Raw genomic sequence first — 115,343 nt, 5'->3', positions numbered from 1 at the left:
TTGTCGGCGTTGTAAGCCCAGCTCACCAGACGCTGCGCCAACTGTTCCTGGCTGAGGTCTTCGCGTATCCACAGGCCGTTCAGCCAACGCAGCTTGTCCACATCAAAAATGGGTCCGCCCAGGGAAACACGGTGGATATCAAAATTCTCCAGCATCTGCGGCAGGGAGAATTTTTCACTCTCATCGGGCATGGACCAGCCCATGCGCCCCAGGTAATTGAGCAGGGCCTCCGGCAAAAAGCCCATGCGCTGGTAGTAGAGAATACTGGTCGGGTTTTTGCGTTTGCTGAGCTTCGATTTATCCGGGTTGCGCAATAGCGGCAGGTGGCAGAACACCGGCAGGTCCCAGCCGAAATACTGATACAACAACAGGTGCTTGGGCGCCGAATTAATCCACTCTTCCCCGCGCAGTACATGGGTAATACCCATCAGGTGATCATCCACCACATTGGCAAGGTGATAAGTGGGCATGCCGTCGGATTTGAGCAGAATCTGGGCATCCACCATGCTCCAGTCCAGCTCGATGGTGCCGCGCAACAGGTCTTCAACGGCGCAGCTACCCTCACCCTCGGGCACCATCATGCGGATAACATAGGGCATGCCGGCGTCACTGCGCCTGGCGACCTCTTCCCCGGGCAGCGCCAGATCCGAGGGTTTCAGTGCCGTGCTATTGCCCGCGGCCTTGCGTTGTTCGCGCAGCTGCTCGAGTTCTTCCGGGGTGCGATAGCAGACAAAGGCATTGCCCTGCTTTACCAGCTGCAGTGCATATTCACCATAGATCTCCATGCGCTCACTTTGCCGGTAAGGACCGCAGGCACCACCGATATCCGGCCCCTCATCCCACTCCAGGCCCAGCCAGCGCAATGAGTCGAGGATGGCCCGCTCGGACGCAGGCGTGCTCCGCAGCTGATCGGTATCCTCGATGCGCAGAATGAATTCGCCACCGTGGGCGCGGGCAAAACAGAGGTTGAACAGGGCGATATAAGCGGTGCCAACGTGTGGGTCGCCGGTAGGCGAAGGCGCGATACGGGTACGAACAGTCATGATGATTCCGGGCAGAGAGCGAAGTCGCCGATTATACGGATTCGCCGCTGGAAAGCACACCGCTGCCGGTCTCCAGGCCCGGCGCGAGTCCCGCCAGAATATCCAGCGCAGCGCAGCGCCTGGCCGGGTCGTAAATATCAACCGTAAACATCAGTTCGTCGATTTCCGCGGACTCGAGCAATTGCTGTAACTGCTGCTGCAGTCGATCCGGCCCGCCCAACAACTGCAAGCCGAGAAAATCCCTGACCGCGGCTTCCTCTGCGGGGCTCCACAGGCCATCCATGGCCGCTACCGGCGGCTGCATGAACAATGGCTGGCCGCGCATGAGTGCAAGGATGCGCTGATGACTGGTGGTGGCGAGGAACCTGGCCTCGGCATCCGAGTCTGCCGCGATCGCCGGCACAGCCAGGAGGGCATGGGGCGCGGCAAGCTGCGCGGAGGGCGTGAATCTGGCCCGATAAAGTGCCAGCGCCTCGCGATACAGGCGCGGCGCAAAATGGCCGGCAAAGGCATAGGGCAAACCCAGCGCTGCGGCCAACTGGGCACTATAGAGACTGGAACCCAGCAGCCAGATCGGCACATTCGTATCAGCGCCGGGAATAGCCTTGACCTGTTGGCCGGGTTGTAGCGGGCCGAGCAGCCGCTGTAACTCCTCAATATCCGCGGGAAACGCCTCCGCACCGGGCCCGGCCCGACGCAGCGCGCGGCTGGTTATCGGGTCCGTACCCGGGGCACGGCCAAGGCCGAGGTCAATTCGATCCGGATACAGGCTGGCCAGGGTGCCAAACTGTTCCGCAATCACCAGCGGCGGATGATTGGGAAGCATGATGCCACCGGAGCCCACCCGAATGGACTCGGTGGCTCCCGCGATGTGCCCGACCAGGATCGACGTTGCGGCACTGCTGACCCCCTCCATATTGTGATGCTCAGCCAGCCAGAAACGACGAAAACCAAGCGCTTCGGCATGGCGCGCATAAGCGACGCTGTGGGCAAGGGTTTTACCCACCGAATCACCTGCGCGTACGGAAGCCAACTCCAGTAGTGAGAAAGGGATAGCTGATGTCATAATGCACTACCTTGTTTAAAGTAAGCGCAGTGTACGTGCCAACGGCGCTTCTGCCAAAGCGCCGGGAAAGGAAGAGGCTTGCTATCCTGGCTCTAAATGCGAATAATTAGCGTTATCACTAATATCATTCACAGCATTGAGAGGACCTGATTTTGAATCGTATTCGCCACTGGCCCATGATCCGCATCCTGACCCTGTTGGCGATGCTGCTGCCCGCCCTTGTTGCCTGTTCCAAGAGCGAGACCGTTAATATCTATTCCGCGCGCCAGGAGTCGCTGATAAAGCCGTTGCTGGACCGTTTTACCAGCGAAACCGGTATTGAGGTAAACCTGGTGACTGGTGCCGGTGACGCCCTGCTTGCGCGACTGAGCAGCGAGGGTCGCAATTCACCCGCTGACCTGTTGCTGACATCCGATGCGGGCAACCTGTACCGGGCACAGGAGGCCGGGGTGCTGCAGCCGGCAATCTCTGCCGAACTCGAGGCCGCCGTACCCGAACATTTGCGCAGCCCCGAAGGCTACTGGTATGGCCTGTCCTTGCGAGCGCGGGTCATTGTCTATGCCAGGGACCGGGTAAATCCGGATCAACTAAGCAGCTATCAGGCACTGGCCGAACCACAGTGGGAGGGCCGGATCTGCGTGCGTTCCTCGGCCAATATTTATAACCAGTCACTGGTTGCCGGAATGCTGGCCAGCGAAGGTGTCGAGGCCACTGATCAATGGTTGCAGGGGTTTGTCGGCAACTTTGCCCGGCCCCCCCAGGGTGGTGACCGCGACCAGATCAAGGCGGTAGCTGCCGGTCAGTGTGATGTGGCACTGGTTAACAGCTATTACCTGGGAGCAATGCTGCAATCGCCAGAGCCCGAGGAGCGTGCCGCCGCAACCAGGGTCGAGCTGTTCTGGCCAAACCAGGAAGGCCGCGGCACCCACGTGAACATTAGTGGTGCCGGCGTGACACAGGCAGCGAAGCACCCCGAGCAGGCCCGTCGTCTGATTGAGTTCCTGCTCCGGGAGGAGAGCCAGCGCTGGTATGCCGAAAGCAATAATGAATATCCCGTGCGGCCCGGCGTTGCGCCCAGCGAACTGTTGCTGTCCTGGGGGTCCTTCAAGGCCGATATGATCAATGTCAGTGAACTGGGTCGCCTGAACGCCGCCGCAGTAATGGCTATGGACAGAGCGAATTGGAAGTAGGCACCCCTGCGTTTACCTACCCGGAGCCCAGTCCCTGGCCAGCGCGACTCTGGCGCACTGGCATATTACTGGGAACGCTACTCATAGCCATACCCGTGCTGGTAGTGGTTGCCAGCCTGCTTGCGGGCTACAGCCCTGCCTGGCAACACCTGTTGAGTACGGTAATCAGCGACTATGTGTTCAATTCCATAGTGCTGATGCTGGGCGTGGGGCTGGGCACTTTCAGCCTGGGGGTCAGCGCTGCGTGGCTGACCGCCATGTGCGAATTTCCCGGCCGCCGTTTCTTCAGCTGGGCGCTGTTGCTGCCCATGGCCATGCCGGCTTATATCATGGCCTATACCTATACCGGTATGCTCGATTATGCGGGGCCCGTACAAACCCTGTTGCGAGACACCTTTGGCTGGGGCTTTGGCGACTACTGGTTCCCGGAGATCAGGTCACTGGGCGGCGCCATTTGTATGCTCTCCCTGGTGCTTTACCCCTATGTGTATCTGCTGGTGCGGGTTGCATTTCTGGAGCAGTCCACCGCGGTGCTTGAGGCCAGCCGCAATCTCGGCAAAACACCGTGGCAAACCCTTTTCCTGGTCGGCCTGCCCTTGGCCCGGCCGGCGATTGCGGCCGGTGTCAGCCTGGCGCTGATGGAGACCCTGGCTGATTACGGGACGGTGGCCTATTTCGGCGTGAGCACCTTCACCACCGGCATCTTCCGGACCTGGTACGGGCTCGGTGAGTTGCAGACAGCAGCGCAGCTGGCGGCTTTTCTGCTGTTATTCGTGTTCACCCTGTTGATTCTGGAGCGACGCTCCCGACAACGACTCCGTTTTCACAAGACCGCGGTGCGTGACTTTCCCACCCGTATTTCCCTGCGCGGCTGGCGTGCCGCGCTGGGTTTCAGCGTGGCGCTGATGATTCTGCTGGCCGGATTCCTGTTCCCGGCCGCCCAGCTGGCGGTGTGGGGCGCAGCTAATTACCTGCAGATTTTCGATGTCCGTTTCCTGCAACTGGTGAGCAACAGTTTTATGCTGGCGGCGCTGGCTTCCTTTTGCTGCCTGCTACTGGCGCTACTGTTCGGCTACGGCAAGCGTTTATATCCGGGGCCTGCGGAAACGGCTGCAGTGCGCGTTGCCGGGATGGGCTATGCCGTACCGGGAACGGTGATAGCGGTAGGTGTTCTCATACCTTTCGCCTGGTTCGATAACACGGTGGACAGCCTGCTGCGGGAAACCCTGGGCATATCCTCGGGGTTATTATTGAGTGGTACGCTGATTGCCCTGGTTTTTGCCTATGTTGTGCGCTTTCTTGCAGTCTCGCTGCAAACCGTCGAATCAGGACTGGCGCGCATTCGTCCCGGCATTGATGAATCCGCGCGATCCCTTGGCCACAGCCCATTAAGTATACTGCGCCGGATTCACCTGCCCATGTTGCGTGGCAGTGTATTAACCGCACTGTTGCTGGTATTTGTGGATGTCCTCAAGGAATTACCGACAACACTCATCCTGCGCCCATTCAACTTCAATACCCTGGCTGTACGAGCACACGAGCTGGCCTCGGATGAACGGCTGGCCGATGCGGCGCTGCCGGCACTGGCGATCGTGCTGATCGGTCTATTGCCTGTTATCCTCATGTCCCGCAGTATGCCCGGCCCACAGGAGTCCGCATGAACAGCCAGCTGGAACTGCAGCAGGTGTCGATTAAATATGGTGAGTTTACCGCCGTGGATGCTGTTACGTTAACCCTGGAAAAGGGCCAGATTGGCTGTCTGCTGGGCCCCTCGGGCTGCGGTAAAACCACCCTGCTGCGTGCGATTGCCGGCTTTGAGCCGATTACCGCAGGCAGTATCGCCCTGCGTGGGACCGTCATCAGTACACCCCGCAGGCAATTGCCCCCCGAGCAACGCAAGGTGGGCATGGTGTTCCAGGACTTCGCGCTGTTCCCGCACCTGGACGTGCGCCGTAACGTCGGCTTCGGGTTGAGCCAACTGCCCCCGGGGAAACGCCGGCAGCGGGTTGAAGAAATGCTGGACCTGGTGGCCCTGGCACCTTATGCCGGGGCCTTTCCCCATGAACTTTCCGGGGGCCAGCAACAGCGCGTGGCGCTGGCGCGGGCACTGGCTCCCAATCCGGAAATCCTGTTGCTGGACGAGCCTTTTTCCAGTCTCGACAGCGAACTGCGCACCCAGTTGGCGACAGAGGTACGGGACCTGCTGAAACAGAATGGAGTGACTGCCATTCTGGTGACCCACGATCAGAATGAAGCGTTCGCCATGGCGGACCAGGTCAGTCTGCTCAATCATGGCCGGGTCGCACAATCCGATACGCCCTACAATCTCTACCACAATCCCGGTAATGAATTCGTTGCGGAATTTATCGGTGATGGCAACATGATTACCGTGACTGTTAACGCCGCCGGGGAAATGAGTGATGGCCTGGGTGTACTCGACCAGGGCCACCCCCGGTGGCGGGCAGGCGAGCCCATGCGCTTGCTGGTGCGACCGGACGATGTCATCCACGATGACAGCAGCGATCTGCAACTGCGGGTGGTGGGCAAGGCATTCCGCGGCGCGCACAACCTCTATGACCTGTTACTGCCCGACGGCCAGCATGTGCCCTGCCTCACACCCAGCCATGTGGATGTGGCGCTGGGCAGTCATTTGCCGGTGCGGTTCCACCTTCAGCATGTGGTCGTGTTCTCCGCGAATCAGGGCTGATCCACCGCTACCGGCGACCAGGCCATACCGTCGGGCTCCAGGCCTACGGACAAATCGCCCTGGTACTCGAGGGTCGCCGCATCCCACACTGTTATTAAATGGGCGTTGGTGTGGGCGACAAACAACCATTTTCCATCTCTCGAAAGCAGCACGCCCACAGGGATGGAGCTGTCTGGTATCAGGTCACTCAACAGGGTCTTCTCGGGACGGGCCGCACTGACATCAAAGTCCAGCCGCTCCAGCACCCGGCGCTCGGCAACATCCATGACCACCAGTGCATCGGCCCTGGCCAGGGTAATGTAGACCCGGGCGCGCGCATCGTCCGCCTCCGCCCTGATCGGGAAGCCCGGCAGGTCCAGTGTCGCGAGAATCTCGAGAGCGTTCGCGTCGATGATGCTCACCGTGCCGGCGGCGCGATTGGTTACCCATATCTCGTTCTCCCGCACCAGCGCGATGCCCTCCGCGCCTTCTCCGGTCTCTATATCAGTGCGCTTTTTGCGCGCCAGCAGATCCACCACCGTGAGTGTTCCCGAACCGATATTGGTGGTGAAGGCCTGTCTCTGGTTTGCGGACAGGGCCAGCATGTGGGTTCCCTCCTGGTCCGTTGCAACTTCATACAACACTTTCTCTGCATTGACATCGATAACCAGCAGGCTTCTCCTGCCCTCCGCAGTCACCACAGCGTGGCTGTCATCCAGCCACTCAAGACCGTGAGGGCGGCTGTTTGGCGGTAACGCGATAGTGGCCATCGCCGCGGCATCAACAATATCAACCAGGGTCAGGCTGTGCCCCGGTTCGGCGCCGGTACCGTAGTCGCTGACCAGGGCGTGACGCCCATCGGGGGAGACGGCGACCTCGTGTGGGCCATTGCCCGTGGGCAGCGTGGCCACTACCCGCAGATCCTCGACTGCCACCAGGCTGACGGTTGCCTCGCTTTTATTGGCCACCACCAGTGTTGCGCCGTGAGTGGCGCTTGCGATGAGAAATCCGAGCAGGGTCCAGATGGCAATCACAATACGGATACGGTTCATGGGCAATCCTCGCAAGAAGTTATCGCTGTTGTTCGGGCAGCACCGTCCACTCCGGCGCTTCGAATTCGCCGATCAGGGTGATTTCAACATGAGGCGTCTGTTCGGCAATGATCTCGGCAACGCTTTCCGGCAGTTGCGATTCCATGGCGTCACGCGCCTCTTTACTCTCCCACGTGGCAATTGCCAGCAGCCGTTGTGGATCGCCGATTTTACGATGCAAGCGGGTGCCCTGGGCGCCGGGCGCACGCTGGATAATTTCGCTGGCGCGAGTCCATGCCTCGGCATACTGTTCAGCGCTGTAACCCGGCTTCAGAAAAACCTCAAAAATATAATGCATTCCTAATCTCGCTTTACGGGCAATAATTCTGCCAGTTGGTCGAAGTGACTGAACACGAGATCAGCCAGGTGTTCATCATCACCACCGGACTGTTCGGCGTAAAGTACAGCCAGCATACCGGCGTTGCGGGCCGCCTCCAGATCAAAGCGGAAGTCGCCGATATAAGCCAACCGGTGCACCGGTAACTGCCAGAGGCGGGCCAGTTGCAACAGCCCGGCAGGATCCGGCTTGGGCAGCGCATCCTCGCGGGTAATCACCGGGATATCCGGTAACAACAGTTTCTGCTGTACCTTTGCGACCACGCTACGCGAGTTGCGGGTAACAATACCCACAGGCACGCCGGCCGCAACCAGTGCCTCCAGGTAACGCTGCGCGCCCGTTATCCATGTTGACGCAACAGCACCCTCCTGCTCATGACGATCAATAATGGCGGCGGTTTGCGCACGTTGCTGCGGACATGACAGTGTATCCATAAACTCCAGCAGTCCGAGGCTTTCCGGGCATCCGGTTTCAGCTCGCAGGGCATCAAAGTCCAGTCGCGAATTTACCAGTGTCCCGTCGAGATCAAAAATGATTCCCTGCATGGGTTCGGTGATGTTGATAACAGACTCCCGTGTTCTTAGTGTAGAACGTTACTTTACTGATTGCCCGAATGCGAGAATAACGACCGGACCCTGTCGTGATCAAGCCACTGGGCCCCGGGAATATCGGTCAGCCCGGAATGCCGCAATGACTGGCGTACAGAGGACGTAAGGCCAGTGGCGAGCAGACGCTGGTAATACGGCAGCTCCGCTACATAACCCGGCAAGGTTTGCTCGAGACTACTGGCGCCCCCTATCGTCTCCAGAAAGCCGTCGAGAAAATTGGCGAGCGCGCGTTGCAATCCAGAATCATCTTTCAATTGTTCACCGGGGACGATCTGCCAGGTCATGTCGGAGCGCAGACGGCATTCACCGACACAGGCCCCGGGTGCGCGGCTACCCCACTCCTGCGGATTGATCAGTGAGAGTTGCCAGCGGTGGCCCGACCAGTACAGGAAATAGTCACAACCGACCACCGGCTTGAAGGCAAAACTCGCAGACAGCACCAGCGCTGAGGCGAAGTAATCCACCAGCAACTCCCCGGCCGGTTTTGCAGCGACCGTTCCAGGCTGCAATGCGTGCCAGTGTTCCAGTACGGGCACCAGTCCTTTCCCTTGCGGGTTGGGGTTTTTCATGCTTCGATCTCTGCAGTTGCCGGGTTAATCAGTTGCTCGGGGCTTGTACGTTACGGGAGCACACTTTGGCCCAACATCAACGAAAATCAGTATAACCGCGAAATACCCGCCGCCCACAGGAACGTACCATGAACCTGATATCACTCCTCCTGGTTCCTCTACTGGCCATCCTCTCCCCTATAGCCGGCAGCCAGCAGGCGGCTCGCGCGGCGTGTGGCCACCCGGCCACCCTGATCTCCGTTATTCAGGGAAGCGGCGTACGTTCGCCACTGCGCGGCCAGGCAGTCGATACCGAAGCGATAGTCATCGCCAATCTGCAGGAAGCCGGCCAGCCAGGTGGCTTTTTCATGCAGGAGGAAGATGTCGACCAGGACCGGGACCCGGCAACCTCCGAAGGTATTTTCGTGTTTTCAAAAAGCCCGGTAACCGTTGGCGATAGAGTGCGTGTCAGGGGGATTGTGGGTGAGCATCACGGCTTGACCCAGATCAGCAAAACTTCCGTTGTGAGGATCTGTGCCCGGGGCCGCGCTCTGCCATCAGCAGCCGTTATAACATTGCCGTTCGATAATCCGTCCGAGCTGGAAACCGTTGAAGGTATGAGGGTCGCCAGCACACAGATACTCACTGTCAACGACGTGTTCAAACTGGGGCGTTTTGGTGAGTTCACGGTCGGCCTTGGCCGCCGCTTCACACCGACTGAAGTCGCCGCGCCGGGCACCGCTGCCAATGCAGTAAATGCCGCCAATGACCTTAACCGGCTGGTGGTCGACGACGGTATCCACAGGCAGAATCCCGAGCCGATACGCTTTCCCGGGGTTGGGCTGGGAGCCGATAATCCGCTGCGTGTCGGCGATGGCATCGGCAATCTGTCCGGGGTCATGACTTACGCCTTCGGAAGCTATCGGTTGATTCCCGAGGGCACTCTGCACCGGCACACTGTAAACGCGCGCCGTGCAGTTCCCCAGCCAGCCGCAGGCGCCGATCTGCGCATTGCCAGCTTTAATGTGTACAACTATTTCAATGGCGATGGCGCCGGTGGTGGCTTCCCGACTGCCCGCGGCGCCGATACCCCACTCGAGCTTGAACGGCAGCAGGCAAAACTGGTCGCAGCCCTGTTGGCAATGGACGCTGATATCATCGGCTTGATGGAAATTGAAAATGATGGCTTTGCTGCCCGCAGTGCGATCAGCCAGCTGACCGGGGCTTTGAATAGCGCCGGCGGACCGGGTGAGCGCTATGATTTTATTTCCACTGACACCCTGCGAATTGGTACTGACGCTATCGCGGTGGGGTTGCTGTACCGGCCATCGGTGGTTATGCCCATCAATCCTGCGCAACTGCTCAGCGCTGCCAATTCGCCGCGCAACAACAAGGGTGCAGCCCTGTTCAACGATCGCAAGAACCGCCCTGCCCTGGCCCAGAGTTTTGAACATGGCGCCAGTGGCGATCGCATCACCCTGGTGATCAACCATTTCAAGTCCAAGGGGTCTTCCTGTGCCGATGTCGGCGACCCCGAGGATCCGCAGCTGCAGGGAAACTGTAACGGCGTGCGCACCAACGCTGCCATTGCCCTGGCGCACTGGTTGAAAACCCATCCAACAGGGATAGACGATACCGATATACTGGTAATGGGCGACCTTAATGCGTACTCCATGGAAGATCCGATCCGTGCATTGGCAACAGCCGGTTATAGCAACCTGAAGCGCAGGGGAAGTTATACCTATGTGTACGATGGCGAATCCGGCAATCTCGATCACGCCCTGGCCTCCGCAAGCCTCAAAGCCAAGGTCGTCAACGTACAGGACTGGCATATCAACGCGGATGAACCTCGTGTTCTTGATTACAACACCGAGTTCAAGACAGCGAGTCAGCACAAAACCCTGTACGCGCCGACACCCTACCGATCCTCGGACCACGATCCCGTTATCATCGACCTGAAACTCAGTGTGATACCGGACTAGAAGTTCATCGGCTTTCAGGGAAAGCGGCCCGGCGATCCGGCGATCCGGCGATCCGGCGGCCGGTTCTCCCAGCTGGTGTTCGGAGAAGGGGCTGATCGGGTACAATAGACGGTTTTCGGACCCAAGCCTCCACCATGCCCGATATCACCCCTTATCGTTTTTGTACTGCCCCGCTGATGGACTGGTCTGACCGCCATTGCCGTTATCTGTGGCGCCTGTTGAGCAAGCGCGCACGGCTGTATACGGAGATGGTCACTACAGGCGCATTGATTCATGGGGATCGGGAGAGATTCCTGCGCTTTGACCCGGCTGAGGCGCCGGTGGCATTGCAGCTTGGCGGCAGTGACCCTGCCGAACTGGCACGCTGTGCGCACTGGGCCGAACAGTGGGGATACAATGAGGTAAACCTCAATTGCGGCTGCCCCTCTGACCGGGTGCAATCGGGAATGTTCGGCGCCTGCCTGATGGCCAGGCCAAAACTGGTGGCGGAGTGTGTGAGGGCGATGATTGAAAGTTGCGCGCTGCCGGTTACCGTCAAGCATCGCATCGGTATCGACGAGATGGAGTCCTACCAGCAATTACTGGATTTTATTGGTCCCGTCGCGGAAGCCGGTTGCAAGGTGTTTATCGTGCACGCACGCAAGGCCTGGCTGCAGGGCCTGTCACCGAAACAGAACCGCGAAATTCCGCCGCTCAACTATCCCTGGGTATACCAGCTGAAAGCGGACTTGCCACAGCTTGCCATTGTGCTTAATGGAGGCATCAATTCCCTGCAGGAATGCGATACTCACCTCGGGCAGCTCGATGGGGTCATGCTGGGCCGGGCCGCCTACCAGAATCCCTGGCTGCTGGCAGATGTCGACCGGCACCTGTTCGGTGCTACCAATCCGGTAGCGTCGCGGGATGAGGTTATCGCACAGTTGCTGCCCTATGTGGTCGCGGAACTGGCCGCGGGTACGCAGCTGCATCACATTACCCGGCATGTGCTGGGGCTTTACCAGGGCCTGCCAGGGGCCCGCCAGTTCCGCCGTCATATCAGTGAGAATGCCCATCGCACAGGCGCCGGCGTTGAGGTGCTTGAACAGGCCTATCGCTTTGTCAGTGGCGCCGCCGTTCAGCCGGCCTGACTGCACAAGTGCCGAACGGGGCATGGCCCGCGCAAGCAGAATCCGGAGAATGCCGTTACAATAGGGGCCTGGACCGCAAGAGCCACCGCACTATGAGTAACAAACTTGAACGACTGAAAGCAATGACGGATGTTGTCGCCGATACCGGTGATATTGAAGCCATTCGCACCTTTCAGCCCCAGGATGCAACCACCAACCCGTCCCTGCTGCTAAAGGCCGCGGCCCTGCCCCATTACGCAATGCTGCTGAAGGAGGCCAGGGACTGGGCTGCTGGCCAGGGCGGCAGTGATAGCGAGCGACTGGCCAACTGTTGTGATCGTTTTGCTGTGGATGTAGGGCGGGAAATTCTTGAAATTGTGCCCGGCCGGATTTCTACCGAGGTGGATGCCCGGCTGTCTTTTGACACCAGCGCGACCATAAGCCGTGCGCGTAAGCTTGTGGGCCTGTACGAGGCGGCAGGCGTATCCCGGGACCGCATCCTGATCAAGATTGCCTCTACCTGGGAGGGTATACGCGCCGGTGAGCAACTGGAGCGTGAAGGTATAAACTGCAACCTCACCCTGTTGTTCGGTTTTGCCCAGGCCGCGGCCTGTGCCGATGCGGGGGTGTATCTGGTGTCGCCGTTTGTCGGCCGGATCCTGGACTGGCACCTGGCCAATACCGACCTGGTGATCAACAGCCCGGAAGATGATCCTGGTGTGATATCGGTGCGTCGTATTTACCAGTATTACAAGGCCCATGACTATACTACCGTAGTGATGGGTGCGAGTTTTCGTAATACCGGTGAAATCGAAGCGCTCGCAGGCTGTGACAGGCTTACCATCAGCCCTGATTTGCTGGCGGCGCTGGCCGCTGACACTGCCCCGCTGGCGCGCAGGCTGACGCCGTTGGATGCGCATTCTGCCGATGCCCGAGAGGAATCTGCAGAAGCCGGATTCCGGCTACAGCTCAATTATGACGCCATGGCCACAGCGAAACTCGCGGAGGGTATCCGCAATTTCATTAGCGACCAGCTAAAACTGGAACAACTGATTAGCCAACCATGATTAATGCACTTAAATCTCTTTTCATCACCCAGCCGTCGGAGTCTCCGGAAGATATTGAGCACCGCCTGCATCTGGCCGTGGCGGCTCTGTTGATAGAGACTGCCAGGGCGGATTTTACCGAGGATGCACAGGAGGAAGCCGCGCTGGAATCGCTGCTGTGCAGCAGCCTTTCACTGCCCCGGGAAGAAGTGCATGCACTGGTCGAGTCGGCGACTACGCGAGTGGACCACGCAACCTCACTGTACGAATTTACCCGGGTGATTAACGACCACTGCAGCCCTGAGCAAAAACTGCAGTTGATTGAAACAATGTGGGGGGTTGCCTATGCCGACGGCAACCTCGACAAGTACGAAGAACACCTCATTCGCCAGGTTGCAGAGCTTACCTACGTGCCTCATGCCGAATACATTCGCACCAAACTGGCGGCCAGCCCCGACTAACTGATTGCGCTGGTCGTTCGACCGGACTCAGCCGTGTTCCAGCGCCACCATCAGATCCTTGAATCGGGCCCGGTTTTCATCGGAAATACCCATGAGTACCCGGTGGGCTTCAATCACTTTCTCCCGCACGGCAGCCTCACTGCCCTCGACCACGGGAATTGAGTGTATGTCAGCCAGTTGGTTGCACACGTCTTCATGGATCTCGAACAGACGCTGGAAACCCATGCTCCTGATCAAGCGGGTAATACCAGGATCGCAGGAATAAATGGCGGGCATGAACCCGTAGCGCTCGCGTACTTCAAGAGCGAGCTTGGCCAGCAGGCCCAGGGTCGTACTGTCTATACCCTGAACATCACACAGATCTACCCAGACGCTGGCGAAATCGGGGCTGTCTAGCATTCGCTGAAAGTAATCATCAATAGTGGTACACAGGGTCAGGCGCACATCACCGGTGAGGCGTATAACGTATGCTCCATCCTGGCAGGCAGCAAGAATTTGACCTTCTTCCATTTCAGTTCCGTTTGCTGATAAACAGCGCAGCGATATCATCCGGAGCAGTCTCTACACGATTGAGACCGAGCCGAGTCACAATATCTTCCGGCGACTCAGCCGATTCCTCAAAGACCTTGAGGAAGTACTTCTCTTTTTCAATCAAATTCCGGGGGGGCAGTATTTCCAGAATGCCATCCGAAAACAGCGCCATCATGAAGCTGTCCGGCAGGTCAATCAAATGCTCTTCGTAGCCGACATCCGCCATGATACCTACTGCTGAACCCTCCCCCCGTAGATAACGACAGCCTTCCCGGGAAACCAGCACCGGTTGCGGTAAATGCCCCGCAACACTATAGCGCAAGGTATTATCGGCTGTGTCCAGCAATCCCACCACCATGGTGGCGTGCTTGCCGACAGCCAGTTCCAGAAGCTCGTTGTTGGCATGTTTGAGCATCGCTACCGGACTGAGAATGGTGTCATCATTGTGGCGCAGGTAGTCCGAGCGCTTGCGGGCAAACAGGTTTTTCAGCAGCACTGTGGTGAATGCGGATGAACTGCCGTGCCCGGAGACATCCGCCATGAAAAACGCTACATACCGGTCGCCAACGGTAAAATAATCGGTGAAATCCCCGCTCAGGTACAGCGAGGGGATAACCGTGTGGCTGAACACATATTCTCCCAGCACCATCGGGCTGGTCGGCAGCATCCGCAGCTGCACCTGGCGACCTGCCTGCTGGTCCTGTTCAAGTACCTTTACCGTACCCCGTAACTCTATATTGGCAAGCTCCAGCCGCTGCCGATACTCCTGCAGTTCACGCCGAAGCACCCGTTGGCGCACACAGCGGCCAATTGATTTACGCAGGGCGTCCCAGTCTTCAATGGGGCGCACAAAAAAGTCGCTGGCGCCGAGACGCAGCGCTGTCATCATCTTGTCTACATCAGCGGTATCACTGAGCACAATCGCGGGGATTTGCAGGTCCAGTTCCTTCAGAGCCTTGCGTGCATCTCCCCAGGACACCGATTCAAGATCAAGTTCACACAGGATAACGTCGATATCGCTGTCCGCGGACAGAAAATCAAACGCAGCGGCGACATCAGTGAAGACCGTTGTGCGATAACCGGCTGCGGAAATCGTATCCGCCAGTTCCGTCGCTCGGGCGACATCGTCGTCGATGACCAGCACATAGCCGTTGGCAACCATCATGTACTACTTGAGGGGTTTCTTTGGCAAGACACTACGCCCTTGCCGGGACCCCGGCAACCGCATTGCACAAACTTTGGGCAGGATTTCACACTTTTGGTGCGTGCAGGGTAAAACAACCGTATGGTCAAAACTCCTCGTCCCAGCCGTTGTCTCCGAAATCGGAAAAGTCATCCTTCAATTCGCCCTCACTCACCAGGGCCCTGCGGCTTTGCAGGTAGGCATCACGTACAAAAATATAGCGATCCCCGGATATCAGGTCATCCGCCTTGAGCAATCGCGCGCGGGTACTCACCAGATCCAGCCCGCGCGTTGAATTACGCAGCCGCACATCGTCAATGGTCGATTCTACCGACGTATAACCGTCAAAGATCGTACCGGTACCACTGCGGACCGTCTTTGGTCCCAGCAAAGGAACCACGAGGTACGGGCCCTGGGGAAATCCCCACACGGCCAGCGTATGTCCAAAGTCGGTACGATAAGGGGTAAGGCCCATGCGCGAGGCAACGTCAAACAGACCCAGAATACCAATGGTTGAATTCAACAGGACACGACCACTGGCGCGTGCGGCGTTGGCTGGGCGACCCTGTAGAACCCCATTAACGGCCGCATTGACGTCACGCAAGTTGCTGAAAAAGTTGGTGACGCCCTGCTCCGCAGGGTCCGGCATAACCCAGCGATAGCCTCTCGCAGTAGGGCGCAACAGATACTCGTCAACTTTGTCATTGAATACAAACAAGGGGCGATTAATACTCTCGAACGGGTCCGCCTCGGCTTCGGCCCGGGCAATTGCCGGGACCGTGAGGAGGAGACACAACAGCAGTATAATAGTGCGCCGGGGGGACATATCAAAATGGCATCCATAAAATTGGCCCGAATATTACGCCTCTGCCTGACCGGTAGCAACCCACCCGGGTAGTTTCGGTCAGGAGAGTGTCAATATCGAGGAGTCCACAAATTCAGTAAGCTGCCGGGCGCCAAATTGCTGGACAACGGCGGCATCCACGCCCAGTTCGGTGGCCAACTGGACCAGCAGTTCAGCACCCGGGACGGTCGCGTTCTCGCGTGTAAGCTCAAGCAGGCGCGCAGTGGCTGCGTTCAGCGCCATAAACTGCACGGCATCGTCCCTGTTCCGGTAAACCACCAGGTATACAGGGGCTTCCGGTTCGGCGGGCTGATAATCCGGCCCGATCATCTGCACCGGAAACTGATAGGCTAAAACCCAGGCTAAAGGCGAAAGCCGCGGAATCGCTGTCAGCGGATCCGCATCGTCGGATATCGCTTTGGGTATTTCCACAGAGGACACCATGAGCGCCAGTTCTACCCACTCATAGTGCGCCAACTCAGTAATAAAAGGTGGATCGTCGGGGCCTGGATTGTGTCCCTCCAGCAAGAACTGCAGGAACTCCTGGCTGATTTCGAGAAAATAGGGGCTATGGCAGCGATGATCGTCGATGAATTGACGAACCAGGGCATGCCAGGCAGGCTTGCTGTAAAGACTGCGCAGTACCGGGAAACCGCTGCTGATAAACCCCTCTATATTGTTGTATATAAGATCCTGGTAAATCTGCAGGCGTCGCGGTTCAACACCCTCGGGTGCAGGCGAGGTTTCCGGGTTACGCAGGTACCGGGCCATTGTCAGCTGGCTTGTACGCAGATCAGCCACGGCTACCCACACGCTGGTGCGTGCCCGTTGCGACCCCATCCTGCAAGTGCCGGATGTGGGCAACTTCCTGCAGCAGCACAGGCAGTGGCGGAATATTGAAATCGCGTTCGAGCAGCGTTGGCACAGGGCCAAGAAGGCGATAGGCCTCCTCCAGCAGTGACCATACCGGGTCGATTACGTCGGCACCATGGGTATCCACCTTGAGGTCAGGCGCCTCGTCGAAATGGCCTGCGACATGAATATAGCGAACTTTCGCCAGGGGCAGTGAGCGCAGGAACCCCACAGGGTCGTAATTGTGATTGATGCTGTTCACATAGATATTGTTGACATCGAGCAGCAGGTCACAACCGGAAGTGTCCAGTACCGCGTTGATAAACTCGGCTTCGCTCATATCCGCATCGGGCTGTGCGTAATAGGATGCATTTTCCAGTGCGATAGGAGCTCCGATAATATCCTGTACCTTGCCGATTCGTGCACTTACGTGTGCCACGGCCTCCTCGGTAAAGGGAATGGGCAGCAAATCGTAAAGGTGGCCTTCGGCGGCACAATAGGTCAGGTGCTCGGTATACACTGTCGCCCCCAACTCGTTCATCAGCTCGCGTATCGCGTGCACCAGAGCGTCATCGATGGCGTCGGGGCCACCGATATCCAGGGACAGGCCATGGAATACGACCGGATAACGCTCCGCCAGTTGGCGAAGTTGTCGCCCGTAGCGTCCCCCGACATTAATCCAGTTTTCAGGTGCGACTTCCAGGAAATCCGCCGCTCCCGGCCCAGCTTCGAGCAACGGGCCCAGAAGGGCCCGCCGTAGACCAAGACCCGCGCCTGCGGGTCCGGATGAGAGCTCAGGCATTATGCACCGCCGCACTTGCCTTCGCCGCACTTGCCTTCACTGTCTTTCTCAGCTGTCTTTTCGCCACCACATTTGCCTTCGGCGTCTTTCTCACCGCACTTGCCTTCGGCATCTTTCTCGCCGCATTTACCTTCGCCACATTTACCTTCTTTGTGCTTGTCGTAATTGGCAAGGTCATAGCCGCCGTTCAGCGAATGAGCGGAAAACGGGTTTACCTCTGCGGTCGCCATTGGCACAACGCTGCTGGCGAGAAAGGCTGCGCTGAGTGCGACGATAAGTGGTTTCTTTGATTGAGCCATGATGGTTGTCCTTTTGTTGGTTGGTTTAACGCACGATACAAGCGGGCCGCCAACACTTCAACGGCCCTCAGCTCACGTACTAAGACCCAGTATTAACGCTGTGGTTTCCCTTTGCGTGCCCACGATGTGGTAAATATTCACACTTTTATGCGCCCAGTCCCTGTTCTGGCTGGCTGTCCAGCCAGGTGCGCACCTCTTGCCACTGGGCCTGCAGCCGTTTCACGGACACCGGAATCCGGGTACCCAGCTGCTGCGCAAACAGTGATACCCGAAACTCCTCAATCATCCACCGATACTGCCGGGCGGCCGGACACAGCAGTAACAACCCCGGCTGCGCGGCAACGGCTTGCGCCAATGGTGTCAGTAGTCCCTCCAGCGTTGCACAGTGTGCCCTGTCGCGCTCCAGTTGGCCGTTCAGGCGTTCCAGCCGCACGCGAAGCGCTTTCATGTAGCGTGGATATTGCGCGAGCCAGGCGGCTGGGGTGTCGCGCTGGAATCCGGGCTGCCAAAGCTCGCCCAACTGACGCCGGACATCTGCAACCGAGGTCGACCAGGACTTGTCAGTATAGCGGGCCAGCAACTTGTGCACCGCCGCCAGCGGCCGCAGCGCATTGAGCAAATTTGCCTCCTGTTCGTTGGCGTGCTCAATCACCCGATTGCTGCGGGCGAGTAATGCTCCAAATGCGACCTCGTCCCAGGGCAGGTTCTCTTCCAGTGCCGAAGCCTGTAACCACGCGTTATCAATCAGGTCCTCAACCAGCGGTAAGCGTTCGAGGCCACAAGCGGCCAGCAACAGGCTGGTTTCATTGCCCTGCAGAAGCTGCTTGCGCAGGAATTTGACCTGTTGGCGCTGCTGCAGGCGGAGCAGGCGCAAGACGCCCAGGCGGTGTTGCAACTGCGCCTGGGCAGGGTAATCGAACAGTTCAATCGCGACCGACTCACCCTGATCCACCATCGCCGGCCAGGCGATGATATCCACACCCGCCTGACGGAATCGCCATTCCTGCGGGAGGGAACCCAGGTCCCAGGCTGTGAGACCTGTGCGCGCAAGAGAGTGCTCGGAAACCGTGGCGATGGTCTGCTGGGTGTCACTGCGAAATCGGGCCACCAGCTGCGCCAGATCCCTTCCCTGGGCCAACAACTTGCCATTGGCATCCACCACACGGATATTCATGTGGTAAAACGGGTCAAGCCTGGCCAGATCCCAGTCACTCGTAGCGACAGAGGTGTTTCCAAGCCGCGACAACGCTTCTGCCAGGACCGCGTACAGGTCATCATCGCCGGCTTGCAGTGTCGACAGGGCACGATCAACATAATCGGGAACCGGCACCAGTTGCTTGCGCTTGTCTTTGGGTAGGGCCTTTACCAGCGCAATACACTTTTCTCGCAGCAGCCCGGGTACCAGCCAGTCAAAACGAAACCGTGGCACCCGATTGAGCAGGCCTACCGGCACGGTCACCGAGACGCCGTCCGCCACCTGCCCCGGCTCAAACTGGTACCCGAGCTTGAAGCTGATATCGTTCCAGTCCAGCCGGTCGGGAAACTGCTGGCCCAGTTCCGCCCCGGGATCCCGGGCCAGCAGCAGCTCCCGCGGCACTCGCAGGCTGTGGTCTGCATCGGGCGCTGTTTTCAGCCACGCCCGCAAGCGATCAGCGGTAGTGATATCCCCGGGCAGGCGCTCATCATAAAAATCGAACAAAACCTGTTCATCGGCCAGAAGGTCGCGTCGCCGTGCTCGCGCCTCAAGGTCTTCCAGTGCACGCAGCTGGCGCAGGTTGTGCTTCAGGAAAGCCGGCGGCCGTGGGCATCGTCCGGCGATCAGTGCTTCCCTGATCAACAGTTCCCTGGCCTCCGCGGGCTTTATCGGGCCGTAATGTACCGGCCGCTTGTCAACCACGGTGAGACCGTACAGCGTCACCCGTTCCGAGGCCATCACCCGCCCCTGCCGAGGTTCCCAGCGCGGTTCATGATACTGGAACTTGAGCAGGTCCGGATTTGTGTCAAGGATCCACAGGGGATCGATTGTGCCGACTACCCGGGCAAAAATGCGTGAGGTTTCCACCACCTCCGCAGCCACCAGCCACTTGGGTCGCTGACGACCCAGCGCCGAACCCGGAAATATCTGCAGTTTGCGATTGCGACTGCCCAGGTAATCGCGGCCCTCCTGGTGCTGGGCGATATTGGACAAGAGGCCAGCCAGTAAGGCGCGATGGATAGCCTCGTAAGGCTCTTCCTCCACTATCGCCAGTTCAGCCGCCGGATGCAGGCCCAGCTGGCGACACCCGATGCGCAGCTGCGCATGCAGGTCGCGCCACTCCCGCATCCGCAAGAAGGACAGGAATTCGCGCTGACACAGTTTGCGCAACTGGCCCTGGCTCAGCGCCTGGCGTTGTTCTTCGTAATAGCGCCACAAGGCCAGCCAGGACATGAAATCGGAGCGCGGATCGCGAAACCGGGCATGCATCTGGTCAGCCTGTTGCTGTTTGTCCGCAGGGCGCTCCCGGGGATCCTGCATTGCAAGTGCTGCAGCGATCACCAGCACTTCGTCCAGGCAGGATAGCTGCTGTGCGGCCAACACCATACGCGCCAGGCGCGGATCTACCGGCAGCCGTGCCATGCGCTTGCCAATACTGGTCAGCTGGCCCCGGCGGGTAACCGCGCCCAGCTCTTCCAGTAGTTTGTAGCCATCGCGCACCATCCGCGGATCCGGCGGGTTTATAAAAGGAAAACGCTGCACTTCGCCGAGACCCAGCTGCAGCATCTGCAGAATCACGGCGGCCAGGTTGGTGCGCAGGATTTCAGGATCGGTGAACTCTGGCCGGGCCAGAAAATCTTCCTCGGTGTACAGGCGGATACAGACCCCCGGGGCCACTCGCCCACAGCGCCCCTGGCGCTGGTTGGCACTGGCCCTGGAAATCGACTCGACGGGCAGGCGCTGAACCTTGGTGCGAAAGCTGTAGCGGCTGATGCGAGCCTCGCCCGGGTCAATCACATAACGAATACCGGGTACGGTCAGCGAGGTCTCCGCCACGTTGGTGGCCAGCACAACCCGCAGCTGCCGCCGCCGGGACAAGTCAAATACCCGGTCCTGTTCCTGGCGGGTAAGTCGCGCGTACAACGGCAGCACTTCCAGCCGCTCCAGGCCCCGCAGTTCCCGCGCCAGTTCGCGGATATCGCGCTCACCGGGCAGGAACACCAGAATGTCGCCGCGCTCACCAAAACTGCCGCTTTCAATCGAGCCGACCAGATCAACAATCTGCGCCTGCAGCCCGAGGTCGCGATCCTCTGCCGGGTCGATATAAACGGTTTCCACCGGGTAGCTGCGGCCCGAGACCTCGATAATCGGCGCACCGCCAAAGTGTGCTGCGAATCGTTCCACATCGATGGTCGCCGAGGTAATAATCAGCTTCAGGTCCGGTCGTTTCGGCAGTAACTGGCGCAAATAGCCGAGCAGAAAATCTATATTGAGACTGCGCTCGTGAGCTTCATCAATGATCAGCGTGTCGTACTGGCTCAACAACCGGTCGTGGCGAATCTCCGCCAGCAGGATGCCGTCGGTCATCACTTTGATGGCGGAGGCATCCGAGACCTGGTCGGTAAAGCGTACCTGATAGCCCACCACCTCACCCAGCGGGGTTTTAAGTTCATCGGCGATACGCTGCGCCACCGAGCGCGCGGCCAGCCGCCGGGGCTGGGTGTGGCCGATACGGCCCTCGCGACCGCGCCCCAGCTGCAGGCAGATTTTGGGTATCTGGGTGGTTTTGCCGGACCCGGTCTCGCCGGCAATGATCACCACCTGGTGGTCATTGATCGCGCGGGCAATATCCTCCCGCCGTTGCACCACCGGCAAGTCCGGGGGATAACTGATTGCCGGGATGGTGCGCGGCATGGTTGTCGCCGTGGGGCTGGACATGCTGGTTCTCTCGTGCTGTTTTGCGGGTGACGTATTCCGGGCCAGGTTGTCAGGGTATCATTGCGGCCTCAACAAAATCCCTGCGGAGTCATTCATGCCCATCGTCAGTAATCACACCTTTGATGAAATCACCCTCGGCCAGACGGCCAGCGCTACGCGTATTGTCAGCGCTGAAGACGTGCGCCTTTTTGCCGCCGCGTCCGGTGATTTCAACCCTTTGCACCTGGACCCGGATTACGCTGCGGGCACGGTGTTTGGTGAATGCATTGCTCATGGCATGTTTACCGGCGGTCTGATCTCGGCGGCACTTGCCATGCAACTGCCAGGACCCGGCACCGTTTACCTGGGGCAGGAGTTGAAGTTTCTGCTGCCGGTGAAAATCGGGGACACACTGACCGTAGAACTCGAGGTGATCGACAAGAAGGCACGGCGTCGCCTGGTGGAACTCGACTGCCGGGTGACCAACCAGCAAGGCAAGAAGGTGGTTACCGGCACGGCGCGGGTCATGGCACCGGCGCAGCGGGAGACAATAACCGTTACCCTACCTGGCTCCCGGGTATAGCTGTGTGGCCACCAGGCCATTAAGCGGCAAAAATCAGGCCTGGGCGGGCTCCTCACCCGCTGCCGGCTGCGGCGCAAACTGTGCAGGGTCGAGGTATTGCAAACGCAGTTCAATAGCCCCCCTGCTTTCGCTGGAATCCGCTCCCAGTACCAGCACGCTGGCCTGGTCATCTTCATAGGTAACCCCGGTGACACCAAAAATAATGACATCGGGATTTTCTTCTGCAGTGAATACCTTAATATCCTGTTCCGCCCGCAGCGCCTCACTTAACTGGGAGATCAGCATCGCCAGGCTGGCGCGAAAGCCACCAAAATTGAGCTTTCCCGGATATTCACTGTGATCCAGCGCGATATCAAAACGAACCTGGGATTTGTCTTCCATCTGTACATTGGTGAGATGCACCGACTTGCCCGCCAGCATATCCCTGAATACGTTTTTCGCCTCGGTGCGACGAGACTCCAGAAATGCCTTGTACAACAGGTTGACCGACATCGTCAGAAACTTGTCCCGGGGTATTGTTTGCGTCTGATCTTGCGCCATGGAAATGCCCTCTCTTGAGGGGCGCAAGTTTACTGCCTGGCGGCACTAAAAACCAGCTGCCCAGGGCTCGACAGGTACTATGGTGGCCGGAGCTTTGCTATTCTTGCGCCCTCACTCCAGCCTGCGGATAGCGCCATGCCAGACTTCACGCCGGACCGCCGGACGGACGGGCCCTCGATATCGCTACCTGCGGCTACCTGCCCATGAAACGCGATAATCTGCCCTGGCAGACGATGGCAGGCCCCGTGTCGGATCCTGTTTATGGGGGCAATGCCGACTCCGTCGCTGTCGATAACGGCCCTTTTCGCCAGGATAATGGCCTTCCCAAGGTGCGCAACGGTCTGCTGGCCGGCAACCGCTTGCCCGAGCGCTGGGCGCAGCACCGCCTGGCCCACTTTGTCATTGCCGCAACCGGATTTGACGCCGGTCTTGATTTTCTGCTCACCTGGCAGGCCTGGCGCGCTCACCGCGCCAACGCCGGCGCAAATGCAACGCTGCGGCGGTTGCATTACCTGGCCATGGAACCCCGTCCATTATCGCGCGCGCAACTCGCCCGCGCGGCCGCTGCCTGGCCCGAGCTGGCGACACTGGCCAGCGAGCTGCTGGCCCAGTACCCGTCTCCCCTGCCCGGGCCCCATCGCTTGCTGCTGGACGAAGACAGCCTGGTACTGGACCTCTGGTGGTGTGATGTCGGGCAGGCACTGGATGATCTTTGCCACTCACGCAAAACACTGGTGGATGCCTGGTACCTCGGTAGTTCTGCGGCAACCCCCGACTCCGTACCGGGAGCCAAACTGGCGCGCTTGAGCCGCAGTGGCGCAACCCTGGCGACATTTGCGACCACCGGCACCATCGCCGAAACGCTGGGAACCGCCGGGTTCAGTGTCCAATCCCTGCCCGCCAATGGCCCCATCCCGGAACGTCTTTGCGGCAAACTTACGATAGCCGCACCCCCCATGCCGCTGTCGGGCACCCCCTGGGATATCTCGCAGCAGGCCGTGCCCCAACCATTACGGGCGCTGGTTATTGGCGCGGGGCTTGCGGGCTGCCATTCCGCCGCCGCCCTCGCCCGTCGCGGCATTCCAGTAACCCTGCTGGAACGGGGCGAGCTTGCCGGCGAAGCTTCCGGCAATGGCCAGGGCGCACTCTATACCCGTGTCTCCCATCGCCATTCACCGGTCACGGACTTTGCCCTGGCCAGCTTTGCTCATGCGGTGCGCCAGTATCGTCGGGCATTCCGCCGCGGCGATTTGCAACAAGGTGAGCAGGGGGCGCTCTGCGGCAGCTTTCACCAGGTGGCAGATGCTGAACAGCTGAAACGGATGGCGCCGCTGCTGGCAGCTGTGCCTGAACTCGCCCAGGTAGTCGACGCAGCCACTGCCTCGACCCTTCTGGGCGTAAAACAGGACCACGATGGATACTGGTTCCCCGATTCAGGCTGGATGCAGCCTGCGGCCCTGTGCCGCCAACTTGTTAAACATCCCTTGATTACCCTTCATAGCAACTGCGGATCGTTACAGATTCAGTCCGCGGCACAGGGCTGGGCAGCCGTCTCGGGCTCGCACACCATCGCTACGGCAGACATTGCGGTACTGGCGGGAGGCACGACGTGCACTGGTTTCAGCGGACTTGAATGGCTGCCACTGAGGCCGGTTCGCGGCCAGACCACCTGGTTGCCGCCAGACGCCGGCTTCACGGCGCTGCGCGCGGTTCTATGCCACACGGGTTACGTCTGTCCGCCGATCGCTGCGGGACAGTGTATTGGCGCCACCTTCGATCCGGGTGACACTGACCCGCAACTGCGCAACAGTGACCAGACTTACAACCTGCGCCAGCTTGCCGGCGCCGTGCCCGCATGGGCTGACAATCTGGAGACCATGACCGCCGCCCGGCTGGATGGCCGTGTAGGCTGGCGATGTGCCAGTCCCGACTACCTGCCCCTGGTGGGCCCGGTGCCGGATCGAACCGCCTTTGCACTCACCTATGGCGCCCTGCGCGAGGATGCGCGCTGCGATATTCCGATACCGGGCACCTATTTGCCGGGACTGTATGTGAATACCGGTCACGGCTCGAGGGGGTTAACCTCTACTCCACTCACAGCCGAACTGATCGCAAGCCAGATATGCGAGGAGCCCCTGCCTCTCGAACCCGAACTGGTGCGTGCCCTGTCGCCCGCGCGGTTTCTGATTCGCGACCTGGGGAGAAAACGTTTGTGAATCATTTCAGTTATCGCGGTCTGCTGGTGTGTCTGCTGCTGGGTGCAAGCCTGCGGGCGCCGGCGGAAACAGCCGCGCAAGCACATCCACTACAACACTACAGTTTCAAGGTAGTGGAGCAAAGGCCACAATCGCGCACTCATTTTGTCCAGGGCCTGCAGATTGTGGACGGGATGCTTTACGTCAGCACCGGTGGTTACGGTCGCTCGCAATTGTTGCAGTACCGGTTTGACGACGGCGTGCTGGTCAGGGAGAAACACCTGTCGCCCGCTTTGTTCGGCGAGGGCCTGACGGTACTCGGGGGCCGTGTTTACCAACTCACCTGGCGGGCACGTCGACTACTCGTTTACCGGCGCCAAAACCTCGCGGCTGAGGGTTATTTCGCCATTCCCGGCCAGGGCTGGGGCCTTACCAATAACGGCAAAGAGCTCATTTATACTGACGGCAGCCACCATTTGCACTTTCTGGATCCGGTCGATGGTCGTCACCTGCGCAGTATTGCGGTGCACGAACAGGGTGCGCCCGTCGACCGGCTCAACGAACTGGAGTGGATAGACGGCGAGGTCTGGGCCAACGTGTGGCAGTCAGACCGGATTGTGGTGATCAATCCGGATACTGGCGCTGTTACCGCCACCATTGACCTCACCGGCCTGTTGCCACGCGCAGAGCGCAGGCAGGGTACTGATGTTCTCAACGGCATCGCCCGCAATCCGGCCACTGGTGAGCTGTGGGTAACCGGCAAGAACTGGCCCTGGCTATATCGCATCGTCCTGACACCAATCCCGGCAGCGACCGCCAAATCGCGTTAGACTATGGGTTCTGTTTTTATTCCTGCGAGAGCACAATGACTGAGATGAGCAATGCGATGCCCGTCAGCAATCCCGAATTCGAACTGCTGCGATGCCACGATATAGAAACCCTGAAACTGCGGGTAGAACAGTACCAGCACCGGCATACCGGCGCCCTGCATTACCATTTTGCCGCCGACAGTACCGAGAATGTGTTTCTGGTGGCGCTGCGCACGGTTCCCCATGATTCCACCGGCGTTGCCCACATCCTGGAGCATACCGTACTGTGTGGTAGCGAGCGTTACCCGGTGCGCGACCCCTTCTTCATGATGCTGCGGCGCTCATTGAATACCTTCATGAACGCCCTGACCAGCAGCGACTGGACCGCCTACCCCTTTGCCAGCCAGAATCGCAAGGACTTCAGCAATCTGCTGGATGTGTATCTGGACGCGGTATTCTTTTCCCGGCTCGACCCCCTGGACTTCGCGCAGGAAGGGCACCGTGTGGAGTTTGCCGAGGCCGGCAACCCCGATAGCGAACTCGTGTACAAAGGGGTCGTCTTCAATGAAATGAAGGGCGCCATGAGTTCTGCCAGCAGTACGCTGTGGCAGACCCTGTGCGAACACCTGTTCCCCGCCAACACCTATCACTACAACAGCGGCGGTGATCCGGAGCATATCCCCGAGCTCAGCTACCAGGAGCTCAAGGCGTTCTACCGAAGCCATTATCACCCCAGCAACGCCATTTTCATGACCTTTGGCGATATCCCTGCACACGAGCACCAGGCAGTATTCCAGCAGCGTGCCCTGGAGCGGTTTGAACCCTTGCCCGGACGCATTGAGGTGCCACTGGAAAAACGCTTTGGCAAACCACGGCGTGTCGTCAAGCCCTATGCTGTGGACGATAGTGACACCGCCCGTAAAACCCACATTGTGGTCGGCTGGCTGCTCGGTGAAAGCACTGACCTCGAGCAGTTGCTGGAAGCCCAGCTGTTGGCCAGTGTGTTGATGGATAATAGCGCGTCGCCGCTCATGCACGCGCTGGAAACCACCGATTTGGGGCAGGCTCCATCGCCGCTGTGCGGACTGGAAGATTCGCAACGCGAAATGGTGTTCAGTTGCGGGATTGAAGGCAGTGAAGCTGACTCCGCGGACGCACTTGAGGCACTGGTGCTCAAGGTGATTGGCGACGTCGCCCGCGATGGCATACCTGCAGCGCAACTGGAGGCGGTATTGCACCAGCTGGAACTGCACCAGCGTGAAATCAGCGGCGACGGCTTCCCCTATGGTTTGCAGCTTATTCTCCAGGCGCTGGGGCCGGCCACTCACTATGCCGACCCGGTAGCGGTGCTGGACCTTGATCCGGTACTGGCCCGCCTGAGGGAAAAGATCGCCGATCCGGACTATATCAAGGGTCTTGCCCAGCGCACCCTGCTGGACAATCCTCACCGGGTCACTTTGGTAATGACCCCGGACGCAGAGCTGGCAGGCCTGCGGATGGCAGCGGAAGCCGACCGGCTGGCAGCACTCAAGGCCACCCTGGACAGTGATGAGCGGCACGCGGTTATCACCCTGGCCGAGCAGCTCGACGCGCGTCAGCAACAGGTGGATGACATGAGCATCCTGCCCAAGGTCACCCTCGCCGATGTGGCGCCGGGCCTCCCGGATCTCAGCTACGAAACCCATCAACGCAACGGCCTGAAACTGACCAGTTACACACAGGGTACCAACGGTCTGGTGTACCAGCAGATGATCAGTGAGCTGCCGGCGCTGGAGGAACAGCAGTTGGCGCTACTACCGCTGTACACCCGGATGCTGACCGAGGTCGGGCTCGGCAGTGAAGATTACCTGGCGGTACAACATCGCCAGGCGGGGACTGTTGGTAGTATTGGCGCCTCTACCGCAATGCGCAGCGCAGTCGATGATGAACAGCAACTACAGGCTCATTTCGTACTGTCATCGAAAGCGCTGGCACGTAACAGTGAGGCTCAGGTGGCACTTATGCAGGACAGCCTGTACCAGGTGCGCTTTGATGAACTGGGCCGCATGCGAGAGCTGGTAAGCCAGTACCGCGCGCGCCGCGAACAGGCAGTTACCGGCAATGGCCACGGTCTGGCGATGGCCGCCGCCAGTGCAGGCATGAGCCCCGTGGCGCAAATCAACCACGAGCTTAGCGGGCTGGCCGGAATCCGCAGCATCAAGGCGCTGGATGACGCATTGGCCACCGACAGTGGCCTTGAGGACTTTGCCGCTGCCCTGCAGGGTATTCACACCAAAATCGTCAGTATGCCGCCACAACTGCTGGCTATTGCCGATGAGCATGCGGTGCACGCAGTGGCGGAGCACGCGTTAACCGCCTGGGGCGACGCCACTGCCGCCACCACCCATAGCCAGGCGGTTTTCAGCGCGGCACCGGTGCGCGTTCCGCGCCGTGAATTATGGCTGGCCAACACCCAGGTAAACTTCTGCGCCAGGGCGTATCCCACCGTACCCTCGGGACACCCGGACGCCGCGGCGCTCACCGTTCTGGGTGGTTTCCTGCGCAATGGTTTCCTGCATCGTGCCATTCGCGAGCAGGGCGGCGCTTACGGCGGCGGCGGTTCGCAGGACTCAGGCATTGCCGCCTTTCGCTTTTTCTCTTATCGGGATCCACGGCTGCTGGAGACGTTGAACGACTTTGACCGGGCGATAGCCTGGATGCTCGAGCACAGGCACGAGGAACAGGCCCTGGAAGAAGCCATCCTCGGCGTAATCAGCAGCATGGACAAGCCGGCCTCTCCCTCGGGAGAAGCACGACAACACTTTTACAACCGGCTGTTCGGTCGCAGCCACGAGCAGCGGGAACAGTTCAGGCGCGCCATTCTGGCGGTGACCCTCGACGACCTGCGCAGGGTTACCGGACTCTATCTGCAACCGGAAAATGCCAGCACCGCAGTCATCACCAGCCGCAAGCAGCATCAGTCCCTTGGCGCGGCAATCGCCGAGCTGGGCTTGACGGTCGAGGAACTGTAGTGAGAGGCTCCTAGCCCAGAAAGGCCTGGCCGCCATCGAGCGCAATACTCTGGCCATTGACATAGCCCGCGCCCTCGCTGCACAGCAGGGCGACAAAACGGCCAATGTCCTGCTCGCAATCGCCGACCCTGCGCTGGGGGATCTGGGAAAAGAACTCCTCGGCCTCTGCGGGGTTGTTGTCCACCCACCAGGCCATCCCGGGTGACAGCGCGTGCGGCAAGATGGCATTGGCGCGAATATTGTCCGGGCCCCACTCGCAGGCGGCAGCCCGGGTCAGGGAGCGAATGGCCTCCTTGCTGGCCGCATAGGCCCCATAGCCTGCCATGTCCCAGCGTTTGGCTGCGGAGCTGCCCAGATTGATGATAACGCCATCGCCCTTCAGGTGCGGATAGCACAGTTTCATCAGCCGCAGCGTGGCCATCGGTCCGGATTCCCAGCCCGCTGTTACCGCCTCGTCAGTCAGGTCCAGCAACTTGCCCAGGGGCACCTCCTGGGCGTTATTGACCAGGATGTTGAGACCGCCAAACGCATCGATAACAGCGTCAACACTGTGGCCCAGCGATTCCGGTGATTTCACATCGCAGACGACGGCGATCGCCTCGCCACCGCGCTGCTGGATCAACTCGACTGTCGCATCCAGTTTTTCCCGGGTGCGGCCGCTCACCGCCACCCGTGCACCCACAGTCGCTAATGCCAGCGCGATCCCCTGCCCTACTCCTTGCCCCGCACCGGTAACCAGAGCCACTTTACCTTTCAACAACGTATCCATATTCATCCTCCTTTTTACAAGCCCCACAGAGTAACGTTGCGCGCCGGGATACAAAAGAACAGGTCGTATTTATGACGGCTGGCGGCCATTGTTCAGGGCGCTGTACTGCCATGTTGTACCCAGCGGAAAATGTCGTTTCAAATCAAGCCGCAATGACTGCGAGGGTTTTTTCCCCGCGCTAAAATCGACACAACACTAGCGACAGGAAAGTATCACCATGGGAATTCTGGAAGGCAAAATCGGTATCGTCACCGGCGCGGGACAGGGCATCGGCCGCGCCATTGCCCAGTGCTTTGGCCGCGAGGGTGCGCGGGTTGTGGTGGCGGACTTCAACGCCGAATCCGGTCGGGAGACAGCGGAATTGATTACCGCAACCGGCGCCGAGGCGCTATTTGTACACGGTGATGTGAGCGACGAGGCATCGGTGCGGGACATGGTGGCTACGGCAGTTACCACCTGGGGGCGTCTTGATATCGCCTGTAACAGTGCTGCAGTCAGCCGCGGTTCCGGCCCCATTCATGAGTTTACCCGGGAAGTATTCGACCAGACCCTGGCGATGTGCCTGACCAATACCTGGCTGTGCATGAAATACGAAATACCGGCCATGCTTGCCACGGGCGGTGGCGCCATTGTCAACATCTCCTCCAACGCCTCCCTGCGCGGCCAGGCTTACAATACCGCCTACGCTGCCGCCAAGAGTGGCGTCAACATCCTTACCAAAAGTTCCGCCGCTGAATACGGTGGCCAGGGTATTCGCATCAACGCCGTATCACCCGGGGTAATCCGTACCCCCGGTGTTGAAAAATACTTTGAGGAACAGCCAAAAATGGCCGAGCAGCTGAAAAAGAACGCGGTACTGAACCGACTGGGAGAACCGGGCGAGATCGCCGAGGCAGTCGCGTTTTTGTGCAGTGACCGGGCCTCGTTCATTACCGGCCAGCTACTCTCCGTGGACGGTGGCGGCGCAGTGCGCTAAACACGGCTTCAGTCTGTAGCGACGGTGTTATACCGATATAACACCGTCGCTACTGTGGGATTTTCTACACCGCGGGTGGGTAGCTGGTGTAGCCTTCGGGACCGGGAGAATACAGCGTGGCTATATCGAACTCCGCCAGCGGCAGCCGCGCCCGCCAGCGCTCCGCCAGATCCGGATTGGCGATAAAAGCGCGACCGAAGGACACTGCGGCGACTTCCCCGGCTGCAACCGCGTCCTCGGCTTCCTGCAAATCAAAACTTTCGTTGGCGATCAGCCGGCCCGGAAAATAACGCTGGCCCAGGGCAATATTATCCACCCGCCCCTTGGGCATGCGAATTACATGAAGATAGGCCAGCTTGCGGGCTGCAGCCTGCTCCAGCAGGTACTCGAATGTTTCCTGTGGGTCATCGTCGGCAAGGTCGTTAAACCGGTTGTCCGGACAGATACGCATACCCACGCGATCAGCCCCGGCCACCGCCACCATGGCATCCATCACTTCCAGGGCAAAGCGCGCCCGGTTGGCAACACTGCCCCCATAGGCATCATCGCGTTGATTGGTACCGGTAGACAGGAATTGGGCGGGCAGGTAACCACTGGTGCAATGTAACTCAACACCGTCAAAACCGGCCTCAAGGGCGTTCAGTGTTGCCTGCCGATATTCCTCCACCAGGCCGGCGATCTCCCCGAGTTCCAGCGCCCGGGGAGTATCCATCTCCTGCATACCCGCCTGGTCGGTGTACATTTTAGCCTTGGCCGGGATCGCCGAGGGCGCCACCGTATGGCTGCCCGCGGGCTTGTTGTAGTGGCTGGCGACCCGGCCCACGTGCATGATCTGGGCAACGATACAGCCACCCTCGCCGTGCACCGCCGCGGTCACTTCGCGCCAGCCCTCGACCTGCTCGGGGGTGTAGATGCCGGGTGTACGACAGTACCCCAGGCCATCGGCGCTGGGTGCAATGCCCTCGCTGATGATCATGCCGGCGCCTGCGCGCTGCCGATAATACTCTACCATTAACGCCGTGGGCCGGGCGTCCGTTGTGGCCCGGCTACGGGTCATAGGCGCCATGACAAGACGGTTGCGCAGGTGCAGGGCACCCAGTTCAAGCGGTGTTAACAAATCCATAACAGTTCCTAGCGTATTCGAATACGGGGCTCGGGCGCGCCGCGGCGCATGGTGTTGAGAAATTCTTCAAGAGGTGCCGGGGCCGCCACCTCGGGTACGTCATCCCCGGGTGGATTGCCCCAGAAATCATCCCAGGAAGGCCACAGGTCATGATAGGCACCCGAATAAGCCTCACGATCAGGCCAGCGCATCTTGTCGTCACCGATCGGCGGCTTGTTCAGGTCGGTAGCATACCAGTAACAGGGCAAACGCCGACGAAAATACCAGCGTCCGTCAATCCGCTCATAGTTATCCCAGTAGAGCATTTGCATGATCACCCACTGGTCACCGGTTTCGTGTTCGTTTTTCGAATAGACCACTCCGTGGGCGTGGTCCGCATCATCAAACTCAATGATGTGATTGCCGATGTGGTGTGAGGTCCCGGTGAACTGCAGGCGCAAGGTATCATCCAGCCAGCGTTTCAGGTGCTGGCGTCCGCTCAATTCACGACTGACCCGGATGTCCGCCGCGAACAGGTTGACATGGGCGTCGAGGTCGCGCATATCCAGGGACAGCGAATACTTCGCGGCCAGTTGCCTGATTTCGTCCAGGGATTCAAGCCGGTCAATACGCTGCAGCAATGTGTTGTCGGTCATGCTTCACTCCCAGCTCGCGCTACCGGTGTTGAGCTCGGCGATGCGACCGCCGTCCACGACCAGTTCGGCACCGGTGATGTAGGAAGCTTCATCGCTGGCCAGGAACAGGATGGCGTTGGCACATTCACGGGGATCGCCGATTCGGCCAACAGGAATGGATTGCGCGGTTGCCTTGCGCGAGGCATCGTCCTGCAATACCGATTCGGTGGCTGGCGTCAGGAAGGCACCGGGGATAACACTGTTGACCCGAATGCCCTGTTTGCCCCACTCGATCGCCGCATTACGCGACAGGGCCAGCATGGCCGCCTTGGCGGCGCTGTAACCGGCGGTGCCCATCGACCCCAGCAGGCCACAGACAGAAGATACATTCACCACGGCGCCATTGTTTTCCCGCAGTTGTGAATGCGCTTCGCGCATCAGGAACATGGCACCGTCGAGGGATACCAGGAAATTCTGTCGCCAGCCTTTGGTATCGTGTTTCGCCAGCATGCCAGGGACCATCAGGACCGCGTTATTGACCACGATATCCAGGCGCCCGAAGGTGCCAACCGCGGCGGCCACCAGCGCTTTCACGGCGGCCTCGTCCGCAATATCCGTAGGCTGCACCAACGCGCGCCCACCCGCTGCCTCGATTTCTGCTGCTACCGCCGCCAGTTTGTCCGCGCTGCGCGCGGCGAGAACGACGGCGGCGCCCTCCTCGGCAAAGCGCCGTGCGGTGGCGGCACCGATGCCCTGGCCGGCGCCGGTAATAATGGCAACTTTACCTTGTAGTCTCATGCACAATCCTCTCTCAAGATAGAATAAAAAGCGGGTTGCAGCTTAGGCAGCGGGTGCCTGCGCGGTCAACTATCGACAGACCACCCCGCTGGCTTCTGCCCTGCCCCAGCGCCGAATAGGAGTCTCGGTATAATTATTTACCCCGGTAACGTTTCGTAAGGTATTTGCAAGCCATACCAATTACTGCGCGGCTCCCGTAGAGTTACCTACACTTGAATCGACAGAATCTTGCAGGAGCTAGGGTGATGAGTAAACGTATTCCGATGCCAATTCCGCTGGGCTGGTTCCAGGTAGCCTATTCCCACGAACTGGAGGTTGCCGCTTCCATGCCGCTGCGTTACTTTGGCACTGACCTGGTACTGTTTCGCACCGAGGACGGAGAGGCCAAGGTACTCGACGCCTATTGTCCCCATATGGGCGCGCACCTGGGGTACGGTATCCGCGGCCACGCCGGTGGAGGCTCGGCAGTGGTGGGCGACTCCATCGTCTGCCCGTTCCATGGTTGGGCCTATAATGGTGAAGGCCAGTGCACGGACGTGCCTTATGCTGGCAACCTGCCACCGAAGGTCGCCCGGGGCGAGCAGGTCATCCGCAGCTGGCAGGTACGAGAACTCAACCAGGTGATCTGGGTCTGGTATCACCCGGAAAATGCGCCGCCGCAGTTCGAGCCGGAAGTTATTGAAGAAGCCACGCCGGGCAACGATGCCTGGAGTACTCCCAAGCTCCACACCTGGGACATTGGTACCCATATGCAGGAAATCGGTGAAAATGCCGTGGACCCCGCGCACTTCCTGTACGTTCACGGCACCCAGAATATCCCGATGCCGGAGGTGCTGGACTTCAACGGCATTAATCGCTCCGGGCGCCTGGTCAGCAAAATGTCCACCCCGCGCGGCGAGATCACCGGCATTATCGAAAACCGCAATACCGGGCCCGGCCAGGCCACGGTGCGCTTCAGCGGTATCTGTGAAACCGTGCTGATGGCTAACCTGACCCCTGTCGATGCGGAAAACAGCAAGGCTTTTTACGCCTTTTTCCAGAAAAAGGTGGATGGGCGGGAACCGGTGGGCGGTGTTGCCGACGCCATTGTTGCCGACATTTGCAAGCAGATGGATGAGGACCGGATCATCTGGCAGCACAAACAGTATTTTGACAAGCCGATGCTATGCGACAACGATGGCCCTTTCGCCAAATTCCGCAAGTGGTACGCCCAGTTCTATACCAGTGACAGCTGGCGTCAGTGACCAGAAAACGTCACGCCCGGCTGCGGCACGGCGCACTAATGCGTCATGTCGCCTGGAACGGAAACACCACCGGCAGCATCAATAAGACGACAGCGGAGTACACCACCGAGAGCGGCAACCCGCTGCGCACATAGTCGCGCAAGCCATAGCCCCCCAGGTTCTGCACCATCAGGTTGGTGGTGTAGCCGTAGGGTGTCAGGAAACTGGCGCTGGCGCCATAGGCCACGGCCATCACAAAGGGCATGACATTCAGCCCGAAGCTCTCCGCCAACCCGAAGGCTATGGGAAAGCTCAGCGCCGCGGCGGCATTGTTGGTCATCAGCTCGGTCAGCAACAACGTGCACAAATACACCCCGATCAGCGCGGTATAGGGCCCCATGCCGGTCAGGTTGTCCTGCAGCCCCAGCGCCACTACCTCTACCAGTCCGGAGTTGGTCAGGGCCTGTGAGAGGGTCAGGGCCGAAGCAATAATCAACCACAATTCAAAGGGGAAACGGCGCCGCAAATCGGAAGCGCGCACCAGTCGCAACACCAGCATGCCCACCAGCAGAAAGGCCAGGCCCTTGATCAGCGGTATGATTTCAAGAGATGCCAGGACAATAACGGCCAGCAGTGACAGCGTCACAAACCAGTTCTGAAAGGATGTCGTCGTGGACCCGGCAACAGCGTCATCCACCACCATGAAGTTCTTGTCGAGGTTTTTGCGCTCATTGAAGTCAGGACCGGTAGCCAGCATCAGGTTGTCACCCGCCTGAATTGTTATGTTGCCAAGCTTGCCCGAAAGACGTTTGCCCCCGCGACGCATGCCCACGACCGCGGCGTCAAAGAGGGAACGAAAACCGGAGTCCTTGATTGTTTTCCCCTCGATCGCGGCATTCGGCATGACGATCACTTCCATCATGTTTTCCCGTAATAGCCCCTCCTCTACCGCAAACAGACGCAGGCCATCAAACCGGTCCAGTGTATTCACCTGGGTCACGTCGCCGGAGAAGATCAGCTTGTCACCGGCCTCTATATGTTCTGTGGGAGCAACCGGAGAGATCAGGTGCTCGGCACGCACAATTTCCACCAGGAACAGGACATCGAGGTCCCGCAGGCCATTTTCGGCGATGGTTTTGCCCACCAGGCTGGAGCCGGCTCCCACCTCCGCCTCGACAACATACTCCGCCACCTGGATTTCGTGGGCGCTGTCGTGGGGGAGTAAGCGCGCCGACAGTAACAACACCAGCAAGCCGGCACCGGTCGCGGTAACGCCGATAATGAAGAAATCGAAAAAGGCGAGCCCCTGCCCGGTCGTGTCCTCGAGAAAACTGCTGACAATAAGGTTGGTTGAGGTTCCGATCAGGGTCATGGTGCCGCCCATGATCGCGGCGTAGGACAGGGGGATCAGCAGGCGCGATGCCGGGTGGTGCCTGTTGGCGCGAACAGTGGTGGCCAGGGTCGCGACCACCGCCGTATTATTGACAAAGGCGGAAAACACCGCGGTAACGCCACCCAAGCGTAACAGACTCAGGGTATAGCTTGGCGATATCAAGTGGCCTGATAGTTTGCTCAGCCAGGACAGTTTTTCCAGACCGATGGATACCAGCAGCAGCAGGATCAACGTGATCAACCCGGTATTCGAGGCTTTATCGAGCACCTGCGAGGTGTCGACAAGGCCGAGGAAATAGGCAGCCAACATGGCGGCGACAAACACGCGAGCTGCCGGCCAGTCGGTAAAGATCAAACAGAACAGTAACCAGAGAAACAGGCCCGAAATCAATAACTGTTCAATCATGCAGGGGTATCCAGCCAGGGGGAAGCACACAGGTGCACAAGCATACGTGTAACCCGTTACCGCTAACAAGTAAGGCATGCCAGGGTGTCACCCTATTTTCTGCCGGGGTGCTGTTGGGATTCTGATCAGCGTAGAATAACAACAAACCGGGCCTGTGGAAGCACTGCTGATGAAACGTACATTGATCATGGTGACCCTGGCGGCAGTCCTGCTCGCCGCTCTTGTCTATTCCCTGCGAGCACCGCTGCGGCAGGTTGCAGTTGATACATTAACGGCCGATATGTTTGTCCCGGTACCACAGGACACCATGCAGAAGGGTCCGGCGCCGGGCTCGCGGTTCCCGGGCCTGCGGGCACTGCACAATGGCGAGGAGATTACCTTACTGGAACCCTTTGCCGGCAGCAGGGGCACCGTTCTGGTGGCGAGCCGGTCAGTTGAATGGTGCCCGTATTGCATGAAGGAAATGGTGCAACTGCAGGCCCACAAAGCGGCCTTCGATGCCGCCGGCGTCGGCCTGGTGGCGCTCACCTATGATGCCCCACACCTGCAACAGGCCTTTGCCGATAAACACGGCATAACCATCCCGTTGCTGTCGGATATCGATGCGCTCAGTTTCAAGACACTCGGCATCCTCAATACCGATTACGCGCCGGGGGATGATCACTACGGCATTCCCGATCCGGGCATGATCGTGATTGCCCCCGATGGCACGGTAGCGGGCACATTGTTTCTGGACGGCTACAGCAGGCGAGTGGCCGCCGACGCCGCCCTGCTCTTCGCACTTGAGGTATTGTCCGCCGAAGCGGGCTGATACCAGATCGGTGACGTCCAGGCGCGCTCCTGGATCACCGGGCGGTGCTCTGCCGCACAGCAGCCTTCGTAACCGCGACCAATGGTCTGCTTGTTAGTACAGTCGACACCGGCTGCCACACACTGCCGCTGGCTCCAGCGACAGGCCGGGTTTTCCACCACACGGCTGTAATAGAAGGCCGACTGTTGCGCGTTGAAAGCAGGGTCTTCCCACACCGCACAGAGCTGTGCATGACCTTCGCCCGAGGTCTCACAAGTGGTGGTATCCACGGCACCACGCGCTTCCGGGTCACCGGCTACATCCACTACCCGCTGGTGCAGGGTACCCTCGTCGTCAATCCAGCCTTTAATGACCTGCAACTTCTGTAAAGGCATGCCCGGATGGTCCGGGGTACCGCTATCGCGCTGCGCCGACACCAGCAGCCGCAGTACCGCGCCTTCCGGAGCGGCACCGAGTTCACCACCCATCGGCACTCCCGCGGCATAGGCCCTGGAGGCCTGGTCGGGTGCGGCACACAAATCCGCATCAAGCTCCCAGCCCGCGAACAGGCGAGTGACAATACGGGGGCCGCTGGTGCCGTAGGCCTCGCGTCGCTGCATGGCGGCAAACAGCGCGTCCCTGGTATTTTCCTCCGCCCACAACACCGCCAGGCCACCGGGGTTATATTCGAGTTTGTCCGTCAGGCCCGGGGGAACCGATTTCAATGCCGGTACACCCGCGCCTCCATGGCCGGGAAAGTCGTCTTCGGCAACGGCGCCGGGAGCCCCAAGGTGGGTATCGGTACTGCCGATCACCCCGAACTGGAACGGGTTGATATCCAGCTCCTGTTGCAGGGCTATCCCCTCGAGCCAGGTTTCACGAAGAAAGCCGGTGTCAGGCTGTGGCAGGTTATTGAAACCCGCGATGTTATCGAGGGCCAGCTGTTCGAAAGCACAGAGCTCGTCCCGGGTGATGCCGGGCGCAAAGAAACACTCGGAGGCACCCTTGTGCTGCATGATTTCCGCAAGGGGTTCCATGCGCCGACGCCGGGCGGCATAGTCCGCATCGATGGGCGTGCCATCCGCCTGCAAACCACTGAACATATAGCCGGCACTGAGGTTGGAGTTGTGCGGGATTACCAGGGCCTCGCAACCGCTAGCGGCGTCATTACACTCTTTTTCCAGGCTGTCCCACAATAGTGTTTCTCCGGGGGTATCGATGTAGCTTGCCGGCAGTGTCGGCACCTGGGCATTGCGAAATACGACATTGCGATGCAGATTACCGCCGGACCCCGGCTCACTGGCGGTCCACTCGTAGCCGGTGAAGGTCGTGAAACTGCAATCGGCGCTACGGTCATAATAATCTTCTGATGCCTGCTGCATCTCTTCCCAGGGCGCCAGCGCCGCCGCCAGGCACCGTTCACCCTCATCCCCGCACATGCCCAGGTGAGAGGCGCGCATGGACGCCATATAATTGAACAGATAGAAAGCCCCCCTGGGCCAGGCACGGTAAACCCGGCACTGCCAGCTGCGGTAGCCGGCTACCTGGGGATTGGTACACATATTGACTTCGCCGATCAGTTCCGCGTGGTCCGATACCATGGCAAAATCCAGTGGCCGGCGCAGCTGCAGTGTACGCCCCGGCTCCCCTTCTTCATCCCAGGGCTGTATGCCGATACGTTGGCCCCGGGCAAACAGGTAGGCCTGCGCGGGCGTCGTTCGGGTACCCTGGGTACTGGCGTCAAGAGAGTAGCGGGTATGCACGTGCAGGTCGCCGAAAAAGGCTTGTCGATCAGCCTGGTGATCAGCACAGGCTTCGCGCTTTTCACTACTGGCAAAGGTGTTTCCGCCCAGTAGCAGGAGGATGAAAAAGAGGATGTGGTACGGCGAAACGCTGTGTGTGAGCTTATCCATGGCACGACTCTGTTATTGTCAGCGAAGCACTGACAATAGAGGCTTGCGGATAGTGGGGTCAATTGCCGAAGCCGGAATGTTGAACTGCACGCGTGGATTTGTCTTCCGGGCAAAGTTCAACACAAAAAAAACCCCGGTGTTGCCACCGGGGTTTTCGCGGAAAACAGCTACGTCTTATACGACGACGATGTTCTCAGCTTGTGGGCCTTTCTGGCCCTGTGTAACGTTGAACTCAACTTTCTGACCTTCGACCAGAGTCTTGAAGCCTGAGCCAGAGATCGCGCTGAAATGCGCAAATACGTCTGGGCCGGATTCTTGCTCGATGAAGCCGAAGCCTTTAGTTTCGTTAAACCATTTTACGGTGCCGGTGCTAGTAGCCATGTTACTGTCCTGTATTTCAGGTAAAGATTGATACCCCCTGCATGAGGGCTATTGGGCTTGAGGTAGTGCAATTACTTATGAAATCAGGGCCGAGGTACTAACATCGTGACTTCGAAATGGTATGCATAAATAGGTGTAAAACGTTCAAGCAAGTAGGAGTATAGCGTAAAGGTTTTATTTGTCAACTCTCTGCTTGCCAGCGACCCGGTGCATGCGTTAAGCCCGATCCTGCCCGCCTCTCTGTACAGCCTGCCAGGTGCCCGGCGCAACCCCCAGCCACTGGTGGAAAGCCCGGCGAAAGCTGCCGCCGTCGGCAAAGCCCAGGCGCGAGGCAATATCCGCAATACCCAACTCACCCTGCTCGAGCCAATCGCAGGCAGCGTCGCGCAATACCGCTTTGCGCAGCTGGCGCATGCCGGTATTGGCCTGCGCCAGACGCCGACGAAAGGTAGCCAGCGAGAGGCCCAGTCCCGCTGCGAGTTCGGTCTGGGTAGGCAGCGGGACAGACTGGCGTAGCGCGGCTGCCAGCAGTGCACTGACCTGGTCCGGCAGGTAATGTTGCTCCACGCGGAATATGGCGCAGGGGAAACTCCTGAAGAAAAGATCGAATTCATCCGGGGTTCGCACCACCGGCCAGGCCAGTGCGGGGAGTTCGAAATCGAGCGCATAGTCATCGCCACCGGCCAGTACCGGCGCGCCGAATAAACGCAAAAACGGCAATACATCATTCCGGCGTATTGGGCCAATATGTGCCTGTACCAGGGGTAGGTTGCGCCCCACAAGCCATTCCAGCAACTGGCGAAAGGCAAACAGACCGGTGATGTCGACCAGACTGCTGGCACCCGAGACTCGCCCGCGCAGGGAGTCGAGTCGAAAGGAGGCTCTGCCCTCGTGACACTTTAACCGAATGGAACCGGCGCGGGGATGAAGCATGCCGGCAAAACGGGCACAGAGCACAATGGCCTCTTCGAGTGTCCCTGCACTCAGGGCGCAACGACACATCAGCTCGACTTCACCACGGGTCATTGGCGGGTGCGCGTCATCCCCGGCGACATGCATTTCAAGCTGCTGTACCACCAGCAGATACCAGCGCGTAAAGGCCATTGCGTCGCCCGCCGGCGGGCGCTGCGGAACCGAAGCACCACAGGCGCGAAGCTCATTGCAAAGCAGCTCCACCAGCGGTGCGAATATCCCGGGCGCGGATACCGGTGCTGTTGTGCGGGGGAGTACCGGTGTGCTCTCGTCCATGCCTCCTGCCTCTCGCTGCAAGTCCGAACCGACCCTAAAAGAGCAATTATGTACCTTTTAGTGAGCAATTACGATGCGTCGACAGCAATCGGTGTAGCGTAACCTGAGCGCCATAAATTTGCTGGGGGATTACTGGATGAAGCCAAAACAACCGCGTGTGATTATCCTGGGAGCCGGCATGGCGGGCATCCTGGCCGCTATTCGCCTTCAAGCCACCGGCTATGACGACGTTACTGTGTACGAAAAAGCAGATCGCGTTGGCGGTACCTGGCGCGACAATACCTATCCCGGCCTGACCTGTGACGTGCCCTCGCATTTCTATACCTACAGCTTTGAACGCAATCCGCACTGGAGCCGGCAGTTGCCACCAGGTCCCGAGGTGCAGGATTATTTCCAGCGTACAGCCGACAAATACGGTGTTACCCCGATGGTCCGCTTCAATCGGGAGGCCACTGCAGCACGCTTTATCGAGGGTCGCTGGGAGCTCGAATTCGCCTGCGGCCACAGCGACAGCGCCGATATCCTGATCGCCGCCACCGGCGTGCTACATCACCCCAAGTACCCGAAGATCAAGGGTGCGGACCAATTCCAGGGCACGCTGCTGCACAGCGCCCGCTGGGACAACAGTATTGACCTGGCCGGCAAACGGGTCGGCATTATCGGCAACGGCTCTACCGGTGTGCAGATCGTGTCGGCCCTGGCGGGCAAGGTCGGGCATCTGGAGCACTACCAGCGCACCGCCCAGTGGATCATGCCGGTTGAAAACAACGAATTCAGTGCCGAGGAACGCGCGATTTTTCGCGACCCCGAGCAGCTTGCAAAAGCGATGAACGTTGAGGAGTACATGGCGGCGGTGGAAGCCTACACATCCGCGATTACCGATATTGAATCCGACGCGGCCCGGGGCATGGCCCAGGCTTGCCTTGATAATCTGGAGCAGGGGGTAACGGACCCGGTGCTCAGGGAGCGTTTGCGCCCGGACCATACGCCCCTGTGCAAGCGCCTCATTTTCTCTCCGGATTATTACCAGGCCATACAGCACCCGCAGTCTCACCTGGTCACCGAGGATATCGAAGCCATCGAAGCTGATGGAATACGCACCGCGGATGGGCAATTGCATCAGCTGGACGTGATTGTCTATGCCACGGGCTTTCACGCGGACTATTTCATGAGACCGATGACCATCAGTGGAACCAATGGTGTCAGGTTGGACGATTTCTGGGCCGACCGCCCCAAGGCCTACTTTGCCATCACCATGCCCGACTTCCCCAACCTGTTCATGCTTAATGGCCCGAACGGTCCGGTGGGCAATTTTTCCCTGATTGATATTGCCGAACACCAGCTCAACTATATTGAGCAGCTGATGGCCCGGCTCCGCAACGGCGACTGCGACCAGATCGCACCCGTGCACAGCGCCATGCAGCAGTTTGAAGAAGAACGCACGGCCGCCGCCAAGAAAACCGTCTGGTACCTGGGGGGATGCGTCAGCTGGTATCTTGACGAATCGGGAATTCCCTCAAGCTGGCCCTGGAACTTCTCCCGTTTCGTGGCCAGTATGGCTGAGCCTGACTGGAGCGCATTCGGGCTCAATCCTCCGACTGGCGCTGCGGTGGATAAAGCTGCGGCGGGTAAATAAGCACGCTCCTGCATGGATTGGATGATCGGTAGCTGGGGTGTAATGAGGTATACTCCCGCCCCATGAAACCTGCCCTGAATATCCTCCAGTCCGTTTTTGGATACAACGACTTCCGTCCCCTGCAGCAAACCATTGTGGAGCGCCTGATCGCGGGCCACGATGCGCTGGTACTGATGCCCACCGGCGGCGGCAAATCACTCTGCTACCAGGTGCCCGCATTGGCCAGGGACGGCTGCGGTATCGTGATCTCGCCACTGATCGCATTGATGCAGGACCAGGTAGACGCCTTGTGTGAACTGGGCGTGAAGGCAGCCTACCTCAATTCAACCCTGGAGCCAGGCATCGCCCAGGGCATTGAGCAGGCGCTGCTGCGGGGCGAGCTGGACATGCTCTACATTGCACCGGAACGGTTGGTACAGGCTCGTACCCTGGCATTGCTGGAGCGAGCCAGGATAGCCCTGTTTGCGATAGACGAGGCCCACTGCGTGTCTCAGTGGGGTCACGATTTCCGCGCCGACTATCTGCAACTCAGCCTGCTCCACCAACGCTTTCCAGCGGTACCGCGCATTGCCCTGACGGCGACCGCGGATGCGCGCACCCGAGCGGAAATTGTCAGCCGACTCAATCTCGAGTCCGCCGAAAAATACATAGCCGGCTTTGATCGCCCGAACATCCGTTACCGGATCACCCTGAAAAGCACACCCAGACAGCAGCTGCTCGGGTTCCTCAGGGCCGAACATCGCCACGATGCGGGCATTGTCTATTGCCTGTCGCGCAAAAAAGTCGAGGAGACTGCCGCCTGGTTGCAGCAGGAGGGATTTAACGCCCTACCCTACCACGCCGGACTCCCCGCCACCCTCCGGGCTACTCATCAATCCCGCTTTTTGCGCGAGGAGGCAGTGATCATGGTGGCTACCATTGCGTTTGGTATGGGCATCGACAAACCCGACGTACGTTTCGTGGCCCACCTCGACCTGCCCAAGACCATCGAAGCCTACTACCAGGAGACCGGCCGCGCCGGCCGCGACGGATTACCTGCGAATGCCTGGATGGTATATGGGTTACAGGACGTCCTGAAGCTTCGCCAGATGATGGAGAGTTCGGAAGGCAGTGCGGACCATAAGCGCGCAGAGCAACAACGCCTGAACGCCATGCTGGGTCTTTGCGAAATCACCACCTGCAGGCGCCAGGCCCTGCTCAACTATTTCGGCGACGAACTGCCCGAGCCCTGCGGCAATTGCGATACCTGCCTGGAACCGGTGCCAACCTGGGACGGCACCGAGGCGGCACGCATGGCGCTCAGCGCCACGTACCGCACGGGCCAGCGCTTTGGCGTAAACCACCTTATCGATGTCTTGCGAGGAGTGGAGAATGACAAGATCCTGCAATCGGATCACCACTGCCTGCCGACCTTCGGGGTTGGTAAAAAGCTGGACAAGACCCAATGGAACTCGGTGTTTCGACAGTTGGTAGCCCGAGGCTACCTGAACGCGGACCTCGAGCGCTTTGGCGCCCTGCGTCTGCAGGATAAATGCAGGGCACTGCTGCGGGGAGAGGAATCGCTGGAGTTGCGCCTGGATATCGCCCGCAAGGCCCAGCGCCAACAGACCCGGCAGGCGCTGCCGGAAGATCTCGACGTTGAACTTTGGGAGGCCCTGCGTGAATGTCGCCGCGAACTGGCCGCCAGCCAGGGCATTCCCCCGTATATTGTCTTTCAGGATCGAACCCTGCAGGAAATGTGCGCTCACCTGCCCCGCTCCATCGCCGAGTTCGGCACTTTGATTGGTGTGGGCGAGCGCAAGCGAGACAAGTATGGCTCGGCTTTCCTTGATGTTATTGGCCGACACCGGAGCCCCACACCTTCCTGACCAGACCGGCCGCTTGCACCCATCACGGCTTTTTCCTACTCTGGTTTCTTTTTAAAGGATTGCCATCATGAGCGACAACAAGATACCCCGTTCCAGTGAAGATGATTACAGCCCGGAAATACTCGCCAGAAGACAGGATTTCATTGAGGAGAAAACCCCCGCGCGGCTTCACCACACCCGCCAGTACTCCTTCGAAGCCGACGTCATGTCGGGCAATATAGAGAACATGTTCGGCGCCGTACAGGTTCCTGTAGGTCTGGCAGGTCCGCTACTGGTGGACGGGGAGCACGCCAAGGGCGAGTTCTATGTGCCCATGGCGACAGTCGAGGGAACCATGCTGGCGAGTTATAACCGCGGCATGAAGGTGATCCGGGAGAGCGGCGGAGTGAAGACCACAGTGTGTGGTGAAGCCATGCAGCGAGCACCGGTGTTTGTGTGTGCCGATGCCAGGGACGCCAGGGATTTCGAACAGTGGCTGGTAGCCCATTTCACAGAAATAAAGGCGGTGGCCGAGGCCACCACCTCAATCGGCAAGTTACTGGAAATCGAACATTATATTGCCCACAACATGGTCTTCACCCGCTTTGACTACAGCACGGGTGACGCCGCCGGCCAGAACATGACCAGCAAAGCCACATTCGCGGCCTGCGAATGGATTAACCAGCAATATCCGCGCTTGTCTCACTACCTGTTGTCGGGCAACTTCGACACCGAAAAGAAAACCTCCTCGGTCAACATGCTCAAGGGTCGGGGTCGTCGGGTTACCGCCGAAATCACCATTCCGCGCGACGTACTGATCAACAACCTGCGCATTACCCCCCAGCAAATGCACTACGGCCAGGGTATCAGTACGCTGAGCTCCTTCCTGACCAACTCATCCAACAACGCAGCGCACCCGGCCAATGGCCTCGCGGCACTGTATCTGGCCACCGGACAGGATATCGCCAACATTGGCGAGTCGAACCAGTGCTCCACTTATAACAAGGTGACTCGCGACGGTGATTACTATTTCTCAATAACCCTGCCCTCGCTCATTGTTGCCACCTATGGTGGCGGTACCGCACTGCCAACCCAGCGCGAATGTCTCGAGATTATGGACTGTTTCGGGGTCGGCAAGGCTTTAAAGCTTGCTGAAATCGCCGCGGCACTGACAATGGCCGGCGAACTCTCTCTGGGCGCCGCCACCAGGCTCGATAAAGACACCCGTCGCAACGAATGGGTGGATGCCCACGAGCGACTGGGACGCAACCGCTAGGATGTCCCTTTCGACAACGCTGTAGCGCGTTTTTTTGCGCTGCAGCGCCTGTTCTCGAATAGTTGAACCCGACTTGCTTTCCCAGGGGTATTTCCTCGGACCAGATCATTATTCTGAACCGGTTATGGTGGCGTCGATGCCGCTGGCGGCTATGCTGTTAACCAGGGTGTACGCGTCACCCCCGGCAAAGCGAGTGACAACCATGACGACAGAGACTGATAACAAGGCACGAGTCAGGCAATTTCTCCACGACCTGAGTATCGGCAACCTAGAGGCACTGGTTGACGCCTATTCCAGGGACGGCTGCCTTGAAACGATGGGCACAACCCTGATTTCAGGCACTACTGACTATGCAGGCCTGCCGGCGGCAATCAGCGGCGTGTTTGGTGTTTTCCCAAGCGGTATCAATTTTACCATTCGAGGCATGGTCGCCGAGGGCGAGAAAGTCGCGGTAGAGGCCTCCAGTAAGGGCGAACACATTTCCGGTCAGACCTATAGCAACGACTACCACTTCCTGTTTGAGTTCGACAAGGGCAAACTGGTCAAACTCACGGAGTATATGGATACCGAACAGGTCACTGATGTGCTCTGTGGCGGTCAACGCCAGCCCTACCCTCTTTAGGAGCCTGGTAGCGCGCCGTCCAACCAGTCACTGAAGCCGTAGCTTGTGGAAGCGCCGATGTGCAGCTGTTCGAGCACACCGTGTCCCACCCGGTCACCGCATGTGACGCGCACAACCTGCTGCAGGTGCAGGTTCTCGAGAGCCAACGGGTCCAGGTCACTGTCGCGCCAGCTTTCGCTACCGATCACCAGCTCGCCATGCCACTTGCCATGCCCCCACTCGGGGTTCTGGTAACCCAGGCCTTTCATTCTGTGCACCAGTACCGGCTCAAGCTCTACCCTCATGCTCGCACCTGATCGATCCTGCATCGTCACTGTGGCTTTGCGCATTCGACGGGTACCGGGAATCATCTCAACCTGGTGCCCGACCGTGCCCTGCCAAACCGTTGCCCCCGGATCAACCGTACCGGGAATAGCCGCCGGTTCACTATAGACCGGCAGAAAACCCTGGTCGGTGTGCCATTGATGGCCGCTGTCATCTTCAAACCAGCCCGCCAGGCTGCACTGGTCTTCCCAATGAATCGGTAACCAGCAAAAGTGTAAAGCCTTGAAATTATCCGCGGGTGCGCCGCCCGACCAGGGTTCACCTACCGGGCGAATGCCCCAGGACCGATCCTTGAGGCCGAAGGTGGTATGCCCATTCACCTGTAACTCTCGACCCTCAAAGCGGATCCACCCCTCCCACCTACCAAACTGGTCCAGTCGGGTGGCATCCATAACCAGGTGGCGATCATTACGCAGGGTCTGCCGGCCTTCTTCCATGCATGCCGTATGCGGCGTAAATACCAGATCGCACTCAATACCGGTATCGTTGGCGGCGATAGTCAGGCGATGCCGGCCCATGGGCTCGAGAATAGCGAGCACAAAGGGTCCGACGCTGGTGTCAGTAGGCTCGGCGGGAGCACGCCGGGAGCCGTGAAAAGCATATTGTTGACCGTCAATCGCCAGACTCAGGCTGCAGTCCATAATGCCCAGGTTGGGATAACGACATAGCGCCACACCAAAATAAAACGCGCCATCGCGATCATGAGCGTTGTACCAATAGCGGTCATAAGTGCAGCGATCGCTGCTTGCGGTAAGGGCAATCGGTTCTGCGGTCTGGTGGACCGGGTAATCATCCAGCTTGGAGAGCATGTTTCAATCCTTGTTGTTATTAATTAGGTGGCCAAGCATGAACCAGCCGACCCGGGCGGGCAAGTATGAAACAGGCTCCGACTTCACTCGTACAGGATATCAAACCACCCTCCCAACAGAGTCACACCCGGGTGGACGACCAGCTCGCCCGAATAGAGGGTTTGTCTGAAACCGGCGCGCCGCTTACACTGGATTTTTTTCGCGCAGGGACAGTGCAGGCATGAACGGGAATTCACAGACAACCACGACAACAGGACGGATTCTCGCCAGCATCGAAAGGATTGGTAACAAACTGCCTGATCCAGCCGTTTTGTTTATCGCTCTATTGTTTATAGTATGGATACTGTCACTGGCATTTTCCCTTTTCGACTATAACCTGATCGACCCGCGCAGCGGTGAAACCCTGGTGGTGGTCAACCAGTTATCCCCCGGGGCCATCACCAGCTTCCTGTCAGCCATGGTTGATACCTTTGCCCACTTTCACCCGATCGGTGTCGTGCTGGTTGCCATGCTGGGCATCGGGGTCGCGGAGCATACAGGGTTCATCAATTCGGCTCTGCGGGCCATGCTGGGCGTCACTGCGCGCTGGTTACTGACGCCCATGGTTATTCTGGTGGGCATTGTCAGCCATACCGCGGCGGATGCCGGTTATGTCCTGGTTATCCCCCTGGGCGGGATCATTTTTCACGCCGCCGGACGCCACCCGCTGGCCGGTATCGCCGCGGCCTTCGCCGGGGTATCAGGTGGCTATTCTGCAAACTTCATCCCCTCTGCGATTGACCCCATGCTGCAAGGCATATCCCAGTCCGGGGCGCAGATTATCGATGCTTCCGTCGTTCTCAACCCACTGAACAATTATTTTTTTACCGCGGCCTCCTCGCTGCTGATTGTCGCGGCGGGCTGGCTGGTGACCGACCGTTTCGTGGAGCCTCGTTTGCGCACCAGCCCGATAGATGCCGATGTGGAAGCGGAAAAAAGCCTGCAAACGCTACAGGGCCGAGAGCGCCGGGCACTGCGGATTGCGTTGTGGGCCATGTTGGCCGCCGTGGTGTTGCTGGTGATCAGCGCACTACCGGAGGGATCGGCCTGGCGCGGTCCCGGGGGCTCCCTTACCGAGTTTGGCGCACCCATGATGGCCTCGATCGTGCCACTGATTTTTCTGCTGTTTCTCCTGCCAGGGGTGGTCTACGGTATTGCCGCCGGCACTGTTACCAGTAGCAGGGATATTATTGAAGGCATGACCAAAACCATGCAAACCATGGCCTATTACCTGGTTATCATGTTTTTTATTGCTCAGTTCATCTATTCTTTCGGGGAGTCCAACCTGGGTATCCTGCTGGCCCTGAAGGGCGCCGCGGGCTTGCAGGCCCTGGGCCTTCCGGCTGCACTCACCATAACCGGCATTGTTTTCCTGACCGGATTGCTGAACCTGTTTGTGGGCTCGGCGTCGGCGAAATGGGCGTTACTGGCCCCAATCTTCGTACCCATGCTGATGGAACTGGGGATCTCTCCTGACCTCACCCAGGCTGCCTATCGAGTGGGCGATTCCACTACCAACATCATTACACCGCTAATGCCCTACTTTCCCCTGGTCGTGGTCTATTGTCAGCGGTACATAAGACATGCGGGGATAGGGACCGTAACCGCGTTGATGCTGCCCTACACAATCACCTTCATTGTGTTGTGGACCCTGTTCCTGCTGGCTTATTGGGCGACCGGCCTGCCCCTCGGGTTGCAATCAAGCTACGTGTACTAGGGCGCAACATCAGGTAGCTGTTCCTGTTCCTGTTGCGCCTGCCACAACGCGGCATAATGGCAGCCCCGCGCGAGTAATTCACGGTGACTGCCCTGCTCGACTATGGCGCCGTTATCAAGTACGAGTATCCGGTCGGCATCAACAATCGTCGATAACCTATGGGCGATTACCAGGCTGGTATGATGCCGGGCAATTTCCCGCAAGGCGCCGAGGATGGACTGTTCCGAGCGGCTGTCAAGGGAAGAGGTCGCCTCGTCAAATACCAGCACAGGCGGTCTCTTCAACACTGTGCGTGCAATCGAGACACGCTGTTTCTCACCGCCCGAAAGCTTCAGGCCGCGCTCGCCAACGCGGGTGTCGCCACCCTCCGGTAACTGCGCGATAAAATCTTCCAGGTGGGCCATGGCAATGGCCTCGGCCACTTCGGCGTCGCTGGCACCCGGCTTACCGTAGCGGATATTTTCCAGCAGGGTATCGTTAAACAATACGGTATCCTGGGGGACAATACCGATCGCCTGGCGCAGCGACGACTGGCTGACCGCGCTGATATCCTGGCCATCAATTGTGATACTGCCACTTTGCGGCTGATAGAAACGAAACAACAATTTGACCAGTGTCGATTTGCCGGCACCGCTGGCGCCTACCACGGCCACCTTTTGTCCCGGTAATACCTCAAAGCTGACGCCCTGCAGGATCGGCCGTTCGGGCTGGTACCAGAAACTCACATTGTTAAAGCGGATCGCACCCTGGGGAGCACTCAGTGCCGGGGCGTTGGCGACGTCGGTAACAGCAGGCGCGATATCCAGCAGCGCGAACAGCTTTTCAATATTCGCCATGGCACCTTTCATCTCCCGATAAACAAACCCGAGAAACCCCAATGGCATGAATAACTGGATCATGTACTGACTGATAAGCACGAAATCACCGAGCGTTAATATTCCCTGGCGTACCTGGTAGACCGCCAATCCGATCATGCTGGTTTGTGCAAGCGCAATGATCAGTGCCTGGCCTCCGTTCAGGCCAAACAGCGACAGGCGATTCTTGCGCCTGGCCTGCTCCCAGCGAGCCAGTTCTTCATCGTAGCGCTCGGCTTCATAATCCTCATTGCCGAAATACTTCACTGTTTCAAAATTCAACAGACTGTCTACCGAGCGTGTATTGCTGGCCGAGTCGGCTTCGTTCATTTCGCGCACAAAGCGCGTGCGCCACTCCGTGGCACCAAACGAAAACCAGCCGTATGCCACCACCGACAAGAGGGTGACCAGTGCATAGCCTGCGCCGTAGTTGATGAAGAAAACCGTGACCACTGCAATAATTTCAAACAGCGTGGGCACGATATTGAAGACCATGAAACGAAGCAGAAAGCTGACACCGGTCGTGCCACGCTCAATATCCCGAGCCAAGCCACCGGTGCGGCGCTGCAAGTGAAAATCGAGATCCAGCGAATGCACGTGCTTGAATACCTGGAGCCCCAAACTACGCATGGCACGTTCAGTAACCCGGCCAAACAGGGTATCCCTGAGTTCAGCGAACAAAACGCTGGTGAGCCGGGCCAAACCGTAGGCGACAACCAGGCCGAGAGCCAGGCTACCGGCCAGTGCCGTATCGGCAGACACATCCAGGCCGTCCACCAGGTGTTTCATGATGAAGGGTATGACCAGCGTTGCTGCCTTTGCCAGCAACAGACAGGCCATGGCAAGCCCTATCCGGCGGCGATGATCCCTGAGGTAGGGCCAAAGCCGCGGCAGGATGGACCAGTTCAGGGTTTGCCCTGACTCTGCTGTTGCTTGAGAACGCATGAAACCTCTATGCTTCCGTGAAATCACCGCGCCTCATCGAGCCAGCACATACTGCCCCCCGAGGTGATCACGCGGTAAAAAGACGGCAGGATAGCAAAAACCACAGCGCTCCACCTGCGCAAAGTGGAAACCGCTCTTAATCTTCCAGCAAATGGTGAAAGTGCTGGGGCTGAAACCCCCTGTATTGCATGAACCGGCTACGTTTGGCTTTTTCTTTCAGCGCGGCCTCCCGGGCGGCCCTGCGCCGGGCGAAGTCGGGATCAGGCTCATCATCCACCCGGCCGGGTAGAGGTGAATTACCAAACTTTCTGGCATACGCCGCCTCCGCCAGGGCGAACCACTCCGGCTGCACCACCGCATGAGCCTTATCGATGGTCTCGTCGTCAAGGCCTCGCTCACGCATATCCCTGTGTATCCGCCCCGGCCCATAGCCCCGGGCAATACGTTGGCGCAGCAAACTCTCAGCGTAGCGCTGGTCGCTCTGCAAATTTTCCTCGCTGAGACTTTGCAGCACTTCTTCAACGAGGGTCGGGTTGGCGAAACGACGCCCGAGCTTGTTCAGCAGTTCGTGCCGGGAATGCTCGCGCCGCGCCAGTAAATTCATTGCAGCCAGCCGAATGTCGGCCGGTCGAACCGGCGCAACAGGGCTATCAGGCTTATCGGGCTGTCGAATAGGGTCAGTCACTGTCTATGTCACTATTCCCGGAGAATAAAAACGACATCGGGAGTGAGTGTGTAGCAGTAATATCCCGATGTCGGAAAAGTAACCCCGACGTGTATAAAACGCCGCCGGGGCTGCGTAGAACCTATATTTCCTCTGGCTTGCCTTCAACTTCAGCGGCCTTGGGTTCCTTTTTTTCGGAGGCGGTGCCAACCAGCATCTGGCTGCGGATATTCGCTTCAATCTCATTGGCAATTGCCGGATTCTCTTCCAGAAACCTGGCTGCATTGGCTTTGCCCTGGCCAATCTTGTCGCCCTTATAGGCATACCAGGCGCCGGACTTGTCGACCATATTGAGTTTCACGCCCCAGTCGATGACTTCCCCCATGTGGTAGATACCCTTGCCGTACATGATCTGGAACTCGGCCTGCTTGAACGGCGGCGAGACCTTGTTTTTAACCACCTTCACCCGCGTTTCATTACCGATGACCTCGTCGCCATCCTTGACCGCACCGATGCGACGAATATCCAGGCGCACGGAGGAATAGAATTTCAGTGCGTTACCCCCCGTTGTGGTCTCGGGATTACCAAACATGACCCCGATTTTCATCCGGATCTGGTTAATGAAGATCACCAGGCAATTGCTGTGCTTGATGGCCCCGGTAAGCTTGCGCATAGCCTGGCTCAACAGCCGCGCCTGGAGACCAACATGGGAGTCCCCCATCTCGCCTTCAATTTCAGCCTTGGGGGTCAGTGCTGCCACCGAGTCGATAACCAGTACATCGACGGCGCCGGAACGAACCAGCATCTCCGCCACTTCCAGTGCCTGTTCACCGTTATCCGGCTGGGACAGGATGAGATCTTCGACCTTGACGCCCAGCTTTTCGGCATAGGTGGGATCCAGTGCGTGTTCGGCATCGATGAATGCCGCGGTACCCCCGGTTTTCTGGGACTCGGCAATCACTTGCAGGGTCAGGGTGGTTTTACCGGAGGATTCGGGGCCGTAAATCTCACAGATGCGGCCTTTCGGCAGACCGCCGATGCCGAGGGCAATATCCAGGCCCAGGGAACCTGTGGAGATCGCCGGCATGGCTGGACGATCGTCACCCATGCGCATCACGGTACCTTTGCCAAACTGGCGCTCTATCTGGGTGAGGGCTGCATCCAGTGCTTTCTGTTTATTGGCATCCATAATCGACTCTCCTGTCGTGGTGGGACTGTTTGAGTGGCTGACCGCGCCGTTGCGGCCCACCAAAGTACTGTATATATACTCAGTGCATTGAGCGTGAAATGCAAGACCCTTTGGGTGGGAAAATTGGCCAAATACGGCCAGTGCGCGTAAATATGTATGCTCAGGCGACAGATCTGGCGAGGCCGTGCAAACCGCCAACAAAAGCCCCACGCCGCTGCTCACAGGGACGGGGCTGATGAGTTGTTCGGGTTAAAGCAGAAAGCCGGGCCTTAGCGGTGGAGCATTGAGTATCAATGACATAGAATTGCCCCTCCATTGCCCTGAAAACCGGATACTCATGTCCCTACTGCAAAACCAGACCGCGCATTGCTGGAACGCTGGCTCGAAGAAGCCAGGGTGCACTGCTATGTTTGTGAACATTGTGAAAGCCTGCACATCGCCGATTTGCGGTCTCTTGAGGGCGTCATCGACAGCAGGCTGTTACTGGAGCCCTTTGGTCTCGTACTGACCACCGAGCTCGAGATCCGGCCGATGGCGCTGCTGGCCGTTTCCGCGGATATCGGCAGGCTCAGCATGGAGTATCCCACACTCAAGATCTTTCTTGATATCGTTGATGACGCCACGCCGCAACTTATCGTTGCGGGGGTGTTCCCCTGTGCATCGGGCCTGGTTCCAGAGCAGTTCGCAAGCTTTACGGGCCTGACCATGCAGGCGAGCAGACAGCTCGCCCAGGAGTGCCTGGGACTGGACTACCTGTTTTCGGCAGAAGCCGCCGCTGAACCCCGCCCGGCCTCCATCCTTCATTAAACACCGGGACGCTGCTTGCCTCTCCCGCTCGCTTCTGCGGTACAATCGATCTTTTCCCATATACTTGTCGGGACGCCTGAAAACCAGTGATTCCAGCGCCAGATCCAGCCCATACTCCGATGATTCAGCAATTTCTCCGGATCAAGGCGCAGCACCCGCGGGAACTGCTCTTTTACCGTATGGGGGATTTCTACGAATTGTTTTTTGACGATGCCAGGCGGGCATCGGAGCTTCTGGATATTACCCTGACCGCGCGAGGCAAGGCGGATGGTGAACCCATACCCATGGCGGGTATCCCCTATCATGCCGCCGAGGGCTATCTGGCACGGCTGGTCCGGGCCGGTATATCCGTGGCCATCTGTGAGCAGATCGGCGACCCCGCAACCAGCAAGGGACCGGTGGAGCGTAAGGTCGTACGCATTGTCACCCCGGGCACCCTCAGTGACGAAGCGTTGCTGGAAGAGCGCGCGGACAACCTGTTGCTGGCAGTAAGCCAACATCGCGAGCTGTTCGGCCTGGCCTGGCTGGACCTGGCCAGTGGTCGCTTCCGGGTGCTGGAAGTCAAGGGCGACGAAGCGCTTGGCGGTGAGTTACAGCGGCTGAACCCCGCGGAAACCCTGTACCAGGAAAATATCAGCCACCCTGCGATTACCGGGCGACGAGGTGCGCGGGCGCAACCGGCATGGGAGTTTGAACTTGAAAGTGCACACAGGTGCCTGAATCAGCAATTCCAGACCCACGATCTGCAGGGCTTTGGCTGTGATCAACTGACACTGGCGATCGCTGCTGCGGGTTGCCTGCTGCAATATGTTAAAGACACCCAGCGCAGCAATCTTCCCCATATTCGCAGCCTGGGGCACGAGAACCGGAACGACAGCGTGATTCTCGACGCCGCAACGCGGCGCAATCTGGAGATTGACCGAAACCTGGCCGGCGGTGACGACAATACCCTGTTTGCCGTGATGGACCAGAGCGTTACCGCCATGGGCAGCCGGCTATTGCGTCGCTGGCTGCATCGGCCGCTCACCCACATCCCTACACTGGAAGCCCGCCAGGGTGCGATTCGCACCCTGTGTGACGAGGACCACTATCAACCGGTACGGTTGGCACTGAAACCGATTGGCGACATGGAGCGCATATTGAGCCGTGTTGCCCTGCGCTCGGCACGTCCGCGGGACCTGACCCGGTTGCGCAGTTCCATTGAAGCGCTGCCAGCGTTGCGCAGTGCCCTTGCGACGTGCAGCAGCCCGCGGCTGGAGGCACTGTCCGGCCAGGCTGCCGAATATCCCCAGCTGTGCACCCTGCTGCAGGCCGCGATCAGGGATAACCCGCCGGTTGTTATCCGCGAGGGCGGCGTCATCGCCCCGGGCTTTGACGCCGAGCTGGACGAGTTGCGAAAAATCAGCAGCAACGCCGGCGACTACCTGCTGGAAATCGAACAGCGTGAGCGCGAGGCCACCGGCATCAGCAGCCTCAAAGTGGGTTATAACCGGGTGCACGGCTACTACATCGAAATAAGTCGAAGCCAGTCGGAACGCGCCCCCGACAGCTACCAGCGCCGGCAGACGCTGAAAAACGCCGAGCGCTTCATCACCCCTGAACTGAAGACGTTTGAGGACCGGGCGCTGTCCAGCAAGAGCCGGGCACTGGCGCGCGAAAAAGCACTCTACGAAGAGGTACTTGAACAACTCAACGAACAGCTTGCCCTGTTGCAGGACAGCGCTACCGCAGTGGCAGAAATAGACGTGCTCGCCAACCTGGCTGAGCGTGCAGACAGCCTGCGCCTGTGCCAGCCCGAGTTCACCCGGGTGCAGCAGCTGGAGGTCAGCGAGGGGCGCCACCTGGTCGTGGAGCAGGTTTTGGATGAGCCCTTCATCGCCAACGACACGGTACTCAACAACCAGCGCCGGATGCTGTTGATTACCGGGCCCAATATGGGTGGTAAATCCACTTATATGCGGCAAAACGCGGTAATCACCCTGCTCGCTCATGTCGGCAGTTTCGTACCGGCAACCGCAGTGCGACTGTCACCCGTCGATCGCATCTTTACCCGCATCGGGTCCTCCGATGACCTCGCCAGCGGCCGCTCCACCTTCATGGTGGAAATGACTGAAACCGCCAATATCCTGCACAATGCCACCGAGCACAGCCTGGTACTGATGGATGAAGTGGGCCGCGGCACCAGCACCTTTGACGGTCTCAGCCTGGCCTGGGCCGCGGCAATTGCGCTGGCACAGCAGGTGCGGGCCTTCACCCTGTTTGCCACCCACTATTTTGAACTCACCGCACTGCCGGAACTGTGCCCGACCATGGCCAATGTGCATCTCGACGCCACCGAACACCAGGACCATGTGGTGTTCCTGCATAATATCCAGGACGGACCCGCAAATCGCAGTTTTGGCCTGCAGGTTGCCAAGCTTGCCGGTATCCCCGAGCCGGTCCTGCGGGCGGCGCGGGACAAACTCAGGGAACTGGAGAGCAACCGGGATACGGCCACCGGTGCCGTTACCGCACCCACCCAGGCAGAGCTGTTCAACAGCCCGCAGCCACATCCGGTGATAGATCAGCTGGAAGCCCTGGACCTCGACGAGCTGAGCCCCAGGGAAGCATTGGATCTGCTCTATCAGATGCGTTCCAAGCTACACTGAAAAGCCTTCAATTCTCTTCACCGAGCAGGTAAACTGCCCCCCTTCTTTTCTGACACCGAGGCGAAAGCGACATGACTTTTGTAGTTGGCGAACAATGCATCATGTGCAAACACACAGACTGTGTCGAGGTGTGCCCGGTAGATTGTTTTTACGAGGGCCCGAATTTCCTCGTCATACACCCGGATGAGTGCATTGATTGCGCACTGTGCGAACCCGAGTGCCCTGTTGATGCCATTTATTCCGAGGACGAATTGCCGGAGGACCAGCAGGTATTCCTTGAACTCAATGCCGAGCTGGCCGAAGTCTGGCCCAATATCACCGAAATGAAGCCGCCGCTGCCGGACGCCGAAGAGTGGGCAAACAAGCCCGACAAACTGCGATTGCTCGAACGCTGAAAGAGCCGGAGCCACAAAAAAACCCCGCCATCGCGGGGTTTTTTTGTGGCTCCTTTTTATGGTTCCGGTTTGGCGCAACCTAACTGAATAAGGTTTCGCTATTGAGGCCGTTGCTTTCCATTATCGTGCGTAGCCGGCGCAGACCTTCAACCTGGATCTGTCGCACCCGCTCCCGGGTAAGGCCGATCTCGCGCCCCACATTTTCGAGGGTGGCACTTTCGTGGCCTCGCAGACCAAAACGACGGGATACCACCTCGCGCTGCTTGTCCGACAGCTCATCCAGCCAGAAATCGATACTTTCACGTATATTCTTGTCCTGGAGCAATTCCGAAGGATCCGCCTCGCGCTCATCCGCCAGGGTCTCGACCACAACCTTGTCTGAGTCGGGCCCTATCGGGACGTCGATTGAGCTGACCCGTTCATTCAGGCCCAGCAGGCGCTTGACGTCTGCAGGTGGCTTTTCCAGGAGGTCTGCGATTTCCTCAGCAGTAGGCTCATGGTCCAGGCGCTGGGTAAGTTCCCGCGCCGCCCGCAGGCAGCCATTGAGTTCCTTGACGACATGAATGGGCAGCCTGATGGTTCGGGTCTGGTTCATGATGGCCCGCTCTACGGTCTGGCGGATCCACCAGGTTGCATAGGTGGAAAAACGGAAGCCACGCTCCGGGTCAAACTTCTCCACTGCGCGGATCAACCCGAGGTTCCCTTCCTCGATCAGGTCCAGCAGGGTCAATCCCCGGTTTATGTAACGACGGGAGATCTTCACCACCAGGCGAAGGTTGCTCTCAATCATCCGCTGGCGACTGGCTTCGCATCCCTTGCGGGCCAGGCGGGAGTAGTATTTTTCTTCGTCGGCACTGAGTAGCGGCGAAAAACCAATTTCGTTAAGGTAAAGCTGGGTGGCATCCAGCGATTTTTCAACGGTGCGCGCCGACTTGGCCAGGTCAAACTCAAGCTCTTCCGCCTCCTGCTCAGCCAGCAGATCGTCCAGCGGAAAATCGTCGCGAGCTTTCGCGGGGGCGCGTTGAGCCCCCTCTTCATCGTATGAAGGTGGCGGCACAGGGTATGAAGGTGGCGGTGCAGGCCGCCGATCAGCTCGTGCGGTATCCATTTCCGACATAGCTCCAGCGGAGACTCGTTTTGATGCGTGTTTTGCGGTAGTCAGATCCATCGTGGTATCCCGAGGGTTATTTGTGTGGGTTTTTTTGAACCGGTTACGTAACGTCAGAAACGTCAGATTACTGACACTATGTTACCGTTTCAATACCCAAGAGACCCAAAACGTCAAAAAATTGACATCCCGCAAGAAACTCCCCCGAAGCCCCAGTATCGGGCATGATCAGTGCCCCAAAGAGGGCAAAAAATCAGTTGGACAGGGGCGCTTCAGCCGACTGGCAGCCGGCACAAACGGTTCATTGCCGGGTTGGCAAAAGGTCAGGAGAGGTCAGGAGAGGCGCGTCCGGAAGTCGTCGTAGCCGAACTCACGAACGACCTCCAGCGCATCGGTGATGGAATTCCAGAGCACAATGGCCGGCAAACGGGTACCATTGAAAGTGCTGGTCTTGACCATGGTGTAGTGGGCCATATCGGCAAACATTAACCGCTGTCCCACCTGTACCGGTTGCGGAAAACTGTAGTCACCGACCACATCCCCGGCAAGGCAGGTCAGGCCACCGAGGCGGTAGCTGTGGGGATACTCTCCCGGCAGGCCGGCACCGGCGAGCTGGGGCCGGTAGGGCATTTCGAGAATGTCAGGCATATGACAGGTGGCGGAACAATCGAGAATGGCCTGGTCCAGCGTATTCCAGGCCAGGTCAAGTACTTCGGTTACCAGCACCCCGGTGCCAATCGCCACTGCCTCCCCCGGCTCCAGATAGACCTGCACCTCGTGACGGCGGGAAAAATCGCGAATACACGTGACCAGCTGGTCGAGCTGGTATCCCGGCCGGGTAATATGATGTCCGCCACCAAAATTGACCCACTCCATCTGCGGCAACAGGTCCCCGAAGCGGGTCTCTACAGCCTCCAGGGTCCGCTGCAGGGGGGGGAAATCCTGCTCACACAGGGTATGGAAGTGCAGCCCGCTAATCCCGTCGAGGCAGGCAGCGTCAATCTGTGAGCGCGGTATTCCCAGCCGCGAACCCGGCGCACAGGGGTCGTAAATGGGTACGTCCCCCTCGGAGTGCTCGGGATTGATACGCAGGCCGAAACGTAGCTGGGGACGCTCTCGCTGGGCCTCGAGCGCCAATTCCCTGAAGCGGTGCCACTGGCCGCAACTGTTAAACACCACATGGTCGGCAATGGCCAGTATTGCCCGCAGGTCGGCTTCATTGTACCCGGCACTGAATACATGCAATTCACCGTCGTAATAGTCGTGCCCCAGGCGAGCCTCGTGCAGGCCACTGGCACAGGTACCGTCCAGGTAACGGCCGACCAGGGGTGCCAGGCGCCACATGGAGAACGCTTTCAATGCCGACAGTATCCTGGCGCCGCTGTCATCCGCGACCTGCCGCAGAATCGCCAGGTTGCGTTCCACCGCCACCTCGTCCACCACATAGCAGGGAGAAGGCAGACGCGCCAGGTCCAGCTTGCCAAAATCCGTAAACTGCAGCGCTTCCGACATCAGCTATCCTGGCCTTTCACAATATCGAGACGAAACCCGGGGTCCAGTTCGACCACTGTCCAGGGCAGCCCAAGCTCATTCATATCGGCCATGAAGGGGTCGGGGTCGCGCTGTTCCACGTTCCACACACCCGGCTCACGCCAGTAACCTTCCAGAATCATCTTGGCGCCAATAACCGCCGGCACACCGGTAGTGTAGGAAATCGCCTGGGACTGGACCTCGCGGTAGCATGCCTGGTGATCAGAGATATTGTAGATATACATGAGCCGCTCTTTGCCGTCCTTGATGCCGCGGACCATACAACCGATGCAGGTCTTGCCCTTGGTGCGTGGCCCCAATGTGGAAGGGTCGGGCAACAGCGAAGCGAGGAACTGAATGGGCACTACTTTGTGGCCTTCGTATTCCACCGGTTCAATGCTGGTCATACCAACATTGTTCAGAACCTCCAGGTGCGTGAGGTAATTCTCCGAAAAGCTCATCCAGAACTGGGCTCGCTTCAGGCCCGGGAAATGCGTGCTGAGTGATTCCAGCTCCTCGTGATACATGCGGTAGATATCGTAACTGCCGACACCTTCCGGGCACTCGAAACGGGCCTGCGTGGACATCGGTGGCGTGGTCACGAATTCGCCGTTTTCCCAATGGCGGCACTCGGCGCTGACCTCGCGAATATTGATTTCAGGATTGAAGTTGGTTGCGAACGGATAGCCGTGATCACCGCCGTTGACATCAATGATATCCAGCTCGGTAATCTCGTCGAAGTAATGCCGCGCCAGGTAGGCAGTAAAGATATTGGTGGCACCGGGATCAAAGCCGCTGCCCAGGATCGCGGTAAGGCCGGCATCGGCGAAGCGGTCCTGGTAGGCCCACTGCCAGCTGTATTCAAACTTTGCGGTATCGCGCGGCTCGTAATTGGCGGTGTCGAGATAGTTGACCCCCGCTGCCAGGCAGGCGTCCATGATACTGAGATCCTGGTAGGGCAGTGCCACGTTGATCACCAGCTCGGGCTGTTCGGCCTGCAGCAGGGCTGTCAGTTCAGGGACATTATCGGCATCCACCTGCGCAGTGCGTATCGGCCGCGACAGCTGTGCCGCGATTTTTTTGCACTTGGACTCGGTACGGCTTGCCAAAATGATGTCGCTGAAAACCTCAGGCAACTGGGCACATTTGTGGGCGACGACGCCGCCTACACCGCCGGCCCCGATAATCATAACTTTTGACATGGTTGCGCTCCTTTTATTCAGGTATTGCTCAGTGATGTTCAAAATAGGTGTAGCCGTTCAGGCTGTCGTGGAAGGCACGCAGGATCTGCTGGCGCTCGGCGACACTGATACAGCCGCTGCGCACCGCGCTCTCTGCCACCTTACGGAACTGCTCCTGCAAGTGCTTGGGTTCGTATTCCACGTAAGTCAGTACGTCGGCAATACTGTCGCCGTGAAATTCCCGGGCAAAATCAAAACTGCCGTCTGCGTTGATGGCGACATTGACAACATTGGTGTCGCCAAACAGGTTATGCAAGTCGCCCAGTGTCTCCTGATAGGCGCCAACGAGGAAAACGCCCAGAATATAATCTTCCCCCTCGCGCAGGGAATGCAGCGGCATGGTTGCGGCAGTCCCCGTTGCAGTGGAAAAGTTATCGATTTTGCCGTCGCAGTCACAAGTCAGGTCCGCAATCATGGCCTGGCGGTCAGGCTGTTGATGCAGACGATGTAATGGCATGATCGGGAACAGCTGGTCGATTGCCCACATGTCAGGCAATGACTGGAACAGGCTGAAGTTTCCGTAGTAAATGTCCGACAACATTTCCGGCAGGTTTTCCAGCTCGGGCGGGACCCGTGCAAGCGACGGCAAGATGGTGGCAATACGCTGCAGAATGGCCAGGCAGATATCTTCCGCCATGGCGCGTTCGCGCAGCGTCGCCCGACCGTGATTGAACATGTCCCTCAGCTCGTCGCGATAAAACAGCGCGTCGTTATAACACTCCTGGAAATTGCCGGTGCCGACAACGTTCAGTACGTCAAAAATATGCTTGAGGGTCTCGTTGCAGTCGCCGGGCAATACGGCAGGCAGCGCAAGCGGCTCGCTACTGCGCACATCGAGAACGTTGAACAGTAGCATTGACGAATAGGCAACCGTCGCCCGGCCCGACTCGGAAATAATAACCGGGTGGTCTATACCCTGAGGATCCAGTGTTTCCCGAATACTCTCGATAATATTGACGCAGTATTCCTCCAGCTGATAATTCATGCTGTGAGTGCTGTTGGTGCGAGCGCCCTCGTAATCCACCGCCAGGCCACCACCGAGATCCAGGTAACCCATGGTCGCGCCCTCGGCAACCAGCCCCGCGTAAAACCGGCAGGCCTCAAGTACCCCGTTGCGCACGTTACGAATGTTTGGCACCTGGGAACCGAGGTGACAGTGCAGCATTTGCAGGCAGTGCAGCATATCAGCCGCGCGCAGCTCATCAACAACCCCAATCAGTGCCGCCGTCGACAGCCCGAAAATCGAGCGGTCACCGCTGTCCTGGCTCCAGTGGCCATCGACCTTGACCGAGCTTTTCATGCGCACACCGATCAGGGGTTCAACCTCAAGGATACGGCTGCGTTCAATGATCACCTTCAATTCACTGAGCGACTCGAGTACGAAAAAACAGGGATAGCCCATGCGCCGGGCATACAGGCCCAGGTCAATGAACTCGGCATCCTTGTAACCGTTGCACACAATCAGGCTGTCGGTATCACGCAACTGGCTTAACGCTATGATGAGTTCGGCTTTACTGCCTGCCTCAAAGCCGTGGTGATAGCGAGCACCATAGTCCGCAATCTCTTCGATCACATGGCATTGCTGGTTCACCTTGATCGGGAAAACACCGCGATAGACATTGCCATAACCGCCGGTGCTGATAGCGCTGGCAAAGGCCTCATTGAGCACCTTGATACGGTGGTCCAGCACGTTCTTTATGCGCAGCACAGCAGGCATTTCCAGATTGCGCGCACGCATCCCGGCAACAATATCCATAAGCGAGACGCTCACATCGCGCTCATCGATGCTCACCGTTACCTGGGCGTCGCCGCTATCGGAGATGCTGAAATAGCCGGCTCCCCACGTGTTTACACCGTAAAGCTCGGCGCTATCTGCGACCGACCAGCGGGTGTCTGTGTCTGTATGGTCAACCATCAATGGATTATCCTTTCGTGATCAGGGTATTTGTCGAAGCTGCGCTCGCAACGCCGCCAATAGTCGCCGGTACTCTCCTGCGGCAAGCCCGTCGTGGGCATAGGCAAGGTGATTGAAGTCGCGAGTGAATTGTTGTGCCCAGCCAGCAAGCGCCGGATTCCCCAGGGCCACGCGATGGGCGAAGCTTGCCGGTGCTTCACCGGGGTCCCGTGACAGGCCCCGCCTGGCCAACAGCGTGCAAAAATCAAGATAGCACTGCTGGGTGGCATTCGCCCGTCGCTGCTGTCGGCGGCCGAGTAACAGCCAGGCAACAGGCACCAATACCAGAATACCACTCACCAGAAAAAGAATGACAAAATTCCTGGCCCGAATACTCCCGAACAAATCCTCCAACAGCTGGTATTGCTGCTCACTATTGAAGCCCACGACCCAGCTCTGCCAGCGATACGTTAGTGCTTCATACCGTAACCGTAACATATTCACCCAGCCAACCCCACGATAGCGGAGCAGCGACAACGGGGAATTGGCCAGAAAGCTGCCCTCTGTCACCAGCGCCTGCTCAAGCCCGAACTCGATGCGCTCAGGGGCTACCGCGCCGGTGGGGTCAACTCGTACCCAACCTTGTCCGGGTAGCCAGACTTCCGCCCAGGCGTGGGCATCAAACTGACGCACGATGACCGTGCGATTTACCGGGTTGACCTCGCCACCCTGATATCCGGCAATTACCCGTGCAGGAACCCCCGCCGCACGCATCATCAGTACAAAGGCGTAGGCATAGTGTTCACAAAAACCCCTGCGGGTCTGGAACAGGAACTGATCCATGGGGTTCTGGCCCAGAAGTGGTGGCTGCAGGGTATAAACGAAAGACTCCCGGTTGAACCAGCCCAGTACGGCGTCGACAAATTCAGCGTCGCTGTTGCTGGTCGCCCGCATATCTCTCGCCAATTGCACGCTGCGGGGGTTTTCGCCTTCGGGCAAGGCCAGTTCGGCACGCCGTCGCCAGGACGACAGCTGGATATCCAGCGGGGCTGCAAGCCAACTGCGGGCGCGATAGCGAAACTGGTCTTCAATTTCCACCGGTGTAAACAACCGAAAATCCGCAGTCGACAGGAGACCACTCTGGCTGGACTCCGCATATCGCAGGCTGTACAGCCAGTTCTGCCGGGTTGGCGTCATCAGCACGCTGTAAGCCAGGGGCGTCTCGTCGGCCTTGTCGGGTATCGAGGGACGAGTCTCTGCAGCGGGAATTTCCGATCGCCTGAGGCTCCGCCAGGCACCCTCTTCCAGTACGCTGAACACCAGGCCGCGCCAATACAGTGCCGATTGCGCCGGAATGGGCCCTTCAAACTGAACCGTAAACGCCATCTCTCCCGACTGGCTCAGGCTGGAGATATCACCGGGCTTCATGAAATCGCTGACCCCGGTTTTGGCCGCGTGGCTCTTCACCGGTACCGTCCAGAGCGGCCCTATGCGCGGAAACAGGAAAAATAATACCAGCATCAATGGGAATGCCTGGGCCAGCATCGTGGCCGGCAACCGGATGGTACCGGGGCGAAACCGGTTTTCGCCGGGCTGGTGCAAGGCGACCAGGGCGGTTGTTACCAACACCACAGTGAACAATGAGTACAGTACCAGCACAATATCCTGACTGAACAGGAAGCTGGTGACGCAGATGAAATAGCCCAGAAACAGGAGCACATAAGCGTCCTTGCGCTGTACCAGCTCCAGTAGCTTAAGGGCAAAGGCGGTCAGCAACAGTGCGACCATGGGTTCCAGGCCCAGCAGATTGCCGTAGCTTGCGACAATAGCGCCAAAACCCGCGAGGATAAGGCCCAGCTTGGTCCAGCGTCGGGGGTATGACCAGCGTCCCTGGTGCACCATCGTCCGCCAGCAGGCGGCTACCAGGTACACCAGTATCACCCACACGGGCAGGCGAGCGAGGTGTGGTGCCAGCAAGGCAAACTGGCTGATGATAATCCAGACCAGCGCATTGCGTGGCAGTAGCTCCTGGCCGGTCACAGGACGGGTTGCTCGTGGCCGTAAAGCGCCAGTGCACTCAATACCCGGTCCAGGTGCACGTCACCGCGTGCGGGGTCAATCCGCAATCCGGGAATACGCAGGCCGTAGTCCTCATTGCGTCGGTGAAAGGCCAGCGCCCAATAACACAGGTGGGACAGTCGCTGTTCCGGGGGCACCCCGTGAAACAGCTCCCAGTCCAGCCAGGCACTGTGGCTGGCGTAGGACGCATAGTCCTTGCTTTGCAAAGCCTGGCCCTTGGCCAGGCCCTTCCAGTGAACCTGGCGCAGGGAGTCGCCAAACCGGTATTCCCGGAAGCCGTAAAAATCGTCACTCCCGGTTATCGCTGCCGCTGCACCGTCCGCGCGATTGCCCTGCGCCCCCACCAGCTCAGGTGATACCAGGGGCTGCGGATACACAACTGCCCTCAGGTCGAGATCAACCCAGGTCCAGCAACGCAGCAGGCCGAGAGGGTAGGTGCTTTCAAGCAGCAGGCGTCCCGGGTGATGCCAGCCCCGGCTGCCCACCGGCAGGTACAGGTGAACCTCCGCACTGTCTGTGGTGACGAGGTTAACGGTGGCCTCTCCACTGTCGGGCCACGCCAGGCGCAAACCATAGTGAGCCTGTAGTCGACCGCGTTCAAGCCGCAGGCTGAATGTGCTCTGCTGACCCGGGAAAGCGGGAGTGGCAGCCAGTGCATGCAGGGTGAGCCCCGCAAGATTGGCATAGGTATGCAGGGTTGCCACCACAAAGAGGGTTGCCAGTAAAAAGGCCAGCGCGTAACTCATGTTGTTCTGGTAGTTAATCGCAGTGAGCAGAATGACCAGCAAGAGTACGCCAAAGAACAGGCCGGCCCTGGAGGGCAGGATAAAGATCCGGCGCTGATTCAGGGTAACCGATCGCGCGGCGGGAATCCGGCGCTGCATCCAGTGACCGAAACCACGGTGGGCATATTGACGGAGACCGGCAATGGAGGTGTGCAGGCGAGAGCGCATAGACAGCTTCAGGGACGGATCACGTCCACAGTGCGCTGCAGCAGTGCCACCAGTGCCTGGCCATCATCGGCATAGTCGCCGCTGGGGATCAACCGGTGGCCGGCGACGGCGGGCAATACGGCCTGCAGATCCTCCGGCACCACGTGATTACGCCCGGCCATGAAAGCCCAGGTGCGGGCGCATTCAAGCAGGGCCAGTGCCCCCCTGGGTGACAATCCAACAGCGAACTCGCCGCCCTGGCGGGAGCGCGCGACCAGGCGCTGCAGATAATCCAACAGGTTGTCGGAGGTGTTCACCTCCGCAACACCGCTGCGGATTGCGGCCAGTTGCCGTGGCTCTATGCAGCGCGGCAGCGATGTCGGGGCCCCGCTACCGGAATGCCTGTCGACGAACATTTGCCGTTCCGCCCTGGGATCGGGATAGCCCAGCTGCAGTCGCATCAGAAAACGATCGAGCTGGCTTTCCGGCAACGGGTAGGTGCCGGCCTGGTGAATCGGGTTCTGGGTGGCGATGACAAAGAAGGGTTGCGGCAGCAAACGCGTCTCCCCCTCGATTGTCACCTGGCCCTCGGCCATGGCTTCCAGTAACGCGCTCTGGGTCCGCGGCGTTGTACGGTTGATTTCGTCCGCCAGCAGCACCTGGGTAAAAATCGGCCCCGGATGAAAACTGAAGTTGCCGTGGTTACGGTCGTATACGGAGACGCCCAGTATGTCGGCGGGCAGCAAGTCGCTGGTGAACTGTACCCGCTTGCAGGATAAGCCGAGAACATCGGCCAGCGCATGGGACAGGGTGGTTTTGCCCATCCCCGGCAGGTCTTCAATGAGCAGGTGGCCACGGGCAAACAGGCAGCAAAGGGCCAGCCTGACCTGGGCATCCTTGCCCAACAGCACCCTACCTACCTGGGTGATCGCACCTTCAATTGCGGCCTGTATTTCCATTAGTCCGCTCCAGCGGTGAGGTAATTGCCGAACATTCCCCGGCGTTGTTCAAACAACGGCGTCCAGGCCCCGCTGCAGGTCCGCTTTCAGATCGTCGACGTGCTCGAGTCCCACTGCCACGCGGATCAGGCTGTCGGCAATACCTGCTTCGACACGCTGTTCCGGTGTGAGACGGCCATGGGTTGTGGTCGCGGGATGAACAATAGTGGACTTTGCATCTCCCAAATTGGCGGTGAGCGACATGATGCGAGTGGCATCAATACAGCGCCAGGCCTCCTCGCGCCCCCCCTTGACCTGAAACGACAGAACCCCACCAAAGGCACTTTGCTGTTGCGTTGCCAGGGCGTGGCCGGGATGCGATGGCAAGCCTGCGTAAAAGACCCGCTCTACCTGTGGTTGCTGCTGCAACCACAGGGCAATGTCCAGCGCCGAGCGGCTGTGGGCCTCCATACGCAGGCGCAGGGTTTCCAGGCCTTTCAGGAATACCCAGGCATTGAAAGGGCTCATGGTCGGGCCACAGGTGCGCAGGAAAGTGACAACCTCGGCCATGTGCGCAGCGCCGCCGACAACCGCACCGCCCACGCATCGGCCCTGCCCGTCCAGGTATTTGGTGGCGGAATGAATGACTATATCGGCACCCAATTCCAGTGGCCGCTGCAGCGCGGGGGTACAAAAGCAGTTATCAACCACCAGCAGGGCATCGGTGCCGCGAGTCAGCTCCGCCAGGGCACGAATATCGGCCACTTCGCATAAGGGATTGGAAGGCGTTTCCACAAACAGTAATTTCGTTTCCTGGCGCAGGCCGTCGCGCCATTGATCGAGGGCCAGCAACGGCACAAAATCGACTGCAACGCCAAATTTGACCAGGTAGCGTGCAAACAGGTTGGTGGTAGTGCCAAACACATCCCGTGAACAGAGGACATGGTCCCCGGATTTCAGCAGCGCCATGCAGGTACTGAGAATGGCGGCCATACCGGAGGCCGTACCCACGGCTGCTTCACCCCCCTCGAGAGCGGCGATACGTTGCTCAAAACTGCGCACGGTAGGATTGGTATAACGGGAATAGACATTGCCCGGACTGTCGCCGGAAAAACGGGCAGCGGCGTCCGCGGCAGAATCGAAGACGTAGCTTGAAGTGGTAAAAATCGGCTCCGAATGCTCTCCTTCTGCGGTGCGTGTGATGCCGGCGCGTATTCCGAGCGTATCAAGGTGCGCGCCCGCCAGGGGATCATCATTGGGTGTCATATCTGTATCAGGTGGCGTCATTATGCAGGCCGACCACCGACCCCTCCTCAACCAGTTGCGACCGACTCAGGTGTTGCGCCTCGTCGCTGCGCAGTGCCTCGATACGGTCGAGATAGGCCCGATCCACATCTCCGGTTACATACTCGCCATTGAATACCGAACAGTCAAAACCTGTTGCGGTCCTGCTACCTTCCCTGGAGCACTGAACGAGATCATCCAGGTCCTGGTAGACCAGCCAGTCCGCACCGATCTGTTCGCAGATTTCGGCAACAGTGCGGTTATGGGCGATCAGCTCCGAGGCCGAAGGCATGTCAATACCGTACACATTGGGGAAGCGCACAGGCGGCGCCGCGGAGGCAAAATAGACCTTGCTGGCACCGGCGTCGCGCGCCATGTCGATGATCTGGCGACAGGTAGTACCGCGGACGATGGAATCATCCACCAGCAGGACGTTCTTACCCTTGAATTCGAGCGGTACCGGGTTCAGCTTCTGACGTACGGATTTCTTGCGCTGACTTTGCCCGGGCATGATGAAGGTTCGCCCGATATAGCGATTCTTCATGAACCCCTCGCGAAACTTGATCCCGAGTTCAGACGCCAGCGATTGGCCGGCAATGCGGCTGGTATCGGGAATCGGTATCACCACGTCAATATCGTGATCGGGACGCTCCCGCAGAATTTTATGGGCCAGCGCCTCGCCCTGGCGCATCCGCGTCTTGTAGACCGAAATACCATCCATCAGCGAGTCCGGGCGCGCAAAATATACATGCTCGAAAATACAGGGGCGCAATTGTGGATTGGTCGCGCACTGCCGGCGATGGAGTTGTCCGTAACTATCGATGAATATGGCCTCACCCGGTTCCACATCGCTGATCAGGCTGAAACCCAGCACGTCCAGCGCGACACTCTCCGAGGCCACCATATACTCGTCACCCAGGGCGCTGTGGCGCACCCCCAGCACCAATGGCCGGATACCATTCGGGTCACGAAACGCAACCACCCCGTAATCCACCAGCATCGCCACTGCGGCATAGCCGCCGCGACAGCGCCGGTGTACCGCCTCGACCGCGTGAAAAATGTCATCCGCAGCCGGGCTCAGCTTACCCAGGGTTTGCAGCTCGTGGGCGAAGATGTTCAGCAACACCTCGGAGTCGGAGTCGGTATTCAGGTGCCGCAGGTCGTCTTCAAACAGCTCGCGGGCCAGTTGCGCCGAATTGGTGAGGTTACCGTTGTGGGCAAGGGCAATCCCGTAGGGTGAATTCACGTAAAAAGGTTGAGCCAGCGCGGGGCCCGACGCGCCCGCCGTAGGATAGCGCACATGGCCGATGCCGATCGGCCCCTTGAGTCGCTGCATGTGGTTCTGGCGAAACACATCGCGCACCAGTCCCTCACCCTTGCGCTGGCTGAAACGCCCCCCGCGACAGGTCATGATACCCGCGGCATCCTGCCCCCGGTGCTGCAGTACCGTTAATGCATCGTAAATATCAGGGCCAACATCGCCCTTCCCTACCAGTCCTACCAGACCACACATGTGACGCTTACCTCGTTGATTGGATGCCTGCATGCAAGCATCTAGGGGCTATTCCACTGACCCAGCGTGAGCAGGGCCCAGTTCATTAACGTATCAACCTGCGGCATCAGCTGCGCCTCGTGCAGCCACGCCTGGTCCTGTGGCGACAACAGTTCGCGGATAACAAACACCAGCACCAGGACTATCACTACCCCCCGGGCAAAACCAAACAGGGTACCCAACAGGCGGTCCAGGGTGCCCAGCCCGGTGACCTTGACCAGCCGCGACATCAGCATGCTGATAAAGCCGCTTACCAGCAGCGTGCCGACCAGAATCAACAACCAGGCCGCTATGTAACGCGCGGTAATGTTACTGATCAGCTCTGCCATGCGGCTGGCGAGATCCCCGGCAAACACATAAGCGAGAACAAACCCGGCTATCCAGCCCGCCAGCGATAACGCTTCGCGGGTGAATCCTCGCAGCAGGCTCAGCAGGGTCGACAGGCCGATAATACCCACCATGGCCCAGTCGACCCAGGTGAAGGCGGCGATAGTCACGGCAGGTATCGCTTGATGAGTGATTGCACCGCGAACTCGGCATCGATTTCTGCACGCAGGTTGTCGAGTCGGGCGCGCTCAAACTTGGGGCCGACATTGACCCGATACAGGCGCTTGCCCTCGACTGACACCGGCTTGACCCAGGCCTTGTGACCCATTGCCAGCAGGCGCTGACGTAATTCGTCTGCGGCGCCGGCGTTACTGACAGTCACCACTTGCAGCATCCACGCCACCGGTACGCCCTGCGCATCGAGCGTCGGCTGCTCAGGCGCTTCACTACGGGTCTGTCCCGGAGCGGGCGCCGCGGATGGCTCCGGTTGCCCATTGTCTGCGTCTGGGTTGATCTCCGCAATGGTATAGGTTTCACCAGCCAGAGCCTGGGGCAGTTCTTCTTCAAACTGACTATCCGGGGAACCTCTGAGACCGGTATTTTCCGGTGCTGCGATCGGGGTCGAATCGACCTGTGGGCGCGGCGGGATTCTAAGGTCCTCAATACTGATAGCGGATTCCGGCTCAACAAAAATAATGGGCCAGAACACTATCCCGAGGGCAATCAGTATCAGTGCGCCGACAAGTCGTTGCTTGAGGATATCATTCACTGGTCATACCCGTGCGCCTGCTTGTCCAGTGACGACAATACCGCCGCCACTGTAAAAAAAGAACCGAACACAACCAACCGGTCGCCGACTGCCATCACGCTGCGCGCACGTGCGAGGGCCTGGCGTAAATTTTTGCTGACGCTGATCATTTGTTGCCCATTCTGGCGCAGCGCGGTAGCGATATCCGCCGCTGTTGCCGCCCGCGGATTGGTTGGCTGGTCAGCAACAAACCATGCCTCGAAGTGGTCTCCCGCCGCCTTAATCATGCCCGAAATATCTTTGTCAGCCATCGCTGAAAACAACGAAATAGTCTTTCCTTTACAAGGCTTTGCACTCAAAAACTCACCTAGCTTATTAACAGCGGCCGGGTTGTGTGCAACATCAAGCACATAGTCGATATCCCCTACCCGTAGCTGCTGTCGGCGCCCTCGCAACTGCAGCGTCGGAACCACACGGGCGAGGGCTTTGTCACTGGCGGGCAACCCCAGCAGCTCGAGCGCCTGCAGGGCTGCGCAAATGTTCGCCGGCAACAAGCCACTACTGGCGATAGAGGGCAGTTGCCGCCTGTCGCCGTCTGCAGTTTGCAGATATCCCTGCCAGCGATCGCCGGACTGCTCCTCAAACCCGAAGTCCTCGTTCAGCCACACGGCCCGGGCACCCGCCGCGCTCACCGCGGCGTAAAGTCCCGCCGTAGGACTGCTATCGGCAATAACCGCAGGCGCACTTGCACGCAGAATACCGGCTTTCTCCCTGGCAATGGCGTCCAGACTGTCGCCCAGCCAGGCCTGATGGTCGAGTGCGATACTGGTGATCACGGCAACGGTGGGGTCGACGATATTGACAGCGTCCAGGCGCCCCCCGAGACCCACCTCAAGGACCGTAATATCCACACCGCGGGAACGAAAAACAAGCAGTGCGGCCAGGGTGGCAAACTCGAAATAACTCAGGGATATCTCACCCCGCGCCGCATCAATCTGTGCCAGTGCATCGCATAGGGAAGAATCGTCCACATTGGTACCGGCAACCCGGATGCGCTCATTGAAAAACTGCAGGTGTGGCGACGTATACACCCCGGCAACCAGGCCCGCATCAGCTACCAGTGCCTCCAGTACCGCCACGGTAGATCCTTTACCGTTGGTACCGGCAACGGTAATTACCGGCACCGCTACCGGCAATAACTGCAGGCGAGCGGCCACCGTTCGCACACGCTCCAGCCCCAGTTCGATAGCCACCGGGTGCAACGTCTCAAGACGCTCCAGCCAGACTGCCAGTGAAGGCTCAGTCATCCTGTTCGTCGGGAATAAACTCGACCGGCTCCTTCTCGTCGTCAATTTCCGCTTCGGGGTCTGCCACCAGGTCGAAATTGGTCAGCTTGGAGAGCAACCTGGCCAGGGTGTCGCGCATATCGTTGCGATGCACAATCATGTCTATGGCACCATGCTCCAGCAGGAATTCACTGCGCTGAAAGCCTTTTGGCAGCTTCTGGCGGATAGTCTGCTCAATAATATTGGGGCCGGCAAACCCTGCGCGGGCATCCGGCTCCGCCACGTTGATGTCACCCAGCAAAGCCAGCGAGGCAGAGACCCCACCGTAGATAGGATCGGTCATGACCGAGACATAAGGGACCCCGGCCACCTTCATGCGCTCGATGACAGCACTGGTCTTGGCCATCTGCATCAGGGATATGAGAGCCTCCTGCATCCGCGCGCCACCGGAAGCGGAAAAACAGACCATCGGGATACGCTCCCTGAGCGCCAGTTGCGCCGCCCGGGTGAACTTTTCACCGACCGCGTAACCCATGGAGCCGCCATGGAAAGCGAATTCGAAGGCGACACAAACGACCGGCAAACCCTGAAGATTACCGCGCATGGCCACCAGGGCATCTTTCTCACCGGTTGCTTTCTGGGCTGCGCTAATCCGATCGCGGTAGCGTTTTTTATCGCGGAATTTGAGCCGGTCTATCGGTTCGATATCGGCAAGTATTTCTTCCCGTCCTTCGGCATCCAGAAAAATGGCCAATCTACGGCGGGCACTGATGCGCATATGGTGGTCGCACTTGGGGCAGACGTCGTCGTTGTTTTCGACATCCGGCCGGTACAACACGGCGTCACACTTTACACATTTCTTCCACAGGCCCTCCGGCACCGTGGAGCGCCGCTCACCGGTCTCTTTACGCACCCCGGATGGCAATATCCTGTCAATCCAACTCATGGCTTCCCCCGATTGTGAGCGGCCATTATAAACGCGCGCACCACCAACTAGGAAGCGATGCCATCCAATCCGGCCCTAATCTCTGCGATCAGCCCCGCACCGGCCTGCAACAGGGCCGCATTATCGCCGCCTGCCGCAGCCGCGGCGGCAATGTGCTCAACCAGCGCGCTGCCGACAACCACACCCTCTGCAGTAGCGCCCACACGGCGGGCGGAAGCGGCATCCTTGATACCGAAGCCTACCGCCACCGGCAGTGTGGTATGGCTGCGGATCTGCCCAACATGGTGAGCCACATCATCGCTGTCGAGATGGCCGGCGCCGGTTACCCCTTTCAGGGCCACATAATAGATAAAACCGCTGGCCTGGTCCGCGATCGCCTGGATTCGGGCGTCGGGCGTGGTCGGGGCCACCAGGAAGATATTATCCATGCCGACCCGATGTAGCTCTGCGTTGACGTCGGCGACTTCCTCCGGCGGTATATCCACTGTCAGCAGGCCGTCCAACCCCGCTTCCAGGGCGAGGTCGGCGAATACGGCGTAGCCCATGCGTATTATGGGGTTGGCGTAGCCCATCAAAAGCACCGGCGTATCCACGTCGTGCTGCCTGAACTCGGTCACCATGGCCAGTGCATCACGCAGCCTTATTTTGTTGTCCAGTGCCCGTTCATGAGCCTTCTGGATCACCGGTCCCTCTGACATCGGGTCGGAAAATGGCACCCCCAATTCGATCATGTCCGCACCGGCAGCCACCAGGGCATGCATCAACGGCACAGTCACCGTGGCAACGGGATCACCGGCCACGATATAGGGAATTAATGCTTTGCGCCCCTGGGCCGCCAACTGCTGAAAACGCCCGGCTATCCTGCTCAATGCTATGACTCCTGGAAGTTGATGCCGTCTATTTCGGCAACGGTATTAATGTCTTTGTCACCGCGACCCGACAGATTGACGATAATCGTCTGCTCAGGGGTCATGGTGGCGGCCAGTTTTTCCGCGTAGGCCAGGGCGTGGCTGGTTTCAAGCGCCGGCATGATGCCCTCGGTACGGGTCAGGGAATGAAATGCCTGCATGGCCTCTTCGTCATTGGCGGTGACATAGTTAACCCGGCCTATGTCCTTGAGCCAGGAGTGCTCCGGACCCACACCGGGATAATCGAGACCCGCAGAGACCGAGTGGGTATGCATGATCTGGCCATCTTCATCCTGCATGAGGTAGGTGCGATTGCCGTGCAATACCCCCGGGGTACCCGCACTTAATGGGGCGGCGTGCTCGCCCGACCCCAGCCCGTGGCCGCCCGCCTCAACCCCATACATGGCGACTGACTCGTCCTCAAGAAAGGGGTGGAACAATCCGATAGCGTTGGACCCGCCGCCCACACAAGCCACCAGCGCATCGGGCAGGCGACCGGTCTGCTGCAATGACTGTGCCCTTGCCTCACGGCCAATCACACACTGGAAATCGCGCACCAGCATGGGATAGGGATGCGGGCCCGCCACGGTACCAATTATGTAGAATGTGTCGTCCACGTTAGTGACCCAGTCGCGCATGGCCTCATTCATGGCGTCCTTGAGAGTACGCGACCCCGATGTCACCGGCACCACAGTGGCGCCCAGCAGCTTCATCCGATAGACGTTGGTCGACTGGCGACGAATATCTTCTTCACCCATGAATACATGACACTCGAGGCCAAGACGAGCCGCGATAGTCGCCGTTGCCACCCCGTGCTGTCCCGCACCGGTCTCGGCAATGACCCGACGCTTGCCCATGTGCCTGGCCAACAGTGCCTGGCCGACGGTGTTGTTCACTTTGTGGGCGCCGGTATGGTTGAGATCCTCGCGTTTCAGGTAAATGCGCGCGCCGCCGATACGATCGGACCAGCGCTTCGCCTCATAAAGGGGGGAAGGCCTGCCGACAAAATGGGCGAGATCGTGGTCAAGTTCACGTTGAAATGCCTCGTCATCGGCCAGCTGGCGGTATAAAACCTCGAGCTCAGCGAGCGCTGACATCAGTGTTTCTGCAACGAACTTGCCCCCATAAAGGCCGAAATGTCCTTCTTTGTCAGGAACTGACGAAAAAATGGTACCGGTCACATCTGTAGTCATTACCTATATCCCCTGTTGCTGGTCAGCCGCTCGCACTGCGGCGATAAAGCGAATCATTTTCTCTTGGTCTTTATAACCGGGCGCCAGTTCCACACCACCGCTGACATCAACTGCTGCCGGCCGGATCGCTGCTATCGCACGCGCCACGTTGCCGGGGTTCAGGCCACCGGCGAGTACAACAGGCCGGGACAAATCCCGCGGTACACCTGTCCAGTCAAAAGTCTTGCCGGTACCGCCGGGCATACCCTGTTGCCAACTGTCCAGCAGTACACCCCGGGCGCCGCCATACCGGCTGCAGGTGTCGGCGACATCGACGCCCTCACGCATCCTGATTGCCTTCAGGTAGGGCCGCTGGAACTGGTCACAGAAGGCTGCCGGCTCATCGCCATGAAACTGTATACAGTCTATGGGTACGCACTTTAAAACGTTATGGATCGTTGCGGTTGGGGCATCAACAAACAGGGCCACTATCGTGACAAGCGGTGGCACCGCCGCAACGATTTCCGCCGCCTGGGCGGGACTGACACAGCGTGAGCTGGGGCCATAGAACACAAGTCCCAGTGCGTCAGCGCCCGCTTCACAGGCAGCTTGCGCATCGGCGCCGGAAGTAATTCCACAGATCTTGACGAAGGTACGGGGCACGGGTGTCGGGTACCGGTAAAAAATGAGGGGGGGATCATAGCAGAAGCTGCCCCGCAGTGTCTTCAACCAGCGAGCAATAGCGGCCCCGGGGGTGTTTCCGGCAAACCGTATACCGGCGGATAGGTGACATCGACCAGATACAGTCCGTCGGCAGCGGCAGTATCTCCGGCCCGGGCCCTGTCCCCGCTAGCCAGTAACTGCCCGATCCACTCTGGTGGATGTCGGCCGTGACCGACGACCATCAAGCTCCCCGCGATGTTGCGGACCATATGATGCAGAAAAGCGTTTGCTTCAATATCAATAATCACCAGGTCGCCACGTCGAGCAACCGACACCCGCGAGACGCACCTGAACGCACTCTCTGACTGACAGGAAGCGGCGCGAAATGCACTGAAGTCCTGCTCACCCACCAGCGCCTGGGCGGCAGTGTGCATGGAGTCTGTACAAAGTGGCCAGCGACACCAGCTTACCAGACCGACCAGCAACGCCGGGCGCACCACCGTATTGACGATAATGTAGCGGTAGGAGCGCGCCTGCGCTGAAAAACGGGCATGAAAGTCGCTTGCCACCGGCACTGCCCAGTGCACCCGGACATCGGTCGGTAGCGCTGCGTTAACCCCGAGGACCCAGGCTTTGGCACTGCGGGTAGTGGGAGAATCGAAGTGGACAATCTGGGCATGCCCGTGGACACCGGTATCCGTGCGCCCGGCGCAGTGTACGCGAACCGGGCCGTTGGCAACCTGGGAGATGGCCTTCTCAAGCGCCTGCTGAACAGTTCGGGTGCCGGGGTGAGGCTGCGCCTGCCAGCCATTGAACAGCCGGCCATCGTACTCAATCCTGCAGGCGATGCGCGTACCTGCGGGGAGCGGCTCAGGCGAGAATGGTTGTTGCGTTCGGGGTATCAACCAAGCCGACCCAGCAACTCCCTCGCCTCTTGCTGCTGCTCCGCGGAACCATCGGCCACCACTTCCGCCAGTATCTGACGAGCGCCGTCATCATCACCCATGTCGATATAGGCGCGTGCGAGATCGAGTTTGGTGGACAGGGGGTCGCCATCTTCGGCAAAGACAAAGTCGTCTTCATCATCGGCGGCATCAGCGGTAGCACGCGGTGTGGCTTCAGCGGATACGATGAGGTCATCCGGCAAGTCTTCCTCGAGTTCCAGACCCAGGAAATCCGAATCCGACAGATCGCTGTCGCCAACTGAGGGTACGAGCTCGTCTCGTGCGTCGGCGGGCTGAACATCATCCAGCTCGAGAGAGAGATCGTCTTCGGTATCGACCGCCGACTCTGCGCCGGCGTCTTCGAAATCTGAAAGGTTGCCGGAAAATTGGCTGTCCGCGAGGCTTTCCGATTGATCATCAGACGCTGCAGGTTCATCAATGAAGCGGCGCTCCGGTGCCACTGCTGCCGCGCTGCCCGCGCTGATAAGTGACTCGCCCCTGGCAATGGCATCCTGGTCACCGATTCGCCGCAGTTCCCCGAGTTGCAGGTCGGCTTCCGCGCGATCCGCGGTTTCCACCGCCAGCTCGAGTAACTTCAGCCGATACGCCGTGTTTTCAGGTTCAGAGCGCAGGGCGTTGCGCAGTAACTCCATAGCTTGTGAAAAACGACCGTAAGCGATGTAAATATCAACCTCTGCCAGCGCACCACCGGCTTCTACATCCGAGGCGTATTCATCGTGCTTGCGTTCCCCATAGCCACGCTCTCCTGAAGGCTGGGGCACCGGTGATTCGGGGGTGAAAGCAGCCGCGGGGGCGAATGCGGGGACCGCCCCGTCCGCGTCCTCAACCAGCGCCTGGTCGCGCAACTGCACATCGGCAAATTCGTCCTGTCCGGGATCATTCGAGAATGCTGCGGCCGGGCCACTGTAGTCATCCGTGCCGGCCTGCGCAGCAGAGCTACGCCTGCGCCAGAGCAACAGACCGAGCAGGGCTGCAACCACTGCGGCAACCAGGGCGTAAAACCAGTTGCCACCCTCTGCGGGTGGAGGTGTCGGGGCCCTCGGTTGGGAAATGACGGGGGCCGGAAGTGTTTCCGCAGTCGACGCAACTGCCGGAGGATCCTGATCCCCGGCGCCTGCCGCTGGCGCCTCGCCGCTGCCGGCCGCAGCGAGATCCTGCTGCAGTGAAGCGATCCGGGCATCCTTGAGTTCAACAATCCGCTCCAGGGTTTCCAGCCGCTCGCTCAGGGCCTGCAAGCGTTGCCCCAACTCTTCCCGCTCACGTTCGGATTTCTCCAATCCCTCCATGGCGGCATTCGCGGCGGAAGTCCCGGCACCAGCAGGCGCGGGCCTTTCCGCAGGGGAATCCTGGGCCGGCTCACCGGGATTGGCAGCGGGGGTAACATCGGCGGAAGAAATGCGCAGGGCCGGGCCCTCGCCGGCGGGTGTCGAGGAACGCCCCGCACGCCAATCCTCATTTTGCTGCCTGACTTCGGCCAACGCCGCTTCGAGATCGGCCGAGCCGATATCATTTGAGGCAGGCAGGTAGATGATGTAACCGGCTTTGATACGGTTGATATTGCCACCGAGGAACGCCTCCGGATTAAGGCGCTGAATCTCGAGCATGGTCTGGTGTACTGATACGCCTTCGGGTCGCGCCTGTTGGGCAATTGCCCACAGGGTATCGTCACGACGGATCATGTAGCGGGAACCCGGTGCCGCCCGCGCCGCCGCATCAGCGCCGAAATCGCGTTGCGGCATGGCTCCGGGCGCCAGTTCCGAGCGACGGGTTTCTACCCGCGTACCGGTGCTAACGTCCGCTTTTTTTTTCTCCGCGGTGGGCTCTGGGCTGCCCTCGGCAGCCGCTACGCGCTCGCTGGCGGACGCAGTGGGGGAACTGCGATCGAACACGGGGGGGTCGACGAGTACAGTGTAATTACGCAATACCCGCCCCGACGGCCAGCGTGTCTCGACAATAAAATCGAGAAACGGCTCCAGCACCGGGTCATCCGAACGCAGTAAAATCGCACCGCGACCATTGTCATCCAATTCGATATCAAATTTTATGCCGGTAAGAAAGTAGGCGCGATCGACGCCCAGACGATCAAAATCCTCGGTGGTCGCCAGGCGCACGCGAATCTGGTCCTCGTGCAGGTCGCCCACATCAAGCAGGCTCACCCGGGCTTTCAATGGTTCGTTGAGAAAGGATTCCAGGGTCAGTTCACCAAGGCCAAGCCCCCAAACCGACCCTGCTTGCATGCAGCTCCAGGAAACCAGTGCCGCTGCCAACTTTCGCTTATGAACCATAACCATGCCTTGTTATTCTTCCCCTGCAAGCCAAGATGTGGCCTACCCAGTCTCCAGATACACACCGGCGCCCACTTCGCCCGCGATTACCGACCCAACTGAAGATATCGCAAGTATGTTTTAACGCAAGTCTTTAATCAAGATAAGTGCGAATCAGGCTCTCGGCAATTTGCACACTATTGAGGGCGGCACCTTTGCGCACATTATCTGCCACAACCCACATGTCCAGACCTCGCGGGTGTGAAATATCCTCTCTGATGCGGCCGACGAAAACATCGTCCTTGCCGGCGGAGTCGGTCACCGCTGTCGGATAGCCGCCATCGACGTGTTCGTCTATCACGGTAATACCGGGAAAAGCGGACAGTAATTTCCGGGCATCTGCCGCAGACAGCTTGTTGACCGTCTCAATGTGGATCGCCTCCGAATGGCTGAAAAATACCGGCACGCGAACACAGGTCGGATTAACTTTGATCGTTGCGTCGCCCAGTATTTTCTGGGTCTCCCACACCATTTTCATTTCTTCCCGGGTGTAGCCGTTATCTTCAAAGGTATCAATATGAGGGAGCACATTGAAGGCGATCTGCCGGGGATAGACCTCGCACTCTATATCCTGTCCGTTCAACAGCTTCACGGTCTGCCCTGCGAGCTCGTCAATCGCCTCTTTACCGGTGCCGGACACTGCCTGATAGGTGCAGACATTAATTCGCTCGATACCCACCGCATCATAAATGGGCTTCAGCGCCACCAGCATCTGAATGGTGGAGCAGTTCGGGTTGGCGATGATATTGCGCGTTGTATATCCGGCCAGTGCTTCAATATTCACTTCCGGCACAATCAGCGGAATATCCTCATCGCGGCGAAAATGGGACGTGTTATCGATAACGATACAACCCGCTGCCGCCGCTTTCGGGGCAAACTCCTCGGAAATACTGCCACCTGCGGAAAACAGGCCAATCTGTGCCTGGCTGAAATCGAATTCCGCCAGGTCAGTGACCATCACTTGCTTGCCCCGGAAGCGTATGGTCTTGCCCGCCGAACGGGCGCTGGCCAGGGGATACAGGTTGCGCACCGGGAAATTGCGCTCCTCGAGAATGGATATCATGGTCTCACCGACTGCGCCGGTGGCGCCAACTACGGCGACGTCATATGCTTCTGCCATTGTCTTACCTCTTTTGGTTTGTTGGGCGCTGGATCAGGTTCGCAGTGCGGCGACGACTGCATCGCCCATTGCGGACGTCGACACCGCCTCGACCCCAGCGCGCTGAATATCAGGGGTTCGCAAACCCTGATCGAGTACTGTGCTTACCGCCTGCTCAATGGCGGCGGCGGCCTCCGGATTCGCCAGTGTATAGCGTAACATCATCGCCACCGACAAGATGGTCGCGAGAGGATTGGCCTTGCCCTCTCCGGCAATATCAGGTGCCGAACCATGACAGGGTTCGTACATCCCCCGGCCATTCCTGTCCAGCGAGGCGGACGGCAACATACCGATCGAGCCGGTCAGCATGGCCGCCGCGTCCGAGAGGATATCGCCGAACATGTTGCCGGTTACCATGACATCAAACTGTTTCGGTGCTCGCACCAGCTGCATTGCAGCATTGTCCACATACATGTGACTGAGGGTGACATCGGGATAGTCCCGGGCCACTTCCTCCATGACCTCCCGCCACAATACCGTTACCTCGAGCACATTACTTTTATCCACCGAGCACACCCGATGATCGCGCTGGCGAGCCAGGCTGAATGCCAGGTGACCGATGCGGCGAATTTCGGACTCATTGTAGACATAGGTGTTGAATCCCTCGCGTTCACCGTTTTCCAGAACGCGAATGCCACGCGGCTCGCCAAAATAGATGCCTCCAGTGAGCTCACGCACTATCAGGATATCCAGCCCCGCTACCACTTCGGGCTTGAGGCTGGAGGCCTCGGCAAGCTGGGGATAGAGAATTGCAGGGCGCAAATTGCCAAAAAGCCCGAGCTCCGAACGCAGCCCCAACAATCCCCGTTCCGGGCGCAGATGCCGCTCTACCGCATCCCACTTCGGCCCACCGACGGCTCCGAGAAGAATAGCATCGGCGGCTCGCGCGCGCTCCATGGTCTGGGTGGGCAATGGCACACCGTGGACATCCAGCGCTGCGCCACCCAGCAGGCCCTCCTCCCAGGTGAGCTCCAGGTTAAAACGGCGATTCACAACCTCCAGTACCCTGACCGCTTCGGTCATGATTTCAGGGCCTATGTAGTCCCCCGGTAAAACCAGAATATGCGCTGCCATATCAGCGTTCCCCCACAGTCATGGAACCGAATAACCAGGGTGACTGCCGGCGCCACCCGGCCTCGAAGCGGCGAATGGTCTCCGCACTTTCCAGGGTTACGCCTATATCATCCAACCCGTTGAGCAGGCAGTGCTTGCGGAAGCTGTCGACCTCAAAGTGAAACACCTCGCCATCGGGACAGCACACCTGCTGTTGCTCCAGATCCACTACCAGGTGATAGCCTTCGGTGGCATAGAGCTGCTGAAACAGGATTTCAACACTCTCCGCATCCAGCACTACCGGCAGCACCCCGTTCTTGAAACAGTTATTGTAGAAAATATCGGCAAAGCTGGGTGCAATAATGCAACGAAAGCCATAATCCTCCAGTGCCCAGGGAGCGTGCTCACGACTGGATCCACAACCGAAATTGGACCGTGACAGCAGAATTGAAGCCCCTTGATAGCGAGCCTGATTAAGTGGGAAATCGGGGTTGAGCGGCCGCTTGCTGGAGTCTTCCCCCGGCTGGCCTTCGTCCATATAGCGCATTTCGTCGAACAGGTTGGGGCCGAAACCGCTGCGCTTGATGGACTTGAGAAACTGCTTGGGAATGATCATGTCAGTGTCGACATTGGCGCGGTCCATCGGCGCCACAAGGCCGTCCAGAACGGTGAAGTTCTTCATGCTGTGGTCTCCTGCAAGCTGCGAACATCGATGAAATGGCCTGCTATCGCGGCCGCAGCCGCCATGGCCGGACTGACCAGGTGGGTCCGGCCACCAAATCCCTGGCGACCCTCGAAATTACGGTTCGAGGTTGAAGCGCAGTGTTCCCCCGCTCCCAGTTTATCGGCATTCATGGCCAGGCACATGGAGCAGCCGGGTTCCCGCCACTCCATTCCGGCGGCGATGAATATGGCGTCCAGGCCCTCGGCCTCGGCCTGTGCCTTGACCAGCCCGGAGCCGGGCACCACCAGTGCCTGCTTGACACTGGCAGCGACCCGGCGACCGCGCACGACCTCGGCAGCGGCTCGCAGATCCTCGATGCGGGAATTGGTACAGGAACCGATAAATACCCGGTCGGGGCGTATATCGGTAATCGCCATGCCCGGGCGCAGGCCCATGTAGGTCAGCGCACGCTCCACGGCCTCGCGGGCAGCAGGATTGCCAATGGCAGCCGGGTCGGGAAGTACGCCATCAATGGGCAGCACCATTTCCGGCGACGTACCCCAGGTGACCTGGGGCTTGATCGCTGCGCCGTCGAGGCTCACCACGCGATCAAACACGGCATCGGCATCACTGTGTAAATCGCGCCAGGCAGCAACCGCTGCGTCCCAGTTGGCACCTGTTGGGGCGTAAGGGCGTCCGCGCACATAGTCGAGCGTGCAGTCATCGACCGCCACCATGCCCATGCGCGCGCCCGCCTCAATCGACATATTGCACATGGTCATGCGCCCTTCCATGCTCATGCGGCGCACCACTTCACCACCAAACTCAATGGCGTACCCGGTACCGCCGGCCGTGCCTATCTCACCAATCACCGCCAGGGCGACGTCTTTGGCGGTAATCCCGGGGCCCAGCTGACCGTCTATTTTCACCAGCAGGTTTTTCATCTTCTGCTGGATCAGGCACTGGGTGGCCAGCACGTGCTCCACCTCTGAAGTTCCAATACCGTGGGCCAGGGCGCCCAGGGCACCGTGGGTGGAAGTATGGGAATCACCGCACACCACGGTCATTCCCGGCAGGGTTGCACCCTGTTCAGGGCCCACAACGTGAACAATACCCTGGCGGATATCATTGATCGGGATTTCGGTAATATCGAAAGCGAGGCAGTTATCATCCAGCGTCTGCACCTGCAGTCGCGATACCAGGTCGAGAATGCCGGCTACGCCACCGGCGCGTTCTTCCGTCGAGGTCGGCACGTTGTGGTCGGGTACCGCCAGGTTGGCATCGAGACGCCAGGGTTTGCGGCCGGCCAGGCGCAGGCCTTCAAAAGCCTGGGGCGAGGTCACCTCGTGGATCAGGTGGCGATCAATATAGATAAGCGCCGAGCCATCGTCCCGCTGTTCTACCAGATGGTTGTGCCACAATTTGTCATAAAGGGTTTTGCCAGCCATGGGTGATTCTCCGGGCAACGCTAATGAATTGCTATTTTAAGCTTGACCAAGAGATAACTCAAATTTATTATTTTTATACATTCCATTCCCTCAAGGAATCATAAACTGGACATTCAGACTCTCCGCACTTTTCTACTGGTTGTTGAAGAGCGTTCGTTTTCCGCTGCCGCGCAACGTTTGCACCTGACCCAACCCGCAGTGAGCAAGCGCATAGCCCTGCTCGAACAGCAGCTTGGCTGTGAATTGTTTGATCGCATCGGGCGTACCATTACACCAACCGAAGCCGGCGTGGCGCTGCTACCTCACGCCAAGACCATCATTCAGCAGCTATACAGTGCCGAGCAGGCGGTACGCGATCTCTCCGGTGCGGTTGCCGGAGACCTGCGTATTGCTACCAGCCACCATATCGGGCTGCACCGCTTACCCCCGGTACTGAGTGCCTTCAGCAAGGCGTTTCCCGGGGTTGCGCTCGATATCGATTTTATGGATTCGGAGCAGGCCTACGACCTGATTATGCAGGGGCGACTGGAACTGGCAGTGGTAACACTGGCCCCGGCCGGTGAAAGCAGCATGGTCAGCCATCCGGTGTGGCACGACCCACTGGTGTTCATGGCCGCCAGCGAACATCCTCTGGCTGTACACCAGGCCTGCACCCTGGCTGAGCTGGCCCGGCACCCGGCGATTCTGCCGGGACTGGGTACCTATACCGGCCAGATCGTGAAGCGGCTATTCGCGGACCACGATTTAACCTTGCAGGTATCCATGGCCACCAACTACCTGGAAACTATCCGCATGATGGCGCAGGTGGGACTGGGCTGGACTGTATTGCCGCGAAACATGCTGGATAAAGGCTTGTCGCCGCTGGCAGTGGAAGGTATTGCCATCGACAGGACCCTCGGCAGCATCCACCACCGGGGTCGCAGCCTTTCGCGGGCGGCGCAGTCTTTCATGGCAATTTTACAAGCCTTCGGCGATGGCATGGCCAAGCCCGCAGCAATCGGGGCGCCCGCCCCACCCTGCTAGCCAGCCTCAACGCCATCGCTGGCCGGTTGTTTCCAGATACCATCGTGATCGGGCAGGTAGAACGTACCGTTAAAACGGGCAACAACTCCCCGGGGGCCAGTCAGTAAACCATTACAAAAGCCGAAGCGGCGCTTGATGGAGACATGGGCCACATCAGCCTGTAACCAGTCACCTTCTTTGCCCGCGTTAATGAAGTCCACTGCCAGGTTGATTGTCGGGCTTCCGGCCTGTCGCCCACAGGCATGGTTGACACCAGTCGCTGCTGCAATGTCGGCAAGCGTCATGATCACTCCCCCGTGGCAAATACCCATGATATTGCAATGCGATTTTTGCACCAGGATCCCGAAACTGACTGCTTCCCCGGTCAGCCGTCGGTAGCTGGGTTGCAAAAAATCGGTGAAGCCCAGCCCCGTGGGCAGCGGCTCATACCCTGCGGGCACCGCGCCATTGTTATCGCTCATCGTCATCCTGATCTCCGTGGTATCCCTGTTCCGCCAACAACGGCCGTAGTATTAAAAAATGCCCATTTCGAGTCCGGTGGCAAACCCCTCGCCAAGTTCTGCCGCCTGCTGTCGGTGTAGCGCCGTGAACTCTCCGCGAAAGATACTCGTGGCCATGGCAAGGCGCATGGGGTAACCGGAGAGGATACGTTCCACCTGTTGCCGTGCGCCGCGTCCGTCGTTACCAGCGCTAACAAGCAGCGCGCAAGGCAGCACCCGCCCGCTTGCCGCAACCGGATAAAAAGTTCGATCGAGAAAGTCTTTCATTCCCCCACTGACGCTGGCGGAGTTTTCGGCCGCCACCAGAATCAGTCCGTCAGCGGTAAGGATATCGGCAGTACCCGCATCCCAGGCCCTGCACACTCGGGTAGCAACGGCTTCGACACGACAGGCCGAACGCCAGCAGGCTCTTGCCAGCTTGGCACTGGTACCGCTCTGGCTGTGATACACAATTAGCAGCGAGGTCATGGTTCCAATCCTTGTTCTTTGAGCCTGTTGCCAAACCGGTCGCGGCCAGAATCGTCAAAACCGGTCACCCGCCACAGTTATCCACAGCTCGATCTGTGGATAACTGTGGGGACAAATAATCCGGTACCAGGACCGGACCCTGGCCGACAACCGCTCCCAAATTTATATTTGCCGGGAAAAATCACAATAAATGCTTATCAATCAATGCTATAAACTCATGACATAAAGTAGCTTGGCAATCTTTGCAGAGTCAATGTCTTGACTTATTCCACCTTTTCAGATGTGGATAGAATGCACTCGCAAGGTTTGCGGACACTTACCTTGCAGCGCCCAACAGTCTGCTAACCCTCACCCAAGCCGAGTGACACGCCAGCAGAGATGAATACGGGCATTACGTTGAAAATCGGGATCGAGGGTCTCACGGGTAATGTTTTCACATGAATACGTTTCCTGCACCTCCTCATCCAACTTGAAGCCCCGCCGATTGGTTGAAAAATACAGCACGCCCGCAGGTCGCAACCGGGCCATGGCGGCGTGCAGCAACGGTACGTGATCGCGCTGCACATCAAACGCATCGTCCAGTTTCTTTGAGTTGGAGAAAGACGGTGGATCCAGCAGTATCAGGTCAAACTGCTGTTCGCAGGTGTGCAGCCATTGCTGGCAGTCGGCGCGGTGGATCAGGTTGCGACTCTCGTCCAGGCCGTTGTGAGCGAGGTTCTTGCGCAGCCAGCCCAGATAGGTATTGGATAGATCCACGCTGGTAGTACTGCGGGCACCACCCAGCGCGGCATGCACTGTGGCAGTACCGGTGTAACAATACAGATTGAGGAAATCTTGGCCCTCAGCCTCTGCGGCAAGACGCAAACGCAATGGTCGATGATCCAGAAACAGGCCGGTGTCCAGGTAATCGCGCAGGTTTACCAGTAATTGCGCGCGCCCCTCCGTCACCGTATGCATTTCACCGCTGTCGCCCTGCTTGCGGTATTGTTCATCACCGCGCTGGCGTTGACGCGTCTTGTAGACGATATTTCCCGGGGCTACTGCAAGCGCTTCCGGCAGCGCCGCCTGCACTTCCTGCAGGCGGGTTGCCGCCGCTTCCGGATCGACACCGGATGGGGCCTGGTATTCTGCAACGTGTACCTGCTCACCATAGATATCGATCGCCACCGCATACTCCGGCATGTCGGCATCGTACAACCGGTAACAACTCACACCCTCGCGCCTGACCCAGCCCGATAGCCGACGCCGGTTCTTGCGCACCCGGTTGGCGAACATCTGCGCCCCCGCGGACAACTCGCCGCCGGGTAATATGGCCGGTTGCCGTTCACCACTTTTCGGTTCACTAAGCCGATTGTTGGCCAGGTCAAACAGCAACAGCGTGGTCTCCAGCGCACCATTCCAGAGCTTGTACTGCTTGTGACTGCGCAGGCCGGTGGCCCGCGCCAGGTCATTATCGGCGGTGAATACGGCAGCTTGCCAACCCGGGAACTCCCGCAGCATGGTTTCGCCCAACTGGCGGTACAGATAGCGCAGACTGGCCTTTTCGCCCAGCCGCTCGCCATAGGGCGGGTTGCATACCAGCAGTCCCTGCGGTAGCGGCATGTGGCTGGGCTTCTGCAGCTCCGATAAAGGCTTGCAGCTAACCCGTACGACTGATTCCAGCCCGGCCCTGGCAATATTTTCCTGGGCCATGCGCACCACTTTGGGATCGGCGTCATAGCCGCGAATTTCCGGCAATTGCAGCTGCCTGCTCCGCGCAGCCCGGCCCTGTGCATCAGCCAGTAGCGCCTGCCACTGTAGCGGATTGTGGTCCCTCCAGCGTTCGAAACCAAAGCGCGGGCGGTGTAGTCCGGGAGCGATATCCGCGGCCATCATCGCACCTTCGAGGAGCAGGGTACCGGAACCGCACATGGGATCGATCAACGCGCCGCCCCGGGCAGCCATGCCCGGCCAGTCGGCGCGCAGCAAAACCGCCGCCGCCAGATTTTCCTTCAGGGGTGCGGCACCCGCCTGCAGTCGATAGTTGCGCCGGTGCAGGCTACCACCAGACATATCCAGCGCCAGCAAAAAACCGTGTCGGGACAGGCGCACGTTAAAACGCAGGTCGGGATCCTTGCGATCGACCGAGGGTCGCTGGCCGGTGCGCTGTTGAAACCAGTCCACAATAGCATCCTTACAGCGCTGGGCACCGAACTGGGTATTGCGGATATGGGCATTCTCACCGGTAAAATCGATAGTGAAGGTCTGCTCGGGACCCAGCACCTCATCCCAGGCAACGGTCATAAGCCCGCGGTACAGCTCATCAGCATCCTGGGCCTCAATGCGGGCCAGTGGTAGCAGGATCCGGTTGGCCAGCCGCGACCACAGGCATGCGCGATAACCCAGCGCCAGCGGCCCATCAAAATGAACGCCGGCTACGGTTTCACGCGCTGTTATTGCACCCAGGGATTTCAATTCGTCGAGGAGCAGGCCTTCAATGCCTTTGGGGCAGGTGGCAAACCACTGCCGGGGCGCGGTTATCGACATTGCTGCAGATTCCGCGCGAGTATCAGCGATAAGATCATTAATGTATTCCTTGAGGTAGGAGCAGCCGTAATGGCGGTGCCTGTTTACACCTGGCGCCGGCTGCGCTTGCGCGCGGCACCCTTGGCCGGCTTGTTTTCGCGAACGGATTCCGGGGATACCGCATTTGCCAGCTTTTCCTTTTGCATCAAATCCAGCACCAGCTGTGCAGAGCTGTCAATGTAACTTATGAAGCGCTCATGCTCGGCATCAGACAACGTTCGCAGGATATCGTGCTGTCGGTACAGGTTAACAAAACGTCGCTCGCGCTCATACTGCCGTGGCAACACCATTACCTCGGATTGCTCCAGTTGCGGGTTATAGGTGCGCATGAATTTGATCAGGAAAGGAATGGGATCGTGCCGTGCCAACAAGCTGGCGCTGCGTAACACCAGTTCCAGGGGCATCACTTTTTCACCGCTTTCGACATCTTCAAGCAAGGATTTATCCGACAGCCCAAGGCTGTCAGCCAGCTGTTTCAGGGATAATCCGGCAGTTTCCCGGGTATCGCGGAGAAAATGGCCAGCATCTGCCATGGCCTCTAGCCGCTCCGGCTCCATGGTGTTAAGCAAGGCCCCGCGCAACCAGTTTTCACCAAACATGGCGGTCATGGTCGCCGTATTGCGGGCAATTTCCAGGCTGCCACCGGCAACCTGGCCTGTCAATCGAGCCAGGGAGGCCAGTAGCCCCTCGGTGGCGACATTGTCTTTTTTGTCTGTCATTAGCGTAGCTTAGCCGATAATAAGGGGCGCGGGCACTAAATTCAGTACGGTACAGGAGTCACGGTGGGGTACCGGGAAGCCCACTTTCGAGCGCGAAAATGGCCTGCAACAACCGACGCCACTCATCGTACTGACTCTCGAGACTGCCGCTGAGCCGAACCACACTGCCGCTAACATCAAGCACCGTGGGTTGCACTTCGTTATTGAATCCGCGGGCAAGCTCTTCGAGATCCTGCTGCTGTATTTTACTCCATCTGTAGGCGTTATAGCTTTGCTCCATGGCGGCGTAGGAACCGCGCGCACCGGCGCTGTCGCGCTGCGCCAGACGACGCTGGTAGTCGGCCCTGTAGAGGGCTTGCTCGCGTCCGTACTGGCGCCACAGATTGTAAGTGGGCTGCATGGCCTGGAACAGATCCACATATTGCTCATCGACGGTATCGATAAACAGGTGTTCCTGGTTCCGTATACGCTGCACCCGGGCCAGCATCGGATCACCTTCCGCCGGCAGTCCCTGCAATTGATAATTACCGTTTTCATCCCGCTGCAAGAATCGGCCAAAGGCTTGTGGCGCGAGGGCACTGGCCTGCCGCAACAACGCAAGCCGGCGAATACGCAGTACCTCCTCGCTCGAGAGGCCGCGGAAGGTCGCAAGCAGATCGTTGGCAAGCTGACGATACAGATCGATGAACGGGTCTGTGTCCATCGCAACGGGATAGTCCGCCGCGCTGCTTTCATCGGCATAAACAGCGTCAAGCCAGGCGCGGCCACTGGCGTCCAGTACCTTGACATGCACAACGAGGTATCTTCCATCGGAGTGCACAATACGGCCTTCAATTTGCAACTCTGGCGCCAGTTGCGGCTCCGGAAGCACTCGCACCACGCCCCAGGCATTACTTTTTTGCAACACCTGGCGCAGGCGCACCGGGATGAAGCGCGCCTCGGCCTGGCGGATATCAGGGAAAATCCCCTGCCGACTAAGCCCGGCGCTACGCTCGGGGATACCGGCATCAAAACTGACCAGGGCGATATCGAGGGTCTCGGCAGGTGCCTGGGCCAGGCGCTGCAGGTCGACGGCGCCGACGCGCGCCGGCCAGGCGCTGGCATCGAAGGCGAGCGGCGCGACGGTTTGCGGAGCAGAGCACGCTGCCAGTAAAACGGCGAGCAACAAGCCTGTCAGGGCGTTTCGGTAGTGCACACTTTACCTCGGGTCAGGGTTTGCCGGCAGGAGTAACCGGCTGCTCCGGATTCCATGCGCCGATAGACCCGGTTCAGGGTGAACGGAGACGAGACCCTGTCCGACACCACCGTGGTGGCGATGTTGAGCCATTCACCATCAGGGCCGAGGGTTAGCCGGTGCCGGATCGACAGGCCTTCGGGCAAGGCGATTATGAAAGCCAGCTGGTGCCCCTCCCAGCCACACTGTTCGCGGCCCAGTGGAGTCTCCACCAAAACAGGCTTGCCGTCGTGAAAGTCACAGGCAAGGGCAAAATTGTCTTCCCGACGCACCCGGATCTTCTGGGGATCCTGGTCGATATCCAGCAGTTGCGAGCGGGTAACCAGGTCAGACATCCGCGCAAGACCGATAATGGAGGAGCCGCTGTCGGTACCGTTACCAATCGTCAGGTTGGCTCCAGGACCGCGTGTGTCGCCGTTCTGTGCCCTGCGTTCAGCCTGGCGCTGCAACTCCCGGACCATGCCATTAAGGCGCGTCTGGATGTTATCACTCTGGCCGTAGTCCAGCGCCCAGGTACCACTGAAATCCACTCCGGTACGATTGGCCGTCGGCTGGATTCCGGGTTTTTGTTGCGCACAGGCGCAGAGCAGCAGGATGGCAGCCGTAAGAACAAGATATGAAGGGTACGCAGGCATTGACCACAGTGTAACCCAGACTACCCCGGGTGCAGCAGTAGCCCCGGGGCTTTTAGCGGTTGAATATCAGTTGAACAGCGCCTGTCCCGCTGCCAGGCGACTACCCAGGTCTGCACTGTGGGCACTACTGTTTCCCAGCGTCATTTCGTTATAGCGCAGCCACAGGCAATAGCGCCAGAGGGGATAATCGCGATCAATGCCGGTTCCGCCGTGCACGTGCTGGCAGGCGTAGCTGACCCGATGGCCTACATCGCCGGCCCATATTTTGGCGATCTGCACCTCTGTTGTCGCATCGCCGCCTTCATTGAGCATGGATATCGCCTGATAGGCACACAGCCGCAGGCATTCAACGTCGATGTAACAGTCGGCCATTCGGTGCCCGACCGCCTGGAATGTCGCGATCGGCACACCAAACTGCTCGCGCTCACTGGTATAGCTTGCCGCCATGCGCATGGCGTAGTCAGCAGCACCCAGCTGCTGGGCACACAGAGCGGCAATGCACCGTTCCCGGGTCCAGTCCAGCAGGGCTTCACCACCCTCATGGCACACGATATCCGCCGCTGGCACCAGCACATCCTGCAGTTCGACCCGATAGTGAGGTTCAAAATGGGTAACCTGCATGGGACTCATGCCGACCCCTTCCGCGGCGGTGTCCAGCAGCACAATGGCCGTTCCATCAGCATGTCGAGCGGCAAGCAGTACCTTGTCTGCCTGCAGGGCGAAAGGCACACCCTCACAGCAGCCACGCAGCCGCAGGCCCCCGGCTTCCAGTGTCGCATCCACAGGATCGTCGGGCACCCCGGGCTGGCCCCACCAGAACGCACCGGTGAGTAACACATCACCCCTGGCAGCCGCGGGCAGGACTCTCTCCTGTAACGCTGCCGGGGCAAACTGCTGCAGGGGCAACATCGCCGCCACGCAGTGGGTCAATACGGGTACCGGAGCCAGGCTGCGACCCAGCTCTTCGATGAACAAACCCAGCTCGGTGAACCCGAGCCCCATACCGCCGTGCCGTTCCGCAATCGCAACGCCGGGCAGGCCGGCACCAAGCAGTGTCCGCCACAGATCGCGATCGAACCGCTCCTGCTGGTATTCGTCATACCGGGCCAGGGTGGCGGGACTGACCTTGTCATCCAGGATCTTGCGCGCCAGGGTTTGTACTTGTACTTGCACATCGGAAAAGCCAAAGTCCATCGTCGTCCCCTGGTTAGCGGCTGGCGCGAGGCATCCACAGCCCCGCTGCGGATATGATATCGCGCTGGATTTCGTTGGTTCCCCCACCAAAAGTAATGATCGAGGAGGTTCTGTATAAACGCTCAATCTTGCCGGCCAGTGCATCGGCACCGGCTGAATCACTGCGCAACAAACCGGCCTGTCCAACAACTTCACCCAGGTAGCGATAGACTTCAATGAAGCCCTCGGAGCCATAGACCTTGGCCGCCGAGGCGTCCGCCATTCCCAGCGTACCCTCGGTCATGGCCCAGGACTGCTTGTAGACAATCAGCTTCATACACTCAATGAGGGTACGGCAGCGCGCGAAGTTTGCCTGGACCCAGGGCTGGGAGGCAACTGCAGCACCACCGGGCAGGGTTGTTTCACGGGCCCATTGCACGACCCGGTTGAAAAGCTCGGAGATGGGACCGAAATTGATCAGGCTCAACCGTTCACGATTCAGCTGGCTGGTAATGAGTTTCCAGCCGCCATTGACCTCGCCAACCCGGTGATCATCGCCAACCCTGATATTGTCATAGAAGGTGGCATTGGTGCGCACACCACCCAGGGTATGCACCGGCGTGCAACTCCAGCCGGGATCACTGTTGGGCACCAGGAACATGGTAATGCCCTTGTGTTTCTTTGGCGCGTCGGGATCGGTTCGCACCGCAAGCCAGGTGTAATCGCAAAAGTGTGCCAGTGAGGTCCACATTTTCTGGCCGTTGATGATCCAGTCATCCCCATCGCGCACCGCGGTGGTTTGCAAAGCGGCGAGATCAGTACCCGCGGCTGGCTCGGAGTAACCGATGGACACCAGTAACTCACCGGCCAGAATTGCGGGCACAATGTGCTCTCGAATCCAGTCGTTGCCATGTTCGGCCAGGGTGGGACCGACAGATTCCGTGGTCAGGAACGGGAAGGGGTACCCGGCCCGCATCACTTCCTCAACGAATACGAACTGTTCCAGCGGCGACAGGCTGCGACCGCCGTACTCCTCGGGCCAGCCCAGCCCTATCCAGCCGTCGCGGCCCATACGAGCCAGGGCCTCGCGCCATAACGGTCCGCCACCTTCTCCCATATCACGCTCGCATTCGGCGCGCAGTTCGGGGGTCATCATTTGGCTGAAATAGGCGCGCAGCTCATCTCGCAAGGCCCTTTGCGCCTCGGTAAACTGGATCTTCATCCTTCACTCCCTGGCAATCTCAAGCTGGATCATAACCGCCATGCGCAGCACATACAGGCGACAGGCGGGGCCAAAGTTTATGTCGTAATCGTTCAAGCCGCCGCACTGGAGAGGCGCCGGATATCACTGATGATATCGCGCCACATACCGTCATCGGCTGCATAGGGCGCATAAATCGCCAGCCGGTCCGCACAGTCGCCATAACGAGCCAGCAAGCGGCCGGCAATATCGCCGGGGTGCCCTTGCACGCAAAAACCGTCGAGGAACTCCTCGTCAATATGAGCGCCCAGTGCATCCCATTCACCACGTTTTGACAGGCGATTGAGTTCCGGTTGCAGCTCCGCATAACCCAGCGCGGCCATCGGTGGAATGTAGGCCGGCGTCGAGCCGTAAAAGCCCAGTAGCTGACGAACGCTGGCGGTGGCCGCCGACCGTTGCGCATCGCTGGTGCCGGTGATCACTATTGCGTTGACCTGCAGGGTAAAATCGGCACGCGCCCTGCCCCCCAGTACCAGCCCGCGATCAACGGCCGGCAGGGCGTGGTCGCGCAGAAAACGCTCATTATTGAAAGGATGGACAATCAGACCGTCCGCCACTTCACCTGCCAGTTCCGTCATCTTCGGGCCCAGCGCGCCCAGCAGGATCGGCGGCACGCCAAAGGCATTCGGCCCCGGGTTGAACATCGGGGTCATTAATGTGTGTCGATAAAAGCGGCCCTCATAGGCAAGGGGTACGCCATCCTGCCAACAGGAAAAAATAGCCCGCAGAGCCAGGATATAATCGCGCATCCGCGATGCCGGAGGATCGAAATCAATCCCGAAACGCTTTTCAATGTGCGTCTTGATCTGGGAACCAATACCCAGCAGGAACCGGCCCTGGCTATAGGTCTGCAGATCCCATGCCTGATAGGCAAGGTGCATCGGGTTGCGCGGAAACGCCACCGCAATTCCTGTCGCAATATCCATGCCCGGGGCATGCTCGGCCGCCAGGGCCAGTGGTAGAAACGGATCCCAGCTGCCTTCCAGGGTATACACACCATCGTAGCCGATTGCGGCCAGTCGCCGGGCCTCTGCTGCCGCACCGCCGAGCTGGGCGTAAAATGGTCCATCGATTTTCATTATTTTCCTCATCCGCTGACCGCGGTCACTGCGACACATCATCCGGTGTCGGCCCACGTTAGCGCAGCCGGCACCATTGCGCCATCTACAGAACGCTTGCAGACGTGTCTCCTGTTACCGCTGTCACAGAGTGCTGGCACTGGTTCAGATAGGCATACGTCTTATACAGCGGGAATAACCCGCCTGGGTGATAATAGGGGAAATAACACCTATGGGAGACACTATGAAAACCGGAATCTGCTTGCCTTATATGAAAGCGGGCCTTACCCGCGAGGACTACATGAACTGGTTCAGGCGAGTTGACGAAGGACCGTTTCACAGTGTGTCCTGCGGCGAGCGTGTACATGGGCCCACCTACGATATGCGAATATTGTTGGCGGCAGCAGCGGCCTGTACCGAACGGGTAAAGATAACCCCGACCCTCTACGTACTCCCCATGCACAGTGCCGTCCAGGTCGCCAAGGAAGTTGCCACCCTCGACATCATGTCAGGTGGCAGGGTTACCCAGGTCTGTGTGGGCTACGGTGGCCGGGAGCAGGACTATGCCGCCGTCGAGGCACCATTCAAGGGACGCTACGGACGCATGGATCAGCAGGTAGCCACACTGCGCAAAGTCTGGGCGCAGCAGGAGATTATTCCGGGCGCCGGCGTCATCGGCCCACCGCCTGTGACACCCGGCGGCCCGGCACTGCTGGCCGGTGCCCTGGGGCCGAAGAGTATCGCCCGCTGCGCCGAGTGGGCCGATGGCCTGTATGCGTGGTCAGGGGATGGTAACCGGGCTGAACTGGAACGGGCCTTCAGTACCGCAGATGAAGCCTGGGCCGCCGCCGGCCGGGTACAACCGCCCTATCACCTGGGCGGATTCTGGTGCACCCTGGCTGACAATGGCCAACAGCGGCTCTATGACTACGTTTATGAGTATCTCGCCATTGCCGGCCCCGAGGTCGCGAAAATGATGGCTGAGTCGGTTAGCAGAAGCTCACCAGACCGTATTCTCGAAGCCCTGGATAATGCCGAGGCCGCGGGCTGTGAAGAGGTGTTCCTGGTGCCGGCAACTGCGGACCTGGCAGAGATTGATCGCCTCAGTGACCTGCTCGCGCGACGCGGTCACTGAGCCACGGCTACCTCTTCCCTGCCCCCGGCGGGAACAGGTAGTAATACTACCGACCCGGCTATTTCCGTAGCCAATCGGCACACCCACACGTGTCTTTGGGTAGTTAAACTACACAAAAACATCGTAATGCCGGTTTTGCTTGTCCCGCGCTCCCGGCACGGACTTTTTATGGCTATACTCGCCGCCTTGCAACCACTGGGTGGCCCTGGCAGCCAGCCGTGGCAAGACAACAACACGTGCATTCAACGATAAAGACACCGGGGGAACCATGGCCAAACGCGTATACCTGTTCAATGAAGGCAGCAAGGACGATCGCGACCTGCTCGGCGGCAAGGGTGCCAACTTGTGCGAAATGACCACCCTGGGCCTCCCGGTACCCTTTGGCTTTACTATCACTACCCCCACCTGTCGCGAATTTTTTCAAGCCGGTAACAAGCTCCCCGCATTGCTGGAACAGGAATACCGGGTAGCCCTGGACCTGGTGGAGAGAGAGATGGGCGCCCGCTTTGGTGACCCGGAGAACCCGTTGCTGTTCTCGGTACGCTCGGGTGCGGCGGTGTCCATGCCCGGGATGATGAATACCGTACTTAACCTGGGACTGAATGACGAAAGTGCGGCGGGACTGGCGCGAAAGACGGATAATCCCCGATTTGCCTATGATTGTTACCGGCGTTTCATCCAGATGTTCGCCGCTGTCGTCATGGGAGCAGATGGCGAACAATTCGAGCACGCGATAGAGCACTACAAGACCGAACACGGCAAGCGCTACGATGTTGAAATGTCTGCACAAGACTGGCAGGAAATTGTCCGCATCTTCAAAACCCTGGTCAACTTTCCCGAGGATCCCTTTATACAGCTGAAGCTGGCGGTGGAAGCGGTATTTCTTTCCTGGCACACGCCGCGTGCGCACGTCTATCGGGAAATGAACAATATCCCGGAAACCCTGGGCACCGCGGTGACAGTGCAGGCGATGGTGTTCGGCAACTTTGGCGACACCTCCGGTTCCGGGGTGGCTTTTACCCGCAACCCCTCCAACGGTGAGCACAGCTTCTTTGGTGAGTTTCTGTTTAACGCCGCCGGTGAGGATGTGGTCGCGGGTACTCGCACGCCGCTGCCGGTGGTGGCACTGCAAGAGCGCCTGCCCGAAGTCTACGACGAACTGTATGCCACCCAGGCACTGCTGGAAAAACATTACCGCGATATGCAGGACCTGGAGTTCACCGTACAGGAGGGTCGCCTGTATATGCTGCAGACCCGCAGCGGCAAGCGCACCGGGCGCGCCTCAATCAAGATTGCGGTGGACATGGTTCGCGAAGGCCTGATCACCGAGCGTGAAGCTCTGATGAGGGTCTCGCCGGAACATGTTGAATCCTTCATGCACCCGATGATCGACCCGGCACAGAAAACCACCATCGTCGCAACCGGGCTGCCCGCCAGCCCGGGCGGTGCCACCGGCCAGGTGGTTTTTTCTGCAGAGGAAGCCGTTACCACCGCGGCCGAGGGACACAGCGTGGTGCTGGTGCGACGGGAAACCACACCGGAAGACATACACGGCATGAAGGTGGCCGCCGGTGTTCTTACCGAACTGGGCGGCATGACCTCTCACGCCGCGGTTGTTGCGCGCGGCATGGGCGTCTGTGCCATTACCGGCTGCGGCTCGCTGACCATCAATTATCCCGCTGGTACCGCCACCACCGACGATGGGGTCGTGATCAGGCGCGGAGATATCATCACCCTGGACGGCACTGCCGGCGAAGTGATGCTGGGCGATGTTCCCAAAATCGAGGCCAGCAGCAGTGATGACTTCCAGGTTCTCCTGTCCTGGGCGGACAAGCATCGTCGACTGAAGGTTCGCGCCAATGCCGAAACCCCGGTGGATGCGGCCAAGGCCCGGGAGCTGGGTGCCGAGGGCATCGGTTTGTGCCGTACGGAACACATGTTTTTTGAAAGCGACCGTATCGACCAGATGCGGGGCATGATTCTGGCCGAGAATCGTGAAGAGCGGCAGCACTACCTGGACATCCTGCTGCAGTTCCAGGAAAGCGATATGCTGGACCTGTTCAGGGTAATGGATGGCCTGCCGGTGACCGTGCGCCTGCTGGACCCGCCGCTGCACGAGTTTCTACCGCACACGGAGGAGGACATGGTTGCCCTGTCATCACGCATCGGCAAGCCCGTAGCCAAAATCCGGGCCATGACAGAGAGCCTCAAGGAAGTGAATCCGATGCTGGGTTTTCGCGGTTGCCGCCTGTCGGTGGTGTATCCCGAAGTCACCGAAATGCAGGTCAAGGCGATTATTGGCGCCGCGGTAAAGGCAACCGAGGAAGGTCTCAAACCGTATCCGGAAATCATGATTCCGTTGGTGATCAATGTCCGCGAGATTCGCCTGGTGAGCAAGATAATCGACCGCGTTATCCAGGAAGTCGTGCAGGAAAAACAGATTTCGGTTCCCTACAAGATCGGCACCATGATGGAAACGCCACGCGCGGCCCTGGGGGCGGACCGGCTGGCGCCGGAGGTCGAGTTCATGAGCTTTGGCACCAACGATCTTACCCAGATGACCTACGGGTTCTCCCGGGATGATGTCAGTAAATTCCTGCCCCAGTACCTGGAAAAAAAGATGGTGGAAAGCGACCCGTTTGTATCGCTGGACCTGCGTGCGGTCGGTCGCCTGATGGAACTGGCCGTTACCGAGAGCCGGGCTCGCAAGCCGGGGATCAAATACGGCATTTGTGGTGAACACGGTGGCGACCCTCGCTCCATCCAGTTTTTCCATGACCTGGGACTGGATTATGTGTCCTGTAGCCCGTTCCGGGTGCCGGTAGCCAGGATTGCTGCAGCCCAGGCCAAGGTGCGGCGCGAACTGGATCTGTAGCGCCGGCTACCGCTGGTAGTCCGTACACTGCAAAGTAGCTGTTTTAAGCCGTCAACAAGGAGCCCGTACCATGAACCAGAGTTTTTTCCCTCCCCGCCGTGTCCTCATGGGCCCGGGACCATCGGATGTGCCTGACCGCGTACTCGGCGCTCTTGCGCGCCCTACCATTGGTCATCTGGATCCGCTCTTTGTCGGTTTGATGGATGACATAAAAACCCTGCTGCAATACGCCTTCCAGACCACGAACTCTCTCACGGTGCCGGTATCGGCGCCTGGCTCTGCCGGTATGGAGGCCTGCTTCGTCAACCTGCTGTCTCCCGGGGATACGGTAATCGTGTGCCGCAACGGTGTGTTCGGCGGGCGCATGCAGGAAAATGTAGAGCGCTGTGGTGCCACCGCGATCATGGTGGAAGATGAGTGGGGTGAACCCGTCAGTGCTGCCAAAGTCGCCGCGGCTTTTGCCGCCCACCCCGAGGCAACCACGCTCGCCTTTGTCCACGCTGAAACGTCCACCGGGGTGCGTAGCGACACCGCGGCCTTGTGTGCCCTGGCCCGGGATCACGGCGCGCTGAGTATTGTGGATACCGTCACTTCGCTCGGCGGTATCGAGTTACAGGTCGACGCGTGGGGTGCAGATGCCGTGTACTCCGGCACCCAGAAATGCCTCTCCTGTGTACCTGGGTTATCGCCGGTCACATTCAGCCCAGCGGCGGTGGCGCGGATCAACTCACGAACACAAAAAGTCCAGAGCTGGTTTCTCGACATGCAACTGGTCATGGGCTATTGGGGCGGTGAGAGCAAGCGGGCTTACCACCATACCGCACCGATCAACACGCTATACGCCCTGCATGAATCGCTGTTGATGCTGCGCGAAGAGGGGCTTGAGGCCAGTCACGCCCGCCACCACCGCAACCACCTGGCCCTGGTAGCCGGACTGGAAGCCATGGGTCTGGAAATGGCTGTGGCCGCAAGCCACCGCTTGCCACAATTGAACCTGGTACGGATTCCCCCAGGGATTGATGACGCCGGGGTGCGCCAGACCCTGCTCACTGAGTTCAACCTTGAAATCGGCGCCGGCCTCGGCGCCCTGGCGGGAAAAACCTGGCGCATAGGCCTGATGGGGCACGCCTCAACCGCCACCAATGTCACCCTGTGCCTCAGTGCACTGGGCGTTGCGCTCGCCAGGCAGGGACTTGCAGTCTCGACCGAACGCGCCCTGGCTGCGGCTAATGCCGTACTGGCCAGTTGACTCGAGGGCTTCCCTGGCGATGGGCTGGCCGCTGAGCATCTGCCACAACTTTTGCACTCGTCCGCCGCCGGTATCCCTGTGCACCAGATAGTCGACGTGTGCATCGTCACTGGCGTCGCGCCGCAGCTGAATACTCCACAGCGGTGCGACTTCATTGGGCAGGATTGAATAGCGTACATCCATTACCCGATCAGGATGCCGCGGATCAGTTGCCACATAACCATTACTGAACCAGGCGAAGCGCTTGATATCAGTGGCCTGCTGGCTCAGTGGGTCCAGCCACGGCAGATCGCGTTCAATATCGAGCTTGCTGATTGCCGAGCCCGGATAGATCACCGCTGAGGGCCATGGGCGCACCGCGCTGACATGGAACTCCGTCTCTGTCTCGTAAACCACTTTCCACACCAGGATGTTGGCAAAACTGGGTTTGGCCTCCAGCCGCAGCGGCTTGTGTCCCCGCTCTGCCGCCAGTGCCTGCCCCATTTCAATAGCCCTGTCCCGCTGCACCACACCAAGGGCGAGATAGGCCAGCCCCCAGACCAGCGCCAATCGCGCCAGTAACGGCCGTTTCCTGATTGCGGCGGCAACCACCAGGGCGAGTATCGGCAGGGTAAATACCGGGTCGATGATGGAAATGCTGTTCCAGGCGAAACGCTGGTCACTGAACGGCCAAAGCAGGAGGGTGCCATAAGTAGTACAGGCATCCAGCAAACCATGGGTCGCATAGCCCAGCGTACAAAACAACAAGGTTGGAGCAAATCCCAGACCGGTGCGGCGGCCGATAAGGCCATACAGTACCAGGGCGCAGATAAGCCCGCCGAAGGGAATAAAGACCAGCGAGTGAGTGAACTGGCGGTGGTATTCCAGAAACAACAACGGATCGCGCGAGGATTGAATAAGCACGTCGAGATCCGGTGCCATTCCCGAAACCAGACCGAAAAGACCGGCCACCAGCACCTGCCGGCGCCCGGCCGCAGCTTGCGGTAGCGCCGCTCCGATGACTCCCTGGGTCAACGGGTCCACTGATCACCATTTACAGTTTTCTGCACATAGTGGGTGTCGCTGTGTTGCATGTTTCCACTCCTTGACGTTGAATGCCGTGGCCTGCGGAACGATAAGTGCCACGCCGGGTCATATTTCATGTTAACTATAACAGGGCCAAAGCCCTGAACCGACCAGGAGATTCACCATGCCATTGAAAATTGTCGCTGCAGTCGCCGCTGCCGCCTTCCTAAGCGCCTGCACAGTCAACCCCTATACCGGCGAAAAGCAGGCCGGTAAAGCCGCCACCTATGGCCTGGGTGCCGCCGCGGTCTGCGGACTCGCAGGGGCAATTGATTCGGGAAAGCACGCCCGTAACGCAGCCCTGGGCTGCGGCATTGTCGGTGCCGGGGTCGGGGCCTATATGGATGTGCAGGAAGCCAAACTGCGCCAGCAACTGGAGGGCACCGGCGTCCGTGTGGCCCGCGAAGGCGACAATATCCGCCTGATCATGCCCGGCAATATTACCTTCGAAAGCAATTCCTATAACGTGCGCAGCAACTTTTACCCAACGCTTGATTCGGTCGGCGAGGTGCTGGCCAAATATGGCGATACTGATCTGCGGATATCGGGTCACACCGACAATACCGGTAGTCGTCAACTCAACGAAACCTTGTCCCAGCGCCGCGCCGCCAGTGTAGCCGATTATCTGAGCAGTCGTAATATAGACCGCTCACGGATGCAGGTGCAGGGCATGGCCTATGACCAGCCGATCGCCGATAACGACAGCGAGCAGGGCCGTGCGCAAAATCGGCGCGTGGAGCTGTATATACTACCTAAAGCGGTTTAACCGGCGCCGGTCGGGCTTGTGCTTTGGTCGTGAGGACAAGCCCAACTGGAGTCCGACGGCCTCCTAGTCGATGTCGAAGCTGTAATACAGGTCAACCGAGCTTTCCAGACGGCTGACCACCTCCAGCCACAGGCGCGTGTCCAGATAGAGGCGCGCCGTGAGCACGTTGACCGGTTCGTACAGGCCAACGCCATAGGCGAGGTAGATGCGCTCACCTATGTAACCACTGATCGTGGCTGTGGTGGCATCCTCCGAACCCTCGGTGCCCACTTCGATATTACTCAATCCCGGTATCCTGCCCAGTTCCTGCAGTACGCCGGTCTGGTTCACCAGGCTTACCCCCAGCGACGCGGCCAGCGCGCTACCGTCGGCGCCGGCACCACTATCCAGCCCCCTGCCCCTCAGCAGATAAGACAAAGCTTCGGTACGAGACATCACCGGATCCGAGTAAATCGACAGATCGGGGGTCTCCAGTGTGCCGGTTACATGGACCCCGGCCTTAACATCATCAGCTGGAATGTCGCGCTCGGCGCGCAGATTCAGTTCCGGGTTCTCCGGCAGGCCGGTGAAGGTAAGCCGCCCCTGCCGTACCAAGAGACGCTGGCCATACGCATTTAACTCGCCACCCACCACATTCAGGTTGCCGAACATTTCCAGTGGGCGATTACTCGCCTTGCGCACGGAAAGATCGCCGCCGACCGTCACATTGAGGTCTTTGCCCTTGACCCGGAACCGATCCCTGATCCGCACCCGCACTCTCGCCTCAAGATCCAGGGCAGCCGCTTCGGTCAGGGGGTTGCCGGCATAATCGACCTCGACCACATCGGTCGACAGGGTAACGCTACCCGGGGGCAGCTGTTCGTAGGCCAGGACACCGGATTCAATCACCACTTCGCCGCTCAGTGCCAATGCGCCATCGGCGAATACGAGGCGCAGATCCGGACTTGCCTCGAGTTCCGTCGCCGGTGGGTAGAACAGGCGATTACCGCTGCCCTTGATTGCCACATCAAAACCCGGTTGCGGACGCCAGCCAGCACTGCCATTGATGTCAACCGGCCCGCCTCCGAGGATGGCTTCACCCTCGATATCGATATCCGCATCGTTAAAATCCAGCCTTAGCGTGATATCGTCCAGCTCAGTCGGGTTGCTGACAAGCCTCACCACACCTTCGCTCCACACCAACTGTCCGCTTGCCCCGGGGTTTGCCGGCGTCCCCTGAAGACTTACCTCGCCCGCCAGTTCACCCTGCAGTAAGGACAATTCGGGGAGGAACGGGCGCAATGCGGTGAGCCGGAACCGGTTCACCCTGAACACCCCCTCAAGAGGCTGGTCCCGCTCGGGCGGTAAAATCACCGAAAAATCCAGAATCGGCTTGTCATCACGAACGATACCGGCATTGATATCCAGTCCCTGTGGTCCCTGGCTCACAATAACGTCAAGCGACTCCCAGTTAAATGTGGCCGACTCGCGATCGGCATAAAACTGGGTCAGCTCGCCATTGCGGCTGGTTAGCTCCGCGCGAACTTGCAGGGGAGTCGTGGGTGTCCACTCGGCGTTGACCTCAGCCGTGAGTGGCCCGGAAGCCTCCAGCTGCTCCGGCAACAGAGCCGCAAACAGGTTGAGGTCTCCGTCCAGGATGGCCCTGCCGCCGCCACTGGGACCGATCCGCCAGTCATCCACGCATAATCGACTGGCGCGTAATTGCCAGCAGTGCGCCGCGAGCAGTGTTGACCCTTCGCTGTAGCTGAAGCTGATTGCCTGGTCCGGTGCCAGGGAGCCCAGAGGGGTAACAATGCCATCGGTCGTTACCCGGCCGGACCAATCTTCACCCGCCTGCTCCGCAGCCACACGCACCAGGCCTTCAATCCGGCCAGACGTAGCCAGTTCCAGTACCGGCTCCGTTCGGGGCCCCTCCAGCGACACGTTAACGGTATCCAGATAGAGTTCGCCGACGAGAACCTCGTCCAGCAATAGCTGCGCATCCAGGTCGCCGCCTTCGGTGAATACGAGATCCGCCCTGAGCTCGCCGCTATTGATATTCACATCCCGCCACCGCACATCGTTCAGGTTCCCGGCCAGTTGCAGCGAGGACATCTCTGCCTGCAGCTCTCCCTGCAGCTCAAGGCTGCCTCGACTACCCGGCTCCCAGCGACTCAGATCCGCAATCTGTAGATTCAGCGCCGCTGCCGCATCGGCGCTCTCGCCTTGCTGTAACTGGAGTTGCGCGCCGTTCAAGTCCAGTTCCAGGGTTCCCGCGGCAATATAATCCCGGCCATTGAGGCTCACCTCACCATCGATGATCGCGGGCAGGTTATTGACCTCACCGGCCAGGTCAATATCACGCAGGGCCAGTTGCCAGCTGCCGGTGCTGATGGCACCCTCTATCGTCAGCTCACCCGCAATCCGGCCAAACACGTAGTCGCTCAATTCGGGCAAAGTGACCCCCGGGGAGTCTATTTCAACCTGCCAGGCCAGCCCCTCGCCGTAATGCAGGGTGCCCGCCAGTGCCACTGCACTGTCGGTTTCCTCGTCACCGAGCTCAAGCTTTTCAATCAGCACCCTGTTATCGCTATGGGTAATACGTGTTGCGACCGCAAGTGTTTCGTAACCGGCTCCGGACAAGGCCAAATCCAGCGCCAGGGTCTGGCTTTCCAGGTTGCCCTCCGCCTGCAGTTCAAGGGGCAGCTGCAGAGCAAGGCCAGCCAGGACCGGCGGCCACTCGTTCACAAACCCGGCCAGTGCCACAGGCGCATCACCGAGCAAACGGGCGCTGACATTGAACGGGAGTAGTGAATCCAGCAGGTCAATGTGGCCATCAAGTTCAAGGTGCGGACTTCCGGGCGCGCGCAGGCTGACATCAAGATCCCCGGGCGCGCCGGCCAGCTGTAGCATCAACGGACGGGTTTGCAGGGGATCGGGGACTACGGAGCTGTCCGGACGCAGGGTGAGCTCCAGTGCCAGTGGCCAGTTACCGGCCAGGGTCGCCTCTCCACTGGCGGCGAAGGAGCCCCAGGCCGGGCTAGCCAGGTCCAGCGCAGCCAGCTGAAGCTCCTCGCCCTGCCAGTGCGCCTGCAGGGCAAATTCTTCAATCAGGTATTCCCCGCCGCCGACCTGCAGGATGAGCTGCTCCAGCAGCAGCTCATCGATACCCAGAGCCAGTGGCAGGTACAGATCGGGCAATGCTGGAGGGCCGGTGTCGCCGCTGTCGGGCTCTCCCTGCTCCAGTGCCAGAGTCGCGCTGGCAATCTGTACTTCGTCGAGATACACACCGTCCGGGTTTACCGACAGATTGAGTCTCGCGTCCTGCTGTTGCCAGCTTCCGCCCGGCCAGCTGGCGTCAACGCGTCCGATCTTCACCAGGGGCGCACGCACCTCCAGCGGCAGGCGGATGGGTTCAGGCGCACGCGACTCTTGTCCAGGCTGGCCTGCCGTTTCCCCGCCTGCAACTACAACAGCAACGGCGCCGATCTCCAGGGTGTCCAGACAAAACCGGCTGCGCCACAGACAGGCGGGACGCAACTGGCTGCGCCAATCACTGAGGGTCAGCTGAAGGGTGCCGGTATTGAGCACCAGCTGATCAAGCCGCAGTTCTCCGCCAAGGCTGCCGCTGCGGTATTCTACCTGCAGCGGTGATGCCGCCGGCAACAGGGCCAGCAGAAGCCGCGTTCCCGGCGCGGTAAAAGGAGCCGCCAACAGTACCACTATCAGTAGTACCAGCAATATTCCCAGAGACTGCGCGGCGCGTTTCAAAATTCCGCTCCAATATTAATATGAATTCGCCAGGCTGGATTATCCTTACTCAGGCCATTGGCCAGTTCCAGTTTGATGGGACCTACCTGGGTCAGGTAATGCACGCCAAAACCGGCACCATAATTTGCCTCGAATTCACCTTCATCGAAGGCGTCACCGGCGTCGACAAACAAGGCCGCCCGCCAGGCAGGCAGAAACCGGTACTGGTATTCAAGACTGCCCACAAGCAGGCGATTACCACCCACCACCAGCTCCGTCGGTTCACCATCCGTGCGCAGCAGGGATACCCTGTTGCCAATGGACTGGTAATCAAAACCCCGCAGGCTCTGTGAGCCGCCCGCAAAAAAGCTCAGGGAAGGCGCCAGTGCCGGACGCTGGCCATCACCTATGAACGCGGCGCCGGCTTCCAGCCGGTTCACCAGGCGGTGTCGTTCACCGACGGATACCACGTTAATCCAGTTGCCATAGATCCTGACCATGTCGATGTTCGAGCCGGCCTGGGTCGAGGTTCCCTCCACGGTGTAAAACTGGCTGAAGCCGCGACGGGGGTTTACCAGCGACCCCTTTCGCCATTTATGGGCAACGGTGAAACCCGGCAGTAAATAGTCTTCCGTTTCGCTGATCGGATTGGCATCCCAGGTTTCGTTCAAGGCGCGGAAATGGTAACTGACTATCCAGTTTCCCTTGCGCTGTTCACGGCGCACACTGGCCTCGCGCTGGCGACTCTCGAGATCGCCGAACTCGTTCAGCTCAACGCGAGCCTGTAATTGCAGAATATCGTCCAGGGGATGGGTGAGGGGTATGTTGTATGTCGTACGGCCGCTGGGATTGATCGCCGAGTACTCCAACCGGGTCTCCTGGCTGTGGCCCAGGCGGTTGATCTTGGGTGTTCGCCAGGTTACGGAGAGTCGTTGTTCGGTGTCCGTACTGTAGCCTATACCAAGATCAAATGAATGCCGCTTGGCGGGGAACAGCTCCAGGTCCAGCGGTACCCGCTGGTCTGCGCGCTCCGATAACTGCGGTTGTAAGGTAATACCTGAAAAGTAACCGGTGCGCTGCAGGTCCGACTGCAGGGTCTGCAGGCCGCCCAGTGTATAGGGGTCGCCCTCGGCGAAAGGTTGCAACTTGGCCAGCAGGTCCCGTGATACCACTTCCTCGTTAAGCCGCAACTCACCAAACTGATAGCGATCACCGCTGGCATAGTGAAGGCGCACCTGGGCCAGACCGGCTCCCGCTTCCACGGTAACCTTTTTTTCAAGCAATTCCGCATCAAAATAACCACGTCGCTGGCCCAATGCCAACAACCCGTTCTTGAGCCGTTCATAACGACCGTGATGCAGGACGTCGCCCTCGTTGAGGGGCTTGTTCGCCAGCAGCTCAGCAAATGCCTCATCTTCGGAGGCCGCCCCGGTAAGTGTCACTGTCAGACTGTCCACAGTCACAGGTTCACCAGGATCGATAATGATGCGCAAGCGCCAGGGATCGCGATCACGGTCCAGGGCAAGGTCGATATCCGGTCGGTAATACCCGAGTGCCTGCAGGCTTTGTTCCACCCGTCTCCGCGCTGACACCATGAAGTTGGCCCGGGCGGGAACCGTTTCCGGTGGGTTGCCCAGCCAGGCCCTGACGTTATCTGCGAGCGGCTTGCCGGGAACATCCACTTTGTAGGTGAGTGTCGGCGCGGCATTTGCGCCGCAAGCAATACCTGCCAGCAACAGGGTTATCCAGGGGTACCTCATTGCAGGACTCAGTGCCGACCGGCAAAACGGGCGCTGCCCCAAACATTAAAACCGGCGAAGCGCGGCGTTCCGGGCAGATACATGGATTCCATTGCCTGCGTTGCAAATCCGGCGTCACTCAGTAGCGCCGGGATATCCCGGTTCAGGTGACAGCCTCCCGCCAGGGTTTTCCAGAGCGGATTGAGCCGATCCTGCCAGCGACACACTCCCTCGTCCGGCGCTTTGCCGTGTTCGCAGAACAACAGTTCACCTCCCGGCCGCAATACCCGCCCGATACCGGCGAGTGCGGCTACCGGGTCCGGTATGGTACACAGGCTGAACGTGACCACTACGGTGTCGACACTCGCATCCGCCAATGGAATCTGCTCCCCCGGCAGGCCGATAAACTCCACATCAAAGTCGAGGTGCGAAGCACGCTTGGCCGCCAGGTCCCAGGATTTTTCAGAGGGGTCCAGCCCGATCAGGCGCTCGACCCTGGAGGCATCATAGAACGGCAGATTAAGACCGGTACCAATACCAATCTCCAACACCGTTCCGGTTGCGCGAGGCACCAGCTTCTGGCGCTGCTTCATGATCGGTGCGCTACCGCAGGCACAGTTGATCAGATACGGTAAAACGCGTCGTTCGTAAAAACCCATACACCTGCTCTCCTGAATTGTGCGTATGATTATAGCTGCACACCAATGCCCCGCATATGGCGCATGTTCTCGTCCTGGACAGGGATCGCGAGTATCCAGCGCCCTGCCCTGGCGCTATACTCAGCGACCATTTTTCATTCTGCGGTTGCCGAACAATGAAGCTTCACATCATCACCACCGGGGGCACCATCGACAAGATCTATTTCGATGCAAAGAGCGACTACCAGGTAGGTGCTCCGGTTATTGGCGAGTTACTGGAGCGCATGGGAGCCGGATTTACCTTCACCGTGGAGTCAGCCATGCGCAAGGACAGCCTGGATATGACCGGGGAGGATCGAGCCCGGATTCGCAAGGCGGCACAACAGTGCGCAGAGGAATGCGTACTCATCACCCACGGCACCGACGGCATGGTAGCAACCGCAGCGGCGCTCGCCAACATCCCCGGCAAGTGCATTGTACTGACAGGGGCATTACAACCCGCCGCATTTGCCCAGTCAGATGCCATTTTCAACATCGGCTGTGCCATTGGCGCCGTGCAGAGCAAGCCGCCAGGGGTATATATTGCCATGAATGGCCAGGTCTTCGATGCCGACAATGTGGTCAAGAATGTGGCGGCCAATCGCTTCGAGACCATCAGCTGATAAATCAGCTCCCCAGTGGCAACCCAAGATCAGCTTTGATGGGTTCGATGACCACGTAAGTATGGGTCTGGGCGACCCCGGGCAAATCGACGATGGTCGCCAGTACGCTGCGGTAGGCATCCATGTCCGCCAGGCGCAGTTTCAACAGGTAGTCGAACCCCCCCGCCACCATATGGCACTCCGCTACCGCCGGGATCAGTACCACCTCGTCCCGAAACCGATCAAACACCTCCGCGGTAGTGCGATCCAGGGTGACCTGGATAAAAGCGGTGGTACCGAACCCAAGTGCCGCGGCATCCAGCCTGGCGCCATAACCCTGGATCAGGCCGGCAGCTTCAAGCCTGCGAACGCGTTCCAGGCAGGGACTGGGGCTGAGATTCACGCGCCGCGCCAGGGTGACATTGGATATGCGGCCCTCGCGCTGCAACAATGACAGGATACGCATATCTGCCTTGTCCAGCACCGTGGACCCACCTGTTTTCTTCTTCACTAAACCTTCTCCGGAATATTGTGCGGTGTTTTTGATTTATACCAGCATATATTCTCCTCCAGACCACAAAAAAGCCAGCTCATTCTGTCACTGAGTCATTACACTCTCGATTTGTAATGCCGATTTGCAATATCGATTCCAGACTTCGATTTCCACTGTTCATAACGCGATCCAACCGGGATAACTCACATGCTTTACGAAGGATCACTGGCGACTGACGACCCCATCCGCCAGCAAATGCGCAACTGTTACCGCAAAGATGAAGACACCATGGTGCGCGACCTGCTGCCAATTGCTGACATTGGCAACGCCGCTCGTAGCCGGGCCTGGGAGCGCGCACGCAAGCTGGTGGTCAATATCCGCCGCGAACAGCGGGGCAAAGGCGGCGTCGATGCGCTACTTCAGGAGTACGCACTGTCCACTGAAGAGGGCATTGTTTTGATGTGCCTGGCGGAGGCGCTACTGCGGGTTCCCGACCGGATAACCATTGACCGGTTGATCCGCGACAAGCTTGCGGACGGCAACTGGAGCGCGCACCTGGGCCAGAGTGACTCACTGTTTGTCAACGCTTCTGCCTGGGGCCTGCTGCTCACAGGCAAGGTCGTGAACTACAATGATGAAGACAACCCGCAACAGTTTGGGTTGCTGAAAAAAACCATGGGGCGGCTGGGAGAGCCTGTTATCAGGGCCTCGGTTCGCTATGCCATGCAGATCATGGGCACCCAGTTTGTGATGGGCACCACCATCGACAAGGCACTGGAGCGGGCCCGACCCGCGGAACAGAGCGGCTACCGGTATTCTTACGACATGCTCGGTGAAGCCGCCCGCACCGCCGACGATGCACAGCGTTACTACGACAGTTATCTCAACGCCATTGAGGCCATAGGCCGCGCCGCCAAGGGCAAGGGCCCGGACGCCAGCCCGGGGATATCGATCAAACTGTCCGCCATTCACCCGCGCTATGAGTTCGCCCAGCGAGCACGGGTAATGGAGGAACTGGTACCGCGCTTGCTGGCCCTGGCCATTGCCGCCAGACAGCACGACATAGGCTTTACCGTGGATGCAGAGGAAGCCGATCGTTTGGAATTGTCACTCGATGTGATCGAGGTGGTGTTTGCGGATCCGGCCCTGGCTGACTGGTCCGGTTTTGGCATTGCCGTGCAGGCTTACCAGAAGCGCAGCCTGTTTGTGATCGAGTGGCTTCATGAGCTGGCACAGCGGGTGGGGCGCAGAATGATGGTAAGGCTCGTCAAGGGCGCTTACTGGGATACTGAAATCAAGCTGGCCCAGGTTGAGGGGCAAAAGGACTACCCGGTATTTTCCCGCAAGCAGGCCACCGATGTCTCCTACCAGGCTTGTGCTGCCCGCCTGCTGGCTTACCGGGATGTTCTCTATCCCCAGTTTGCCACTCACAACGCGTATACCGTGGCGACCATTCTGGAACTGGATACCACACGCACGGGCTATGAATTCCAGCGCCTGCACGGTATGGGCGAAGCACTTTACAAGCAGGTGGTTGAAGACGAACAGGTACCCTGCCGGGTTTATGCGCCGGTAGGGGTACACGCCGACCTGCTGGCCTACCTTGTCAGGCGGCTACTGGAAAACGGTGCCAACAGCTCATTTGTCAATAATATTGTCGATGAGGACGTGCCGGTTGAAGACCTTCTGGAAGACCCGGTTGAAGCAGCGCGACAATGGCGAAGTGCCCGTAATCCGGGGATACCACAACCGCTGCGCCTGTATGGCACCGCACGCGACAATGCCCGCGGCGTCGACCTCACCGACGCGGCTACACTCCGCGCCATAGGCAAGGTCATGACCTCCTGGCAGCAACAATTACCGCTCTCCCCGGCCGGGCGCGGCACCGCCGCCGCAATCTATAACCCTGCCGATCGCAGCGAGCTTATAGGCCACATCCATCTGGCCGACTCCGAGGCTATTGCTGCCGCTATCACAACTGCCGAGGCCGCCGCCGATGGATGGGCTGCCACCAGCGTACAGCGGCGAGGCGCCCTGCTGCGCAGCCTTGCCGACTCGCTGGAGGAACACTGTTATGAACTGATGGCGCTGTGCTGCAAGGAGGCAGGTAAAACCCTGCCCGATGGCGTCGCCGAGGTGCGCGAAGCCATCGATTTTCTGCGTTATTACGCAACCCAGGCAGAACAGGCAGGATTTACCGCAGAGGGGTTACGGCCACGCGGGGTAATTCTTTGCATCAGTCCGTGGAATTTTCCGCTTGCCATCTTTCTGGGCCAGGTGGCCGCCGCACTCGCAGCGGGTAATACGGTGGTTGCAAAGCCCGCCGAGCAGACCAGCCTGATCGCCTTGCGTACCTTTGAATTGATGCAGGAATGTGGCTTTCCAGCCGGGGTTGTCTCTGTGCTTGTGGCCGAGGGCAAAGCGGTGGGAGAACAACTGGTGCCGGACCCGAGAATCCGCGCTGTGATGTTTACCGGCTCTACCGCAACAGGCCACTGGATTGCCCGACGCCTGGCAGAACGTGCCGATGCACCGATACCGCTGATCGCAGAAACCGGTGGCCAGAACTGTATGATCGTCGATTCCACCGCCCTGCCGGAACAGGTAGTACGGGATGTTGTGACATCGGGTTTCCAGAGTGCCGGCCAGCGCTGTTCAGCGCTGCGGGTACTGTTTTTGCAGGAAGACATCGCCGACAAGGTCATTACAATGATCATCGGCGCCATGCGAGAACTGAAACTGGGAGATCCCTCGCTATTGGCCACGGATATCGGACCGGTGATCGACAGCAGGGCGCTGCAAGGGCTTGAAGACCACGTGCGCTATCTTGATGCCAGCGGGCGCTTGCTGCACCAGGCTACGGCGCCAGAGCCAGGCAACCACACCTTTTTCGCGCCCCGGCTCTATGAGATCAGCAATCTCGCTTTGCTGGAGCGTGAAGTCTTTGGCCCAATTGTGCACGTCATACGCTACCGTGCCGAAGACTTTGACGATGTGCTCAAACAGATAAACCAGACTGGCTACGGCTTGACCTTTGGTATCCACAGTCGTATTGAGGATACCTGCAACCGTGCCGCCGATCGCATTCAGGCGGGCAATATCTACGTTAATCGCAACATGATCGGCGCGATTGTCGGTGTCCAGCCCTTCGGCGGTCGCGGGCTATCCGGCACCGGACCCAAAGCCGGCGGGCCCAACTACCTGCCGCGACTGGTGACCACCGGCGAGGAGGCAGAGAGAGTAATACACCAGAGGTTGCTACCCGATCCAGCTGGGCATCCGCCCGAACAGGCGAGCATCCTGGCACCAGCGGTTTGCAGCCAAAATGCCTGGAAAAAACAAAACCTGAATACACGGGTTTCCGTCCTGCGCCAGTTTATTGCACGCTACACACGATCCGTGGTGGGGGGAAACCCAATGATACTCGAGCACACCCTGGCTGCGGCGCGACAGCAGCTGCGGTTCGCAATGGAATTGCTGGCAGTGCCCGTGACACTGCCGGGGCCGACCGGGGAAGACAATACACTGCGCTACGAAGCGCGCGGCTGCCTGCTGCTATTGATGGATGACCCCGGCTGTAATGGCGAATACCTGATGGCCGTTATCTCTGCACTGGTGGCGGGCAACAGCGTGACAGGCGTTGCCAGCGAGACACTTCTGCCCGAATGGCAGGCGCTATCGGAGATGATGCTGGAGGCGGGGCTTCCCGCCGGCCTGTTCAGCCTGCAGCCGTTGTCAATAGCCACTACCCTACTGCAGGCCCCGGCTTTGGGCGGCGCCATGGTACACGCCCGCAGCCCCTACCTGCAGGCTGTGGCGCGGCTGCTGGTTGAGCGCGAAGGCGCCTTGCTGCCGTTGATCAGCTGTGTTTCGCCGCGCGCCCTGTTACAGCAGACGCTACTGGAGAAATCGGTGAGCATCGACACCACCGCAGCCGGCGGCAACGCGTCGTTGATGACCATGACCAACGTCCACCAGGCCGGCTTATGAAACTGTCACGGAGCAGGCGGTTCCGTGCCGTTAGCGCGACAACATTTTAGCGGTCGGTGATCTATACTTTCCGGACTGACAAACCGGACAGGATAAGGCGATGATGACAAGATGGCGGAGCGCACTCGCTGCAACAACGATAATCGCGGTGGTAGGCTGCACACCCTACCAGGGCGAGAATGAACAGGCGGGCACCATACTGGGCGGCGTTTTGGGCGGCGCGGTGGGCTCCCAGGTAGGTGGCGGTACTGGGCGCACGGTCGCTACCGTGATAGGGACGCTGCTCGGTGCCCAGGTAGGCAGCCGTATCGGTATTCAAATGGATGAAACAGACCGGCAACGCACGGCGTATACCCTGGAAACGACCCCCACCGGCCAAACGGGTGAATGGAAGAATCCCGATACCGGCGCATACTACGAAGTGGAACCCACACGTACCTTTGACCGCAATGGCTCACCCTGCCGGGAATATGTACTCGAGGCGGAGATCGGTGGCAGGGAGGAACAGGTCTATGGTGTTGCCTGTCGGCAGGAAGACGGTAACTGGAAAATCCAGGAGTAGTCGCCAGCAAGCCACTACCCGCGGCTGGGCGCCCCGGTTGCGCGACAGTTCAGATACTTCGAGTCGGCCAGCCAGTTCGGGTCGGGATAGTAGGAGAAGAGGAACTGTCCGTCCTTGAGTTCATCCACTACAGCCCCTGCAATTTCCTGACGAACGGCAGGGCAGCCGTGGCTGCGACCGATACGCCCCTGGTGTTCAATCCAGTCGTGAGCCACATAATCCGCGCCATGAATCACGATGGCGCGTGCCCGGGCGAGATCATTGACCCCCCGCTCCAGGCCATCCATTCGCAGCGCATAACCGTGTCGACCCATGTAACTTTCCTGTGTTCGAAACAGGCCTATACTGGACTGGTGACTACCGGATACGTTTGAGAATTCGGTAGCGAAATTGTCGCCCGAGCCCTGGCCGTGAGCGACCAGCTCCTGCAGGACCAGCGCGCGCTCCTCCAGGTCAAAGATCCACAAGCGGGAAACACTTGACGGCAGGGAAAAGTCAATTACCGCCAGCCGTTTCGCTGCCTCAATACCCTGGTCCAGCGCGCAGGACATTGCGCCAATGGCCTTGCGCAGCACATTGCGATCCAGGGCCGGCGCGGCAGTGGCGAGTTCCTCAAAGAGGCTTCTGGGAGCGGTACTGGCGGTAACAGGGGTTGTGGCGAGTGCGCAAACAAACGTGGCTATGAGCAGCGACCTGCCCATGCGATTCAACATGCAATGGTCTCCTTATGAAGATTGCAATATTAACCCAGATGCCCCGGCGGCACCAGCTGCGACTGTTCGCGGTCCTGTTATTGTTACTGCTGTCATTGCCCGGTATCGCCGAGACAACGCCAGCGGCCTCCATTCGCCAGTGTCTGCTGCCGGAAAGGCCTCAACAGCCGCAAGCGCATAATCAAGTCTCTGACAATGACCTTGCACGTTTTTATCGTAGCCGTGACTACCGCCCGCTCTGGAACCAGCTGGGTGACGTGCGGGGACTTAAGCAGGCTCTCAACGAGCTGACCGCCGATGGCTTGAACCCCGGGCACTATGCAGTACCGGACATTGCCGCGGAGGTCGGGGGCCCCCTGCGGCGAGAAATCGCCATCACACGAGTCTGGCTGCAGGCACTGTTTCACCTGTATTTCGGCGCACTGGATCGCGACAGTATCGAGCCATTGTGGCGCTATCGGGATACCGATTTCAGCTCACAACGCAATGACCTGCTGGAAATGGCCCTGGCCCATGCCGACAACCCGGCCGCTGCTTTCGGCCGGGCCCGGGTTGATCTGGCTACCTACAAGGCCTTGCGCGCGGCCCACACACAACTTGCCGCAGAACAGGCTATCGCGGCGCCCTGGCCTGAAGTGCCCACAGGGCCGACACTCAGCCCCGGCTCACACGACCCTCGTGTTGTTGCACTGCGCCAGCGGTTACGGGCCTCCGGCTATTTACTGCCCGCTACCGATACTCCTGGCCATTATGACCAGTCACTGGAAACAGCGGTCACGGACTTCCAGTACCGACACTCCCTGGCCGGAGATGGCCTGGTCGGTCCACTGACGGTCGGGGCCCTGAACATCACCCGGAAAGATCGTCTGCGACAGTTACGGGCCAACCTGGAACGCTGGCGCTGGCTCGCTCGGGAGCTCGACCCGGAAATGGTAATTGTCGATATCGCCGGTGCACAGATTCGCTATTACCAGGATGGCAGATTGTGGTGGGAGGCGCGCACCATAGTGGGAACTGACAGACGCAAAACACCCTCATTGCGCTCGGCAATAACCCACTTCACCTTCAACCCCTCCTGGACAGTACCCCCGACCATTTTACGCCACGACAAGCTGCCGGCAATTCGCCACGACCTGGAGTACCTTGAGGAGCAGCAGCTGAGCGTACTTGATCAACAGGGACAGCCACTGGACCCCCAGCAGCTGGACTGGCAGCAACCCGGGCCGATTATATTGCGTCAGGCACCGGGTGCCGACAATCCACTGGGCGTAGTCGCGATCCGTTTTCCCAATCCCTTTGCGGTTTATTTACACGACACTCCGCAAAAATACCTGTTCCAGCGTAGTCGACGAGCGCACAGTTCCGGTTGTGTGCGGGTGGAGGATGTACTGAGCCTGGTGAAGGCGCTACTGGAAAGCGCCGGCGAGTGCGACCACGAAGCACTATCCGCAATCATCGACGGCGGCGAGACACGCAGGGTATCACTGGTCAAACCGGTACCCCTGCTGATGGACTACTGGACAGCGACCACTGATGCAAGCGACCAGCTACTGCTGCGCAGCGATTACTACCACCGCGACGGCACCCTGGCCCGGGCTTTGGAGCAGCCTGACCCCGTCTTCGAACCGTTTGTCTGCTCGGTGTCCGGTTAGGCTGAAGCAGTCGTTGCTGTTGCTCAGGGACGAATTTCAATCGGTGTACCGAGCGGGACCAGCTCCCAGATTTCATCCATCTGTTCATTGGTGACCGCAATGCAGCCGTTGGTCCAGTTAAACAGCTGAACACCCGCCAGTGATTGTCGGGAGAGGTCCGGCTGGCCGTGAATCATGATGTCGCCACCCGGGTCCACGCCAAGCTCACTGGCACGGAGCCGATCCCGGGGGCTGGGATAGGAAATGCGTATTGACTTATAAAAGCGGCTGCTGGCATTCTTGAAATCGAGTACATAGTGCCCCTCGGGAGTACGCTCATCACCCTGCTGCATCTTGTGGCCCCGGGGAACAGGTCCCAGAGCGACGGGGTAGCTACGCAGGGGCTCACCGTTGCGTTGCAGGTACAACATACGTTCGGATTTCACCACCAGCACCTGGTCTGCCTGATGCACTGCCACCGCTTGATGGGACGCAAGTAAAGCGAGAATAATGACCCAAAAGCCCCCATACCACGCCCTGACAGCTGGCTTTACTGTATTCCCGGGTGTTAGCTTAATAAACGGCACGCTTGATCCTCGGTTCAGGGCAGTCCGGCTTTAGCTTTTTTACCGCCAATTGTGGCATCTTCGATTTGACAGGATTACTTGCACAAGGAGTTTTACAATGAAATCCACAGTAAAAACGGCTCTTTCCGTAGTTGCATTTACAGCGTTGGCAAGCGGTTGCGCGAGCACAGACAAGATCGACGAAGTTCGCAACATTGCCGAAGCGGCACAACGCACCGCCAACGAGGCAATGCAGACTGCTTCCAGCGCCGAGCGCAAAGCAAATGAAGCCAAGCGCACTGCTGATGCTGCCATGCGCAGTGCCGAGCAGGCCAACACCAAAATCGATCGCGCGTTCCAGGAATCCATGCAGAAGTAGCACCCGGGCCTCGCTTCCCGGAATCGGGCGAAGCGCCCGACTCCGGGTTATTTTGCCAGCTGTCACGGCAAAGTACCAATAGCCGCGCCGCCTGCGAATGTACCGGAACCCGGATGATCCGGTCCTACCGGAACGGGTATGCCAGAGGATTCGATAACGGCCAGCTCAGCCAGGTCCCAGTCGACCCTGAAACCGGACCGATCTC

97 protein-coding genes (2 of these 97 cut by a window edge) are annotated in these 115,343 nt (G+C 59.2%); 32 read left to right on the top strand and 65 right to left on the bottom strand.

The window, feature by feature from the left end; genetic code table 11:
• Window positions 1–1,043, bottom strand: the 5' portion of a protein-coding gene (gltX, locus tag CWI75_RS09455) for a glutamate--tRNA ligase (RefSeq protein WP_101521252.1). The gene continues 463 nt to the left of window position 1, outside the view; only the first 1,043 of its 1,506 coding nucleotides appear in the window; the start codon lies at window positions 1,041–1,043; its stop codon lies off the left edge, out of view.
• Between the two features lie 31 nt (window positions 1,044–1,074).
• Window positions 1,075–2,109: an LLM class flavin-dependent oxidoreductase gene (locus CWI75_RS09450; protein ID WP_101521251.1), complete on the bottom strand. Its 1,035-nt coding sequence runs from the start codon at window positions 2,107–2,109 to the stop codon at window positions 1,075–1,077.
• Window positions 2,110–2,261: 152 nt separating this feature from the next.
• Between CWI75_RS09450 and CWI75_RS09445 the strand changes: the two genes are divergently transcribed.
• Genes CWI75_RS09445 through CWI75_RS09435 form a run of 3 tightly spaced genes read left to right on the top strand, consistent with a single transcriptional unit; the run spans window position 2,262 to window position 6,006 of the window.
• Window positions 2,262–3,299, top strand: a complete 1,038-nt coding sequence (locus tag CWI75_RS09445) for a Fe(3+) ABC transporter substrate-binding protein (RefSeq protein WP_206604685.1) — start codon at window positions 2,262–2,264, stop codon at window positions 3,297–3,299.
• Window positions 3,290–4,960: an ABC transporter permease gene (locus tag CWI75_RS09440; protein ID WP_101521250.1), complete on the top strand. Its 1,671-nt coding sequence runs from the start codon at window positions 3,290–3,292 to the stop codon at window positions 4,958–4,960. The genes CWI75_RS09445 and CWI75_RS09440 overlap by 10 nt, the downstream gene beginning before the upstream one ends.
• A complete protein-coding gene (locus tag CWI75_RS09435; protein ID WP_101521249.1) occupies window positions 4,957–6,006 on the top strand; it encodes an ABC transporter ATP-binding protein in 1,050 nt (349 codons plus the stop codon). The genes CWI75_RS09440 and CWI75_RS09435 overlap by 4 nt, the downstream gene beginning before the upstream one ends.
• Here the strand turns inward: CWI75_RS09435 and CWI75_RS09430 are convergent.
• The 4 genes from CWI75_RS09430 to CWI75_RS09415 are packed head-to-tail and all read right to left on the bottom strand — an operon-like array spanning window position 5,997 to window position 8,590.
• A complete protein-coding gene (locus CWI75_RS09430; RefSeq protein ID WP_101521248.1) occupies window positions 5,997–7,037 on the bottom strand; it encodes a YVTN family beta-propeller repeat protein in 1,041 nt (346 codons plus the stop codon). The genes CWI75_RS09435 and CWI75_RS09430 overlap by 10 nt on opposite strands.
• 19 nt (window positions 7,038–7,056) lie before the next feature.
• Complete coding sequence (locus CWI75_RS09425; RefSeq protein ID WP_101521247.1) at window positions 7,057–7,374, bottom strand: antibiotic biosynthesis monooxygenase family protein; 318 nt, start codon at window positions 7,372–7,374, stop codon at window positions 7,057–7,059.
• A 2-nt stretch (window positions 7,375–7,376) separates the two neighbouring features.
• The gene (locus CWI75_RS09420; RefSeq protein ID WP_101521246.1) at window positions 7,377–7,958 is read right to left on the bottom strand and encodes an HAD family hydrolase; all 582 of its coding nucleotides are present in this window, start codon (window positions 7,956–7,958) and stop codon (window positions 7,377–7,379) included.
• Between the two features lie 53 nt (window positions 7,959–8,011).
• Window positions 8,012–8,590: a DUF2452 domain-containing protein gene (locus CWI75_RS09415; RefSeq protein ID WP_101521245.1), complete on the bottom strand. Its 579-nt coding sequence runs from the start codon at window positions 8,588–8,590 to the stop codon at window positions 8,012–8,014.
• 128 nt (window positions 8,591–8,718) lie between these two features.
• Between CWI75_RS09415 and CWI75_RS09410 the strand changes: the two genes are divergently transcribed.
• The 4 genes from CWI75_RS09410 (at window position 8,719) to CWI75_RS09395 (ending at window position 13,164) form a co-directional block, all read left to right on the top strand.
• Window positions 8,719–10,551: an ExeM/NucH family extracellular endonuclease gene (locus CWI75_RS09410; RefSeq protein WP_101521244.1), complete on the top strand. Its 1,833-nt coding sequence runs from the start codon at window positions 8,719–8,721 to the stop codon at window positions 10,549–10,551.
• A gap of 134 nt (window positions 10,552–10,685) precedes the next feature.
• The gene (dusA, locus tag CWI75_RS09405; protein WP_101521243.1) at window positions 10,686–11,678 is read left to right on the top strand and encodes a tRNA dihydrouridine(20/20a) synthase DusA; all 993 of its coding nucleotides are present in this window, start codon (window positions 10,686–10,688) and stop codon (window positions 11,676–11,678) included.
• Window positions 11,679–11,770: 92 nt separating this feature from the next.
• Entirely contained in the window at window positions 11,771–12,724 is a 954-nt protein-coding gene (gene tal / locus CWI75_RS09400; protein ID WP_101521242.1) for a transaldolase, read from the top strand.
• Window positions 12,721–13,164 (top strand): tellurite resistance TerB family protein, encoded by a 444-nt coding sequence (locus CWI75_RS09395; RefSeq protein WP_101521241.1) that lies wholly within the window; start codon window positions 12,721–12,723, stop codon window positions 13,162–13,164. The genes tal and CWI75_RS09395 overlap by 4 nt, the downstream gene beginning before the upstream one ends.
• A gap of 27 nt (window positions 13,165–13,191) precedes the next feature.
• Here CWI75_RS09395 and CWI75_RS09390 read toward each other — a convergent pair whose 3' ends face one another.
• From CWI75_RS09390 to hrpA, 7 genes are all read right to left on the bottom strand, one after another.
• Window positions 13,192–13,674, bottom strand: a complete 483-nt coding sequence (locus tag CWI75_RS09390; RefSeq protein ID WP_101521240.1) for an STAS domain-containing protein — start codon at window positions 13,672–13,674, stop codon at window positions 13,192–13,194.
• Window position 13,675: 1 nt separating this feature from the next.
• A complete protein-coding gene (locus CWI75_RS09385) occupies window positions 13,676–14,860 on the bottom strand; it encodes a PP2C family protein-serine/threonine phosphatase (RefSeq protein WP_241521152.1) in 1,185 nt (394 codons plus the stop codon).
• 124 nt (window positions 14,861–14,984) lie between these two features.
• Entirely contained in the window at window positions 14,985–15,704 is a 720-nt protein-coding gene (locus CWI75_RS09380) for an MlaA family lipoprotein (protein ID WP_101521239.1), read from the bottom strand.
• Window positions 15,705–15,782: 78 nt separating this feature from the next.
• Window positions 15,783–16,523 (bottom strand): HvfC family RiPP maturation protein, encoded by a 741-nt coding sequence (locus tag CWI75_RS09375; protein WP_241521151.1) that lies wholly within the window; start codon window positions 16,521–16,523, stop codon window positions 15,783–15,785.
• Complete coding sequence (locus CWI75_RS09370; RefSeq protein WP_101521324.1) at window positions 16,516–17,376, bottom strand: HvfB family MNIO-type RiPP peptide maturase; 861 nt, start codon at window positions 17,374–17,376, stop codon at window positions 16,516–16,518. The genes CWI75_RS09375 and CWI75_RS09370 overlap by 8 nt, the downstream gene beginning before the upstream one ends.
• Window positions 17,376–17,675 carry an HvfA family oxazolone/thioamide-modified RiPP metallophore gene (locus CWI75_RS09365; RefSeq protein WP_101521237.1) on the bottom strand — a complete coding sequence of 100 codons (300 nt, stop codon included), beginning with the start codon at window positions 17,673–17,675 and terminating at the stop codon, window positions 17,376–17,378. The genes CWI75_RS09370 and CWI75_RS09365 overlap by 1 nt, the downstream gene beginning before the upstream one ends.
• Window positions 17,676–17,820: 145 nt before the next feature.
• A complete protein-coding gene (hrpA, locus tag CWI75_RS09360; RefSeq protein ID WP_241521150.1) occupies window positions 17,821–21,588 on the bottom strand; it encodes an ATP-dependent RNA helicase HrpA in 3,768 nt (1,255 codons plus the stop codon).
• 94 nt (window positions 21,589–21,682) lie between these two features.
• On the opposite strand from hrpA, the gene CWI75_RS09355 reads away from it, so the two are divergent.
• The gene (locus CWI75_RS09355; RefSeq protein ID WP_101521323.1) at window positions 21,683–22,150 is read left to right on the top strand and encodes a MaoC/PaaZ C-terminal domain-containing protein; all 468 of its coding nucleotides are present in this window, start codon (window positions 21,683–21,685) and stop codon (window positions 22,148–22,150) included.
• A 33-nt stretch (window positions 22,151–22,183) separates the two neighbouring features.
• Here the strand turns inward: CWI75_RS09355 and CWI75_RS09350 are convergent, their stop codons facing one another.
• On the bottom strand, window positions 22,184–22,690 hold the full coding sequence (locus tag CWI75_RS09350; RefSeq protein ID WP_101521235.1) for a hypothetical protein: 507 nt from the start codon (window positions 22,688–22,690) through the stop codon (window positions 22,184–22,186).
• A 203-nt stretch (window positions 22,691–22,893) separates the two neighbouring features.
• Here CWI75_RS09350 and mnmC point away from each other — a divergent pair, with 203 nt between their 5' ends.
• The 3 genes from mnmC to CWI75_RS09335 are packed head-to-tail and all read left to right on the top strand — an operon-like array spanning window position 22,894 to window position 28,705.
• Window positions 22,894–24,906: a bifunctional tRNA (5-methylaminomethyl-2-thiouridine)(34)-methyltransferase MnmC2/FAD-dependent 5-carboxymethylaminomethyl-2-thiouridine(34) oxidoreductase MnmC1 gene (gene mnmC / locus CWI75_RS09345; protein ID WP_101521234.1), complete on the top strand. Its 2,013-nt coding sequence runs from the start codon at window positions 22,894–22,896 to the stop codon at window positions 24,904–24,906.
• Window positions 24,903–25,715, top strand: coding sequence for a glutaminyl-peptide cyclotransferase (locus CWI75_RS09340; RefSeq protein ID WP_162300039.1), 813 nt, complete (start codon window positions 24,903–24,905; stop codon window positions 25,713–25,715). The genes mnmC and CWI75_RS09340 overlap by 4 nt, the downstream gene beginning before the upstream one ends.
• A 44-nt stretch (window positions 25,716–25,759) precedes the next feature.
• Window positions 25,760–28,705: an insulinase family protein gene (locus CWI75_RS09335; RefSeq protein WP_101521322.1), complete on the top strand. Its 2,946-nt coding sequence runs from the start codon at window positions 25,760–25,762 to the stop codon at window positions 28,703–28,705.
• 10 nt (window positions 28,706–28,715) lie between these two features.
• On the opposite strand, the gene CWI75_RS09330 is transcribed toward CWI75_RS09335, so the two are convergent.
• Window positions 28,716–29,474, bottom strand: coding sequence for an SDR family NAD(P)-dependent oxidoreductase (locus tag CWI75_RS09330; RefSeq protein ID WP_206604684.1), 759 nt, complete (start codon window positions 29,472–29,474; stop codon window positions 28,716–28,718).
• A 217-nt stretch (window positions 29,475–29,691) separates the two neighbouring features.
• Here CWI75_RS09330 and CWI75_RS09325 point away from each other — a divergent pair, with 217 nt between their 5' ends.
• Window positions 29,692–30,450 carry an SDR family NAD(P)-dependent oxidoreductase gene (locus tag CWI75_RS09325; RefSeq protein ID WP_101521231.1) on the top strand — a complete coding sequence of 253 codons (759 nt, stop codon included), beginning with the start codon at window positions 29,692–29,694 and terminating at the stop codon, window positions 30,448–30,450.
• 64 nt (window positions 30,451–30,514) lie between these two features.
• Here CWI75_RS09325 and CWI75_RS09320 read toward each other — a convergent pair whose 3' ends face one another.
• The 3 genes from CWI75_RS09320 to CWI75_RS09310 are packed head-to-tail and all read right to left on the bottom strand — an operon-like array spanning window position 30,515 to window position 32,985.
• Entirely contained in the window at window positions 30,515–31,573 is a 1,059-nt protein-coding gene (locus CWI75_RS09320) for an alkene reductase (protein ID WP_101521230.1), read from the bottom strand.
• An 8-nt stretch (window positions 31,574–31,581) separates the two neighbouring features.
• Entirely contained in the window at window positions 31,582–32,208 is a 627-nt protein-coding gene (locus CWI75_RS09315) for a nuclear transport factor 2 family protein (RefSeq protein WP_101521229.1), read from the bottom strand.
• 3 nt (window positions 32,209–32,211) lie between these two features.
• Window positions 32,212–32,985 (bottom strand): SDR family NAD(P)-dependent oxidoreductase, encoded by a 774-nt coding sequence (locus CWI75_RS09310; protein ID WP_206604683.1) that lies wholly within the window; start codon window positions 32,983–32,985, stop codon window positions 32,212–32,214.
• A gap of 245 nt (window positions 32,986–33,230) precedes the next feature.
• Between CWI75_RS09310 and CWI75_RS09305 the strand changes: the two genes are divergently transcribed.
• Window positions 33,231–34,229: an aromatic ring-hydroxylating oxygenase subunit alpha gene (locus CWI75_RS09305; RefSeq protein WP_101521227.1), complete on the top strand. Its 999-nt coding sequence runs from the start codon at window positions 33,231–33,233 to the stop codon at window positions 34,227–34,229.
• Window positions 34,230–34,272: 43 nt separating this feature from the next.
• Here the strand turns inward: CWI75_RS09305 and CWI75_RS09300 are convergent, their stop codons facing one another.
• The gene (locus CWI75_RS09300; protein WP_101521226.1) at window positions 34,273–36,006 is read right to left on the bottom strand and encodes an SLC13 family permease; all 1,734 of its coding nucleotides are present in this window, start codon (window positions 36,004–36,006) and stop codon (window positions 34,273–34,275) included.
• Window positions 36,007–36,175: 169 nt separating this feature from the next.
• Here CWI75_RS09300 and CWI75_RS09295 point away from each other — a divergent pair, with 169 nt between their 5' ends.
• On the top strand, window positions 36,176–36,817 hold the full coding sequence (locus tag CWI75_RS09295) for a peroxiredoxin family protein (protein ID WP_101521225.1): 642 nt from the start codon (window positions 36,176–36,178) through the stop codon (window positions 36,815–36,817).
• On the opposite strand, the gene CWI75_RS09290 is transcribed toward CWI75_RS09295, so the two are convergent.
• The 3 genes from CWI75_RS09290 to CWI75_RS09280 form a co-directional block, all read right to left on the bottom strand.
• Window positions 36,745–38,709, bottom strand: a complete 1,965-nt coding sequence (locus CWI75_RS09290) for a DUF3604 domain-containing protein (RefSeq protein ID WP_101521224.1) — start codon at window positions 38,707–38,709, stop codon at window positions 36,745–36,747. The genes CWI75_RS09295 and CWI75_RS09290 overlap by 73 nt on opposite strands.
• A 174-nt stretch (window positions 38,710–38,883) precedes the next feature.
• The gene (locus CWI75_RS09285; protein ID WP_101521223.1) at window positions 38,884–39,090 is read right to left on the bottom strand and encodes a cold-shock protein; all 207 of its coding nucleotides are present in this window, start codon (window positions 39,088–39,090) and stop codon (window positions 38,884–38,886) included.
• 216 nt (window positions 39,091–39,306) lie between these two features.
• Window positions 39,307–40,338: a helix-turn-helix domain-containing protein gene (locus CWI75_RS09280; protein ID WP_101521222.1), complete on the bottom strand. Its 1,032-nt coding sequence runs from the start codon at window positions 40,336–40,338 to the stop codon at window positions 39,307–39,309.
• A gap of 136 nt (window positions 40,339–40,474) precedes the next feature.
• On the opposite strand from CWI75_RS09280, the gene CWI75_RS09275 reads away from it, so the two are divergent.
• The 4 genes from CWI75_RS09275 to CWI75_RS09260 all read left to right on the top strand — a co-directional run bounded on the left by CWI75_RS09275 (window position 40,475) and on the right by CWI75_RS09260 (window position 45,719).
• A complete protein-coding gene (locus CWI75_RS09275) occupies window positions 40,475–41,974 on the top strand; it encodes a flavin-containing monooxygenase (RefSeq protein WP_101521221.1) in 1,500 nt (499 codons plus the stop codon).
• Between the two features lie 62 nt (window positions 41,975–42,036).
• Window positions 42,037–43,842 carry a DNA helicase RecQ gene (gene recQ, locus CWI75_RS09270; RefSeq protein WP_101521220.1) on the top strand — a complete coding sequence of 602 codons (1,806 nt, stop codon included), beginning with the start codon at window positions 42,037–42,039 and terminating at the stop codon, window positions 43,840–43,842.
• 67 nt (window positions 43,843–43,909) lie between these two features.
• Window positions 43,910–45,097, top strand: coding sequence for a hydroxymethylglutaryl-CoA reductase (locus tag CWI75_RS09265; RefSeq protein WP_101521219.1), 1,188 nt, complete (start codon window positions 43,910–43,912; stop codon window positions 45,095–45,097).
• A 202-nt stretch (window positions 45,098–45,299) separates the two neighbouring features.
• Complete coding sequence (locus CWI75_RS09260; protein ID WP_162300038.1) at window positions 45,300–45,719, top strand: nuclear transport factor 2 family protein; 420 nt, start codon at window positions 45,300–45,302, stop codon at window positions 45,717–45,719.
• On the opposite strand, the gene CWI75_RS09255 is transcribed toward CWI75_RS09260, so the two are convergent.
• Window positions 45,716–46,852 (bottom strand): Rv3169 family protein, encoded by a 1,137-nt coding sequence (locus CWI75_RS09255; RefSeq protein ID WP_101521217.1) that lies wholly within the window; start codon window positions 46,850–46,852, stop codon window positions 45,716–45,718. The two genes, CWI75_RS09260 and CWI75_RS09255, sit on opposite strands and share 4 nt — an antisense overlap.
• Window positions 46,853–47,072: 220 nt before the next feature.
• On the opposite strand from CWI75_RS09255, the gene CWI75_RS09250 reads away from it, so the two are divergent.
• Window positions 47,073–48,608: an AbgT family transporter gene (locus tag CWI75_RS09250; protein ID WP_101521216.1), complete on the top strand. Its 1,536-nt coding sequence runs from the start codon at window positions 47,073–47,075 to the stop codon at window positions 48,606–48,608.
• Here CWI75_RS09250 and CWI75_RS09245 read toward each other — a convergent pair.
• The 3 genes from CWI75_RS09245 to recA all read right to left on the bottom strand — a co-directional run bounded on the left by CWI75_RS09245 (window position 48,605) and on the right by recA (window position 52,260).
• Window positions 48,605–50,407, bottom strand: coding sequence for an ABCB family ABC transporter ATP-binding protein/permease (locus CWI75_RS09245; protein ID WP_101521215.1), 1,803 nt, complete (start codon window positions 50,405–50,407; stop codon window positions 48,605–48,607). The genes CWI75_RS09250 and CWI75_RS09245 overlap by 4 nt on opposite strands.
• Before the next feature lie 136 nt (window positions 50,408–50,543).
• Window positions 50,544–51,011 (bottom strand): regulatory protein RecX, encoded by a 468-nt coding sequence (locus CWI75_RS09240; protein ID WP_101521214.1) that lies wholly within the window; start codon window positions 51,009–51,011, stop codon window positions 50,544–50,546.
• A 202-nt stretch (window positions 51,012–51,213) separates the two neighbouring features.
• Window positions 51,214–52,260 (bottom strand): recombinase RecA, encoded by a 1,047-nt coding sequence (gene recA / locus CWI75_RS09235; protein ID WP_101521213.1) that lies wholly within the window; start codon window positions 52,258–52,260, stop codon window positions 51,214–51,216.
• A gap of 366 nt (window positions 52,261–52,626) precedes the next feature.
• Between recA and CWI75_RS09230 the strand changes: the two genes are divergently transcribed.
• From CWI75_RS09230 to fdxA, 3 genes are all read left to right on the top strand, one after another.
• A complete protein-coding gene (locus CWI75_RS09230) occupies window positions 52,627–53,067 on the top strand; it encodes a YbjN domain-containing protein (protein WP_101521212.1) in 441 nt (146 codons plus the stop codon).
• Window positions 53,068–53,186: 119 nt separating this feature from the next.
• Entirely contained in the window at window positions 53,187–55,715 is a 2,529-nt protein-coding gene (mutS, locus tag CWI75_RS09225; RefSeq protein WP_101521211.1) for a DNA mismatch repair protein MutS, read from the top strand.
• Between the two features lie 71 nt (window positions 55,716–55,786).
• The gene (gene fdxA, locus CWI75_RS09220) at window positions 55,787–56,110 is read left to right on the top strand and encodes a ferredoxin FdxA (protein WP_101521210.1); all 324 of its coding nucleotides are present in this window, start codon (window positions 55,787–55,789) and stop codon (window positions 56,108–56,110) included.
• Between the two features lie 79 nt (window positions 56,111–56,189).
• Here the strand turns inward: fdxA and rpoS are convergent, their stop codons facing one another.
• The 22 genes from rpoS to leuC form a co-directional block, all read right to left on the bottom strand.
• Window positions 56,190–57,218 carry an RNA polymerase sigma factor RpoS gene (gene rpoS, locus CWI75_RS09215; protein ID WP_241521149.1) on the bottom strand — a complete coding sequence of 343 codons (1,029 nt, stop codon included), beginning with the start codon at window positions 57,216–57,218 and terminating at the stop codon, window positions 56,190–56,192.
• 333 nt (window positions 57,219–57,551) lie between these two features.
• Window positions 57,552–58,730: a carboxynorspermidine decarboxylase gene (gene nspC, locus CWI75_RS09210; RefSeq protein WP_206604682.1), complete on the bottom strand. Its 1,179-nt coding sequence runs from the start codon at window positions 58,728–58,730 to the stop codon at window positions 57,552–57,554.
• On the bottom strand, window positions 58,730–59,950 hold the full coding sequence (locus tag CWI75_RS09205; protein ID WP_101521209.1) for a saccharopine dehydrogenase family protein: 1,221 nt from the start codon (window positions 59,948–59,950) through the stop codon (window positions 58,730–58,732). Before CWI75_RS09205 ends, nspC begins: the two co-directional genes overlap by 1 nt.
• Before the next feature lie 28 nt (window positions 59,951–59,978).
• Complete coding sequence (gene speA / locus CWI75_RS09200) at window positions 59,979–61,904, bottom strand: biosynthetic arginine decarboxylase (protein WP_101521208.1); 1,926 nt, start codon at window positions 61,902–61,904, stop codon at window positions 59,979–59,981.
• Window positions 61,905–61,925: 21 nt separating this feature from the next.
• Window positions 61,926–63,923, bottom strand: coding sequence for a transglutaminase TgpA family protein (locus tag CWI75_RS09195; protein ID WP_101521207.1), 1,998 nt, complete (start codon window positions 63,921–63,923; stop codon window positions 61,926–61,928).
• Complete coding sequence (locus CWI75_RS09190) at window positions 63,920–64,915, bottom strand: DUF58 domain-containing protein (protein WP_101521206.1); 996 nt, start codon at window positions 64,913–64,915, stop codon at window positions 63,920–63,922. Before CWI75_RS09190 ends, CWI75_RS09195 begins: the two co-directional genes overlap by 4 nt.
• Window positions 64,916–64,923: 8 nt before the next feature.
• Window positions 64,924–65,853, bottom strand: coding sequence for an AAA family ATPase (locus CWI75_RS09185; protein WP_101521205.1), 930 nt, complete (start codon window positions 65,851–65,853; stop codon window positions 64,924–64,926).
• 48 nt (window positions 65,854–65,901) lie between these two features.
• Window positions 65,902–67,098, bottom strand: a complete 1,197-nt coding sequence (locus tag CWI75_RS09180; RefSeq protein WP_420913253.1) for an O-succinylhomoserine sulfhydrylase — start codon at window positions 67,096–67,098, stop codon at window positions 65,902–65,904.
• A gap of 7 nt (window positions 67,099–67,105) precedes the next feature.
• Window positions 67,106–68,629 carry an amidophosphoribosyltransferase gene (gene purF / locus CWI75_RS09175; protein ID WP_101521203.1) on the bottom strand — a complete coding sequence of 508 codons (1,524 nt, stop codon included), beginning with the start codon at window positions 68,627–68,629 and terminating at the stop codon, window positions 67,106–67,108.
• 41 nt (window positions 68,630–68,670) lie between these two features.
• Window positions 68,671–69,165 (bottom strand): CvpA family protein, encoded by a 495-nt coding sequence (locus tag CWI75_RS09170; RefSeq protein ID WP_241521148.1) that lies wholly within the window; start codon window positions 69,163–69,165, stop codon window positions 68,671–68,673.
• Window positions 69,162–69,764: an SPOR domain-containing protein gene (locus CWI75_RS09165; RefSeq protein WP_101521202.1), complete on the bottom strand. Its 603-nt coding sequence runs from the start codon at window positions 69,762–69,764 to the stop codon at window positions 69,162–69,164. The genes CWI75_RS09170 and CWI75_RS09165 overlap by 4 nt, the downstream gene beginning before the upstream one ends.
• Window positions 69,761–71,050, bottom strand: coding sequence for a bifunctional folylpolyglutamate synthase/dihydrofolate synthase (locus tag CWI75_RS09160; protein ID WP_101521201.1), 1,290 nt, complete (start codon window positions 71,048–71,050; stop codon window positions 69,761–69,763). The genes CWI75_RS09165 and CWI75_RS09160 overlap by 4 nt, the downstream gene beginning before the upstream one ends.
• On the bottom strand, window positions 71,043–71,975 hold the full coding sequence (gene accD, locus CWI75_RS09155; protein WP_101521200.1) for an acetyl-CoA carboxylase, carboxyltransferase subunit beta: 933 nt from the start codon (window positions 71,973–71,975) through the stop codon (window positions 71,043–71,045). The genes CWI75_RS09160 and accD overlap by 8 nt, the downstream gene beginning before the upstream one ends.
• A 47-nt stretch (window positions 71,976–72,022) precedes the next feature.
• Window positions 72,023–72,844: a tryptophan synthase subunit alpha gene (gene trpA, locus CWI75_RS09150; RefSeq protein ID WP_101521199.1), complete on the bottom strand. Its 822-nt coding sequence runs from the start codon at window positions 72,842–72,844 to the stop codon at window positions 72,023–72,025.
• Window positions 72,845–72,846: 2 nt separating this feature from the next.
• Window positions 72,847–74,076: a tryptophan synthase subunit beta gene (gene trpB / locus CWI75_RS09145; protein ID WP_101521198.1), complete on the bottom strand. Its 1,230-nt coding sequence runs from the start codon at window positions 74,074–74,076 to the stop codon at window positions 72,847–72,849.
• 3 nt (window positions 74,077–74,079) lie between these two features.
• The gene (locus CWI75_RS09140; RefSeq protein WP_101521318.1) at window positions 74,080–74,718 is read right to left on the bottom strand and encodes a phosphoribosylanthranilate isomerase; all 639 of its coding nucleotides are present in this window, start codon (window positions 74,716–74,718) and stop codon (window positions 74,080–74,082) included.
• Between the two features lie 62 nt (window positions 74,719–74,780).
• Window positions 74,781–75,623: a tRNA pseudouridine(38-40) synthase TruA gene (gene truA / locus CWI75_RS09135; protein WP_241521147.1), complete on the bottom strand. Its 843-nt coding sequence runs from the start codon at window positions 75,621–75,623 to the stop codon at window positions 74,781–74,783.
• Complete coding sequence (locus CWI75_RS09130) at window positions 75,620–77,968, bottom strand: motility hub landmark protein FimV (RefSeq protein WP_162300037.1); 2,349 nt, start codon at window positions 77,966–77,968, stop codon at window positions 75,620–75,622. The genes truA and CWI75_RS09130 overlap by 4 nt, the downstream gene beginning before the upstream one ends.
• 133 nt (window positions 77,969–78,101) lie before the next feature.
• Window positions 78,102–79,127, bottom strand: a complete 1,026-nt coding sequence (locus CWI75_RS09125; RefSeq protein ID WP_101521196.1) for an aspartate-semialdehyde dehydrogenase — start codon at window positions 79,125–79,127, stop codon at window positions 78,102–78,104.
• Between the two features lie 33 nt (window positions 79,128–79,160).
• Entirely contained in the window at window positions 79,161–80,240 is a 1,080-nt protein-coding gene (leuB, locus tag CWI75_RS09120) for a 3-isopropylmalate dehydrogenase (RefSeq protein ID WP_101521195.1), read from the bottom strand.
• Window position 80,241: 1 nt separating this feature from the next.
• Window positions 80,242–80,901 (bottom strand): 3-isopropylmalate dehydratase small subunit, encoded by a 660-nt coding sequence (gene leuD / locus CWI75_RS09115; protein ID WP_101521194.1) that lies wholly within the window; start codon window positions 80,899–80,901, stop codon window positions 80,242–80,244.
• Window positions 80,898–82,331: a 3-isopropylmalate dehydratase large subunit gene (gene leuC, locus CWI75_RS09110; protein ID WP_101521193.1), complete on the bottom strand. Its 1,434-nt coding sequence runs from the start codon at window positions 82,329–82,331 to the stop codon at window positions 80,898–80,900. The genes leuD and leuC overlap by 4 nt, the downstream gene beginning before the upstream one ends.
• Before the next feature lie 66 nt (window positions 82,332–82,397).
• Here leuC and CWI75_RS09105 point away from each other — a divergent pair, with 66 nt between their 5' ends.
• On the top strand, window positions 82,398–83,354 hold the full coding sequence (locus CWI75_RS09105; RefSeq protein WP_338152705.1) for a LysR family transcriptional regulator: 957 nt from the start codon (window positions 82,398–82,400) through the stop codon (window positions 83,352–83,354).
• On the opposite strand, the gene CWI75_RS09100 is transcribed toward CWI75_RS09105, so the two are convergent.
• The 9 genes from CWI75_RS09100 to CWI75_RS09060 form a co-directional block, all read right to left on the bottom strand.
• Window positions 83,351–83,821, bottom strand: coding sequence for a PaaI family thioesterase (locus CWI75_RS09100; protein ID WP_241521146.1), 471 nt, complete (start codon window positions 83,819–83,821; stop codon window positions 83,351–83,353). The genes CWI75_RS09105 and CWI75_RS09100 overlap by 4 nt on opposite strands.
• A 45-nt stretch (window positions 83,822–83,866) precedes the next feature.
• The gene (locus tag CWI75_RS09095; protein ID WP_101521191.1) at window positions 83,867–84,322 is read right to left on the bottom strand and encodes an NAD(P)H-dependent oxidoreductase; all 456 of its coding nucleotides are present in this window, start codon (window positions 84,320–84,322) and stop codon (window positions 83,867–83,869) included.
• Between the two features lie 348 nt (window positions 84,323–84,670).
• Window positions 84,671–86,848 carry a bifunctional 23S rRNA (guanine(2069)-N(7))-methyltransferase RlmK/23S rRNA (guanine(2445)-N(2))-methyltransferase RlmL gene (gene rlmKL / locus CWI75_RS09090; RefSeq protein WP_101521190.1) on the bottom strand — a complete coding sequence of 726 codons (2,178 nt, stop codon included), beginning with the start codon at window positions 86,846–86,848 and terminating at the stop codon, window positions 84,671–84,673.
• Between the two features lie 83 nt (window positions 86,849–86,931).
• Window positions 86,932–87,606, bottom strand: coding sequence for a helix-turn-helix domain-containing protein (locus CWI75_RS09085; RefSeq protein WP_101521189.1), 675 nt, complete (start codon window positions 87,604–87,606; stop codon window positions 86,932–86,934).
• 58 nt (window positions 87,607–87,664) lie between these two features.
• Complete coding sequence (locus tag CWI75_RS09080) at window positions 87,665–88,801, bottom strand: hypothetical protein (RefSeq protein WP_101521188.1); 1,137 nt, start codon at window positions 88,799–88,801, stop codon at window positions 87,665–87,667.
• Window positions 88,780–89,475: a hypothetical protein gene (locus tag CWI75_RS09075; RefSeq protein ID WP_146003573.1), complete on the bottom strand. Its 696-nt coding sequence runs from the start codon at window positions 89,473–89,475 to the stop codon at window positions 88,780–88,782. Before CWI75_RS09075 ends, CWI75_RS09080 begins: the two co-directional genes overlap by 22 nt.
• 66 nt (window positions 89,476–89,541) lie before the next feature.
• Window positions 89,542–90,669 (bottom strand): acyl-CoA dehydrogenase family protein, encoded by a 1,128-nt coding sequence (locus CWI75_RS09070; RefSeq protein WP_101521186.1) that lies wholly within the window; start codon window positions 90,667–90,669, stop codon window positions 89,542–89,544.
• 13 nt (window positions 90,670–90,682) lie between these two features.
• On the bottom strand, window positions 90,683–91,870 hold the full coding sequence (locus CWI75_RS09065) for an acyl-CoA dehydrogenase family protein (RefSeq protein ID WP_101521185.1): 1,188 nt from the start codon (window positions 91,868–91,870) through the stop codon (window positions 90,683–90,685).
• 92 nt (window positions 91,871–91,962) lie between these two features.
• Window positions 91,963–92,988 (bottom strand): TIGR03617 family F420-dependent LLM class oxidoreductase, encoded by a 1,026-nt coding sequence (locus tag CWI75_RS09060; protein WP_101521184.1) that lies wholly within the window; start codon window positions 92,986–92,988, stop codon window positions 91,963–91,965.
• 223 nt (window positions 92,989–93,211) lie between these two features.
• On the opposite strand from CWI75_RS09060, the gene CWI75_RS09055 reads away from it, so the two are divergent.
• From CWI75_RS09055 to CWI75_RS09045, 3 genes are all read left to right on the top strand, one after another.
• The gene (locus tag CWI75_RS09055) at window positions 93,212–94,102 is read left to right on the top strand and encodes an LLM class flavin-dependent oxidoreductase (protein WP_241521145.1); all 891 of its coding nucleotides are present in this window, start codon (window positions 93,212–93,214) and stop codon (window positions 94,100–94,102) included.
• A gap of 268 nt (window positions 94,103–94,370) precedes the next feature.
• Window positions 94,371–96,977, top strand: coding sequence for a pyruvate, phosphate dikinase (ppdK, locus tag CWI75_RS09050; protein ID WP_101521315.1), 2,607 nt, complete (start codon window positions 94,371–94,373; stop codon window positions 96,975–96,977).
• A 70-nt stretch (window positions 96,978–97,047) separates the two neighbouring features.
• Window positions 97,048–98,226 carry a pyridoxal-phosphate-dependent aminotransferase family protein gene (locus tag CWI75_RS09045; protein WP_206604681.1) on the top strand — a complete coding sequence of 393 codons (1,179 nt, stop codon included), beginning with the start codon at window positions 97,048–97,050 and terminating at the stop codon, window positions 98,224–98,226.
• On the opposite strand, the gene CWI75_RS09040 is transcribed toward CWI75_RS09045, so the two are convergent.
• Complete coding sequence (locus CWI75_RS09040) at window positions 98,107–99,249, bottom strand: metal-dependent hydrolase (RefSeq protein ID WP_146003572.1); 1,143 nt, start codon at window positions 99,247–99,249, stop codon at window positions 98,107–98,109. The genes CWI75_RS09045 and CWI75_RS09040 overlap by 120 nt on opposite strands.
• A 166-nt stretch (window positions 99,250–99,415) precedes the next feature.
• On the opposite strand from CWI75_RS09040, the gene CWI75_RS09035 reads away from it, so the two are divergent.
• Window positions 99,416–100,057, top strand: coding sequence for a YiaD family glycine zipper/OmpA-like lipoprotein (locus CWI75_RS09035; protein WP_101521182.1), 642 nt, complete (start codon window positions 99,416–99,418; stop codon window positions 100,055–100,057).
• 63 nt (window positions 100,058–100,120) lie between these two features.
• Here the strand turns inward: CWI75_RS09035 and CWI75_RS09030 are convergent, their stop codons facing one another.
• The 3 genes from CWI75_RS09030 to CWI75_RS09020 are packed head-to-tail and all read right to left on the bottom strand — an operon-like array spanning window position 100,121 to window position 106,184.
• Window positions 100,121–103,807 (bottom strand): translocation/assembly module TamB domain-containing protein, encoded by a 3,687-nt coding sequence (locus CWI75_RS09030; RefSeq protein ID WP_101521181.1) that lies wholly within the window; start codon window positions 103,805–103,807, stop codon window positions 100,121–100,123.
• Window positions 103,804–105,546 (bottom strand): autotransporter assembly complex protein TamA, encoded by a 1,743-nt coding sequence (locus tag CWI75_RS09025; RefSeq protein ID WP_101521180.1) that lies wholly within the window; start codon window positions 105,544–105,546, stop codon window positions 103,804–103,806. Before CWI75_RS09025 ends, CWI75_RS09030 begins: the two co-directional genes overlap by 4 nt.
• Window positions 105,547–105,554: 8 nt before the next feature.
• Window positions 105,555–106,184: a class I SAM-dependent methyltransferase gene (locus CWI75_RS09020; RefSeq protein ID WP_101521179.1), complete on the bottom strand. Its 630-nt coding sequence runs from the start codon at window positions 106,182–106,184 to the stop codon at window positions 105,555–105,557.
• 155 nt (window positions 106,185–106,339) lie between these two features.
• On the opposite strand from CWI75_RS09020, the gene CWI75_RS09015 reads away from it, so the two are divergent.
• Window positions 106,340–106,825, top strand: a complete 486-nt coding sequence (locus tag CWI75_RS09015; protein WP_101521178.1) for an asparaginase domain-containing protein — start codon at window positions 106,340–106,342, stop codon at window positions 106,823–106,825.
• A gap of 4 nt (window positions 106,826–106,829) precedes the next feature.
• Here CWI75_RS09015 and CWI75_RS09010 read toward each other — a convergent pair whose 3' ends face one another.
• Window positions 106,830–107,315, bottom strand: a complete 486-nt coding sequence (locus tag CWI75_RS09010; protein WP_277621762.1) for an Lrp/AsnC ligand binding domain-containing protein — start codon at window positions 107,313–107,315, stop codon at window positions 106,830–106,832.
• 189 nt (window positions 107,316–107,504) lie between these two features.
• Here CWI75_RS09010 and putA point away from each other — a divergent pair, with 189 nt between their 5' ends.
• Together putA and CWI75_RS09000 are read left to right on the top strand one after the other, a co-directional pair.
• Window positions 107,505–111,287 carry a bifunctional proline dehydrogenase/L-glutamate gamma-semialdehyde dehydrogenase PutA gene (gene putA, locus CWI75_RS09005; RefSeq protein WP_101521177.1) on the top strand — a complete coding sequence of 1,261 codons (3,783 nt, stop codon included), beginning with the start codon at window positions 107,505–107,507 and terminating at the stop codon, window positions 111,285–111,287.
• A gap of 100 nt (window positions 111,288–111,387) precedes the next feature.
• On the top strand, window positions 111,388–111,849 hold the full coding sequence (locus CWI75_RS09000; protein WP_175580208.1) for an RT0821/Lpp0805 family surface protein: 462 nt from the start codon (window positions 111,388–111,390) through the stop codon (window positions 111,847–111,849).
• A 14-nt stretch (window positions 111,850–111,863) separates the two neighbouring features.
• Here CWI75_RS09000 and CWI75_RS08995 read toward each other — a convergent pair whose 3' ends face one another.
• Window positions 111,864–112,562 (bottom strand): murein L,D-transpeptidase catalytic domain family protein, encoded by a 699-nt coding sequence (locus tag CWI75_RS08995; protein ID WP_101521176.1) that lies wholly within the window; start codon window positions 112,560–112,562, stop codon window positions 111,864–111,866.
• Window positions 112,563–112,576: 14 nt separating this feature from the next.
• On the opposite strand from CWI75_RS08995, the gene CWI75_RS08990 reads away from it, so the two are divergent.
• On the top strand, window positions 112,577–114,214 hold the full coding sequence (locus CWI75_RS08990) for a L,D-transpeptidase family protein (RefSeq protein WP_101521175.1): 1,638 nt from the start codon (window positions 112,577–112,579) through the stop codon (window positions 114,212–114,214).
• A 23-nt stretch (window positions 114,215–114,237) separates the two neighbouring features.
• Here the strand turns inward: CWI75_RS08990 and CWI75_RS08985 are convergent, their stop codons facing one another.
• Window positions 114,238–114,666: a L,D-transpeptidase family protein gene (locus CWI75_RS08985; protein WP_241521144.1), complete on the bottom strand. Its 429-nt coding sequence runs from the start codon at window positions 114,664–114,666 to the stop codon at window positions 114,238–114,240.
• Window positions 114,667–114,877: 211 nt separating this feature from the next.
• On the opposite strand from CWI75_RS08985, the gene CWI75_RS08980 reads away from it, so the two are divergent.
• Window positions 114,878–115,138, top strand: coding sequence for an Lpp/OprI family alanine-zipper lipoprotein (locus CWI75_RS08980; protein WP_101521174.1), 261 nt, complete (start codon window positions 114,878–114,880; stop codon window positions 115,136–115,138).
• 62 nt (window positions 115,139–115,200) lie between these two features.
• Here the strand turns inward: CWI75_RS08980 and CWI75_RS08975 are convergent, their stop codons facing one another.
• On the bottom strand, window positions 115,201–115,343 hold the end of the coding sequence (locus CWI75_RS08975; RefSeq protein ID WP_162300036.1) for a L,D-transpeptidase family protein. 769 nt of this gene lie beyond the right edge of the window; 143 of the gene's 912 nt are visible here — the last part of the coding sequence; its start codon lies off the right edge, out of view; it ends in the stop codon at window positions 115,201–115,203.

It is taken from the genome of Kineobactrum sediminis (assembly GCF_002868715.1).
Taxonomy (GTDB): Bacteria; Pseudomonadota; Gammaproteobacteria; order Pseudomonadales; family Halieaceae; genus Kineobactrum; species Kineobactrum sediminis.
The sequence above is the reverse complement of the archived record's forward strand: the minus strand, read 5'-3'. Positions and strand labels throughout refer to the sequence as shown.

Bases quoted from the DNA above. Each gene is read 5' to 3' on its own strand.
- CWI75_RS09450 (WP_101521251.1), bottom strand. From the start codon at position 2,109: ATGACATCAGCTATCCCTTTCTCACTACTGGAGTTGGCTTCCGTACGC.
- CWI75_RS09435 (WP_101521249.1), top strand. From the start codon at position 4,957: ATGAACAGCCAGCTGGAACTGCAGCAGGTGTCGATTAAATATGGTGAG.
- CWI75_RS09430 (WP_101521248.1), bottom strand. From the start codon at position 7,037: ATGAACCGTATCCGTATTGTGATTGCCATCTGGACCCTGCTCGGATTT.
- CWI75_RS09425 (WP_101521247.1), bottom strand. From the start codon at position 7,374: ATGCATTATATTTTTGAGGTTTTTCTGAAGCCGGGTTACAGCGCTGAA.
- CWI75_RS09420 (WP_101521246.1), bottom strand. From the start codon at position 7,958: ATGCAGGGAATCATTTTTGATCTCGACGGGACACTGGTAAATTCGCGA.
- CWI75_RS09415 (WP_101521245.1), bottom strand. From the start codon at position 8,590: ATGAAAAACCCCAACCCGCAAGGGAAAGGACTGGTGCCCGTACTGGAA.
- CWI75_RS09410 (WP_101521244.1), top strand. From the start codon at position 8,719: ATGAACCTGATATCACTCCTCCTGGTTCCTCTACTGGCCATCCTCTCC.
- dusA (WP_101521243.1), top strand. From the start codon at position 10,686: ATGCCCGATATCACCCCTTATCGTTTTTGTACTGCCCCGCTGATGGAC.
- tal (WP_101521242.1), top strand. From the start codon at position 11,771: ATGAGTAACAAACTTGAACGACTGAAAGCAATGACGGATGTTGTCGCC.
- CWI75_RS09395 (WP_101521241.1), top strand. From the start codon at position 12,721: ATGATTAATGCACTTAAATCTCTTTTCATCACCCAGCCGTCGGAGTCT.
- CWI75_RS09390 (WP_101521240.1), bottom strand. From the start codon at position 13,674: ATGGAAGAAGGTCAAATTCTTGCTGCCTGCCAGGATGGAGCATACGTT.
- CWI75_RS09385 (WP_241521152.1), bottom strand. From the start codon at position 14,860: ATGATGGTTGCCAACGGCTATGTGCTGGTCATCGACGACGATGTCGCC.
- CWI75_RS09380 (WP_101521239.1), bottom strand. From the start codon at position 15,704: ATGTCCCCCCGGCGCACTATTATACTGCTGTTGTGTCTCCTCCTCACG.
- CWI75_RS09370 (WP_101521324.1), bottom strand. From the start codon at position 17,376: ATGCCTGAGCTCTCATCCGGACCCGCAGGCGCGGGTCTTGGTCTACGG.
- CWI75_RS09365 (WP_101521237.1), bottom strand. From the start codon at position 17,675: ATGGCTCAATCAAAGAAACCACTTATCGTCGCACTCAGCGCAGCCTTT.
- hrpA (WP_241521150.1), bottom strand. From the start codon at position 21,588: ATGTCCAGCCCCACGGCGACAACCATGCCGCGCACCATCCCGGCAATC.
- CWI75_RS09355 (WP_101521323.1), top strand. From the start codon at position 21,683: ATGCCCATCGTCAGTAATCACACCTTTGATGAAATCACCCTCGGCCAG.
- CWI75_RS09350 (WP_101521235.1), bottom strand. From the start codon at position 22,690: ATGGCGCAAGATCAGACGCAAACAATACCCCGGGACAAGTTTCTGACG.
- mnmC (WP_101521234.1), top strand. From the start codon at position 22,894: ATGAAACGCGATAATCTGCCCTGGCAGACGATGGCAGGCCCCGTGTCG.
- CWI75_RS09335 (WP_101521322.1), top strand. From the start codon at position 25,760: ATGAGCAATGCGATGCCCGTCAGCAATCCCGAATTCGAACTGCTGCGA.
- CWI75_RS09330 (WP_206604684.1), bottom strand. From the start codon at position 29,474: ATGGATACGTTGTTGAAAGGTAAAGTGGCTCTGGTTACCGGTGCGGGG.
- CWI75_RS09325 (WP_101521231.1), top strand. From the start codon at position 29,692: ATGGGAATTCTGGAAGGCAAAATCGGTATCGTCACCGGCGCGGGACAG.
- CWI75_RS09320 (WP_101521230.1), bottom strand. From the start codon at position 31,573: ATGGATTTGTTAACACCGCTTGAACTGGGTGCCCTGCACCTGCGCAAC.
- CWI75_RS09315 (WP_101521229.1), bottom strand. From the start codon at position 32,208: ATGACCGACAACACATTGCTGCAGCGTATTGACCGGCTTGAATCCCTG.
- CWI75_RS09310 (WP_206604683.1), bottom strand. From the start codon at position 32,985: ATGAGACTACAAGGTAAAGTTGCCATTATTACCGGCGCCGGCCAGGGC.
- CWI75_RS09305 (WP_101521227.1), top strand. From the start codon at position 33,231: ATGAGTAAACGTATTCCGATGCCAATTCCGCTGGGCTGGTTCCAGGTA.
- CWI75_RS09300 (WP_101521226.1), bottom strand. From the start codon at position 36,006: ATGATTGAACAGTTATTGATTTCGGGCCTGTTTCTCTGGTTACTGTTC.
- CWI75_RS09295 (WP_101521225.1), top strand. From the start codon at position 36,176: ATGAAACGTACATTGATCATGGTGACCCTGGCGGCAGTCCTGCTCGCC.
- CWI75_RS09290 (WP_101521224.1), bottom strand. From the start codon at position 38,709: ATGGATAAGCTCACACACAGCGTTTCGCCGTACCACATCCTCTTTTTC.
- CWI75_RS09285 (WP_101521223.1), bottom strand. From the start codon at position 39,090: ATGGCTACTAGCACCGGCACCGTAAAATGGTTTAACGAAACTAAAGGC.
- CWI75_RS09280 (WP_101521222.1), bottom strand. From the start codon at position 40,338: ATGGACGAGAGCACACCGGTACTCCCCCGCACAACAGCACCGGTATCC.
- CWI75_RS09275 (WP_101521221.1), top strand. From the start codon at position 40,475: ATGAAGCCAAAACAACCGCGTGTGATTATCCTGGGAGCCGGCATGGCG.
- recQ (WP_101521220.1), top strand. From the start codon at position 42,037: ATGAAACCTGCCCTGAATATCCTCCAGTCCGTTTTTGGATACAACGAC.
- CWI75_RS09265 (WP_101521219.1), top strand. From the start codon at position 43,910: ATGAGCGACAACAAGATACCCCGTTCCAGTGAAGATGATTACAGCCCG.
- CWI75_RS09260 (WP_162300038.1), top strand. From the start codon at position 45,300: ATGACGACAGAGACTGATAACAAGGCACGAGTCAGGCAATTTCTCCAC.
- CWI75_RS09255 (WP_101521217.1), bottom strand. From the start codon at position 46,852: ATGCTCTCCAAGCTGGATGATTACCCGGTCCACCAGACCGCAGAACCG.
- CWI75_RS09250 (WP_101521216.1), top strand. From the start codon at position 47,073: ATGAACGGGAATTCACAGACAACCACGACAACAGGACGGATTCTCGCC.
- CWI75_RS09245 (WP_101521215.1), bottom strand. From the start codon at position 50,407: ATGCGTTCTCAAGCAACAGCAGAGTCAGGGCAAACCCTGAACTGGTCC.
- CWI75_RS09240 (WP_101521214.1), bottom strand. From the start codon at position 51,011: ATGAATTTACTGGCGCGGCGCGAGCATTCCCGGCACGAACTGCTGAAC.
- recA (WP_101521213.1), bottom strand. From the start codon at position 52,260: ATGGATGCCAATAAACAGAAAGCACTGGATGCAGCCCTCACCCAGATA.
- mutS (WP_101521211.1), top strand. From the start codon at position 53,187: ATGATTCAGCAATTTCTCCGGATCAAGGCGCAGCACCCGCGGGAACTG.
- fdxA (WP_101521210.1), top strand. From the start codon at position 55,787: ATGACTTTTGTAGTTGGCGAACAATGCATCATGTGCAAACACACAGAC.
- rpoS (WP_241521149.1), bottom strand. From the start codon at position 57,218: ATGGATACCGCACGAGCTGATCGGCGGCCTGCACCGCCACCTTCATAC.
- nspC (WP_206604682.1), bottom strand. From the start codon at position 58,730: ATGTCGGAAGCGCTGCAGTTTACGGATTTTGGCAAGCTGGACCTGGCG.
- CWI75_RS09205 (WP_101521209.1), bottom strand. From the start codon at position 59,950: ATGTCAAAAGTTATGATTATCGGGGCCGGCGGTGTAGGCGGCGTCGTC.
- speA (WP_101521208.1), bottom strand. From the start codon at position 61,904: ATGGTTGACCATACAGACACAGACACCCGCTGGTCGGTCGCAGATAGC.
- CWI75_RS09190 (WP_101521206.1), bottom strand. From the start codon at position 64,915: ATGCGCTCTCGCCTGCACACCTCCATTGCCGGTCTCCGTCAATATGCC.
- CWI75_RS09185 (WP_101521205.1), bottom strand. From the start codon at position 65,853: ATGGAAATACAGGCCGCAATTGAAGGTGCGATCACCCAGGTAGGTAGG.
- CWI75_RS09180 (WP_420913253.1), bottom strand. From the start codon at position 67,098: ATGACACCCAATGATGATCCCCTGGCGGGCGCGCACCTTGATACGCTC.
- purF (WP_101521203.1), bottom strand. From the start codon at position 68,629: ATGTGTGGTCTGGTAGGACTGGTAGGGAAGGGCGATGTTGGCCCTGAT.
- CWI75_RS09160 (WP_101521201.1), bottom strand. From the start codon at position 71,050: ATGACTGAGCCTTCACTGGCAGTCTGGCTGGAGCGTCTTGAGACGTTG.
- accD (WP_101521200.1), bottom strand. From the start codon at position 71,975: ATGAGTTGGATTGACAGGATATTGCCATCCGGGGTGCGTAAAGAGACC.
- trpB (WP_101521198.1), bottom strand. From the start codon at position 74,076: ATGACTACAGATGTGACCGGTACCATTTTTTCGTCAGTTCCTGACAAA.
- CWI75_RS09130 (WP_162300037.1), bottom strand. From the start codon at position 77,968: ATGGTTCATAAGCGAAAGTTGGCAGCGGCACTGGTTTCCTGGAGCTGC.
- CWI75_RS09125 (WP_101521196.1), bottom strand. From the start codon at position 79,127: ATGGCAGAAGCATATGACGTCGCCGTAGTTGGCGCCACCGGCGCAGTC.
- leuB (WP_101521195.1), bottom strand. From the start codon at position 80,240: ATGGCAGCGCATATTCTGGTTTTACCGGGGGACTACATAGGCCCTGAA.
- leuD (WP_101521194.1), bottom strand. From the start codon at position 80,901: ATGAAGAACTTCACCGTTCTGGACGGCCTTGTGGCGCCGATGGACCGC.
- leuC (WP_101521193.1), bottom strand. From the start codon at position 82,331: ATGGCTGGCAAAACCCTTTATGACAAATTGTGGCACAACCATCTGGTA.
- CWI75_RS09100 (WP_241521146.1), bottom strand. From the start codon at position 83,821: ATGACGATGAGCGATAACAATGGCGCGGTGCCCGCAGGGTATGAGCCG.
- CWI75_RS09095 (WP_101521191.1), bottom strand. From the start codon at position 84,322: ATGACCTCGCTGCTAATTGTGTATCACAGCCAGAGCGGTACCAGTGCC.
- rlmKL (WP_101521190.1), bottom strand. From the start codon at position 86,848: ATGTCGATAACCGCGCCCCGGCAGTGGTTTGCCACCTGCCCCAAAGGC.
- CWI75_RS09085 (WP_101521189.1), bottom strand. From the start codon at position 87,606: ATGACAGACAAAAAAGACAATGTCGCCACCGAGGGGCTACTGGCCTCC.
- CWI75_RS09075 (WP_146003573.1), bottom strand. From the start codon at position 89,475: ATGCCTGCGTACCCTTCATATCTTGTTCTTACGGCTGCCATCCTGCTG.
- CWI75_RS09070 (WP_101521186.1), bottom strand. From the start codon at position 90,669: ATGGACTTTGGCTTTTCCGATGTGCAAGTACAAGTACAAACCCTGGCG.
- CWI75_RS09065 (WP_101521185.1), bottom strand. From the start codon at position 91,870: ATGAAGATCCAGTTTACCGAGGCGCAAAGGGCCTTGCGAGATGAGCTG.
- CWI75_RS09060 (WP_101521184.1), bottom strand. From the start codon at position 92,988: ATGAAAATCGATGGACCATTTTACGCCCAGCTCGGCGGTGCGGCAGCA.
- CWI75_RS09055 (WP_241521145.1), top strand. From the start codon at position 93,212: ATGAAAACCGGAATCTGCTTGCCTTATATGAAAGCGGGCCTTACCCGC.
- ppdK (WP_101521315.1), top strand. From the start codon at position 94,371: ATGGCCAAACGCGTATACCTGTTCAATGAAGGCAGCAAGGACGATCGC.
- CWI75_RS09045 (WP_206604681.1), top strand. From the start codon at position 97,048: ATGAACCAGAGTTTTTTCCCTCCCCGCCGTGTCCTCATGGGCCCGGGA.
- CWI75_RS09035 (WP_101521182.1), top strand. From the start codon at position 99,416: ATGCCATTGAAAATTGTCGCTGCAGTCGCCGCTGCCGCCTTCCTAAGC.
- CWI75_RS09025 (WP_101521180.1), bottom strand. From the start codon at position 105,546: ATGAGGTACCCCTGGATAACCCTGTTGCTGGCAGGTATTGCTTGCGGC.
- CWI75_RS09020 (WP_101521179.1), bottom strand. From the start codon at position 106,184: ATGGGTTTTTACGAACGACGCGTTTTACCGTATCTGATCAACTGTGCC.
- CWI75_RS09015 (WP_101521178.1), top strand. From the start codon at position 106,340: ATGAAGCTTCACATCATCACCACCGGGGGCACCATCGACAAGATCTAT.
- putA (WP_101521177.1), top strand. From the start codon at position 107,505: ATGCTTTACGAAGGATCACTGGCGACTGACGACCCCATCCGCCAGCAA.
- CWI75_RS09000 (WP_175580208.1), top strand. From the start codon at position 111,388: ATGATGACAAGATGGCGGAGCGCACTCGCTGCAACAACGATAATCGCG.
- CWI75_RS08995 (WP_101521176.1), bottom strand. From the start codon at position 112,562: ATGTTGAATCGCATGGGCAGGTCGCTGCTCATAGCCACGTTTGTTTGC.
- CWI75_RS08990 (WP_101521175.1), top strand. From the start codon at position 112,577: ATGAAGATTGCAATATTAACCCAGATGCCCCGGCGGCACCAGCTGCGA.
- CWI75_RS08980 (WP_101521174.1), top strand. From the start codon at position 114,878: ATGAAATCCACAGTAAAAACGGCTCTTTCCGTAGTTGCATTTACAGCG.